This is a genomic window from Stutzerimonas nitrititolerans (assembly GCF_003696285.1).
Classification (GTDB): Bacteria; Pseudomonadota; Gammaproteobacteria; order Pseudomonadales; family Pseudomonadaceae; genus Stutzerimonas; species Stutzerimonas nitrititolerans.
In genome coordinates, this window is record NZ_RFFL01000006.1 from 113634 (window position 1) to 228976 (window position 115343).

104 protein-coding genes, 3 tRNA genes and 1 pseudogene (2 of these 108 cut by a window edge) are annotated in these 115343 nt (G+C 63.8%); 54 read left to right on the forward strand and 54 right to left on the reverse strand.

Features of this window, described 5'->3' with window-relative positions:
• Nucleotides 1–236, reverse strand: partial view of a metalloprotease PmbA gene (gene pmbA / locus EA795_RS09375; RefSeq protein ID WP_014851647.1) — the 5' portion only. It extends 1111 nt beyond the left edge of the window; only the first 236 of its 1347 coding nucleotides appear in the window; the start codon lies at nt 234–236; its stop codon lies beyond the left edge, outside the window.
• Between the two features lie 100 nt (nt 237–336).
• Between pmbA and yjgA the strand changes: the two genes are divergently transcribed.
• Complete coding sequence (gene yjgA, locus EA795_RS09380) at nt 337–858, forward strand: ribosome biogenesis factor YjgA (protein WP_014851646.1); 522 nt, start codon at nt 337–339, stop codon at nt 856–858.
• Nucleotides 859–951: 93 nt separating this feature from the next.
• Here yjgA and tldD read toward each other — a convergent pair whose 3' ends face one another.
• From tldD to mreB, 9 genes are all read right to left on the reverse strand, one after another.
• Nucleotides 952–2394 carry a metalloprotease TldD gene (gene tldD / locus EA795_RS09385; protein ID WP_014851645.1) on the reverse strand — a complete coding sequence of 481 codons (1443 nt, stop codon included), beginning with the start codon at nt 2392–2394 and terminating at the stop codon, nt 952–954.
• A gap of 2 nt (nt 2395–2396) precedes the next feature.
• Nucleotides 2397–3242: a carbon-nitrogen hydrolase family protein gene (locus EA795_RS09390; RefSeq protein WP_122076825.1), complete on the reverse strand. Its 846-nt coding sequence runs from the start codon at nt 3240–3242 to the stop codon at nt 2397–2399.
• 67 nt (nt 3243–3309) lie between these two features.
• Nucleotides 3310–7119 carry a YhdP family protein gene (locus tag EA795_RS09395; protein WP_122076827.1) on the reverse strand — a complete coding sequence of 1270 codons (3810 nt, stop codon included), beginning with the start codon at nt 7117–7119 and terminating at the stop codon, nt 3310–3312.
• Nucleotides 7120–7159: 40 nt separating this feature from the next.
• A complete protein-coding gene (rng, locus tag EA795_RS09400; protein WP_014851642.1) occupies nt 7160–8617 on the reverse strand; it encodes a ribonuclease G in 1458 nt (485 codons plus the stop codon).
• 117 nt (nt 8618–8734) lie between these two features.
• Nucleotides 8735–9328 carry a Maf family protein gene (locus EA795_RS09405; protein WP_122076830.1) on the reverse strand — a complete coding sequence of 198 codons (594 nt, stop codon included), beginning with the start codon at nt 9326–9328 and terminating at the stop codon, nt 8735–8737.
• Between the two features lie 85 nt (nt 9329–9413).
• The gene (locus EA795_RS09410) at nt 9414–10448 is read right to left on the reverse strand and encodes a PEGA domain-containing protein (RefSeq protein WP_122076833.1); all 1035 of its coding nucleotides are present in this window, start codon (nt 10446–10448) and stop codon (nt 9414–9416) included.
• Nucleotides 10449–10732: 284 nt separating this feature from the next.
• Nucleotides 10733–11218 carry a rod shape-determining protein MreD gene (gene mreD / locus EA795_RS09415; protein WP_058078539.1) on the reverse strand — a complete coding sequence of 162 codons (486 nt, stop codon included), beginning with the start codon at nt 11216–11218 and terminating at the stop codon, nt 10733–10735.
• Nucleotides 11215–12198 carry a rod shape-determining protein MreC gene (gene mreC / locus EA795_RS09420; protein WP_080586023.1) on the reverse strand — a complete coding sequence of 328 codons (984 nt, stop codon included), beginning with the start codon at nt 12196–12198 and terminating at the stop codon, nt 11215–11217. Before mreC ends, mreD begins: the two co-directional genes overlap by 4 nt.
• A gap of 105 nt (nt 12199–12303) precedes the next feature.
• Nucleotides 12304–13341, reverse strand: coding sequence for a rod shape-determining protein MreB (gene mreB, locus EA795_RS09425; RefSeq protein WP_014851637.1), 1038 nt, complete (start codon nt 13339–13341; stop codon nt 12304–12306).
• A 437-nt stretch (nt 13342–13778) separates the two neighbouring features.
• Here mreB and gatC point away from each other — a divergent pair, with 437 nt between their 5' ends.
• The 6 genes from gatC (at nt 13779) to EA795_RS09455 (ending at nt 19809) form a co-directional block, all read left to right on the forward strand.
• Nucleotides 13779–14066 carry an Asp-tRNA(Asn)/Glu-tRNA(Gln) amidotransferase subunit GatC gene (gatC, locus tag EA795_RS09430; RefSeq protein ID WP_122076835.1) on the forward strand — a complete coding sequence of 96 codons (288 nt, stop codon included), beginning with the start codon at nt 13779–13781 and terminating at the stop codon, nt 14064–14066.
• A gap of 14 nt (nt 14067–14080) precedes the next feature.
• Nucleotides 14081–15532, forward strand: coding sequence for an Asp-tRNA(Asn)/Glu-tRNA(Gln) amidotransferase subunit GatA (gatA, locus tag EA795_RS09435; RefSeq protein WP_122076993.1), 1452 nt, complete (start codon nt 14081–14083; stop codon nt 15530–15532).
• Nucleotides 15533–15602: 70 nt separating this feature from the next.
• A complete protein-coding gene (gatB, locus tag EA795_RS09440) occupies nt 15603–17051 on the forward strand; it encodes an Asp-tRNA(Asn)/Glu-tRNA(Gln) amidotransferase subunit GatB (RefSeq protein ID WP_122076838.1) in 1449 nt (482 codons plus the stop codon).
• A gap of 147 nt (nt 17052–17198) precedes the next feature.
• Nucleotides 17199–17612 carry a septal ring lytic transglycosylase RlpA family protein gene (locus EA795_RS09445; RefSeq protein ID WP_122076841.1) on the forward strand — a complete coding sequence of 138 codons (414 nt, stop codon included), beginning with the start codon at nt 17199–17201 and terminating at the stop codon, nt 17610–17612.
• Complete coding sequence (locus EA795_RS09450; protein ID WP_122076844.1) at nt 17609–18694, forward strand: calcium/sodium antiporter; 1086 nt, start codon at nt 17609–17611, stop codon at nt 18692–18694. The genes EA795_RS09445 and EA795_RS09450 overlap by 4 nt, the downstream gene beginning before the upstream one ends.
• A 29-nt stretch (nt 18695–18723) precedes the next feature.
• Complete coding sequence (locus EA795_RS09455; protein ID WP_014851631.1) at nt 18724–19809, forward strand: calcium/sodium antiporter; 1086 nt, start codon at nt 18724–18726, stop codon at nt 19807–19809.
• A gap of 79 nt (nt 19810–19888) precedes the next feature.
• Here the strand turns inward: EA795_RS09455 and EA795_RS09460 are convergent, their stop codons facing one another.
• The 6 genes from EA795_RS09460 to EA795_RS09485 form a co-directional block, all read right to left on the reverse strand.
• Nucleotides 19889–20314, reverse strand: a complete 426-nt coding sequence (locus tag EA795_RS09460) for a bactofilin family protein (RefSeq protein ID WP_014851630.1) — start codon at nt 20312–20314, stop codon at nt 19889–19891.
• 18 nt (nt 20315–20332) lie between these two features.
• The gene (locus tag EA795_RS09465) at nt 20333–20689 is read right to left on the reverse strand and encodes a hypothetical protein (protein ID WP_043942507.1); all 357 of its coding nucleotides are present in this window, start codon (nt 20687–20689) and stop codon (nt 20333–20335) included.
• A complete protein-coding gene (locus EA795_RS09470; RefSeq protein ID WP_043942506.1) occupies nt 20670–21653 on the reverse strand; it encodes a M23 family metallopeptidase in 984 nt (327 codons plus the stop codon). Before EA795_RS09470 ends, EA795_RS09465 begins: the two co-directional genes overlap by 20 nt.
• Nucleotides 21654–21833: 180 nt before the next feature.
• Entirely contained in the window at nt 21834–22775 is a 942-nt protein-coding gene (locus EA795_RS09475) for an AEC family transporter (RefSeq protein WP_122076847.1), read from the reverse strand.
• Between the two features lie 253 nt (nt 22776–23028).
• Nucleotides 23029–23589 (reverse strand): response regulator transcription factor, encoded by a 561-nt coding sequence (locus EA795_RS09480; RefSeq protein ID WP_014851626.1) that lies wholly within the window; start codon nt 23587–23589, stop codon nt 23029–23031.
• 33 nt (nt 23590–23622) lie between these two features.
• On the reverse strand, nt 23623–24876 hold the full coding sequence (locus EA795_RS09485) for an ATP-binding protein (RefSeq protein WP_014851625.1): 1254 nt from the start codon (nt 24874–24876) through the stop codon (nt 23623–23625).
• A gap of 151 nt (nt 24877–25027) precedes the next feature.
• Here EA795_RS09485 and EA795_RS09490 point away from each other — a divergent pair, with 151 nt between their 5' ends.
• The 6 genes from EA795_RS09490 (at nt 25028) to EA795_RS09515 (ending at nt 32099) form a co-directional block, all read left to right on the forward strand.
• Nucleotides 25028–25732 carry an SIMPL domain-containing protein gene (locus tag EA795_RS09490; protein WP_122076849.1) on the forward strand — a complete coding sequence of 235 codons (705 nt, stop codon included), beginning with the start codon at nt 25028–25030 and terminating at the stop codon, nt 25730–25732.
• 342 nt (nt 25733–26074) lie between these two features.
• The gene (locus tag EA795_RS09495; RefSeq protein ID WP_122076852.1) at nt 26075–28303 is read left to right on the forward strand and encodes a TonB-dependent receptor domain-containing protein; all 2229 of its coding nucleotides are present in this window, start codon (nt 26075–26077) and stop codon (nt 28301–28303) included.
• Nucleotides 28304–28468: 165 nt separating this feature from the next.
• The gene (locus tag EA795_RS09500; protein WP_058078547.1) at nt 28469–29062 is read left to right on the forward strand and encodes a PepSY-associated TM helix domain-containing protein; all 594 of its coding nucleotides are present in this window, start codon (nt 28469–28471) and stop codon (nt 29060–29062) included.
• Between the two features lie 9 nt (nt 29063–29071).
• Nucleotides 29072–29581: a DUF2271 domain-containing protein gene (locus tag EA795_RS09505; protein ID WP_122076855.1), complete on the forward strand. Its 510-nt coding sequence runs from the start codon at nt 29072–29074 to the stop codon at nt 29579–29581.
• Between the two features lie 16 nt (nt 29582–29597).
• Nucleotides 29598–30461, forward strand: a complete 864-nt coding sequence (locus EA795_RS09510; protein ID WP_058078548.1) for a DUF4198 domain-containing protein — start codon at nt 29598–29600, stop codon at nt 30459–30461.
• Nucleotides 30462–30536: 75 nt separating this feature from the next.
• Nucleotides 30537–32099 carry a sulfite reductase subunit alpha gene (locus EA795_RS09515; protein ID WP_205891479.1) on the forward strand — a complete coding sequence of 521 codons (1563 nt, stop codon included), beginning with the start codon at nt 30537–30539 and terminating at the stop codon, nt 32097–32099.
• Nucleotides 32100–32268: 169 nt separating this feature from the next.
• Here EA795_RS09515 and EA795_RS09520 read toward each other — a convergent pair whose 3' ends face one another.
• A complete protein-coding gene (locus EA795_RS09520) occupies nt 32269–33432 on the reverse strand; it encodes a type III PLP-dependent enzyme (RefSeq protein ID WP_058075559.1) in 1164 nt (387 codons plus the stop codon).
• 389 nt (nt 33433–33821) lie between these two features.
• Between EA795_RS09520 and EA795_RS09525 the strand changes: the two genes are divergently transcribed.
• Together EA795_RS09525 and EA795_RS09530 are read left to right on the forward strand one after the other, a co-directional pair.
• Nucleotides 33822–35405 carry a peptide chain release factor 3 gene (locus EA795_RS09525; protein WP_122076858.1) on the forward strand — a complete coding sequence of 528 codons (1584 nt, stop codon included), beginning with the start codon at nt 33822–33824 and terminating at the stop codon, nt 35403–35405.
• A 98-nt stretch (nt 35406–35503) separates the two neighbouring features.
• Entirely contained in the window at nt 35504–35965 is a 462-nt protein-coding gene (locus tag EA795_RS09530; RefSeq protein WP_122076861.1) for an REP-associated tyrosine transposase, read from the forward strand.
• 87 nt (nt 35966–36052) lie between these two features.
• Here the strand turns inward: EA795_RS09530 and EA795_RS09535 are convergent, their stop codons facing one another.
• Nucleotides 36053–38458 carry a membrane-bound PQQ-dependent dehydrogenase, glucose/quinate/shikimate family gene (locus tag EA795_RS09535; protein WP_122076863.1) on the reverse strand — a complete coding sequence of 802 codons (2406 nt, stop codon included), beginning with the start codon at nt 38456–38458 and terminating at the stop codon, nt 36053–36055.
• Nucleotides 38459–38678: 220 nt separating this feature from the next.
• Between EA795_RS09535 and EA795_RS09540 the strand changes: the two genes are divergently transcribed.
• The 4 genes from EA795_RS09540 (at nt 38679) to EA795_RS09555 (ending at nt 40966) form a co-directional block, all read left to right on the forward strand.
• A complete protein-coding gene (locus tag EA795_RS09540; protein WP_014851614.1) occupies nt 38679–38984 on the forward strand; it encodes a nucleotide pyrophosphohydrolase in 306 nt (101 codons plus the stop codon).
• Nucleotides 38981–39730, forward strand: coding sequence for a methyltransferase domain-containing protein (locus EA795_RS09545; RefSeq protein WP_014851613.1), 750 nt, complete (start codon nt 38981–38983; stop codon nt 39728–39730). Before EA795_RS09540 ends, EA795_RS09545 begins: the two co-directional genes overlap by 4 nt.
• 20 nt (nt 39731–39750) lie before the next feature.
• Nucleotides 39751–40347: a DUF4136 domain-containing protein gene (locus EA795_RS09550; RefSeq protein WP_122076866.1), complete on the forward strand. Its 597-nt coding sequence runs from the start codon at nt 39751–39753 to the stop codon at nt 40345–40347.
• A 61-nt stretch (nt 40348–40408) separates the two neighbouring features.
• Nucleotides 40409–40966: a DUF4136 domain-containing protein gene (locus tag EA795_RS09555; RefSeq protein ID WP_014851611.1), complete on the forward strand. Its 558-nt coding sequence runs from the start codon at nt 40409–40411 to the stop codon at nt 40964–40966.
• Nucleotides 40967–41014: 48 nt separating this feature from the next.
• Here EA795_RS09555 and EA795_RS09560 read toward each other — a convergent pair whose 3' ends face one another.
• Nucleotides 41015–41950, reverse strand: coding sequence for an SdiA-regulated domain-containing protein (locus tag EA795_RS09560; RefSeq protein WP_043942505.1), 936 nt, complete (start codon nt 41948–41950; stop codon nt 41015–41017).
• A 227-nt stretch (nt 41951–42177) separates the two neighbouring features.
• Between EA795_RS09560 and EA795_RS09565 the strand changes: the two genes are divergently transcribed.
• The 11 genes and pseudogenes from EA795_RS09565 (at nt 42178) to zigA (ending at nt 52624) form a co-directional block, all read left to right on the forward strand.
• Entirely contained in the window at nt 42178–42471 is a 294-nt protein-coding gene (locus EA795_RS09565) for a hypothetical protein (RefSeq protein WP_122076869.1), read from the forward strand.
• A gap of 218 nt (nt 42472–42689) precedes the next feature.
• Nucleotides 42690–44042 (forward strand): MATE family efflux transporter, encoded by a 1353-nt coding sequence (locus EA795_RS09570; protein WP_122076871.1) that lies wholly within the window; start codon nt 42690–42692, stop codon nt 44040–44042.
• A gap of 14 nt (nt 44043–44056) precedes the next feature.
• Complete coding sequence (locus EA795_RS09575) at nt 44057–44512, forward strand: DUF2214 family protein (RefSeq protein WP_122076874.1); 456 nt, start codon at nt 44057–44059, stop codon at nt 44510–44512.
• A 72-nt stretch (nt 44513–44584) separates the two neighbouring features.
• Entirely contained in the window at nt 44585–46096 is a 1512-nt protein-coding gene (locus EA795_RS09580) for a PAS domain-containing sensor histidine kinase (protein ID WP_122076877.1), read from the forward strand.
• Nucleotides 46097–46177: 81 nt separating this feature from the next.
• On the forward strand, nt 46178–47008 hold the full coding sequence (locus EA795_RS09585; protein WP_122076879.1) for an NYN domain-containing protein: 831 nt from the start codon (nt 46178–46180) through the stop codon (nt 47006–47008).
• 115 nt (nt 47009–47123) lie between these two features.
• Nucleotides 47124–47489: pseudogene (locus tag EA795_RS09590) on the forward strand (hypothetical protein); the annotation flags it as partial.
• Between the two features lie 340 nt (nt 47490–47829).
• A complete protein-coding gene (locus tag EA795_RS09595; protein ID WP_122076884.1) occupies nt 47830–48258 on the forward strand; it encodes a DUF2231 domain-containing protein in 429 nt (142 codons plus the stop codon).
• A gap of 5 nt (nt 48259–48263) precedes the next feature.
• Nucleotides 48264–49559, forward strand: coding sequence for a PQQ-dependent sugar dehydrogenase (locus tag EA795_RS09600; protein WP_122076997.1), 1296 nt, complete (start codon nt 48264–48266; stop codon nt 49557–49559).
• Between the two features lie 474 nt (nt 49560–50033).
• On the forward strand, nt 50034–50831 hold the full coding sequence (locus EA795_RS09610; RefSeq protein WP_122076886.1) for an AadA family aminoglycoside 3''-O-nucleotidyltransferase: 798 nt from the start codon (nt 50034–50036) through the stop codon (nt 50829–50831).
• A 127-nt stretch (nt 50832–50958) separates the two neighbouring features.
• On the forward strand, nt 50959–51363 hold the full coding sequence (gene dksA, locus EA795_RS09615; RefSeq protein ID WP_014851600.1) for an RNA polymerase-binding protein DksA: 405 nt from the start codon (nt 50959–50961) through the stop codon (nt 51361–51363).
• A 58-nt stretch (nt 51364–51421) separates the two neighbouring features.
• A complete protein-coding gene (zigA, locus tag EA795_RS09620; RefSeq protein ID WP_122076889.1) occupies nt 51422–52624 on the forward strand; it encodes a zinc metallochaperone GTPase ZigA in 1203 nt (400 codons plus the stop codon).
• A 67-nt stretch (nt 52625–52691) separates the two neighbouring features.
• On the opposite strand, the gene EA795_RS09625 is transcribed toward zigA, so the two are convergent.
• Nucleotides 52692–53021 (reverse strand): four-helix bundle copper-binding protein, encoded by a 330-nt coding sequence (locus EA795_RS09625; protein ID WP_122076891.1) that lies wholly within the window; start codon nt 53019–53021, stop codon nt 52692–52694.
• A gap of 174 nt (nt 53022–53195) precedes the next feature.
• Here EA795_RS09625 and EA795_RS09630 point away from each other — a divergent pair, with 174 nt between their 5' ends.
• On the forward strand, nt 53196–53798 hold the full coding sequence (locus tag EA795_RS09630) for an IMPACT family protein (protein ID WP_058075539.1): 603 nt from the start codon (nt 53196–53198) through the stop codon (nt 53796–53798).
• Between the two features lie 438 nt (nt 53799–54236).
• Nucleotides 54237–55187 (forward strand): adenosine deaminase, encoded by a 951-nt coding sequence (locus tag EA795_RS09635; RefSeq protein WP_058078563.1) that lies wholly within the window; start codon nt 54237–54239, stop codon nt 55185–55187.
• Between the two features lie 38 nt (nt 55188–55225).
• On the opposite strand, the gene EA795_RS09640 is transcribed toward EA795_RS09635, so the two are convergent.
• Nucleotides 55226–56410: a Bcr/CflA family multidrug efflux MFS transporter gene (locus tag EA795_RS09640; RefSeq protein ID WP_122077000.1), complete on the reverse strand. Its 1185-nt coding sequence runs from the start codon at nt 56408–56410 to the stop codon at nt 55226–55228.
• A 195-nt stretch (nt 56411–56605) separates the two neighbouring features.
• Between EA795_RS09640 and EA795_RS09645 the strand changes: the two genes are divergently transcribed.
• Both EA795_RS09645 and EA795_RS09650 read left to right on the forward strand, forming a co-directional pair.
• Nucleotides 56606–57226 carry a TetR family transcriptional regulator gene (locus EA795_RS09645; protein ID WP_058075662.1) on the forward strand — a complete coding sequence of 207 codons (621 nt, stop codon included), beginning with the start codon at nt 56606–56608 and terminating at the stop codon, nt 57224–57226.
• A 662-nt stretch (nt 57227–57888) separates the two neighbouring features.
• The gene (locus tag EA795_RS09650) at nt 57889–59811 is read left to right on the forward strand and encodes a HAMP domain-containing methyl-accepting chemotaxis protein (protein ID WP_122076894.1); all 1923 of its coding nucleotides are present in this window, start codon (nt 57889–57891) and stop codon (nt 59809–59811) included.
• 7 nt (nt 59812–59818) lie between these two features.
• Here EA795_RS09650 and EA795_RS09655 read toward each other — a convergent pair whose 3' ends face one another.
• On the reverse strand, nt 59819–60112 hold the full coding sequence (locus EA795_RS09655; RefSeq protein WP_125863538.1) for a hypothetical protein: 294 nt from the start codon (nt 60110–60112) through the stop codon (nt 59819–59821).
• Between the two features lie 38 nt (nt 60113–60150).
• A complete protein-coding gene (gene bfr, locus EA795_RS09660) occupies nt 60151–60615 on the reverse strand; it encodes a bacterioferritin (RefSeq protein WP_014851591.1) in 465 nt (154 codons plus the stop codon).
• 209 nt (nt 60616–60824) lie between these two features.
• Here bfr and EA795_RS09665 point away from each other — a divergent pair, with 209 nt between their 5' ends.
• The 3 genes from EA795_RS09665 to EA795_RS09675 are packed head-to-tail and all read left to right on the forward strand — an operon-like array spanning nt 60825 to nt 66446.
• Nucleotides 60825–61913 (forward strand): efflux RND transporter periplasmic adaptor subunit, encoded by a 1089-nt coding sequence (locus EA795_RS09665; RefSeq protein ID WP_122076899.1) that lies wholly within the window; start codon nt 60825–60827, stop codon nt 61911–61913.
• Nucleotides 61914–61917: 4 nt separating this feature from the next.
• Nucleotides 61918–64974, forward strand: coding sequence for an efflux RND transporter permease subunit (locus tag EA795_RS09670; protein ID WP_122076902.1), 3057 nt, complete (start codon nt 61918–61920; stop codon nt 64972–64974).
• Nucleotides 64974–66446, forward strand: a complete 1473-nt coding sequence (locus tag EA795_RS09675; protein ID WP_122076904.1) for an efflux transporter outer membrane subunit — start codon at nt 64974–64976, stop codon at nt 66444–66446. Before EA795_RS09670 ends, EA795_RS09675 begins: the two co-directional genes overlap by 1 nt.
• A 388-nt stretch (nt 66447–66834) precedes the next feature.
• Here the strand turns inward: EA795_RS09675 and EA795_RS09680 are convergent, their stop codons facing one another.
• Nucleotides 66835–67725 (reverse strand): PA4780 family RIO1-like protein kinase, encoded by an 891-nt coding sequence (locus tag EA795_RS09680; RefSeq protein ID WP_122076907.1) that lies wholly within the window; start codon nt 67723–67725, stop codon nt 66835–66837.
• Between the two features lie 157 nt (nt 67726–67882).
• Here EA795_RS09680 and ada point away from each other — a divergent pair, with 157 nt between their 5' ends.
• Genes ada through EA795_RS09695 form a run of 3 tightly spaced genes read left to right on the forward strand, consistent with a single transcriptional unit; the run spans nt 67883 to nt 70048 of the window.
• Nucleotides 67883–68920 carry a bifunctional DNA-binding transcriptional regulator/O6-methylguanine-DNA methyltransferase Ada gene (gene ada, locus EA795_RS09685; protein ID WP_122076909.1) on the forward strand — a complete coding sequence of 346 codons (1038 nt, stop codon included), beginning with the start codon at nt 67883–67885 and terminating at the stop codon, nt 68918–68920.
• A 47-nt stretch (nt 68921–68967) separates the two neighbouring features.
• Nucleotides 68968–69210 (forward strand): hypothetical protein, encoded by a 243-nt coding sequence (locus tag EA795_RS09690; RefSeq protein WP_122076913.1) that lies wholly within the window; start codon nt 68968–68970, stop codon nt 69208–69210.
• A gap of 55 nt (nt 69211–69265) precedes the next feature.
• Complete coding sequence (locus tag EA795_RS09695) at nt 69266–70048, forward strand: TatD family hydrolase (protein ID WP_122076917.1); 783 nt, start codon at nt 69266–69268, stop codon at nt 70046–70048.
• Nucleotides 70049–70051: 3 nt separating this feature from the next.
• Here the strand turns inward: EA795_RS09695 and EA795_RS09700 are convergent, their stop codons facing one another.
• The 4 genes from EA795_RS09700 to nfi form a co-directional block, all read right to left on the reverse strand.
• Nucleotides 70052–72082 carry a methyl-accepting chemotaxis protein gene (locus tag EA795_RS09700; RefSeq protein ID WP_014851583.1) on the reverse strand — a complete coding sequence of 677 codons (2031 nt, stop codon included), beginning with the start codon at nt 72080–72082 and terminating at the stop codon, nt 70052–70054.
• A 159-nt stretch (nt 72083–72241) separates the two neighbouring features.
• Complete coding sequence (gene ampE / locus EA795_RS09705) at nt 72242–73078, reverse strand: regulatory signaling modulator protein AmpE (protein WP_065983324.1); 837 nt, start codon at nt 73076–73078, stop codon at nt 72242–72244.
• 214 nt (nt 73079–73292) lie between these two features.
• Nucleotides 73293–73859, reverse strand: a complete 567-nt coding sequence (gene ampD / locus EA795_RS09710) for a 1,6-anhydro-N-acetylmuramyl-L-alanine amidase AmpD (RefSeq protein WP_058075530.1) — start codon at nt 73857–73859, stop codon at nt 73293–73295.
• Nucleotides 73860–73946: 87 nt separating this feature from the next.
• Nucleotides 73947–74654: a deoxyribonuclease V gene (nfi, locus tag EA795_RS09715; RefSeq protein ID WP_065983326.1), complete on the reverse strand. Its 708-nt coding sequence runs from the start codon at nt 74652–74654 to the stop codon at nt 73947–73949.
• Between the two features lie 165 nt (nt 74655–74819).
• Here nfi and EA795_RS09720 point away from each other — a divergent pair, with 165 nt between their 5' ends.
• Nucleotides 74820–75812 (forward strand): GlxA family transcriptional regulator, encoded by a 993-nt coding sequence (locus tag EA795_RS09720; RefSeq protein ID WP_122076919.1) that lies wholly within the window; start codon nt 74820–74822, stop codon nt 75810–75812.
• A 61-nt stretch (nt 75813–75873) separates the two neighbouring features.
• Here the strand turns inward: EA795_RS09720 and zapE are convergent, their stop codons facing one another.
• The 3 genes from zapE to EA795_RS09735 form a co-directional block, all read right to left on the reverse strand.
• Complete coding sequence (gene zapE / locus EA795_RS09725; protein ID WP_014851578.1) at nt 75874–76968, reverse strand: cell division protein ZapE; 1095 nt, start codon at nt 76966–76968, stop codon at nt 75874–75876.
• Nucleotides 76969–77133: 165 nt separating this feature from the next.
• The gene (locus tag EA795_RS09730; protein ID WP_122076922.1) at nt 77134–78492 is read right to left on the reverse strand and encodes a tryptophan--tRNA ligase; all 1359 of its coding nucleotides are present in this window, start codon (nt 78490–78492) and stop codon (nt 77134–77136) included.
• Nucleotides 78493–78636: 144 nt separating this feature from the next.
• Nucleotides 78637–79278: an alpha/beta hydrolase gene (locus tag EA795_RS09735; protein WP_122076925.1), complete on the reverse strand. Its 642-nt coding sequence runs from the start codon at nt 79276–79278 to the stop codon at nt 78637–78639.
• Nucleotides 79279–79522: 244 nt separating this feature from the next.
• Between EA795_RS09735 and EA795_RS09740 the strand changes: the two genes are divergently transcribed.
• Nucleotides 79523–79954 carry a Z-ring associated ZapG family protein gene (locus EA795_RS09740; RefSeq protein ID WP_014851575.1) on the forward strand — a complete coding sequence of 144 codons (432 nt, stop codon included), beginning with the start codon at nt 79523–79525 and terminating at the stop codon, nt 79952–79954.
• Between the two features lie 45 nt (nt 79955–79999).
• On the opposite strand, the gene nadC is transcribed toward EA795_RS09740, so the two are convergent.
• On the reverse strand, nt 80000–80848 hold the full coding sequence (nadC, locus tag EA795_RS09745) for a carboxylating nicotinate-nucleotide diphosphorylase (RefSeq protein WP_122076929.1): 849 nt from the start codon (nt 80846–80848) through the stop codon (nt 80000–80002).
• Between the two features lie 386 nt (nt 80849–81234).
• On the opposite strand from nadC, the gene EA795_RS09750 reads away from it, so the two are divergent.
• From EA795_RS09750 to EA795_RS09760, 3 genes are all read left to right on the forward strand, one after another.
• The gene (locus EA795_RS09750) at nt 81235–83520 is read left to right on the forward strand and encodes a DUF1631 domain-containing protein (RefSeq protein ID WP_122076932.1); all 2286 of its coding nucleotides are present in this window, start codon (nt 81235–81237) and stop codon (nt 83518–83520) included.
• A gap of 327 nt (nt 83521–83847) precedes the next feature.
• Nucleotides 83848–84021 carry a DUF3094 family protein gene (locus tag EA795_RS09755; RefSeq protein ID WP_014851572.1) on the forward strand — a complete coding sequence of 58 codons (174 nt, stop codon included), beginning with the start codon at nt 83848–83850 and terminating at the stop codon, nt 84019–84021.
• Between the two features lie 60 nt (nt 84022–84081).
• Nucleotides 84082–85374: an NAD(P)/FAD-dependent oxidoreductase gene (locus EA795_RS09760; RefSeq protein ID WP_122076934.1), complete on the forward strand. Its 1293-nt coding sequence runs from the start codon at nt 84082–84084 to the stop codon at nt 85372–85374.
• Nucleotides 85375–85494: 120 nt separating this feature from the next.
• Here EA795_RS09760 and EA795_RS09765 read toward each other — a convergent pair.
• The 5 genes from EA795_RS09765 to EA795_RS09785 form a co-directional block, all read right to left on the reverse strand.
• Nucleotides 85495–85570 (reverse strand) — tRNA-Lys (locus tag EA795_RS09765).
• Nucleotides 85571–85575: 5 nt separating this feature from the next.
• A tRNA-Pro gene (locus tag EA795_RS09770) sits at nt 85576–85652 on the reverse strand.
• Between the two features lie 9 nt (nt 85653–85661).
• Nucleotides 85662–85737, reverse strand: a tRNA-Asn gene (locus tag EA795_RS09775).
• A gap of 172 nt (nt 85738–85909) precedes the next feature.
• Complete coding sequence (gene clpB, locus EA795_RS09780) at nt 85910–88474, reverse strand: ATP-dependent chaperone ClpB (RefSeq protein ID WP_122076937.1); 2565 nt, start codon at nt 88472–88474, stop codon at nt 85910–85912.
• 200 nt (nt 88475–88674) lie between these two features.
• Nucleotides 88675–89097 (reverse strand): OsmC family protein, encoded by a 423-nt coding sequence (locus tag EA795_RS09785; RefSeq protein ID WP_122076940.1) that lies wholly within the window; start codon nt 89095–89097, stop codon nt 88675–88677.
• A gap of 215 nt (nt 89098–89312) precedes the next feature.
• Between EA795_RS09785 and crp the strand changes: the two genes are divergently transcribed.
• Nucleotides 89313–89957 (forward strand): cAMP-activated global transcriptional regulator CRP, encoded by a 645-nt coding sequence (crp, locus tag EA795_RS09790; protein ID WP_065983354.1) that lies wholly within the window; start codon nt 89313–89315, stop codon nt 89955–89957.
• 68 nt (nt 89958–90025) lie between these two features.
• Here the strand turns inward: crp and trpC are convergent, their stop codons facing one another.
• From trpC to gabT, 7 genes are all read right to left on the reverse strand, one after another.
• Nucleotides 90026–90838: an indole-3-glycerol phosphate synthase TrpC gene (trpC, locus tag EA795_RS09795; protein ID WP_122076943.1), complete on the reverse strand. Its 813-nt coding sequence runs from the start codon at nt 90836–90838 to the stop codon at nt 90026–90028.
• Complete coding sequence (gene trpD / locus EA795_RS09800) at nt 90835–91881, reverse strand: anthranilate phosphoribosyltransferase (protein ID WP_058075520.1); 1047 nt, start codon at nt 91879–91881, stop codon at nt 90835–90837. The genes trpC and trpD overlap by 4 nt, the downstream gene beginning before the upstream one ends.
• Nucleotides 91881–92474, reverse strand: a complete 594-nt coding sequence (locus tag EA795_RS09805; protein ID WP_058078583.1) for an aminodeoxychorismate/anthranilate synthase component II — start codon at nt 92472–92474, stop codon at nt 91881–91883. Before EA795_RS09805 ends, trpD begins: the two co-directional genes overlap by 1 nt.
• Nucleotides 92475–92476: 2 nt before the next feature.
• Nucleotides 92477–93958, reverse strand: coding sequence for an anthranilate synthase component I (trpE, locus tag EA795_RS09810; RefSeq protein ID WP_122076945.1), 1482 nt, complete (start codon nt 93956–93958; stop codon nt 92477–92479).
• 180 nt (nt 93959–94138) lie between these two features.
• Complete coding sequence (locus EA795_RS09815) at nt 94139–94840, reverse strand: phosphoglycolate phosphatase (protein ID WP_122076948.1); 702 nt, start codon at nt 94838–94840, stop codon at nt 94139–94141.
• Nucleotides 94837–95511 (reverse strand): ribulose-phosphate 3-epimerase, encoded by a 675-nt coding sequence (gene rpe, locus EA795_RS09820; RefSeq protein WP_058078601.1) that lies wholly within the window; start codon nt 95509–95511, stop codon nt 94837–94839. Before rpe ends, EA795_RS09815 begins: the two co-directional genes overlap by 4 nt.
• A gap of 54 nt (nt 95512–95565) precedes the next feature.
• Nucleotides 95566–96846: a 4-aminobutyrate--2-oxoglutarate transaminase gene (gabT, locus tag EA795_RS09825; protein WP_122076951.1), complete on the reverse strand. Its 1281-nt coding sequence runs from the start codon at nt 96844–96846 to the stop codon at nt 95566–95568.
• A 186-nt stretch (nt 96847–97032) separates the two neighbouring features.
• Between gabT and EA795_RS09830 the strand changes: the two genes are divergently transcribed.
• Nucleotides 97033–98049, forward strand: coding sequence for a DUF3530 family protein (locus tag EA795_RS09830; RefSeq protein ID WP_122076953.1), 1017 nt, complete (start codon nt 97033–97035; stop codon nt 98047–98049).
• Between the two features lie 185 nt (nt 98050–98234).
• Here EA795_RS09830 and EA795_RS09835 read toward each other — a convergent pair whose 3' ends face one another.
• The 3 genes from EA795_RS09835 to EA795_RS09845 are packed head-to-tail and all read right to left on the reverse strand — an operon-like array spanning nt 98235 to nt 100687.
• Entirely contained in the window at nt 98235–99005 is a 771-nt protein-coding gene (locus tag EA795_RS09835; RefSeq protein WP_115027439.1) for a DnaJ domain-containing protein, read from the reverse strand.
• Nucleotides 99006–99677, reverse strand: a complete 672-nt coding sequence (gene murU / locus EA795_RS09840) for an N-acetylmuramate alpha-1-phosphate uridylyltransferase MurU (protein WP_058075512.1) — start codon at nt 99675–99677, stop codon at nt 99006–99008.
• Nucleotides 99674–100687, reverse strand: coding sequence for an aminoglycoside phosphotransferase family protein (locus tag EA795_RS09845; RefSeq protein WP_122076957.1), 1014 nt, complete (start codon nt 100685–100687; stop codon nt 99674–99676). The genes murU and EA795_RS09845 overlap by 4 nt, the downstream gene beginning before the upstream one ends.
• Nucleotides 100688–100816: 129 nt before the next feature.
• Here EA795_RS09845 and EA795_RS09850 point away from each other — a divergent pair, with 129 nt between their 5' ends.
• The 3 genes from EA795_RS09850 to pdxA all read left to right on the forward strand — a co-directional run bounded on the left by EA795_RS09850 (nt 100817) and on the right by pdxA (nt 106043).
• Nucleotides 100817–103582 (forward strand): LPS-assembly protein LptD, encoded by a 2766-nt coding sequence (locus EA795_RS09850; protein ID WP_122077002.1) that lies wholly within the window; start codon nt 100817–100819, stop codon nt 103580–103582.
• Nucleotides 103563–104870, forward strand: coding sequence for a peptidylprolyl isomerase (locus EA795_RS09855; RefSeq protein ID WP_058075661.1), 1308 nt, complete (start codon nt 103563–103565; stop codon nt 104868–104870). Before EA795_RS09850 ends, EA795_RS09855 begins: the two co-directional genes overlap by 20 nt.
• A gap of 180 nt (nt 104871–105050) precedes the next feature.
• Nucleotides 105051–106043 (forward strand): 4-hydroxythreonine-4-phosphate dehydrogenase PdxA, encoded by a 993-nt coding sequence (gene pdxA, locus EA795_RS09860; protein ID WP_122076960.1) that lies wholly within the window; start codon nt 105051–105053, stop codon nt 106041–106043.
• A gap of 19 nt (nt 106044–106062) precedes the next feature.
• Here the strand turns inward: pdxA and EA795_RS09865 are convergent, their stop codons facing one another.
• Together EA795_RS09865 and norR are read right to left on the reverse strand one after the other, a co-directional pair.
• The gene (locus EA795_RS09865) at nt 106063–106272 is read right to left on the reverse strand and encodes a hypothetical protein (protein ID WP_014851553.1); all 210 of its coding nucleotides are present in this window, start codon (nt 106270–106272) and stop codon (nt 106063–106065) included.
• A 92-nt stretch (nt 106273–106364) separates the two neighbouring features.
• Nucleotides 106365–107894, reverse strand: coding sequence for a nitric oxide reductase transcriptional regulator NorR (gene norR, locus EA795_RS09870; protein ID WP_014851552.1), 1530 nt, complete (start codon nt 107892–107894; stop codon nt 106365–106367).
• 149 nt (nt 107895–108043) lie between these two features.
• Between norR and ytfE the strand changes: the two genes are divergently transcribed.
• The 4 genes from ytfE to EA795_RS09890 all read left to right on the forward strand — a co-directional run bounded on the left by ytfE (nt 108044) and on the right by EA795_RS09890 (nt 110485).
• The gene (gene ytfE, locus EA795_RS09875; RefSeq protein WP_014851551.1) at nt 108044–108715 is read left to right on the forward strand and encodes an iron-sulfur cluster repair protein YtfE; all 672 of its coding nucleotides are present in this window, start codon (nt 108044–108046) and stop codon (nt 108713–108715) included.
• 48 nt (nt 108716–108763) lie between these two features.
• On the forward strand, nt 108764–109261 hold the full coding sequence (locus EA795_RS09880; protein WP_043942502.1) for a hypothetical protein: 498 nt from the start codon (nt 108764–108766) through the stop codon (nt 109259–109261).
• Between the two features lie 242 nt (nt 109262–109503).
• Complete coding sequence (locus EA795_RS09885) at nt 109504–110187, forward strand: Crp/Fnr family transcriptional regulator (protein WP_014851549.1); 684 nt, start codon at nt 109504–109506, stop codon at nt 110185–110187.
• Between the two features lie 106 nt (nt 110188–110293).
• Nucleotides 110294–110485 (forward strand): hypothetical protein, encoded by a 192-nt coding sequence (locus tag EA795_RS09890; RefSeq protein WP_014851548.1) that lies wholly within the window; start codon nt 110294–110296, stop codon nt 110483–110485.
• 193 nt (nt 110486–110678) lie between these two features.
• Here EA795_RS09890 and EA795_RS09895 read toward each other — a convergent pair whose 3' ends face one another.
• The 5 genes from EA795_RS09895 to EA795_RS09915 form a co-directional block, all read right to left on the reverse strand.
• Nucleotides 110679–112523, reverse strand: coding sequence for a nitric oxide reductase activation protein NorD (locus tag EA795_RS09895; protein WP_115027435.1), 1845 nt, complete (start codon nt 112521–112523; stop codon nt 110679–110681).
• An 83-nt stretch (nt 112524–112606) separates the two neighbouring features.
• A complete protein-coding gene (locus EA795_RS09900) occupies nt 112607–114034 on the reverse strand; it encodes a cbb3-type cytochrome c oxidase subunit I (RefSeq protein ID WP_014851544.1) in 1428 nt (475 codons plus the stop codon).
• Between the two features lie 3 nt (nt 114035–114037).
• Nucleotides 114038–114478, reverse strand: a complete 441-nt coding sequence (locus EA795_RS09905) for a c-type cytochrome (RefSeq protein WP_014851543.1) — start codon at nt 114476–114478, stop codon at nt 114038–114040.
• Between the two features lie 327 nt (nt 114479–114805).
• Nucleotides 114806–115057 carry a cytochrome C oxidase subunit IV family protein gene (locus EA795_RS09910; protein ID WP_014851542.1) on the reverse strand — a complete coding sequence of 84 codons (252 nt, stop codon included), beginning with the start codon at nt 115055–115057 and terminating at the stop codon, nt 114806–114808.
• A 10-nt stretch (nt 115058–115067) separates the two neighbouring features.
• A protein-coding gene (locus EA795_RS09915) for a cytochrome c oxidase subunit 3 (protein ID WP_014851541.1) crosses the window boundary here: on the reverse strand, nt 115068–115343 show its 3' portion. It continues 312 nt past the right edge of the window; the window shows 276 of its 588 coding nt (coding positions 313–588); its start codon lies beyond the right edge, outside the window; it ends in the stop codon at nt 115068–115070.

A 115343-nucleotide genomic window follows, 5' to 3' on the forward strand; every position in this document is an offset into this window, starting at 1 on the left:
GTGCTGGCCGAGCCCTTGCGCTGGCCGACGTACAGGGTGATGCCGAAGCCCTGGTCACGATTGAATTCGACGGTTTCCACTTCGTGCTGGCGCACCGAGGTGGACAAGCCCTGCTCCATGGATACCGAAACCTCACAGGCGCTCGCGCCCTGCCTGCGCGCCTCGTCGATGATGCGCTGGACCTTTTCGCGCAGCGCCGGCAACGCCTGCGGGCCAATAGCCTCTACTTCACTCATAACCACTCCCCAACCCTTTCGCACCGTCCCGGCGATGCTCCGCTGGAGCTCCGCCGGGTGGCTGCTGTTATCATGGCGACCATTTCACTGGACCGGTCCCATGTCTGATATTTCCGATTTCGACGAATTCGACGAAAAAAGCAAAAGCCAAGTGAAGCGCGAGCTGCATGCCTTACAGCAGCTCGGCGAACGCCTGACGACCCTCAAGCCGGAGTTGCTGGACCGCCTGCCGCTGACCGATGCCCTGCGCAAGGCGCTCGCCGACGCTCCCAAGCATACGGCCCATATCGCTCGCAAACGCCACCTGCAGTACATCGGCAAGCTGATGCGCAGCCAGGACACCGAAGCGATCCTGGCGCTGGTCGATCAGGTCGATGCCTCGACCCGGCAATACAACGAACGCTTCCATGCCCTGGAGCGCTGGCGCGACCGTCTCATCGTCGGCGACGACGAAACGCTCGAAGCCTTCGTCGCCGAATATCCCGAGGCCGACCGTCAGCACCTGCGTAGCCTGATCCGCCACGCTCAGCACGAGGCAGCCCGAAACAAACCGCCGGCCGCCTCGCGCAAGGTCTTCAAATACATCCGCGACCTGGATGAAACCAAGCGCGGCCTGAAATAGAACAAAAGCCGACAAAAGCGCTCAAGGCCAAGGGCTGGGCGAGAGATTGCACGGTTTCGTACAGCCTTCAACCTCCTGCGCGCTTATCGGCTCTCACGCTCCTGTCCCCCCTACCGTGATCCCGTCGATCTTCAGCGTTGGCTGCCCCACGCCTACCGGTACCGATTGCCCGTCCTTGCCGCAGGTGCCGACACCGCTGTCCAGCGCCAGGTCGTTACCGACCATGGACACCTTGTTCATCACCTCGGGACCGTTGCCGATCAGGGTCGCGCCCTTCACCGGCGCGGTGATTTTGCCGTCCTCGATCAGGTAGGCCTCGCTGGTGGAGAACACGAACTTGCCGCTGGTGATATCGACCTGCCCTCCGCCGAGGTTGGCACAGTAGATGCCTTTCTTCACCGAGCGGATGATTTCCTGCGGATCGCTTTCGCCGGCCAGCATGTAGGTGTTGGTCATCCGTGGCATCGGCAGGTGCGCATAGGATTCGCGCCGACCGTTGCCCGTAGGCGCGACGCCCATCAGCCGCGCATTCAACTTGTCCTGGATGTAGCCCTTGAGCACACCGTTCTCGATCAGCGTGGTGCACTGGGTCGGCGTACCTTCGTCATCGACGCTGAGCGAGCCACGGCGCCCCGCCAGGGTGCCGTCGTCGACGATGGTGCACAGTGGCGAAGCCACCTGCTGGCCGATGCGCCCGCTGTAGGCGGAACTGCCCTTGCGGTTGAAATCGCCTTCCAGACCGTGGCCGACGGCCTCGTGCAGCAGCACGCCGGACCAGCCCGGCCCCAATACCACCGGCAGCGTGCCGGCAGGCGCAGGCACCGCTTCGAGGTTGACCAGCGCCTGGCGCAGCGCCTCGCGGGCATAGCCCATGGCGCGGTCTTCACTCAGGAAGTACTCGTAGCCGCTACGCCCGCCACCACCCTGGCCACCGCGCTCGCGCCGACCGTTCTGCTCGACGATCACGCTGACGTTGAAACGCACCAACGGACGGATATCCGCGGCCATGCCGCCATCGAGGCCCGCCACCAGAACGTGCTCCCAGACGCCCGCCAGGCTTACCGTCACCTGCTTGATTCGCGGGTCCAGCGCGCGTGTCGCCACGTCGATGCGCTTGAGCAGCTCGACCTTCTCGGCGCGCCCCAGCCCGTCCAGCGGATTGTCATGCCCATAGAGCGGCGCGAACGCGGCCTTCTTCAGCACCTCGACCCGCCCCTGCTGTCCGCTGCGGGCGATCGAACGTGCCGCCTGCGCGGCCTGACGCAGCGCATCGGCGGTGATCGCATTGCTGTAGGCGAAGCCGGTCTTCTCGCCGGACAGGGCGCGCACGCCCACGCCCTGCTCGAGGTGGAAGCCACCTTCCTTGACGATGCCGTCTTCCAATACCCAGGATTCGGTCACCTGATCCTGAAAATACATATCCGCCGCATCGATACCGGGGCCGGCCAGTTCGCCGAGCAGCCCCGGCAGATCGTCGATGGCCAGGCCACCCGGGCTCAGCAGACGCTCGGTGACGGGTAACAGCAGTTCACTCATATTCACTCCAGAACGGCCGCGTCCAGGCACGGCATGGAAAAACGTCGGTGGCTCAGCACCGGCATGCGTTGCCGGATCGCAGCCTGCTCGGCCACATCGCGGCTGGCCGACAATACGGCGTCGCCCGTGGACTGTTCGCACAGCATGCGCCCCCAGCAATCGACGATGGACGAATGCCCGTAGGTGATCCGTCCTCCGGGATGCTCGCCACCTTGTGCGGCCGCCAGCATATAGCATTGGGTCTCGATGGCCCGCGCGCGGATCAGCGACTGCCAGTGTGCCGCCCCCGTGGTCAGGGTAAAGGCCGAAGGCACGCTGATCAGCTCGGCACCCGCCGCTCGCAGTGCCAGGTACAGCTCGGCGAAGCGCAGGTCGTAGCAGACCGTCATGCCCAGGCGACCAAGCGGCGTGTCGGCCACCACCAGTCGTTGTCCCGGCGCGTAGTGGTCGGATTCCCGATAGCGGCCGCGGCTGTCGGTGACATCGGCATCGAACAGGTGCAGCTTGTCATAACGCGCCACCCGTTGTCCCCGCTCGTCGACCAGCAGCGAGCAGGCTCGCGGTTTTGCGTCCGGATCGCCGTCCGGCGGCAGCGGCAAGGTACCGGCGACGATCCACAGCCCCAGGTCCCTGGCCGCCTGCCCGAGCCAGGGCAGAATCGGCCCGGTACCCTGCGCTTCGGCCCGCCCCAGCGCCAGCGGGTCGGCATGCCCCATGGCAGCGAAGTTCTCGGGCAGCACGGCAAGTCGTGCGCCTTGCTCCGCCGCCTGCTCCAGCAATCGCCGGGCAATCTTCAGGTTGCTCTGTACATCGGCCTGCGAGGCCATCTGGATCACGGATAAAGACATGGTTCAGAACCGATAAAGGCGCGCCGCTCTGAGCGCGGTATTACCAACGCAACGCTTCAATGGCCGGTTAGTTGGGCTTTTCGAACGGCTTGTCGAAGATGATCTCCGGCGAGCGCCAAGGCCCTTCGACCTTGTACTGCACGCTGGCAAAACGCGCCACCCGATCACCGAGCAGCTTGTCGACCACGAACAGGGCCCCGCCGATCGCCGGCGCACCGGCAATCAGGGCGGCCAGCGGCAGGTTATTACTGACCGGCAGGGTCACCAGCAACTTGGCATCGATCCTGTCGCGCACCATGTCCAGCCGACCGTCCAGCTCCAGGTTGCTCGATGGCCCGGTGATGGTAATCGGCTCCTTCGTCAGGTAGACACCCTCGGTCGCCGACAGCTCACCCTTGATCCGATCGTAACTCAAGCCCTTGCCGAACAGATCTGAGAAATCCAGACGCAGGCGCCGGCCGATGGAGTTGAAGTTCAGCAATCCGAACACCCGCAGAGCCTGGGCCCCTCCTTCGACCTCGCGGAACTGACCATGCTGCAGCCGAGCCGACAAATCGCCGGATAAGCGCTCCAGCCCCACGAATGCCGGCGAGCCCGGCCAGTGCGCGTCCGCATCCAGGCGGAAGCTGTCGCTGCTGACGGTGGGCGCGAAGCCCCAGGCCACCAGCACATCGGCGAGGTTCTTGCCCTGCATTCGGCCCTTGTACCAGCTACGCGAAGCATTCCAGCCGCCGCTGCCACTCACGTTGAGTCCTTTCAGCCCCAGGTCCAGTTCGGTAAAGGCCACCCCGCCGCTGGCCGGGCGCATACGCAACGACCAGGGCCCCAATAGGTCCTGCCCCAGCCAAACCTCGTCGATGGCGATATCCATGGGCGGGAAATTCGCCGGATCTACAGCGGCCAGCGGGTCCTTGCGCTCGCTATCTTCGGCACCCGGTGCGGGTGCCGGCACTCGCACATGCCCGAGATCCACCTTGATCGGCACAACCTCGTCATCCGGTCGCAGCAGCGTGCCGGCAATGCTGGAACTGGCCAGCCCAAGCGACCAGGCATTCCCGGCGCGGCGCAGATCGATGCCAAGATTTTCGATCTCCTGGCCGAAACCCTTGAAACGCGCAATGTCGAGCTGAGCGCGCTTGAGCAAGGAGGCCGCAGACTGTCCCTCGCCAGCCTCACCATGCCCTGCCAACAGCGTCTGCCAGGCATCCAGGTCGAGCTCCGGCACGCGGCCACGCACGTACAGCCCCGCGCCACCCCGCAGATTTGCCGCACCGCCACCCAGCACCAGCTCACCGCCGCCGCTTCGCCAGTCGCCAGCCGGCGCCTGGAACGTCAGCGCGGCAAGGTCGCCGTGCTTGATCATGTAGCGTCGAGGCTCATCGCCCAAGGTCATCCTCAGGCTGGTGTCGCGGCGCTGGCCGGCCGGCTTGCCGAAAGGCGCCGGCAACTCGAGCGCCGCCCCCAGCAGCGAGGAATCGATCTGCAGCTGGCTGGACTCACCGCCGATATCCAGCCGCAGCTGGTACGGCAGCTCGCCCGAGGCCGGCAGCGAACGTTCGGTGCCCAGCCAGGCGAGCAACGCCTTCAGCGTCACCTCGCCGTAAGCCTCGATCCGCGTCGCAGGGTGCTCGGGGCGGCCCGTTGCCGTCGCCTTGCCGCGTACCGTGCGGCCCAAGGCCCGCGCCTGAATGTCCGAGGCGCTAAAGCCGCGCGCCGTGTCGTAGCGGAAGCGGCCGCCCACCTGCTCGAGCCCCAGATTCGCCTGGGGAATCCACAGCGCAGCGTTGGTGCTGACGAAATCCACTACCACATGGGGCCGCTCGCCGCCACCCAGGGGAATGTCCAGATCCAGGGTGCCGCTGAGCGGTCCCCGGGCCGTCCATCCGGCGAATATCTCCGTGGTGCCGATCGGAGCGACCTGTAGCAAGCTGAGCCCATCGACCAGTGTCCCGTCGACCGATCCCTGGATCGCTAGGCGCGGCGGCTTGCCGTTCTCGGCGTGTGGGACCTCGGCCAGGGCGTCGTGCACCCTGCTGTCGAGCATGCGTCCCTCGGCCAGACGCACGCGCACGCCACTGTCTTCGATCAGCACCTCGCCGCGCCCCTCGCGAAGCACCGGCCAGCCCGGCTGGAAAGCCAGTTCGGCATCGCGCACACCGAAGTACAGGCTGAGGCTGCGAGCCGTCGGCGGAGCATCCTTGCCGATCGATCCCTGGTACTGGAAATAACCCTGCTCGACGGTGCCGCCGCGAATCGCCGACACCAGCCAATCGCTCAGCGCCGGGCTCATGGCCGGGGAGCGCGTGGGCAGATACTTCTCGGTATAGCGCGCATCGCCGTCGCTCAGGCCGACGCGCAAATCCATGTAATCCTCGGCGGCGGGATCACGCATCAAGCGTATGACGAAGTCACCGGCCAGATGCCCCTCGTCCCCTTCAAGCCGCAGATAGGGCGCGACCAGGCTGAAGGCCTCTTCGTCCAGGGTCCAGCGCAGGCTGCCGCGACCTTGCCGATACGCCCATGGCGCCGGAAACAGCTCCGCCAGATGCAGGCTGAAGTCCTGATTGTCGAAACGCAGCTCGCCGCCGCCCAGATTGCCCCGCAGGATGCCATTGACGTTCTGCACCGCGGGTATCCAGCCATGCGTCGAGATACCCACCCCATCGAGATTGGCCGCGAATTCGACGCGCTCGGACAGCGGCACCTCGGGGCGGTAGTCGATCCGCAGGTTGCGCAAGTTGCCCGTCGGCGCGAGGTCCTCGAGGATGACCGCCGCCGTCTCGGGCAACGGCGCCAGTGCATTGGTCAGTGCCGCCAGCGGGGCCAGGGTGATGCGGTCACTCTGCAAACGCCACTGGTCGCCGGCGGCATTCCGGCTCAGCAGCAAGCGTGTCTCCGGCCAGCGAATATCCCCCAGCGTGAAGGCCAGCCCATCGAGCTGCAGCCGGTAGCCCTGATCGGAGCGCTCGACGTAGAGATTCAGCGCCAGATCTTCGGCGCTGACCGGCTCACGCTCCGCGTAGGCCCCCTGCAACTCGGCGACGTGAAGGCGCGTCACCGCACGCGACAAGCCCTGGTCACGCCAACTGGCCCATACCTCGCCACCCGCCCGCAGCCGCTGCAGATGCCAGTCTCGGGTCAGCCTTCGCGGCAACCAGGCGGCCCAGTCGCTTTGCGGAAGATTGAGGTAGAGCTCGGCCTGACTGTCCCGCCATTGCTGCGGCTGCACCTGCGCCTGTACGTGCATGGTCAGTGGCTGGCCATCCGGCAGCACCAGGCGCCCATCCAGTTGCAGGGCCTGGCCATCGATCGCCAGCTCGAAATTGGCATAGCTGAGGGTGAATGGCGACTCGCCCCGGGCTTCGACAGTCAGTTGACTATCGAACAGTGCCAGCCGGCGAACCTTGCCCAGCTCGGTGAATACTTTCTGCAGATCGGGAGACGACCGGGCGGTGTTTCCAGCGTCCGGCAAACCTTCCACTCGCCACTGGCCATCCGCAGTCTGCGTCAGGCTGAGCTGGACGCCTTCGAGTTCCAGGGCCGCCAGGCGCAACTCCCTTGCCCAGAGGCTCCCCGCCAGGTCGGGTATCACCGACAGGCTGTCCAGGCGCACCGCGGAATCGCCCGTACCGAGCAACACATCGTGGATCAGCAGGCGCGGCGCGAAGCCTTCCCAGCGCCCCTCGAGGCTTCCGAGCGCAACGGGCATGCCGAGCATCGCACGCGCCTTGTCCTGAACCTCCAGCCGATATTCGGCGACCAGCGGCACCAACTGGCGCCCGAGGCTGATGTACAACGCGGCCAGCACCAGCCCGAGCGCACCGAGCCACAGGCAGCGACGCAACAACGTATTGAGGAAAACAACGAAGCGGTTCATCCAGATGCGCTCCGACCGCCATCGTCAGGTGGGTGTCTATTCAGAGCAGCACCACATCGTACTGTTCCTGGGAATACATGGTTTCCACCTGAAACTTGATCGAGCGACCGATGAAGCTTTCCAGGTCGCCGACATTCCCCGACTCCTCGTCGAGCAGCCGGTCGATCACCTTCTGGTTGGCCAGCACCCGATACCCCTCGGCCTGATAGGCACGCGCCTCGCGAAGGATTTCGCGGAATATCTCGTAGCAGACCGTTTCCGGGGTCTTCAACTTGCCGCGCCCCTGACAGCACATGCAGGGTTCGCACAGCACCTGCTCGAGGCTTTCGCGCGTGCGCTTGCGGGTCATCTGCACCAGCCCGAGTTCGGTGATGCCGATGATGTTGGTCTTGGCGTGATCACGCTCGAGCTGCTTCTCCAGCGTGCGCAGTACCTGGCGCCGATGATCCTCGTCCTCCATGTCGATGAAGTCGATGATGATGATGCCGCCGATGTTGCGCAGGCGCAGTTGCCGGGCGATGGCCGTGGCGGCCTCGAGGTTGGTCTTGAAGATGGTCTCTTCGAGGGTGCGATGCCCGACGAAGGCGCCGGTATTGACGTCGATGGTGGTCATCGCCTCCGCCGGGTCGATGATCAGGTAGCCCCCGGACTTGAGCATCACCTTGCGCTCCAGCGCCTTCTGGATTTCGTCCTCGACGCTGTACAGGTCGAAGATCGGCCGCTCGCCCGGGTAATGCTCCAGACGATCGCCCAGCTCGGGCATCAGTTCGCCGACGAATTGCTGGACCTTCTGGAAATTCTCCCGCGAGTCGATGCGGATCTTCTCGATACGTGGGTTGACCAGATCGCGCAGCGTGCGCATGGACAGCGACAGGTCTTCATAGATCAGCGTGGGTGCGCCCACCGTCTTCATCTGCCCGTCGATCTGCTCCCACAGCCGGCGCAGGTAGCGGATGTCCATGAGGATCTCGTCCCGGCCCGCGCCTTCGGCAGCGGTGCGCAGGATGAAGCCACCGGTTTCCTTGATGCCTTCGGCGGCGACGCATTCGGCCACCACCTGCTTGAGACGCTCGCGCTCGGCCTCGTCCTCGATACGCAGGGAAATCCCGACGTGGCTGGTTCGCGGCATGTAGACCAGGTAGCGCGAAGGAATCGACAGCTGCGTGGTCAGCCGCGCGCCCTTGGTGCCGATGGGGTCCTTGGTCACCTGCACCACCAGGCTCTGCCCATCGTGTACCAGCGCGCTGATGGGCTCGACCGCGTTGCCCTCGCGGGTGGAAATTTCCGAGGCATGGATGAAGGCCGCGCGCTCCAGGCCGATGTCGACGAACGCCGCCTGCATGCCGGGCAGTACCCGCACCACCTTGCCCTTGTAGATATTGCCGACGATGCCGCGGCGCTGGGTACGCTCGACGTAGACTTCCTGCAGCACACCGTTTTCCACCACCGCCACCCGCGACTCCATGGGGGTGATGTTCATCAGGATCTCTTCGCTCATTGTTGTTCTCGGCCGATGGCGTGATACGGAACAGCCGAAGCTGAGGGTTGGCTCGATTCTAACGGCTTAAGCGCGCGAGCCACAGGCTCAGGTGAACCTGATGAGCGCGACGATTCGTCAGTTTCGGTCTTCTTTCACCCAGCGGGCGATTCCCGCCTGGTCGAGCAGTTGCGCCGTCTCGCACAGTGGCAGACCGACCACGGCCGAATAGCTGCCGCGCAACTCGGCGACGAACACCGCGCCCCAACCCTGGATTGCATAGCCACCGGCCTTGTCACAAGGCTCGCCACTGGCCCAGTAGGCCTCGGCTTCGGCCCGCTCGATCCGGCGGAAACGCACCCGGCTGGTAACCAGGCGTACCTCGCAAGCATCCCGGGTGGCCAGCGCAACGGCGGTCAGCACGTGGTGCTCGCGGTCCGAGAGGGATTCGAGCATCAGCAGCCCTTCGGCCCGGTCAGCCGGCTTGCCGAGTATTCGCTCATCGATGACGACGGTGGTATCGGCGCCCAACACAGCGGCCGAGTCATCATTGACCGCGGCCCACCCGGCCAGGGCTTTCTCGCGGGCAAGGCGCTGCACGTAGGCCTCGGGGCGCTCGGCCGGCAGGGGCGTTTCATCGAGGGTGATCGACAGCAGTTCGAACGGAACGCCGATCTGGGTCAGCAGTTCACGGCGCCGGGGAGACGCCGAGGCGAGAAACAACGCGGCCATACCTGATCCTTGTGATAAGTACCGGGGCAGCGTCGCATATCGGAGCGGCGGCCGGAAGCACCCGGCACGCCGCCTAGTTGCGCTGTCAGAACTTGAAACGAACGACCTGGTCTTCGCTCAGCGACAGGGTGCGCTTCTGTGTCACACCGCCGGAGACCACCTGCACCTCGTAGGTGCCACTGTCGAGCATCAGGGAAACCGGAGTCGAGCCATGGGGCTGTTCGTTGATCAGCACCTGGTCGTTGTACTTGTTGCTGCGCACGATCAGCGAATGCGTCCTGCTGTCGCACAGGTCGTAAGGCACGTCGAGGATCGCACAAGGCATCATCTTCTTCGCCGTTACCGCCGCCTGGATGCTGACCTGGGCCTCGACGGTGCCGTCCAGGCTCATGCTCGCCTCGGAGAACTCGCTCTTGGTGCGGTAGGAATACCAGTTCGGGCTGAGCTTGAGCGTTTCGACCTGGTCGCGGATTTCTTCGCCCAGTACCCGCTCATAATGCTCCAGCACCCACTGCGACATGCGTCCGTCGTGCTGATAGCCGGCAAGGCACTCGGCCAGGCTCTTGCTCGTCGAGCAGCGGAAGGAGATCGGCTGGTTGAAGTAGATGGTCTTGTCCAGGCGTCGCGCGATCGACTGGATCTTCTTGCTGTTGCGCTTGCGAGCCTCCGAGGCCAGCTGCGCCTTCACCCGCTCTACATCCCGCGCCGCCTGGGAAAACTTCAGCTGCTTGGCGGCAAGATCCCGCTGCACCGACTCGACCCGCTGCCGTGCGGCATCCTCCTCATCGGCGCTGCGCTTGTACTCCTCGAAAAGCGCATCGAGGCGCGCGCGATTGCTGCTCTGGGCGAAGAAATCCTCGATTTCCAGGCGGATCAGCTTCTGGGTATTCGACGATTGCAAGGCAGCAGCGCTCTGAGCGCTCTTCTCGATCCGCAGGGCGTCTTCGAGCTGCTGTTTTTCCGCCAGAATCGCATCGAGCTCGGTGAGCTTCGCCGTCAATTGCTCCGGCTGGTTCGATGTCGTCTCCTGCGTGCCACTGCCGGCCGCGCCGGACTGAGCGACCGGTTGCGCGGCGCTGTCCGCCTGGGAATAACCGCTGCCAACCGCCAGGACCACCATCAGCGCGCCAAAACAGCCAGCTCCTGCCAGCAAGGACCGCGCACCGCTGAACAACCGATTTCTCGAACCGGAAACGTCATTTTCCATAACCACTCGCCCGTGCTGTGCTTGGTGTTGGTATTTCTAGTTATCAGATTCGGGCCAGTAATGGCCTAAGGCTAGCGCCGCATGATTTCAGAAAACCTCACGCCGTACAAGGTCGCAACCGCCGCACATGAACTGTGTAGCAATTCGGAGAAAACGCAATGGACGGACGCCTGACCGGGCTTCAGCCGCGGCAGCCGCTAATAGATCTGGAAACGTCGACGCAGCCATTGCAGGCTGATGAAAACCCACGGCCACAGCAGGGCGCTGACCGGCACGGGCACCAGGAACAGCAGGGTCGGCGGGCGGTTGCCGGCCAGGGTATTGAGCCAGAGCTGGACCAGTTGGCCGAGCCCGAGAATGATCAGCAGAACCATGCTCTGCTGCCAGAGCGGGAACATCCGCAGCCGCTGCTGCAGACTCAGCACCAGAAAAACGATCAGCAACAACGGCAGCCCGTTCTGGCCGAACAGGGTTCCGGAAAGCACATCGAGCATCAGCCCCAGGGCGAAGGCCGCGCCCAGGCCACCGCGATGCGGCAGCGTCAACACCCAGTAGACGACGAACAGCGCCAGCCAGAGAGGACGGCCGAGCTCGATGCTGTCGGGCAGCGGCGCCACGCTGAGCACCAGGGCGAACAGCAGTGTCACCCAGATCACCCAGCCATTGTTCGCGCGCGGATTCATGGCCTGGCCTCGGCTTCCGCAGGTGCGGCCGGCGCAGGGGACGCGGACTCTGTGGCAGGCGCCTCGGTGGCGTCGGATGGCTGGGTTTCCTGCTGGGCCGCTTCCCGGTCGGCATTTTCTTGTGCCTTCGCAGCCGCGGTAACCCGCTCTTCGGGGCTGCGCGAGTCACTGAACACCAGCAGCAGATAACGGCTGCGGTTGGGCATCGCCGTCGGGATGGCGCGCACGATGGCGAATGGCTGGCCGGAGCCACGAACCACCTCGGTCACCTGCCCCACCGGGTAACCACTGGGAAAGCGCTGCCCCAGGCCGGAACTCACCAGCAGATCACCCTCCTTGATATCCGCCGTTTCGGCGACGTGCCGCAATTCGAGATAGTCCGGATTGCCGGTTCCCACGGCAATCGCCCGCAAGCCGTTGCGGTTGACCTGTACCGGAATGCTGTGCGTGACGTCGGTGAGCAGCAGCACCCGCGCCGCGTAAGGCATCACTTCCACGACCTGGCCCATCAGCCCGCTGGCATCGAGAACCGGCTGTCCGACGAACACGCCGTCCTGCGCGCCCTTGTCGATCAGAATGCGGTGGGTGAATGGATTGGGATCGAGGCCGATCAGCTCGCTGACGATCACCTTGTCGTCGACCAGCGCCGCCGAGTTGAGAAGCTCGCGCAGGCGCACGTTCTGCTCGGTGAGCATCGCCAGCTTCTGCAGGCGCCGCTGCATCAGCAGAGCCTCGGCCTTGAGCTTCTCGTTCTCGGCGGCCAGGCTGGTACTGCTGGATATCTGCTCGGTGGTCCTTTGCCAGACACGCACCGGTAGGTCGGCCAACCAGTAGAAGGGCGTCAGCACCAGCCCCATCTGGCTTCGCACCGGCTTGAGAAGGTCGAAGCGCGCATCCACCACCATCAAGGTAACGCAGAGTACGGCCAGCACCAGCAGGCGCGCGCCGAGCAAGGGTCCTTTGGCGAAGAGCGGTTTGATTGGCGGGTCCTCACAACTGCGAGCGTCGAACTAAACGCGACAAGCCGAAAACAGGGTCGAGCTGCTTTCGGCTTGTCGCTGGGTGTCTTCCGGAGCGGTGAACGATCACTCGGTAGACAGCAGATCCATGGCGTGCCGGTCCATCATCTCCAGCGCACGGCCACCGCCCCGCGCAACGCAGGTGAGCGGCTCTTCGGCAACGATAACCGGCAACCCGGTTTCCTGCGACAACAGCTTGTCGAGATCGCGCAGCAGCGCCCCGCCACCGGTCAGCACCAGGCCACGCTCGGCGATATCCGAAGCCAGCTCCGGCGGTGACTGCTCCAGTGCGCTCTTGACGGCCTGAACGATGGTCGCCAGCGACTCCTGCAGCGCCTCGAGCACTTCGTTCGAGTTGAGGGTGAAGCTGCGCGGCACGCCTTCGGCGAGGTTGCGGCCCCGCACGTCCACTTCGCGAACGTCGTTGCTGGGGAAGGCGGTACCGATTTCCTGCTTGATGCGCTCGGCGGTGGATTCGCCGATCAGACTGCCGTAGTTGCGGCGCACGTAGGTGACGATGGATTCATCGAAGCGATCGCCGCCAACGCGTACGGATTCGGCGTAGACCACGCCGTTCAGGGAAATCAGCGCGATCTCCGTGGTGCCGCCACCGATGTCGACGACCATCGAGCCGCGCGCCTCGTCGACCGGCAGGCCGGCACCGATCGCGGCGGCCATCGGCTCCTCGATCAGGAACACTTCACGCGCACCGGCACCCAGGGCCGATTCGCGAATGGCGCGGCGTTCCACCTGGGTGGATTTGCAGGGGACGCAGATCAGCACGCGCGGGCTCGGCTGCAGGAAACTGTTCTCGTGAACCTTGTTGATGAAGTACTGCAGCATCTTCTCGCAGACGCTGAAATCGGCGATCACACCATCCTTCATCGGGCGAATGGCGTTGATGTTGCCAGGAGTACGGCCGAGCATGCGCTTGGCATCAGTGCCCACCGCCACGACGCTTTTCTGGTTGCCATGGGAGCGGATCGCAACCACCGAAGGTTCGTCGAGGACGATACCGCGATCACGCACATAAATAAGAGTATTGGCAGTGCCCAGGTCGATCGACAGATCACTGGAAAACATGCCACGCAGTTTCTTGAACATGGGAAAAGGGCCCTGGGGCAAACGCGTGGGGAAAAAAGTGCCGCAAACTCTAACAATGGTGCGAACTTAGGGCAAGGCGCGAGTCTACCCTCATGCGCCGTTCATGCGCATTACGTGAAAACTGCCACACGTACGGACATTCGCCCGAGCGAAGGCGCACGGCGCCGCCGCTACCGATCAGCGCCGGGGGGATGTAACATTGCGGCTTTTCCGGATGCGGCAATATTGATGAAGGCATGCCCCGGAACCCGAGCGTTCGACGCGCTCAGTCGCGAGCTGTGAACTGCATTGCCCGGTTGCGCGCCGGGTCGGCTTTCAGCGGTGTTTCGCGGTTTTTTTTCGCAACGGCCTGCCCACCATACCTTGCCGTGACTCGCCTATCGACGTGGCGAGGTTATAAAAGGTGCAACCGACTCACTTCCTATTGGAGATATCCGATGGCGCTTGAACGCCCCGAGGTGGAAAAGATCGCTCATCTGGCCCGCCTGGACCTGAATGAAGACGACCTGCCTCGTACCACCGAGACCCTCAATAACATTCTCGGGCTGATCGACCGCATGCAGGCCGTCGACACCAACGGCGTCGAGCCCCTGGCCCATCCGCTGGAAACCACCCAGCGCCTGCGCCGCGACGAAGTGACCGAGACCAGCCAGCGCGACGCCTACCAGGCCATCGCCCCGGCCGTGGAAGAAGGCCTGTACCTGGTTCCGCGGGTAATCGAGTGATCAAGGATTCCGACATGCATCAACTGACCCTCGCCGAGATCGCCCGCGGCCTCGCCGACAAGCAATTTTCCGCCGAAGAACTGACCCGCACCCTGCTGGCGCGCATCGCCCGGCTCGACCCGCAGCTCAACAGTTTCATCACCGTCACCGAAGAGCAAGCGCTCGCGCAGGCCAAAGCCGCCGACGCCCGCCGCGCTGCTGGCGAGAATGGCGCCCTGCTCGGTGCGCCCATCGGCCACAAGGACCTGTTCTGCACCAAAGGCATCCGCACCAGCTGCGGCTCGAAGATGCTCGACAACTTCGCCGCGCCCTACGACGCCACCGTGGTCGAGAAGCTCGGCGGCGCCGGCGCCGTCACCCTCGGCAAGCTGAACATGGACGAGTTCGCCATGGGCTCAGCCAACGAATCCAGCCATTACGGCCCGGTGAAGAACCCTTGGGACCTGACCCGCGTGCCGGGCGGTTCCTCCGGTGGTTCGGCCGCCGCCATCGCCGCGCGCCTGCTGCCGGCCGCCACCGGCACCGACACCGGCGGATCGATCCGCCAGCCGGCGGCGCTGACCAACCTCACCGGCATCAAACCCACCTACGGCCGTGTTTCGCGCTGGGGCATGGTCGCCTATGCCTCCAGTCTGGACCAGGGCGGCCCGCTGGCCCGCACCGCCGAGGACTGCGCGTTGATGCTCGGCGCCATGGCCGGTTTCGACCCGAAGGACTCCACCAGCGTCGACCAGCCGCTGGACGACTACCTCGCCGCCTTGAGCCAGCCGCTGGCCGGCCTGCGCATCGGCCTGCCGAAGGAATACTTCGGCGAAGGCCTGGATCCGAAGATCGCCGACGCGGTGATGGCCGTGGTCGAGCAGCTGAAGCTGCTCGGCGCCACGGTCAAGGACATCAGCCTGCCGAACATGCAGCACGCGATCCCTTCCTATTATGTGATCGCCCCGGCGGAGGCCAGCTCCAACCTGTCTCGCTTCGATGGCGTGCGTTTCGGCTTTCGCTGCGAAAGCCCGGTGGACCTCATCGACCTCTACAAGCGCTCGCGCGCCGAAGGCTTCGGCGACGAGGTCAAGCGTCGCATCATGGTCGGCACCTATGCGCTCTCGGCCGGCTATTACGACGCCTACTACCTGAAGGCCCAGCGTATTCGCCGCCTGATCAAGAACGACTTCGTCAGCGCCTTCGAGGACGTCGACGTCATTCTCGGCCCGACCACGCCGAACCTGGCCTGGAAACTGGGCGAGAAGAACGCCGACCCGGTCTCGGCTTACCTGGAAGACATCTACACCATCACCGCCAACCTCGCCGGCATCCCCGGCCTGTCCATGCCGGCCGGCTTCATCGACGGCCTGCCGGTGGGTGTGCAGCTGCTGGCGCCGTACTTTCAGGAAGCGCGCCTGCTCAACGTGGCGCATCAGTATCAGCAGGTCAGCGACTGGCATACACGGGTACCAGCCGGATTCTGAATAACGGCAATCGCGGACTTTCACCTCTCTCCGTCGAGAGAGGGGCTTACGGAATTCGAGGAACACGCACATGCAATGGGAAACCGTGATCGGGCTGGAGATCCACGCACAGCTCGCCACCCAGTCGAAGATCTTCTCCGGCAGCGCCACCGCTTTCGGCGCCGAGCCCAACACCCAGGCCAGCCTGGTCGACCTCGGCATGCCCGGCACGCTGCCGGTGCTCAACGCCGAGGCGGTGCGTATGGCCTGCCGGTTCGGCCTGGCGATCGACGCCGAAATCGCCGGGCAGAACGTCTTCGCCCGCAAGAACTACTTCTACCCCGACCTGCCCAAGGGCTACCAGACCAGCCAGATGGACCACCCCATCGTCGGCAAGGGCCATCTGGACATCACCCTCGAAGACGGCACGACCCGACGCATCGGCATCACCCGCGCGCACCTGGAAGAGGATGCCGGCAAGAGCCTGCACGAAGACTTCCACGGCATGAGCGGCATCGACCTGAACCGCGCCGGCACGCCCCTGCTGGAAATCGTTTCCGAGCCGGACATTCGCTCGGCCAAGGAAGCGGTGGCCTATGTGAAGGCCATTCACGCCCTGGTGCGCTATCTCGGCATCTGCGACGGCAACATGGCCGAAGGCTCGCTGCGCTGCGACTGCAACGTCTCGGTACGCCCCAAGGGCCAGGCCGAGTTCGGCACCCGCGCCGAGATCAAGAACGTCAACTCCTTCCGTTTCATCGAGAAGGCGATCAACCACGAAGTCCAGCGCCAGATCGAGCTGATCGAGGATGGCGGCAAGGTGGTGCAGGAAACCCGCCTGTACGACCCGAACAAGGACGAGACGCGCTCCATGCGCAGCAAGGAGGAAGCCAACGACTATCGCTACTTCCCCTGCCCCGACCTGCTGCCGGTGGTGATCGAGCAGAGCTTCCTCGATGAGTTGCGCAGCGCGTTGCCGGAGCTGCCGCCGCAGAAGCGCGAGCGTTTCGAACGCGAGTTCGGCCTGTCCGCCTACGACGCCAGCGTGCTCTCGGCCAGCCGCGAACTGGCCGACTACTTCGAGCAGGTCAATGCCGCCTGTGGCGACGCCAAGCTGGCAGCCAACTGGGTGATGGGCGAGCTGTCCAGCCTGCTCAACAAGGAAGGCCTGGAGATCGAACAGTCGCCGGTTTCCGCCGAACAGCTGGGCGGCATGATCCTGCGCATCAAGGACGACACCATCAGCGGCAAGATCGCCAAGATGGTCTTCGAGGCGCTGGCTGCCGGCGAAGGCGCGACGGCCGATGAGATCATCGAGAAGAAGGGCCTCAAGCAGGTCACCGACTCCGGTGCCATCGAGGCGATGCTGGATGAAGTGCTGGCGGCCAACGCCGAGCAGGTCGAACAGTACCGCGCCAGCGACGAAGCCAAACGCGGCAAGATGTTCGGTTTCTTCGTCGGCCAGGCGATGAAGGCCTCCAAGGGCAAGGCCAACCCCGGCCAGGTGAACCAATTGCTGAAGAAAAAGCTCGAAGGCTAGCCGTAGCCCCGCAGAGCTTGTCCAAGAAGAAGAACGTAGGGCCGAACTTGTTCGGCCATGCGATCGGCGGCCGAATGAATTCGGCCCTACAGCCAGAGGACTATCAGCGCGCTTTGCGCTTCATCGACCGACACTGAAGGACGCCCCATGCGCCTGGGAACATGGCACATAGTCCCGCTTCTGCTCGCCCTGTTCACGGCGGGCTGCGCCGAGCGCGCGCCGGCGCCATCCTCGCCCGAAGCGCGTACACCACCAGCGAGCCAGAGCCGTTTCAGCCAGCAAGGCAAGGCTTCCTTCTATGCCCGCATGCACCACGGCCAACGTACCGCCAGCGGCGAACTCCACGACCAGAACGCCATGGTCGCCGCTCATCGCTCGCTTCCCTTCGGCACACGCATAAGGGTGACCAACCTGCGGAACAACAAGCGGGTGACCGTTCGCATCAACGACCGCGGCCCCTTCGTGCGCGGACGCATCATCGACCTCTCACGCGCTGCCGCCGAGCGAATCGGGATGATCGACCAAGGGGTTGCACGCGTGCGCATCGAAACGCTCGAATGACCCTGCTCATCGTCGGCAATCTGTTCGCCGGTCTGGCGCTGCTCGTTCTCGGCGCCGAAAGCCTGGTGCGCGGCGCGGCGCAACTGGCAAGGCGCATGGGCATCTCACCACTGGTGATCGGGCTGACGGTCGTGGCCTTCGGCACCAGCGCGCCGGAAGCCGCCGTCAGCATCAAGGCGTCGCTGAGTGGCAGCGGCGATATCGCTGTCGGCAACGTGATCGGCAGCAATATCGCCAATATCCTGCTGATTCTCGGCCTGTCGGCGCTGATAGCGCCGCTGAAAGTCGCCCGGCAGCTGATCCGTCTGGACGTACCCATCATGATCCTCGCCGGCCTGCTGAGCTTTGCCCTTGCCTGGAATGGCCGGATCAGCAGGTTGGACGGCAGCCTGTTGCTGGCCTGCCTGTTGGGCTACACGATCTTTCTGGTGATCGCCGGCAAACGGGAGAAGCAGCCACGCGACACCGACGAATTCGCCACGCAGTTCGGGGCGCCGTCCACCACTGCGCGCTTCGGCTGGCTGTTTCATCTGCTGCTGATCGCAATCGGCGCCGGCCTGCTGATCACCGGTTCCAATCTGCTGGTCGAAGGTGCCGTCGCCCTCGCGCGCGCCCTGGGCTTGTCGGAGCTGATCATCGGGCTGACGGTGGTGGCCGTCGGCACCTCGCTGCCCGAGCTGGCCACTTCACTGCTGGCGGTGTATCGAGGCGAGCGGGATATCGCCGTGGGCAACGTGGTGGGCAGCTGCATTTTCAATCTGCTGCTGGTATTGGGTGCCAGCGCTCTGGTGGCGAGCGACGGACTCTCCATTTCGCCCAATGCGCTGGCCTTCGATTTCCCCGTCATGCTTGCGGCGTTCGTCGCCTGCCTGCCGATCTTCCTTTCCGGATACAGCATTCGACGCTGGGAGGGCCTGCTGTTCTTCGGTTACTACCTCGCCTATACGCTGCACCTGGCGATGTTCTCCAGCGGCCTGCCGGTCATCGAGCTGTTCCGCCATGCAATGTCTCGCTACGTATTGCCCTTGACGGCGATAACCCTGGCGGTGATCTTTCTGCGCGCCTGGAAACACCAGCGCTGAGCCCTTCTTTTTTCGCGGAGTTTCGATTCGTGACACTCATGACTTTCGTCTATCTCATCGCCGGTCTGGTGCTGCTCGTCGCGGGTGCCGAGGTACTGGTACGCGGGGCTGCCAAACTGGCGGCGCAGTTCGGTATCTCGCCGCTGATCATCGGTCTGACGGTGGTCGCGTTCGGCACCAGTGCACCGGAAACCGCTGTCAGCGTGCAGGCCGCCCTGAACGGTAGCGGCGATATCGCCATCGGGAACGTGGTCGGAAGCAACATCGCCAACGTGCTGCTGATTCTCGGCATGACTGCTCTGGTCGCTCCATTGATCGTTTCGCGTCAACTGATTCGCCTGGATGTGCCGATCATGATTGGCGCCAGCCTGGCGACCTATGGGCTGGCGCTGGACGGCGCGCTCAGCCGCCTGGATGGCATCCTGCTGTTCGCCGCCGTCGTCGCCTACACGCTGTTCCTGATCATCAGCAGCCGCAGGGAAAATGCCGCGACGACCAACGACGAATTCACCAAGGAGTTCGGCCTGAACGAGCCCGCCAAGCCATATGCCGGCCTGATCAACGCCGCCCTGGTGATCGGCGGGCTGGTGCTGCTGGTGGTGGGCTCGAACTTCCTCGTCGAAGGCGCGGTAGCGCTGGCCCGTGCGCTGGGGCTGTCGGAGCTGGTGATCGGCCTGACCGTGATCGCGATCGGCACTTCGCTGCCCGAGTTGGCCACCTCGATTCTGGCGGCCATTCGCGGTGAACGCGACATCGCGGTCGGCAACATCGTCGGCAGCAACATTTTCAATCTGCTCTGCGTACTGGGTCTGTCCTCGCTGGTTTCGCCGCAGGCCATCGCGGTTTCGCCAACCGCGCTGGCGTTCGACTTCCCGGTGATGATCGCCGTCGCCGTCGCCTGCCTGCCGATCTTCTTCGCGGGCTACTGCATCAATCGCTGGGAAGGCGTGCTCTTCCTGGGCTACTACGTGGCCTACACCCTGTACCTGATCCTTGCCAGTACCGGCCGGCCGTTCGCCAACACCTTTGGCGATGCCATGCTCGGCTACGTGCTACCGCTGACGGCCGTCACACTGATCGTCATCGCGGGTCGAGCCTGGAAAACTCAGCGCTGACTCGGGTTCGCAACCAGGGTCTGTTCCGTTTCATTCGCGGTCGCGACGAACCAGGAACAGACCCTAGGGCACCCTGCCCTCAGCCTTCACGAACCTGCGGACGGGGCAATTCGAAAACCTGCGCGGTCTCCTCATCGTCACCCATGCGGTTGAGCGTGCCATCGACCACGGCGCCGTTTTCCATGCTCAGTTGGCGATAGCGGATGTTGCCCTGCACACGCGCGTTGGAATGCAATTCGAGCAGATGCTCCACCACCAGGTCGCCGACAATGGTGCCGTCGATCAGCGCATCGTAGCTGCTGACATTACCTTCGATCCGCCCCTCGGCACTGAGCGCCAGTAGGCTGTGCGTGCCCGGTTTGTGCCTGACGTTGCCGCACACCTCGCCGCTGATCTTCAGCCCTTCCTCGAACGTCACGTCCCCCACCAGCGACAAACTCCCCGAGATCAGACTGGAAAACTGATCGATGGCGACACGTGGCGCCGGCTTCTTCTTGCTGAACATCATCTACTCCAAAAAGGGTTAGCGGGTTTTCTTCTGCTGGCGGAAGAAAGCCAGGTCGGCCTGCAGGCGCTCGACCTGCGCCGACAGCGTGGCGATACGTCTGAGCAGCTGCTCTTCGGTGGCCTGGGTTTCCTGTTGTTTCAAGCGGTTCAGATCCAGCGCCGCCTGGAGCAGCACGCGCTCCTCCTTCAACGCTTCGATCTGCCGCTCATGGCCGGCCTGCTCGTGGCTGCGCAGATAGAGCAGTGCAACTATCACAGCCACCAGGGCAAGGATGATCCAGCGTCCGATACCTGCGCTCGGCGCGGCCTGCAAACGGTGTTCGACACGAAGCAGATCCTTGGTGGAAGGTCGCCTAGTCGTCGGCCAAGCCATCGCTGTCGCGCTCCATATCGCCCAGTGCCAGGAAGCGTTGCGGGTCGACGAACCGCCCCTTGTGCAACACTTCGAAATGCAGATGCGGGCCAGTGGAACGTCCGGTGGAACCTACCGCACCGATAGGCTGCGACGGCGTCACCACATCCCCGCGACGCACATCCATCCGCGACAGATGCGCATAACGCGTGACCAGGCTGTTGCCATGGTCGATTTCCACCAGCTTGCCATAGCCGCCCCGGCGACCCGCAAAGCGTACTCGGCCACCGGCCGCAGCGACCACCTCGGAGCCGCTGCTCAACGCAAAATCCACCCCGGAGTGGAACGCCAGGCGCTTGCGGAAAGGATCGATGCGATTGCCAAAGGCCGAGCCCAGGCGGGCCTCACCCACCGGGCGGCGAGAGGGAATCGTCATGAGCGCGGCGTTGCGCTCGGCCACACGCTGCATCAGTTCATCGAGCATCAGGCGCATGCAGCGCGCCGAAGTCTCGCTGTGCTGCAGATCGTCCAATGAAAAGGCGCTGCCATCTGCCCGCAGCTCGCCCGAACAACCCCGTGGCGGCAACAGGACACCGCCCTGCCCGGTCCCCTTTCGTGCCGGGCGATCCGGCACCAGTTCGGGCAGCAACGTCGGGTCCAGCGCAGACAACTGTCCGTGCAGCTCGCGCTGCTCATCCATCATGCGTTGCAATGCAAGCAGGTCGGACTCCAGCGACTTCAGTCGACCGACCACCTCGCCGACCCGCGCGATGGCGAACTGGCCCTCATCCGCAAGCACGGACTCTTCCTCATCCACCACCTCCGGCTTGGCACGCAGGTCACCGCCGACCCAGATGCCTCCAGCAAAGCTGCCCAGGCTCAGCACCAGCATCAGAGCAAGACCCGGCGCTGCCAGCCGACGCAGGCTCACGACACGAATATCGTCACGCGTCAGCGATCGGCTAGAAGGAGAAAAAAATGCCATGAATGATTCCCTGGAACATGAAGCAACCGCCTTGTCAGGCAGGCCGCTGATCGACCCGGGCAATTTGACGGAAATGCGTTTTTTTTTCTGAGGCATGGTGACCGATAACGACCATTGCCAAGCGATTCTTAAGCCATTAGGTCGATATTACGCCCTCCCAGACCGACGGCGAGCCCGCGGCTATATCCACCCCAATCGACTCAGCACCAGCAACCCCGCATTGATGGTCACCGCGGCGGACAGCGTGGTGATCACGATGATCGTCGCTGCCAACTGATGGTTGGAGCCGACCGCCCGCGCCATGACGAAGCTCGCCGCCGCCGTGGGGCTGGCGAAGTAGAGGAACAGGATACCCAGCTCCGCACCGCGGAAGCCCCATACCCAGGCACCCAGCGTGGCCAGGAACGGCAACCAGACCATCTTCATCAGACTGGAGCTGATCGCCGTCCCGCTGCTTTCGTGCAACGCGCTCAGCGACAGCGTTCCGCCGATGCAGATCAATGCCAGCGGCAAAGTCAACTGCGCGAAATATCCCGCCGAGGTCAGCAGCCAGAGCGGCAGCTCGACCTGCCAATAGGCGAAGGGAATGGCCGACGCCACCCCGATGATCAGGGGGTTACGCAGAATGCTGATGCAAACGGAGCGTACGCTGGCACTGCTGCCGGGGCTGTAGATGGCGAGCACCACCACCGAAAGCGTGTTGTAGATGAAGATCACCACACCCGCGAGCCCCCCCCCCAGCGACAGACCATAGTCGCCATACAGGCTGCTCGCGAGCGCCAGACCGACGATTCCATTGTTGCCGCGAAAGGCCCCCTGCACGTATACGCCACGATCGGCCACCGGGCAGCGCCACAACGCCCAGACCCAGGCGAGCACGAAACTGGCGATGTTGGCCAGCACGAAATAAACGATCAGCGAAGGCTGCAATGCGGAGCCGAGATCCGCCTGGACGATCGACAGGAACAGCAGCGTCGGCATGGTGCCCTTGAACACCAGCGCCGAAGCCGTATTGATGAATCCCGTGTCGATCCAGCCCAGCCGCTTGAGCACGACGCCAATGAAGAGCATCGCGAATACCGGAGCGGTAACGCTCAGCGTCTGAACGACAAGGGCCAGCATGGGAGTGCTCGAAGGGAAACGAAGAGACCGGCTATGGTAACCAAAGATGCAGCCGGACGCTGGATCGCATGGCGGCGGCCGACCGCTCCCGTTCTCTGCCTGAAGCCGCTCTTAGAGCCTGTTCACGATCTAGCGAGCTAGAGTCCTGCAAGGCAAAAACAGGCGAGGAAGCGGAGTTTACTGATGTAAATGAGCATTCCGAGCCTGTTTTTAACGCAGCAGGGCCGACGCGCAGCAGATCGTGAACAGGCTCTTAGCGCCTGACCGGACGCTTCTGCAGCTTGCGCTGCAGGGTGCGGCGGTGCATGCCCAGCGCGCGGGCGGTGGCCGAGATATTACCGTCGTGTTCGCTGAGAACGCGCTGGATATGTTCCCACTGCAGGCGGTCGACCGACATCGGGTTCTCCGGCACCAGGCTGTCGAGATCCGCATGCTTGGACAGCAGCGCCGCCAGTACGTCATCCGCATCGGCCGGTTTGCAGAGATAGTTGCAGGCACCGCGCTTGATCGCCTCCACGGCGGTGGCGATGCTCGAATAGCCGGTCAGGATCAGCACCTTCATCTCGGGGTCCAGCTCGAGCAGCTTGGGCAGCAGCACCAGCCCCGAATCGCCCTCCATCTTGAGGTCCAGCACGGCGTAATCGGGAATATCCTGCTTCGCCAGCTCCAGGCCTTCGGCTGCGGAACCAGCGATGCTGACCTGCAACCCCCGCCGCCCCATGGCCCGCGCCATCACGCGAGTGAAAGTGGGATCGTCATCGACCAGCAACAGATGGGGCTGCTCTTCGCCGTCGAATTGCACTTCATCGGTCATATCTACTTTCCTTTCACAATATCGCGATCTGGGTCAGGCTCGAACCGAGCCATGCGGCAGACGCAACTCGGTCAGCGCCCCGCCATCTTCGTGATTGTAGAGTTTCACCGTCCCGCCGGCACGTGTCACGCTCGCCTGGCTGAGAAATAGACCCAATCCGAAACCTTTGCCCTTGGTGGTGATGAAGGGACGCCCAATCTGCTCGGCGATGGCCAGCGGCACCCCAGCACCATGATCACGGATGGTTACCTTGATCCACTGCTCGTTCCAGTCCAGCCGGATATCCAGATCGTCAGGGCAGGCATCGGTGGCATTGTTCAGCAGATTGAGCAGCGACTGGCTCAGATCCGCCGGCGGCATCAGCTTCGGCGCGCTGCCCTTGCCCAGGCAATGGAACTGGAAGGTCGCCTCGGGATGCATCAGATGCCAGCGCTGCATGACCGAATCCACCCATTCGCGCACCGTCTGCTCCACCACGGCCTGCCGGCGGTCGGCCTCGGCCGCGCGAACCAGTTGCGTCAGGCTTTCCTTGCAGAGCTGCACCTGCGATTGCAGCAACGCAAGGTCCTCGTCCAGCTGCGGGTCACGGTGTTCCTGACGCAACTCCTTGAGCAGCACGCTCATGGTCGCCAGTGGCGTACCCAGCTCATGGGCGGCCCCGGCAGCCTGGGTCGCCACCGCGAGCAGCTGCTGATCGCGCATGCTTTCCTCGCGGCGTTGCGCCTGGAACTGCTCCTGATGCCGCAATTGCTCGGCCATCCGCGTCACGAAGAAGGTAATCAGCGCCGCAGCCAGCGCAAAGCTCAGCCACATGCCATAGACCAGCAAGGTGGTGCGCTCGACGGGCGGCACTATGATCGGGTCGTACCACACCAGCATCAGCGTATAGCCCGCCAGCGCCAACCCGGACAACACGATCGAGTAGAGCCACGGCAGCGTTGCCGCGGCGATGGTCAGGGGCACCAGATAATAGGAAACGAAGGGGTTGGTCGAGCCGCCCGAGTAGTACAGCAAGGCGCTATGTATCAGCAGATCGCAGCCCAGGTGCACGGCATATTCCAGATCGGTAACCGGCCAGGGGCCCCGCAGGCGCAGCGCGGTGCCCAGGCAGAGCGCCGCGGAGACAACCAGGGTCGCCCCCAGGTGAAACCAGGGCAGAATCACCAGTTGACTGGCGAAGGCGAGCCCCACCGCACCGGTCTGAGCAGCCAGCACGAGAGTGCGAATGAGCGTGAGGAGTCGAAGATTCTGCCGGCTGGCCGAAAGTAGGGGAACGGATGGGTACATGGGCTCTCCAGAGATGCGGCGAGTATAACCAAGCCGTCCTTTTCTCAGTCCATATGCGGCAACGCGACGCAGTAGATCGCTGCATCATGTCGCGTAACGGGCTACAGTCTCTGCGCCGCACCGATGGTGCCTTTCGATCACAGGAGCCCCCATGCTTTCCTCCGTTCCCCGCAGCGCAGCACTGCTGGCTTGCCTTGCCAGCCTCAGCTGCTTTCCCGCCATTGCCGACGAACAGCACTATAACCAGGTGTCCCTGCGCGCCGAAGTCAGCAGCGAAGTGGCCCATGACCGCATGCACGTCACGCTGTACAGCGAGGCACAAAACCAGGATCCGGCGCAGCTCGCCGCCGAGACCACCCGTACCCTGAACGAGGCATTGCGGCACGCTCGCAAGAGCGAGGGTGTGATCGTCAGCCAGGGCAGCCGCAGCAGTTATCCGGTCTATGAAGAGAAAGGCCAGCAGATCACCGGTTGGCGCGAGCGCGCCGAGCTGCGCCTGGAGAGCGGCGACTTCGCCAAGCTGTCCAGCCTCACTGCGGAACTGATGCAGACGCTGAAAATGAGCGGCATGCATTTCAGCGTCTCCGATCCGATTCGCAAACAGAACGAAGACGCCCTGCTCAAGGACGCCGTAGCGGCCTTTCGCGCCCGAGCACAGCTGGCCACCGAAGCGCTCGGCGGCAAGGACTACAAGATCGTCAATCTCAATCTGAGCAATGGCGGCGGCTACCAGCCGGTGATGCGCAGCGCAGCGATGAAGTTCAGCATGGACTCAGCGCCGGTACCCGAGGTCGAGGCGGGAACTCGCCAAGTCAGCATCAGCGCCGACGGGGTTATCGAAGTACTGATGCCCTGACGCGGCGAAACGATGACCGGCGGCAGAGCGCCGTCCACACCGACCCTCCCAACGGTCCGGATACGCGACCTTCGTAACGACCGACATTACCTGGAACCTCCTCTGCCTTGACGGCCGAGGAGGCTCACCTGCCCATGACGCTCCGGCTCTCCTCGCGAACATACCGACCAGCACATCGGACACAAGCAGAAACAACCCCGCAAACCCTGATGGCGCAAGGCCTTCAGGCCTGTTTGCGCGTACTCGCCATCTTTGCGAAGGCTAACTCACACCCCATTCGCAATCGCGAATCACTATCATGCGCGCCAATAATCAAGACTTCACCCCAAGGAGCCTCACCGCATGTTCGCCCCCTTCGCCCGCACGGCCCTGGCCAGTGCCCTGGTTAGCTGCAGCTTCTACACGCTCGCCGACTCCAACCCACTGACGCTGAGCGACACCGTCGTCAGTGCCTCGGGCTTCGAGCAGAAGATCACGGAGGCACCGGCGAGCATCAGTGTGATCAGTCAGGAAGATTTGCAGCAGAAGCGCTACAACAACCTGGCTCAGGCCTTGGGTGATGTAGAAGGTATCGATATCGGCCAAGGTACCGGCAAGACCGGCGGCCTGAATATCAGCATTCGCGGCATGGACAGCAAGTACTCGCTCATTCTGATCGACGGTCGCCGGCAAAATGCTGCGGGTAACGTAACCCCCAACGGCTTTGGTGAGACCTCCACCAGCTTTATGCCGCCGCTCTCGGCCATCGAGCGCATCGAAGTGATTCGCGGACCGATGTCTACCCTGTACGGCTCCGATGCCATGGGCGGTGTGATCAATATCATCACCAAGAAGGTTGCCAGCGAGTGGGGTGGTTCGATCACCCAAGACTACACCTATCAGGAAGACCGAGACTTCGGCGATACCCGCAACACCAGCCTCTACGCCAGTGGCCCGCTGATCGACGGTCTGCTGGGTCTGCAGGTACGCGGCAGCCTGTTCAATCGCGAAGAATCGGACCTGAGCTACGGCAGCGGCATCGAAGTCAGCAAGCGCGGCCCATCCCCGGTCGAGGGGCGCAACAGCAACATAGGCGCACGCCTGTCGTTTACCCCCCATGAAAACCACGATTTCGGCCTGGATGTGGAGCGTAGCCGGCAGGTTTACAACAATGATGAATGCCAGCTCGGCACCCTTGATGGCTTGAATCGTAACTGCGATGCCGCCGCCACGACCGCCAACGGTTATTCCGATGAACTGCGCTTCGAGCGCGAGCAAATCGCTCTGACTCACACTGCGCGCCTGGGCTTCGGCACGCTCGATTCAAGCCTGATGCACAACACTACCGAAACCTTTGGTCGGACGATTCCCGGCAATGTGATCGGTAATGATTCTGGTATTCCTGGCACGCTGATCGGCGATGATCGCGATCTGGAAACTACCAACCTGGTATTGGACACCAAGCTGGTAGCACCTATTGGTCAATCCCATATCGCCACAATTGGTGGCCAATGGTGGAAAGCCGAGATGACCGACGGCATCGCTCTGGACGATTTTGAACAGAAAACCTGGGCACTGTTTGCTGAAGATGAGTGGCGCCTGCGTGACGATCTGGCCCTGACCTTGGGTGCACGCTACGACGATCATGAAGCCTTTGGTGGTCATGTCAGCCCGCGCGCCTATCTGGTGTGGAACACAACTGAAAATTGGACGATGAAGGGTGGTATCAGCCGTGGCTATCGCACCCCGGACCTGAACGAACTACACAGCGGCATCAACGGTGTCACCGGACAGGGCACCATCATCACCATCGGTAATCCAGATCTCGATCCGGAAACCACCACCAGCACCGAGTTTGGCGTCTACTACGACAACCTGGCTGGTTTCAACGCCAATGCCACCCTATTCCATAACAAGTTCAAAGATAAGATCGCCAGTGGCGACCCGGTAGCCGATCCGCTCTGCGCGGGTAATACCAGCGGTACTTGTTCACAGCAGATCAACGTTGACGAAGCGGTAACACAGGGCCTGGAACTGGCAGGCAGCTGGGAATTCGCACCGGCTTGGACACTCAGTGCCAACTACACCTACACCGACAGCGAACAGAAGAGTGGCGACAACAAGGGCGAGCCCTTGACCAACACTCCTGAACACTTGGCCAACGCCAAGCTGAACTGGCAGACCACTGATCGCCTGAACCTGTGGATGAAGACCGAATACCGTGGCGAGCGCGCGCGCTTCACCTCCAAATACGAAAACCTAGCCAACAGCAACGGAACCTACTCCACCAACCAGTCGATCTACGACACGCTGGGCAAGAACACCAAGGCCTACACCTTGCTCCATCTGGGTGGCTCATTCCGGGCGTCTGAGAACGTGACCTTCAACGCCGCTATCTACAACCTTCTCGACAAGGACTTTGTGGATGGCAAGGCATACAGCACCTACAGCTCGCCAAACAATGCCGGCGTTGGTGGTGGGGTAGTCAATGGCACCGCCTACGGCACCGACTTCTCTCACTCCACGGCAGGCACCACCGGCGTAATGGAAGAAGGCCGCCGCCTCTGGCTGTCTGCCAACATCACCTTCTGATTCAACACAGCAATACAACCAGGCCGGGGCTCGCTCCGGCCTGGTTGCGTTTGCATCGAGCCGACGCCCTCATGAAGACGCGAATGTATGCTGTCTGTAAATCTTTAGCATTCAGACTCGAAAGCCCCCTAGAATCCGGCACTTCTTCGTATAACAAGGACCACCATGCATCTCTGGCTCGGCACCCTGCGCCAATGGCACTGGATCAGCTCTGCGCTCTGCCTGGTGGGCATGCTGCTGTTTGCGGTAACCGGAATCACGTTGAACCACGCAGCGCAGATCGAAGCCAGCCCGAAGATCGTCGAGCGGCAGGCGATGTTGCCAGCGCCCCTGCAGCAACGGCTGTTGGCCGATCAGCCCGGTGAGGGCCTGCCGAGTGACTTGCGCGCCTGGCTGGAAACCGAGCTGAACATCGACCTCGCCAGCCGTGATGCAGAATGGAACGACGGCGAGCTCTATGTCGCCCTGCCACGCCCGGGTGGCGACGCCTGGCTGAGCCTGGACCTGGCCAGCGGCGAACTGCTCTTCGAATCCACCGATCGCGGCTGGATCGCGTATTTCAACGACCTGCACAAGGGCCGTAATACAGGCCAGGCGTGGAGCTGGTTCATCGATATCTTCGCCGGGGTCTGCGTGCTGTTCAGCCTGACCGGCCTGTTGCTGTTGCAGCGTCATGCCGGCGGACGCCCAACCACCTGGCCCTTGGTCGGGGCCGGGTTGGTGATTCCCTTGTTATTGGCACTGCTGTTCATTCATTAAGGATGTGTCATGCGTAAATGCTTGTTGCTCCCTCTCGCCCTGCTCAGCGCACCGCTGATGGCAGCCGAGCTGAAGATCGATGTGGAAATCCCTCGCCTGCAGGTCGCCGAGTATCACCGCCCCTACGTGGCGTTGTGGCTGGAGCAGCCCGACAAGCGCCATGTCGCCAACCTCGCCGTCTGGTACGACCTGAAGCTGAAGGACAACGAAGGCGAGAAATGGCTCAAGGACATGCGCGAATGGTGGCGCCGTAGCGGTCGCAGCCTCGAGATGCCGGCGGACGGAGTCAGCGGCGCGACCCGCGCGGTCGGTACCCACAGCCTGGTGTTCGATGACGGCCAGGCGCCTCTCAAGGACCTGCCTGCCGGCGAATATCGCCTGGTGGTGGAAGCCGCCCGCGAAGTGGGCGGGCGTGAACTGCTGCGCCTGCCCTTCAGCTGGCCGCCGCAAGAAGCCGAGAAACAGCAGGCCCAGGGCGAAAGCGAACTGGGCAGTGTCACCCTCGAACTGACTCAATGACCAAAGGAAGCCTTGCATGAAACCCATGATCAAATGGACCGCCCTCGCCCTGGCCATCTGCCTGCCGCTTTCCGCCCAGGCCCACCGCGCCTGGATGCTGCCTTCGGCCACAGTCTTGTCCGGCGAGGATCCTTGGATCACCGTGGACGCCGCCGTTTCCAACGATCTGTTCTATTTCGAGCATTTCCCGCTGCGCCTGCAGGGCATCGGCAACCTCGATCAGTCCGCGGCAGGCATGCGCCCGCGCCCCGCTGCACAGTTGCAGGTGATCGCGCCGGACGGCACGCCGGTCCAGCCCGAGAACGGCAGCATCGGCCGCTATCGCAGCACCTTCGATGTGCACCTGACTCAGAAAGGCACCTACAAGCTGGCAATCGTCAACAGCGGCCTGTTCGCTCGCTGGAAAGAGAATGGCGAAACACGCCGCTGGATGGGCAACGCCGAAGCCTTCGCCAAGGAAGTTCCAGCCAAAGCCGAAGACCTGAGCGTGAGCCAGACCAGCAACCGCATGGAAGTCTTCGCCACCTCGGGGGCACCCACCGAGACGGTGCTGGAGACCACCGGCCAAGGGCTGGAGCTGGCCCCGGTCACCCACCCCAATGACCTGTACGCAGGTGAAGCCGCCGAATTCGTGTTACTGCTCGACGGCAAACCGGCGGCGGACGTGGAGATCAGCGTGATTCCCGGCGGCAATCGCTACCGCGACGAACTGGGTGAAATCAAGGCCACCACCGATGCCGCCGGCAAGGTCAGCATCACCTGGCCGAAAGCCGGCATGTACTGGCTGGAAGCCGAGCTGACTACCGACAAAGGTGTCAGCAAACCGGCCAGCCAACGTCGCGCCAGCTACAGCGCCACGCTCGAGGTGCTGGGGCTGTAATCGAGCAGCGGCAGGACGGGCCAGCGAATAACGACTCGGCTTGTCCTGCCGTCCTCATGTGGAGATGGACCCGTCTTGCCTTCCACCCCATCGCGTTTCTTTCTTCTCGGCTACGCACCGCTGGCAGCCTGCCTGCTGCTTGGCGCCGGGCTGCTGTGGTGGCAGCCGGCACGGGAGATATCCGCAGCGCTGGTGACCCTCGCCTACATGGCGCTGTGCCTGATGTTCTGGCGGCGCCACCGCCAGGCCCGAACCGCGCCGAACCTGATGGCGGATGCGCTGCTGATCGCCTATGCAAGCCAGGGAGGCCAGGCCCGCGAACTGGCCGAGCGCAGCGCCGCACAACTGCGTGAAGCCGGATTGAGCTGCAACGTTCTGCCCTTGAACAGCCTGGACTCGTTGCAGCGCGTTCGCCGCGCGCTGTTCATCGTCAGCACCTACGGTGAAGGCGAGGCACCGGACAATGCGGCGCGATTCGAGCGACGACTGACGACTCAGGACTTGGACCTGTCGCACCTGGAATTCGCCATGCTGGCGCTAGGTGATCGCCAGTACTCGCACTTCTGCGGCTTCGGCCATCGTCTCGAGGCGCGGTTACGGGAGCTGCGCGCCCTGCCGCTGTTCGATCTGCTCCGCGCAGATCGCAGCGACGCCGGCGTGTTGCGCCACTGGCAACATCAGCTGGGCCATATCAGCGGCCGTAGCGACTTTTCCGACTGGCAACCGGCGCCTTATCAGAGCTGGCGCCTGGATGTACGCACCTGCCTGAACCCGGGGAGTTCTGGCGCGCCGGTCTTCCAGCTTGGTTTGAGCGGGCCCGAGCGAGCGCTCTGGCGCGCCGGCGACATCGCCGAAATCGGCCCGCAGCATCCGCTTTGCGAAATCGAAGCCCTGTTGCGTCGCCTCGGGCATGACCCGAGTCAGCCGGTGGAGGGCGAGCAGACGCTGGCCCATGCACTCGCAAAACGCCGCATCGGCGAGCAGGAATCCAGCCTGGCCGGACAGGACATCAGCGCTCTGCTGGCCTTGCCGCCGCTGCCGCACCGCGAGTACTCGATCGCCTCGGTGCCGGCCGACGGCACACTGCAGTTGCTCGTCCGCCAGGCCCATCACCCCGACGGCCGCCTCGGGCTCGGTTCCGGCTGGCTGTGCCGGCACGCGACGCTTGGCAGCGACGTGGCGCTGCGTATTCGCCCCAATCCGGCCTTTCACGGACCGGCGCACAGCACCCCGATGATCCTGATCGGCAATGGCACTGGCCTGGCCGGGCTTCGTGCTCACCTGCGTGAACGCGCCTCGCAGGCTGGTTCGCGCAACTGGCTGCTATTCGGCGAGCGGCAGCGGTCGATCGACTATTTCTTCCAGCAAGAAATCGAACACTGGCTCACTTCCGGCCATCTGCAGAGGCTGGACCTGGCCTTCTCCCGCGATCAGCCGGAAAAGCGCTATGTGCAGCACCTGTTGCGCGATGCCGGCGACGAGCTGCGACACTGGATCGATGTCGGCGCCGCGCTGTACGTATGCGGCAGCCTGGAAGGCATGGGTCGCGATGTTCAACAGATACTGGTCGGCCTGCTGGGCGAGGCACGGCTCGATGAGCTGAGCGAGCAGGGACGCTATCGGCGCGACCTTTACTGACCACGACGCCGGAATAGCTTCGCCCCGTGGGCGGGGCTCCCACAGAAAAGCCTGCTGCCATACCGACCTCGTGGGAGCCGCGCCCCCGCGGCGAAAAACGGGCCAGCGGCTGCCCGAGCCTGAAACAAGAACGCCGCGAAAATCGCGGCGTTCGGTCCTGCATCGGCGCTTAGATGTAGTAGGCCTTCAGCGGCGGGAAGCCGTTGAATTCCACGGCGCTGTAACTGGTGGTGTAGGCGCCGGTGGAAATCCAGTACAGGCGATCACCGATGGCCAGGTTCAGCGGCAGGCCGTACTTGTAGTTCTCGTACATGATGTCGGCGCTGTCGCAGGTCGGGCCGGCGATGACCACCTCTTCCACCTCGCCCTTCTTCTCGGTCCAGATGGGGAACTTGATGGCCTCGCCCATGGTTTCGATCAGGCCAGAGAACATGCCGACGTCGGTGTAGACCCAGCGCTCGACGGCGGTACGCGACTTGCGCGCCACCAGCACCACTTCACTGACCAGCACGCCGGCGTTGGCAATCAGCGAGCGACCCGGCTCAAGGATGATCTCCGGCAGTTCGTCGCCGAAGTCTTCCTTGAGGAAGCGGATGATTTCCTCGGCGTAGGTTTCCAGGCTGTTGGTGCGGGTGATGTAGTTGGCCGGGAAGCCGCCACCCATGTTGATCATCTTCAGCTCGATGCCGTCTTCTTCCTTGAGGCGCTCGAAGATCACCTTGACCTTGGCGATGGCCGCATCCCACACGGAAATGTCGCGCTGCTGCGAGCCAACGTGGAAGGAGATGCCGTAAGGCACCAGGCCCAGCTGGCGGGCGAGGATCAGCAGGTCCATGGCCATGTCGGTCTGGCAGCCGAACTTGCGCGACAGCGGCCAGTCAGCGGTAGTCGAACCTTCGGTGAGGATGCGCACGTAGACCTTCGAGCCCGGTGCCGCCTTGGCGATGTTGCGCAGGTCGGCTTCCGAATCGGTGGCGAACAGGCGCACGCCTTTCTCGTAGAAGTAACGAATGTCCCGGGCTTTCTTGATGGTGTTGCCGTAGCTGATGCGCTCGGGGCCGACGCCGCGGGACATCACCTTGTCCAGTTCGTAGATCGAGGCGATGTCGAAGCTCGAACCCTTGTCCTTGAGCAGGTCGATGATCTCGACCGCCGGGTTGGCCTTGACCGCGTAATAGACCTTGGCGAATTCGAAGCCGGCGCGCAGGTCATCGTAGGCCTTGTCGATGGTGGCGGTATCGATGACGACGAAGGGCGTTTCCTTCTCGTCGGCGAAGGCCTTCATCTTCTGGAAGGTAGCGCGGGAATAATAGTCTTCGATCTTGATCGTCATGCAGGGCTCCAAATCGGGAAAACGTAAAGTCGGATTAGGGATGAAAAGAACGCCTGATCAGTTTCCCCACTTTGGTTCGCCTACTTCCCAAGGCATGTCGCCGAGTATCAGATGTGATCTCTCGTCGTCAGTACTTGAGCCGGATGGATCGTTGCCAGCATGGACGTTCGGGCGCGAACTTTAGGACCAAGGCGGGGAGAGATCAATCAAAAATGCACCCGTTGCACGCATCCGTTCGGGCTTGTTCTCGATTCAAAACAAAGCGTCCTGAAAACCGAACGAAAAGCCCTGTTTTCCTAGCCAGACGGACCACAGGAACAGCGTTTTCTCGCTATAATCGCCGCCTTTTTTGACAGACCGACTACTCGTCGACGGGTTCCTCAATTCCGATGACTACACAGGCCGCCGAAGTCGCGAAGCGCCGTACCTTCGCCATCATTTCCCACCCCGACGCGGGCAAGACCACCATCACCGAGCGCCTGCTGCTGATGGGCAAGGCCATCGAAGTCGCCGGCACGGTGAAATCGCGCAAATCCGACCGCCACGCCACTTCCGACTGGATGGCCATGGAGCAGCAGCGCGGGATTTCCATCACCACCTCGGTGATGCAGTTCCCCTACCGCGAGCACATGATCAACCTGCTCGACACCCCCGGCCACGAGGACTTCTCCGAAGACACCTACCGCACCCTCACCGCGGTGGACAGCGCGTTGATGATGATCGACGGCGGCAAGGGTGTGGAGCCACGCACCATCGCCCTGATGAATGTCTGCCGCCTGCGCGACACGCCGATCATCAGCTTCGTCAACAAGCTCGACCGCGATATCCGCGACCCCATCGAGCTGCTCGACGAGATCGAAGAGGTGCTGAGCATCAAGGCCGCGCCCATCACCTGGCCGATCGGCTGCTACCGCGATTTCAAGGGTGTCTATCACCTGGCCAACGACTGCATTCACGTCTATACGCCGGGCCACGGCCATGAGCGCACCGAAGAGCGCATCATCAAGGGCCTGGACAGCGACGAGGCCCGCGCCCTGCTGGGCGACCTGTACGACGGCTTCGTGGAGGAACTGGAACTGGTCCAGGGGGCCTGTCACGAGTTCAACCTCGAGGAATACCTGCAAGGCAAGATGACCCCGGTGTTCTTCGGTACCGCGCTGGGCAACTTCGGCGTCAGCCATGTGCTGGACGCCTTCGTCGACTGGGCGCCCGCCCCGCTGCCGCGCATGACCCAGGAGCGCGAGGTGCAGCCCACCGAGGCGGCGTTCAGCGGCTTCGTGTTCAAGATCCAGGCGAACATGGACCCGCGCCATCGCGACCGCATCGCCTTTATGCGGGTGTGCTCCGGCAAATACGAGCAGGGCATGAAGATGCGCCATGTGCGCATCGGCAAGGACATCAAGATCGGCGACGCGCTGACCTTCTTCTCCAGCGACCGCGAGCGGCTGGAAGAAGCCTTCGGCGGCGACATCATCGGCCTGCACAACCACGGCACCATCCAGATCGGCGACACCTTCACCGCCGGCGAGAACATGAGCTTCACCGGCATTCCGCACTTCGCCCCGGAACTGTTCCGCCGTGTGCGCCTGAAGGACCCGCTGAAATCCAAGCAGCTGCGCCAGGGCCTGCAGGAACTGGCCGAGGAAGGCGCGACCCAGGTGTTCTTCCCCGAGCGCAACAACGACATCATCCTCGGCGCGGTCGGCGTGCTGCAGTTCGATGTGGTCGCCAGCCGCCTGAAGGAGGAATACAAGGTCGAGTGCGCCTACGAGGCGGTCAACGTCTGGTCCGCGCGCTGGATCGATTGCGCCGACGAGAAGAAGCTCAAGGAGTTCAGCGACAAGGCCCATGAGAACCTGGCTGTCGACGGCGGCGGGCACCTGACCTACCTCGCACCGACGCGGGTGAACCTGAGCCTGATGGAGGAGCGCTGGCCGGACGTGAAGTTCAGGGCGACGCGCGAGCATCACTGACCGCCCGCTTTTTTGTTGTAGGAGCGAGCTTGCTCGCGAAGCACGACAGCCAATGAATCGCGCAATATTGGACACCACCGAAGGAAGGACGCAACGGAATGCGCTTTCATGGAAGAGAGCTACGCAAGGGCCGCATCAACGTGCCCAATCAAGCCTATCTATTGACCAGCGTTACGCTTAACCGTGAACCGGTTTTCGAGCAATGGTTGACGGCTTCCACCTTGGCTCGCGAGATCCACCATGCTGGACAGACCGGCAGGGTTGAATCCTTGGCTTGGGTAATTATGCCCGACCACCTGCACTGGCTTGTGTTGCTGAAAGAAGGTCCGCTAAGCCAGCTGATGCAGCAGTTCAAGTCACGCAGCGCCATTGCATTAAACAGAGTCGCCGGCACCCACGGTCCTTTTTGGCAGAAGGGATACCACGACCGCTCGATTCGTCATGATGACGACCTTCGCGCGGCAGCGCGATATGTCATCGCGAACCCATTGCGCGCTGGGCTAGTGAGGCACGTTGGCCTATATCCGTTCTGGGATGCTGTCTGGCTCCAGCATCACTGACGCCGCAAAAACTTCGCCAGCAAGCTGGTTCCTACAAAAGCGAGCGCCGAGCCGGAACTGTAGGAGCGAGCTTGCTGGCGAACAATCTTAGCGGTCCTCCTCAAGCCTCCAGGCCACCACCGAATCCCCGATTCTGGTGCCGAACGAGCCATGCCCGCCGGCCATCTGCACCACGTACTGCTTTCCTGTCTTCTCCGACACGTAGGTCATCGGGGTTGCCTGGCCGCCCGCCGGCAAGCGGCCTTTCCACAGTTCTTTCCCGTTCTGCATGTCATAGGCGCGCAGGTAGTAGTCCAGCGTACCGCTCATGAAGGCCACGCCACCGGCGGTGACGATCGGTCCACCCAGCGCCGGCGTGCCGACCGGCAGCGGGATGCCCAGAGGTGCGCTGTCGCGGCTGGTGCCGTTCTTGTGCATCCACACCGGCTTCATGCTGCGCAGGTCTACCGCGGTGACGAAGCCCCATGGCGGCGCCTGACATGGCAGGCCGAGCACCGACAGGAGCGGCTCCAGGCGCACCATGTAAGGTGCGCCCAGATTGGGCTGCAAGCCGGTTTCACCTCCGCCGCGGCGCTCATCGGGATCGACTTCGCTGCGTTTGACCAGTTGCGAGACGAACGCCAGATAGTTCGGCGCGCCGAACAGCAACTGCCGGCTGGGATCGACCGCCACCGAAGGCCAGTTGAACGTCCCGACATTGCCTGGATAGATCAGCGAACCCTGTTCCGAAGGCGGCGTGAAGTCGCCTTCATAGCGCAGCTGGCGGAACTGGATGCGGCACATCATCTGGTCCAGCGGCGTGCCGCCCCACATGTCTTTCTCGTACAGCGGCTCGTCTGGCGCGTAGCTCAGGGCAGAAACCGGCTGCGTCGGTGCCGTGTGGTCGCCTTCCACGGTGCCCTGGGGCACCGGGACCTCCTCCACCGGAACGATCGGTTCGCCCGTCCGCCGGTCCAGCACATAGAGGTCGCCACGCTTGGTGGGCTGGATGATGGCCGGGATCTTGCCCTGCGGCCCGTCGATGTCCACCAGGGTGGGCTGGGACGGCAGGTCGCGATCCCAGAGGTCATGGTGCACGGTCTGGAACTCCCAGCGCACCTGGCCGGTGTTCAGGTCAAGCGCCACCAGGGTATCGGTGAAACGCTCGGCTTCGGCGGTGCGAGGCACGCCCCATTGGTCCGGCGTCTGATTGCCGGTGGGAATGTAGACCAGCCCCAGCGCCTCGTCAGCCGTGGCGATGGTCCAGGAGTTCGGCGTGCTGCGCACATAGCTTTCACCGGACGGCAGCGGCTCGGTGGCCTGCGGATTGCCGGGGTCGAAGTTCCACACCAGGCGCCCGCTGCGTACGTCATAGGCACGGATCACCCCACCGGGGGAATCCACCGCGCCGTTATCGGTGATGGAGCCTCCGACGATCACCAGTTTTTCGGTGACGACGGGTGGCGAAGTGGGCAGGTAGACGCCCAGCGCGCCCTCGCCGAGACCTGTTTTCAGATCGACCACTCCCGCCTCGCCGAAGTCTTCGCAAGGCTTGCCGTCCTCGACGTCCAGCGCAACCAGGGTGCCGTCATTGGTCGGCAGAAACAGCCTGCGCTCGCAACGCGCCACAGGCGCGTCCGGCTGCGCGAGACGAGTCGCGGCAGCGCCGTAGGCAGTGGCGTCATGAAAGGCCATGCCGCGGCAGGTCATGTGCTGGTAGTACTCGGCGTCCGCATTGATGGCGGGATCGAAACGCCAGCGCTCCTCGCCGGTATCGGCATCCAGCGCGATGGCAATGCTGTGCGGGGTGCAGATGAACAGTTTGTCGCCCACCTTGAGCGGCGTGACCTGATTGGTCAGCTCGCCGGGATCGCCCTCGCGCGGCAGATCACCGGTGTGATACTCCCAGGCCTTCTCCAAGCGGCCGACATTCTCCGGCGTGATCAGGTCGGCCGGTGAATAGCGATCGCCGCGGCTGGAGCCACCGTACGCCGTCCATTCGCTGGCCAGGCGCCCGGCCTGGCCTTCCGGGTCGAGTCCTTCCATCTGTGCATCGCTGAACGCGCCCTTGAGCGAGTGGTAGTCCTGCGTCAGCGAGTAGCCGGCCATCAACGCCCCGGCGACCAGCCCCAGGCCAAGCAGGCCGCTGGCACCGTCGCGCCAGGCCAGCCGCGCGCCGATGTGTCGATTGACGAACGGCAGGATCAGCCAGAGCCCGAGCAGGCACCAGAGGTCGATCCGCGGCGCCAGCTGCCACCAGTCGAAACGCACCTCGTAAAGGGTCCACAGCAGGGTCCCAAGCAACAGCACCGCATACAGCCAGATGGCCGCGCGGCGCCGGGCGAACACCAGCGCGGCCGCGACAAGCAGCCCGACGCCGGCGACCAGGTAATACCAAGAGCCGCCCAAGAGCGCGAGATAGGCACCGCCGATGCTCATCAGTGCACCCAGCACCAGCATGAACAGGGCGGTCAGTGTGATCCGCAGGGGGCGGGGCTCGTAATCGGTACTCATCCGGGACGCTCCAGTCGATTCGTTTCGTGGCGAAACTGGCGAAATCTTCAGAAACAAATGCTCGAACAGCGTTCAGTGGATACGGTGGCGGCGCTTTTAGTTCAGCCTTTCGAGCTCTGGCCGCCAGCGAACCAGGCACAGTACCGTGCCGCAGCAGACTGCCCCTTGCGGCCATCGCCGCGCTGGCGGAAGCTAGCGGCCTTCGAACGAGCCGCCCCAGATGAACATCGAACAGATCACCCAACGCCTGCACGCCATCCGCGACCAGAATCACTGGCAGCGCTTTCACAGCCCGAAGAACCTGGCCATGGCCGCCAGCGTGGAGATGTCGGAGCTGGTGGAAATATTCCAGTGGCTGACGGAGGACGAATCCCGCCAGCTGCCGGCCGACAAGCTCGAACACGCCGGTCAGGAAGTCGGCGACATCCTGATGTATCTGCTGCTGATGTGCAGCGAACTGGGCATCGACATGGAGCAGGCGCTGCTGGCCAAGCTGGCCGACAACGAACGGCGGTTCGCCCGATGAGCGATCGCCATTTTGACGAGTTGGCCACGCGCTTCGCCGAAAAGATCTACGGCGGCGCCAAGGGCGCGATCCGCCTGGCCGTGCTGCAGGCCGACCTTGCCGAAGCGCTGCCGCAGCGCCCGCTGCGCGTGCTCGACATCGGCGCCGGGCTGGGCCACATGAGCCTCTGGCTGGCGCAGCAGGGCCACGCGGTCATCCTTGCCGAGCCCGCCGAGCCGATGCTCGAAGGCGCCCGTGAGCGCTTCACCAGCGCGGGCCAATCGGCCACCTTCCTCCAGGCGCCCTGGCAGGAGGTCGAAAACCATGTCGAAGGCCGTTTCGACCTGGTCATCTGCCATGCGGTGCTGGAGTGGCTGGCCGAGCCCCAGGCGATCCTGCCGGTGCTGCACCGCCTGACCGCTCCTGATGGCTGGCTGTCGCTGGCCTTCTACAACCGCGACGCACTGATCTACCGCAACCTGCTCAAGGGTCACTTCAAGAAGCTGCGCAGCCAGAGCTTCGCCGGCGAACGCCAGAGCCTGACGCCACAACGGCCGCTCGACCCGCGCGAACTGGCTGCGCAACTCGACCCGCACTGGCGGGTCGAATCAAGCAGTGGCGTGCGTGTATTCCACGACTACATGCCCGCCGATTTCCAGGCGCGTACCGCGCCGACGGAACTGGTGGAGATGGAACTGGCATATCGCCGCCATCCCGCTTTCGCCGGCCTCGGGCGTTATCTACACTGGTTGTGCCGGCCACGCTGAAGCCGACGCGGGAGGTGTTCATGTCGAGCCGCGCTGTATTGCCACTGCTCTGTCTGAGCCTTGCCGCCTGCCAGAGCAACAACCCCTACACCAGCGAGTCGGCGCCGATTCCGCCGCCACCTCCGGTCGAGCAGATTCAGTCGCCCATCTACCCGGCCGCGCCTCGCGATTTCTCCGGCTACCAGAACTGGAGCTGGCGCAGCCCGCCGGCAGCCACGGCGTCGATCGCCGCCGAAGAGTTGCAGGAAATGGTCGCCGGCGCGCTCGATCAACGCGGCCTGCGCCCGGCGCCGGCTGGCGCCAAGGGCGACGTGCAGGTCAGCGTCAGCGCCAACCGGGCAACGCGACTGCGCCAGACCTACGATGACTACGGCTATGGTCCGCGAATCGGCGTGGGTCGCTACGGCGGCGGTTATGGGGGCTGGGGCAGCACGCCGGTGGTGCGCACCTATGAAGAAGAAGTGATCGCGGTACGCATCGAGATGTACGACGGCGCTTCGGGCCAGGCCATCTGGAGCAACCGGGCCGAAGCCAGGAGCAGCGCAAAACAGGCCGAACGCAAGGATGCCGCGCGCGACGCGGTGAATCGTGCGCTGGCCGATTATCCGCCACGTTGAACACGACGATCGCTCATCCAGGATGGGCGACGCCTCCATCGACCGCTCGAGGAGAACGAAGATGCGTCATTTATCGATACTGCCCCTGCTATTGCTGCTGGCGGCCTGCCAGAGCACCCAGGTGCAGCGGGATTTCGATCCCCAGCGGGATTTCTCCGCGTATCGCAGCTGGGCGTGGCAGGAGCCGGCGCTGCAATTTCGCCCGGACGACCCGCGCATCCAGAGCGACCTCACCGAACAGCGCATCCGCAGCGCCGTCAGCGAGCAGCTCGACCAGCGCGGTCTGCGTCCGGCCCAAGGTGCCCAGGCGCCCGATCTGAAAGTGCAGGTCTGGTTCATCGTCGACGAGCGCACCCAGCAGTACAGCTCGTCGTCGCTCAGCGCCTGGGGCAATCCCTGGTATGGCTACTGGGGCGGCCCGGTGTACACCGACACCCGCACCGTCCACTACCGCGTCGGCACGCTGCAGCTGGACTTTTACGATGCCGATGACGGCAAGCTGGTCTGGCGCGGCAGCACCGAGCAGGTACTGCGCGACAATCCGGGTGGCCCACAGGAGCGGGCGGGAATGTTCCGCGAAACCGTAGCCAAGGTGCTTTCGCAGTACCCGCCGCAATAAAGCGCGGCGATCGACTCTGCGAACCAGGCCGGTCCGGCGGCCTCGCCGCTATTTACGCTCGAAGGAGTAGAACAGGTTGGGCTCGCTGACCAGATAGAGGTCGCCACGGGCATCGAAGGTCACGCCCTCGGCCTGCGGTACGCTGTCATTGAGTCCGGCAAAGCCGCTCCAGAGCGAGCGGAAGCTGACCAGTTCGCCCTGCGCGTCGAGCTCCAGCAGCATCTTCGCTTCATCGCTGAGCAGCACCAGATGCCCGGTGCGCTCGTCGAAGTGCACCGAAGACAGGTCGCTGGCCATGTCGATATCAGCGATCCAGGCCGTCCGGTCGATGACGTTCAGGTTCATCTGGCCATTGAAGCTGGCCTTGATGCCCTGGATTTCGTAGAGCTTGCGAGGCGAGTGCTCCTTGACCACGAAGAGCCGGTCACCGCGGCGATCGTAGCCGACGCCCTCGAAGCCGGCGTTATCGGCCTCTCCCAGCGTCAGCGAGATCGAGGCGTAGTCCTCGCGAAGCAGCTCGCCGGGCCGATCCGGCACCGGCACGATGACCAGCGACTGCTTGCGCTCTTCGACCAGCACCAGCAGGTCGTCGCCCAGGTAGGTAACGCCTTCCACGTCGCTGAAACCGCTCAACGGGTAGCGCGCCATGAAGGTGCCGTCCTTGCCCAGCGCGACCAGTTCTTCGGGATTGTTGATCACCGTCCAGAGATGATCGCGGCGTTCGTCGAAGGTCAGCCCCGACAGGTTGTTGTTGACCGTGGCCACCGGCAGCGCATCGACGCGCACCTCGTATTCAGGCAACCAGAGCGCGCGCGCCTTGCTGCCACCCTCGAGCCAGGCGGTCTTCATGGTGAAGAACAGGCGCTCGTCCAGATGCACAGTGGTCGCGGTATACAACAGACAGAATGCCAGTGCTCCTAGCAGCCAGACTCGGGGTTTCACCGCGGCTAGCCGACCCGGTAGCGCCTTTGAACGAGCGAACATGGAGAGTTCTCGATAGTTTTTTCAAGGGCAGCCTGCCCGCAAAAGATTGCAATATGGTGACTCCCCGGATTCCCTCCAGTGGCCAGCCGCTCTAGATCGAGCCTTTTACCGACCCGAGAGTCTACAGGTAGTTCCACGGTTCCACGGAACTCGTTCCTGCCTGCAGGGCCCAATGCCCCAAGGAACGGTTGCGCTTGCAACCCATGACACAACGGCAGGAGAAAGACATGCGGGTGGAAGGCTTCTTCGAGTGGCTAGGCCAGGCGCTCGGCACGGTGATTCGCTACATCGTCGATGCACTCAGCGGCCTCTTCGGCCTGTTTGCCGACGCCGGGCACAATTTTCTCGAAGGCCTGTCGCGAACCCTGGGCATGGACCGTTCGCTGATCAGCCTGGTGGCGCTGGCCCTCGGCCTGTTACTGCTGGTGGCCGCCCTGCGCGCCTTCCTGCGGCGCTCGATCATCGCAGGGGTGATCTGGCTGTTCCTCGGACTGTGGCTCTTGAGCTGGCTCATCCATTGAAAGCAGCCGCACGCTCCAGAATGATCGCACGGCGCATCAATGCGCCGAAAAGTACGCAGCCGAAGCTGAACGAGAAGTAACCGGAGCCTGCCTACCATCCAAGCATTTCGTCCGGCTTTCCGGCCTCCAGCGCTTCTATCGAAGCATTTCCATAGCGCGATCGCCCGACCCCAAGCCGCGAGCTTCGGTATAGTGGCCGGCTGTTCTGGAGGCTCGCAATGTCCCGGCTGTTAGCTGCCTGGCGGCACGCACCGACCCATCGACGGGTCTGGGCGCTGGCCGCGCCGATGATCCTCTCCAATCTTTCCGTACCGCTGGTGGCGCTGGTGGATAGTGCCGTGATCGGCCACCTCCCCCACGCCCATCAGTTGGCGTCGGTCGCCGTGGGCGGGAGCCTCTATACCTTGCTGATCTGGGTCATGGGCTTCCTGCGGATGGGCACCACCGGCTTCGCGGCGCAGGCCACGGGCCGCCAGGACGGCGGCGAACTGCGTCAGATTCTGCTGCAGGGCCTGCTGCTGGCACTGGGTTTCGCGTTGCTGCTTAGCGTGTTCGCCCTGCCGCTCAAGGGCGTCGCCTTGCGGTTGATGCAACCCTCGGCCGAACTGGACGACCTGACCCGCGAGTATTTCCATACTCGCCTGTTCGGGCTGCCCGCAGCGCTGGCCAGCTACGCGTTGATCGGCTGGTTCCTCGGCGCACAGAACGCCCGGGCGCCGCTGGCGATGCTGCTGACCACCAACCTGCTGAACGTCGCGCTGGATCTCTGGTTCGTGCTCGGGCTGGAGTGGGGCGTGGCCGGCGCGGCGCGCGCATCGGTCATTGCCGAATGGAGCGGCGCGCTGCTCGGGCTGGCACTGACCCGCGGCGCGCTGCGACGCCATCCGGGCCAGCTCGACATGCCGGCGCTGCGCCGCTGGCAGAACTGGCGCCCGCTGATGGCTGTCAATCGCGACATCTTCATTCGCTCGCTGGCGCTGCAGCTGGTGTTCTTCCTGGTCACGGTTCAGGGAACGCGCCTGGGCGATGCCACCGTCGCCGCCAACGCCCTGCTGCTCAACGGCCTGCTGCTGACCGCCCATGCGCTCGACGGTCTGGCGCATGCGGTAGAGGCGCTCAGCGGGCATGCCATCGGCGCCGGCAACCGTGACGAATTACGGCGAACCCTGACGGTGGCGGGTGGCTGGTCGCTGATCGCCAGCCTGGGTTTCGCCGGGTTCTTCCTGCTCGGCGGGCACCTGTTCATCCAGTTGCAGACCGATATTCCCGCCGTGCGCGAACTGGCGCTGGCCTACATGCCCTACCTGGCGGCGCTGCCCTTGATCGCCGTGTGGAGCTACCTGCTCGACGGCCTGTTCATCGGCGCCACCCGTGCCAGGGAGATGCGCAACGGCATGCTGCTTGCTTTGGCAATTGCACTGCCACTGGGCTGGCTTTTGCAAGGGCTGGGCAACCACGGCCTGTGGTTGGCCTTCCTGGCTTTCATGCTGTCGCGAGGCATCTGCCTGGGGCTCATCGCACGCGGTCTGCAACGGCGCCAGGCCTGGTTTAAGCTTGCCGGAGCTCACTGAAATAAGGTCCTGACATGATCTACGCCGTCGCCGCCTATCTGCATTTTCTGGCGATATTCCTGCTCGTCGCATTGCTGGTACTGGAGCATCAGCTGTTCCGCCTGCCGCTGACCCTGGAGCGCGCACGCAGCCTGTTTCGCATCGACCTGATGTTCGGCGTCGCCGCCGGTCTGGTACTGATCACCGGCGCGGCGCGCGCCCTGCGCTACGGCAAGGGCCTGGACTACTATCTGCACAACAGCCTGTTCCACGCGAAGATCGGCCTGTTCGTCCTGGTCGCGCTGCTCTCGATCTACCCCACCGTTACCTTCCTCGGCTGGCGCGGTGCGCTCAAGGCGGGGGAGTTGCCGAAAGTGACAGCGCGCACCGGCAGATGGGTTACGCTGATTATTCGCATCGAACTGCTCGTGTTGTTGTCGATTCCATTGCTGGCCGCCTCGATGGCGCGCGGCTTCGGCGTCATCGTCTGATGATGCTGCGCCATCACGCCAGCCTCGCCTGATCGGCAGGCGCACCCTCGCTTCACCTGAGAAGGAATATCCATGCGCACCCCGAAGACCCGCTTCCAGCTGCCAGCGGAAAATTACGAGATGCTGGTCAATGCCGTGGTCGACTACGCGATCTACATGCTGTCACCCGAAGGCCATGTGATCAGCTGGAACAGCGGGGCGGAGCGGATCAAGGGCTACCATCGCGACGACATCCTGGGAGAGCATTTTTCATGCTTCTTCACCGAGGAGGATCGCGCCGCCGGAAAGCCTGACCGGGCGCTCTCGGTCGCGCTTCGCGACGGCCGATTCCTGGATGAGGGCTGGCGACTGCGCAAGGACGGCAGTCGCTTCTGGGCGCTGACGGTGCTCGACACCGTGTACGACAAACAGGGCAAGCTGATCGGCCTGGCCAAGATCACCCGGGACATCACCGAGCGCCGCGAGGCCCAGCAGCGCCTCGACGAGGCGCGCGAACAACTGATGCAGGCACAGAAGCTCGAGGCGCTGGGCCAGTTCACCGGTGGCCTGGCCCACGATTTCAACAACCTGCTGACCATCATTCGCGGCGCCACCGACCTGGGCGCCCGGCAAACCACCGATCCGCGGCTGCTGCGTCAGCTGGAAACCATTCGCACGGCCGTCGACAGTGGCGCCAGCATCACCCGCAGGTTGCTCGACTTCGCCCGGCGGCAACCGCTGCAGACGCAGTTGATCGAGCCCAGCACGACCCTGCAGAACACCTTGCAGCTGCTGCGCCAGAGCCTGCACAACGACATCAAGCTGACCAGCGATATCGCACCGAACCTGCCGCCGGTACGGGTCGACCCCGGCCTGCTGGAGCTGAGCCTGCTCAACCTGACCATCAACGCCCGCGACGCCATTGCCCAGACAGGCAGCATTCACCTTAGTGCTTACCCTTACGAGCTCAACGGCGAACTGGACGAGCTGCACGGCCAGTTCGTCGCCATTGCGCTGCGTGACGACGGCAGCGGCATCCCGCCGGAGCTCTGTTCGAGAATCTTCGAACCCTTCTTCACCACCAAGCAGTTCGGCAAGGGCACCGGCCTCGGTCTCAGCCAGGCCTACGGATTCGCCCGCCAGTCCAGCGGTACGGTACAGGTGCAGAGCACGCCGGGGCACGGCACCACCGTGACGCTGTACCTGCCAGTCGACCGCGCCGGCAGCCGCAGGGCCGAAGAAGCCAGCGACAGCGATGCCAAGCGCATCCTGCTGGTCGAGGATGACCAGCACCTGGCCGTGGTGGCTGGCGACATGCTGGAGATGATGGGCTTCGATGTCATCATCGCCCACAGTGCCAACGAGGCCTTGCAGCTGATCAATCGCCTGCCGCGGATCGACCTGCTGTTCAGCGACATCGTGATGCCGGGCGGCACCAATGGCCTGGAGCTGGCGAACCATATACGCGAGCGCCGGCCGGAACTGCCCATCCTGCTCGCCAGCGGCTTCAGCAACGCCCAGCAGAAGGACGCTCTGATCTATCCGTTGCTGGACAAGCCCTACACCTACGAGAAACTGGCCGACGCGTTGCAGGAGTTGCTCTAGGGTCTGCCTCGTGAGCCGGTCGATGGCCTTTGCGCCGCGAATCGCAGTATGGTCCTGGTTCTCCACCACGAAGGATGAACCATGGCCGCCAAAACCAGCAGCATACGGCAGCAGACTCACCTCGCCGTTCTGATCGACGCCGACAACGCGCCGGCAGCCATCGTCGAGGGGCTGTTCGAGGAAATCGCCAAGTACGGCGTCGCCAGCGTCAAGCGCATCTATGGCGACTGGACCAAGCCCAACCTGGGCAGCTGGAAGAAGGTGTTGCTCGACTACTCCATCCAGCCGATCCAGCAGTTCGCCTACACCTCCGGCAAGAATGCCACGGACAGCTCGCTGATCATCGACGCCATGGACCTGCTCTACACCCGGCGCTTCGACGGTTTCTGCCTGGTCTCCAGCGACAGCGATTTCACCCGCCTGGCCGCGCGCCTTCGCGAGGAAGGCCTGACCGTCTACGGCTTCGGCGAACAGAAGACGCCCTCACCCTTCGTCTCCGCCTGCGACAAGTTCGTCTATACCGAAATCCTGCGCGCCGACGCACCCAAGACATCGCAGGAGCCGCCGAGCAACGGCGACAAAGCGGTTACCCCGACGGCAACCGAGAAAGCCGATGAAGACTCCGGGACGGCGGGCAAGGCCGCATCGGTCAAGACACAGAAGGTCCCGGTGGACTTCATCGCCAAGGTCCTCAGCGACATCGCCGACGACGAGGACGACTGGGTCCAGCTCGGCCTGCTGGGCTCGAACATCAGCAAGCTGCGCCCCGCCTTCGACCCCCGCCTGTATGGTTTCAAGAAGCTCAGCGACCTGATCAAGTCCCAGCCAAAGCGCTTCGAACTCGACGCCCGGGGCACCACGTCCACCGGCGGCAAGGCCCTATACGCCCGAAATCTGAGGCCATCCCGATAGACGAAGCCGCATAGCAGCATCGAGAGCCAAGCATCTTGCAACCAATCGATGCAGGCCTGAGCGAACCCTTGACCATCGCGCTCTTCTAAGCAGAACTCGACTGACGGAGGTATTCATGACCAAGCCACTGCTGGCCGCCTGCGGATTCGCCATTGGCATTCCGCTCGCCCTTGCCCAGACACCGAAGCCGGAAGTGATCACCCACCTGAACGATCTCGATATCGAGGTCAGCGCCATGGGCGTGCCCACCTCCACGACCGAGGCTGGCGGCGAGCTGGTAGGCATTCGCGCGGTCAAGGTGATGAACAACACCGGGGAAATGATCACTTGCGAGTTTCACGTGCCGAACGAGGCGCGGGCGAGCACCTCCGCCCCACCGGTGTTCAACGTCAACCCCAACAGCCAGCGGGTGGAGCGGGTACCGGGTGAGTACTCCCCGAACGAACCCTTTGCCGAGCTCAGCTGCCGCAGCGCCGCCCAGCGCACCGATACCACCGGGCTGCCACCCCGCGAGCCTGCCGCTGAACCGGCCAGCCGCAACGAGCCCGCTTCCGGCGCAGCAGAGGATTCGATGCGCTCACGGGACTGATCCGTTCGCGCTCGCGGCGACCAGCAATTGCGCCGGGGTGGTGTTGAGCGCAGCGATCCAATCGACTCAGCAGGCAGGCTCGTTGACCGAGCGTCATTGCACCCGGCCCGGTCAGCGGATCGGAACTATACGCCAGCGGCACGATCCCCTTTTAGACACAGTCAGAGCGAGCCTGGCAGGCCAGATCCGACCGAGCATCACGCCAGGACCGCCCAGCGATGAGGAGCCTGCCGTGACCGCTACCACCCAGCGCACCTACCGAAGCACGCCGAACCCGCTGCATGCGACCCTGCTTGCCGGGACCGTTCCCCTGTTTCTCGGCGCCATGCTGAGCGATATCGCCTACTTTCGCAGTTACCAGATTCAGTGGAGCAACTTCGCCTCATGGCTGATTGCCGGGGGCCTGGTTTTCTGCGGGCTGGCCCTGCTGTTCGCGCTGGTCAACCTGATCCGTGCGGAGCAGAAGAAAGGGCGGCCCATGGTCTATTTCCTGCTCCTGCTGGCGACCTGGGTATTGGGGTTCATCAATGCCTTCGAGCACGCCAAGGACGCCTGGGCGGCCATGCCCGCCGGCCTGGTTCTATCCGTCATCGTCGCCTTGCTGGCCTGTGTGGCGACCGCGATCGGGCTCACCAACCTGCGCGCGGGAGGTGAAGCATGAAACACATAAAACATTCGAGCACAGTGACCGCCCTGACGATAGCCCTGTTTCTGAGCGCATGCGGTGGCGGGGAACCGGATAGCGCCCAGTTGTACGGCCCCGATCCCAAGCTCCCCGAGCCCGAACGGGGAATCTTGCCCAGCATGAAGATCGCTGAGCCGGCCGAATGGGGCGATCAGTTGCCGACGGTGCCGCCGGCCTTCACCGTCACGGCGATAGCGACCGACCTGAAGATACCGCGCCAGACCCTCGTGCTACCCAATGGCGACATCCTGGTGGCTGAGGGCCGAGGCGGCAACGCCGCGAAACTCAAGCCCAAGGATGTGATCGCTGGCAAGATCAAGGCGCAGGGCAACACCTCGGTGGAAAGCGGCAACCGCCTGACGTTGCTGCGCGACGCCGATGGCGATGGCACCTACGAGTTACAGACCGTCTTCGCCGAAGACCTCAACGCGCCCTACGGGTTGGCTTTCCACGACGGCAACCTCTACGTGGCCAACCAGGATGCCCTGGTGCGCTTCGATTACCAGGAAGGCCAGACCGAGGCCAGCAGCCCGCCGACCAAGGTCACCGACCTCCCCTCGGCGATCAATCATCACTGGACCAAAGCGTTGACCATCAGCCCCGACGGCCGCTTTCTGTATGTCGGCATCGGCTCCAACAGCAACATCACCGAGCGCGGCATGGAGGCCGAAGTCGACCGCGCGCTGGTCTGGCAGATCGATGCCGAGAGCGGTGCCTACAAGCCCTACGCGACCGGCCTGCGCAACCCGACGGCGTTGGCGATCCAGCCGGGCTCGGGGCAGCTGTGGGCGGTGGTGAACGAGCGGGACGAGCTGGGCGAGGACTTGGTGCCGGATTACCTGACGTCGGTACGCGAAGGCGGCTTCTACGGCTGGCCTTATAGCTACTGGGGGCAGAACGTCGACGACCGTGTGCGGCCACAGGATCCGGAGAAGGTCGCTTCCGCGATCACGCCGGATTACGCCCTGGGCTCCCACGTCGCCGCCCTCGGCCTGGATTTCTCCATGCCGGTGATGGGCGGCGAGTTCGCCGAGGGTGTGTTCATCGGCGAGCACGGCAGCTGGAACCGCAAGAATCCGGTGGGCTACAAGGTGATCTTCGTACCCTTCAGCAATGGCGCCCCGTCGGGACCGCCGGTCGACTTCGTCACCGGCTTCCGCACGGACGACGGCAAGACTCGCGGGCGCCCCGTCGGGGTGACCGTCGACCCGCGCGGTGCGCTGATCGTCGCCGACGACCTGGCGAATACCGTGTGGCGGGTGACGCGCACGCAGTGAAGCCGGAAGCTCGAAAGCGTTGCGCGAGGTCGGACAGAATGCCGCAAACCCGCCGGGAGCGGGCGCGGCCTCTCAAAAAGCAGCCGATACACACAGTCCCTCCTGTGGGAGGCGCGCCCTCGCGGCGATGCAGGCCGAAGGACTGCCAAAAGCTTCCCCGAGAGGGCTGATATCGTTTAAATGAACGGCATGAACGCTAGGGTCTGTTGCCGTTTCGTCGCGAGCCGCGTTGCAGCGAGAAATGGCGCCAGGTTAGGCGTAGGACGCAGGCAATGGTTATTCCCTTGCCAAGTCCTACAACGACAGCTGGCGCCATTTCCCGCGCAACCCTTTGGGCCGGGCCTGTTTTTACGCGATGCGGCGTTATTCGTCGTTCATTTGGAATGACCAAACTTCTCTCCTCATGCCTTGCCTCGCGTAAAAACAGGCTCCGGCGCGGCCGCGGACGAAATGGCAACAGACCCTAGCCTCTCTATGAACCCATCAGCCCCCAGCGAAATCACCGCGCAGCTGTCCGGCGCCTGCGCCGCGCTCGAACGCCACCTGGGCGAAACACTGCTGGCCATCCACCTGTTTGGCTCGGCGATCGACGGCGGGCTCAGACCGCAGAGCGACATCGACCTGCTGGTGACCGTAAGTGCGCCCATGCCCGACCCGGTACGGCGCTCGCTGATGCTGGATCTGCTGCCGGTTTCGGGCTGGCCCGGCAGCGACCCAGCGCGACGCGCGTTGGAAGTCACGCTGCTCGTCAGGGAGCATCTGGTGCCCTGGCGATACCCGCCGCCACGCGAATTGCAGTTCGGCGAATGGCTGCGTGAAGAACTGGAAACCGGCAGCATTCCGCCCGCCACCCCTGACCCGGATATCGCGATCCTGCTGACGAAAGCGAGGCAGCACAGCCTGTGCCTGACAGGCACCTCCATCGCCGAGCTGTTCGAGCCCGTCCCACACGAAGACTTCGCCAAGGCGCTGATGGATACCGTTGCCCAGTGGAACGAGGCGTCGGACTGGCAGGGCGACGAGTGCAACATCGTGCTGGCGCTGGCCCGCATCTGGTTCAGCGTCGCCACGGGTGCCATCGTGCCCAAGGACGTCGCCGCTTCCTGGGCTCTCGAGCGCCTGCCACAGGAACACCGCCCCGTTCTGGCCAGCGCACGGGCGGCTTACCTGGGCGATGCCATTCAGGACCTGGTCGACTGTCCAGAGCAAGTGGCCGCGTTCATACGCCACGTAAAGCGCGTGATCCTGAGTCGTGCTCAAACCGGCCGCTAAGGCTGCGCCAAGACCTTCCCGAACAACGAGAAATGGCCGCTCGGAACGAGAAGACCAGCAAGGGATACACTTTCATAAAATTGATGTTATGTTATAACAACTAAACATCTTCAATCTATGACTCCCCATGACCGAAGCCGAACTCCTCGCACAACCCGCCGATGCCTACATGAATGCCGAACAGCAAGCGTTCTTCCTCGACCTGCTGCTGCGCCAGCGCGAAGCACTGCAGGCCCGCATCGCTGATGAGTTCGACGTGTTGCGCGAGCAGGAGCCCAGCAGCGATCCGGCCGACATCGGCAGCGCCGAAGAGCAACGCCAGTGGCAGCTGCGCATGCTGGAGCGCGAAAAGAGGCTGCTCGACAAGATCGACCATGCGCTCGATACCCTGGCCCGCGGCGAATACGGCTGGTGTCGCGAAACCGGCGAACCGATCGGCCTGCAGCGCCTGCTGCTGCGCCCCACCACGACGCTGTCCATCGAGGCGAAGGAACGCCAGGAACAGCGCGAAAAACACACCAGGGTTTGTTGACGTTTCGCTCGCGGCTCGCGCCGAAACGTCAACAGACCCTAACGCCTGAGAGAATCCCATGAAGCGCCTTCCCGTTACCGTACTGTCCGGCTTCCTCGGCGCCGGCAAGAGCACCCTGCTCAACCATGTCCTGAAGAGCCGCGAGAACCGCCGCGTCGCGGTGATCGTCAACGACATGAGCGAGATCAACATCGATGGCAGCGAGGTGCAGCGCGGCGTCAGCCTCAACCGCGCCGAGGAAAAGCTGGTGGAGATGAGCAACGGCTGCATCTGCTGCACCCTGCGCGAGGATCTGCTCGAGGAAGTCAGCCGTCTGGCCCGCGAAGGCCGCTTCGACTACCTGTTGATCGAGTCCACCGGCATCTCCGAGCCGCTGCCGGTGGCCGAAACCTTTACCTTCCGTGACGAGCAGGGCCGCAGCCTGAGCGACCTGGCGCGGCTGGACACCATGGTCACGGTGGTCGACGGGGTGAACTTCCTGCGCGATTTCCATGAAGCCGAGAGCCTGGCCAGCCGTGGCGAAACCCTCGGCGAAGAGGACGAACGTTCGGTCACCGAACTACTGATCGAGCAGGTGGAATTCGCCGATGTCATCCTGGTCAGCAAGATCGACCTGATCACTGCCGCCGAACGCGAGGAACTGAGCGCCATCCTCGGCCGCCTCAATACTCACGCCGAGATCCTGCCAATGAGCATGGGTCAGGTGCCGCTGGAGCGCATCCTCGACACCGGCCGCTTCGACTTCGAACGGGCGGCCCAGGCGCCGGGCTGGCTCAAGGAAATACGTGGCGAACATGTTCCGGAAACCGAGGAGTTCGGCATCGCCTCCAGCAGTTACCTGGCCCGCCGCCCCTTCCATCCGCAACGCTTCTTCGATTTCCTCAACCACGAGTGGCGCAACGGCCGGCTGCTGCGTTCCAAGGGTTTCTTCTGGCTGGCCAGCCGTCTGGAGGAAGCCGGTAGCTGGTCGCAGGCCGGTGGCTTGATGCGTTACGACTATGCCGGTCGCTGGTGGCATTTCACGCCCGAATCGCACTGGCCCGAAGAGGCCGAAAGCCGCGCGGCGATACTCGGCAAATGCCAAGGCGAGTTTGGCGACTGCCGGCAGGAACTGGTGTTCATCGGACAGAACATCGACTTCGAGCGGCTACGCAGCGAACTGGATGGCTGTTTGCTGAGCGACGAGGAATGGGCGCTGGGCGTCGAAAGCTGGCTAAGCCTGCCGGACCCCTTCGGCCCCTGGCACATGCAGGTGGCTTGATAGCCGGCTGCTGGCTCGGCTTTCGCCCAATAGGGCGCGAGCCAGCAAACTCGACCACCGGCTCGAATCAGGCCGCCATCCGCTCGCACTCTTCCGCGCACTGACGGCAGGCCTGCGCGCACGCCTGGCAATGATCATGGGAATGCCTGCCACACTCCTCGGCGCAATCGCGGCAAACCTGCGCACAGAGCTTGCAGAAGGCCTTGGCATAGGCGCTGTCACGGGTCATCAGCAGCGCGGCCAGCGCGCACATATCTGCGCAGTCGCGATCGAGCTCGATACAGCGAGCCATCATCTTCACGTCTTCCTCGCGCAGGCAGGATGCCGCACAGGTTTCGCAAGCAAGCACACAGTTGGAACAAGCCTGGATGCACGACTGGTAACTGGAATTGAACATGGAATTTCCTCCGTTGGAAGTGCAGGTCCACGCGAAATAATCGCGCCTTCCTAAGGTAGGGGGCCGCGTCGCCGGCGAAGTTCAGCCCACTCGCCGAATAGCACGCAGGCGGCGTCACCGCGCCCGGGCCGTTACAATGGCCGCCCGTTCGCCATCGCCTGTGCCAGCCCCGCCATGCCCTTCACCCTCGCCACCCCCTGTGAATTGCTGGAAGTCATCAGCAAGAGCCGTTTTCTTGCCAAGGCGGCTCCTGTAGCGAGCGCCGAAGAGGCCCAGGCGTTTATCCAGGCGGTCAGCGATCCCACCGCCACTCACAACTGCTGGGCCTGGAAAGTCGGCAACCAATACCGTTTCAGCGACGATGGCGAGCCGGGTGGCACCGCCGGACGGCCGATGCTGACAGCCATCGAAGGACAGGACTTCGATCAGGTGGCAGTGGTGGTGATCCGCTGGTTCGGCGGCATCAAGCTCGGTACGGGTGGCTTGGCCCGGGCCTATGGCGGCTCTACCGCCAAATGCCTGCAGGCTGGCCAGCGTATGGAACTGGTCTCGCGCATTCGCGGCCACTGCCATTGCCGCTTCGCCGAACTGGCGCTGCTCAAGGCACGTCTTGCCGAACACGAAGCGCTGATCGAGCAGGAAACCTTCGATGCCGAAGGCGCAGAGCTGCTGCTGGCCTTCCCCGAAGCACAACGAGAGCCGCTGCAACGGCTGATCGCCGATATCAGCCGCGGGCGCAGCGAGCTGCAACTCGTGCAGGAACGCGGGGAAGAGTGAGCGGCTTCAACAGGCACGCCTTCGTCGCGGTTGTCCACAATAGCTGTGCAAGAGATTGTGGATAAGCATTGGAGCAACTCGTAACAGTCAAGCCTGGCGTGCCCTGCAAGCCTGCGCTCATTATTTGATCAGCGTCTTCATACACACTTTTCCCAGCCTCATAAGCCACTGAATTACAGGTATTTATCCACTTCCCGAGAGAGTTGCGCACAGCCTGGGCGGGAGGGAAACGTGATTTCCCGGCTTATCCGCAAATAGCGGGGAAAACTCTGTGGATAACCTTGGGACCAGCGGCCCCTGCCCGCGCCGGGTCTCGCTTGCAGCGTGCTGCTCAAATTTCAGCCACTGCCATCCAGCGCAGCGCGCCCGACGCTAGGGTCAAGCACCACGGCATGCTTAAATGCGTTTTTCATTTTCTGGCCGATGAGGTGACTCTCCATGTACGACTGGCTCAACGCCCTACCCAAGGCCGAACTGCACCTGCACCTCGAAGGCTCGCTGGAGCCCGAACTGCTGTTCAGCCTGGCCGAGCGCAACAAGATCGCGCTGCCCTGGAGCGATGTCGATGCCCTGCGTAGCGCCTATGCCTTCGGCAATCTCCAGGAATTTCTCGATCTGTACTACCGCGGTGCCGATGTACTGCGTACCGAGCAGGATTTCTACGACCTGACCTGGGCCTACCTGCAGAAGTGCGAAGAGCAGAACGTCGTGCATACCGAGCCCTTCTTCGATCCCCAGACCCACACCGATCGCGGTGTTCCCTTCGAAGTGGCGATGCGTGGCATCAGCGATGCGCTGGCCGATGGACGCGAACTCCTGGGTATCAGCAGCGGCCTGATTCTCAGCTTCCTGCGCCATCTGCCCGAGGAAGCCGCATTCAAGACGCTCGAACAAGCCATGCCATTCCGCGATGCCTTCTTCGCCGTGGGGCTGGACAGCTCCGAAGTGGGTCATCCACCGAGCAAGTTCGAGCGCGTGTTCGCCAAGGCACGCGCCGAAGGCTTCCTCGCGGTTGCCCATGCCGGCGAGGAAGGTCCGCCGGAGTACGTTTGGGAGGCGCTCGACCTGCTCAAGGTCAGCCGCATCGACCATGGTGTGCGCGCGGCCGAAGATCCCAGACTGATCGCCCGCCTGATCGAAGAGCAGATCCCACTGACCGTCTGCCCGTTGTCCAATACCAAGCTGCGTGTATTCGACGACATGAGCCAGCACAACATCCTTGAACTGCTGGAACAGGGCGTTAAGGTCACGGTGAACTCCGATGATCCGGCCTACTTCGGCGGCTACGTGACGGAGAACTTCATGGCCCTGCACGACAGCCTGGGCATGACCGAACAGCAGGCGCGGCGCCTGGCGCAGAACAGCCTGGACGCGCGGCTGGCCGACTGAGCCTCGCGCAAGGTTCGATCAGCTACGTCGGCATGGTGCTACCGGGCGCGCTCCGGCAGCACCAGTTGGCCGCTGTACCAGGCCAGGCTCGCGGCCAGCAACGCGCAGACGGTAATGACCAGCGCCATCGGCGCCGCCGTACCGTCGTGCAACACCCCGACCAGGGCTGAAGCGCCTGCAGCTACGCTGAACTGCAGGCTACCCATCAGGGCCGAAGCCAGACCGGCCTGACGCCCCTGCCCGGCCATCGCGCAAGCAGTGGCGTTGGGCAGGATGCTGCCAAGGCTGGCGATCCCCAGAAACAGCGGAACCAGCAACGGCCAGAGCGCTTTGGGCTGGCTCAGGGCGATCAGCAGCAACATCAGCGCGCTGGAAAAGTACAGCCAGACGAAACGCCGCAACCATGTCCCCGGTCCGCGCAGGCGCAGCAGCCGCGCGTTGATCTGCGACACCAGGATGAAACCTGCCGCATTGCAGCCGAACAGCCAGCCGTAATGTTCGGCGGGAACGCCATAGAGCTCGATGAACACGAATGGCGAGCCGGCGATATAGGCGAACATGCCCGCCATGGCCACGCCGCCACAGAGTGCGAAAGCCATGAACTCGCGGTCGCGCAGCAATTCGACGTACCGGCTCAGGGTGCTGCTCAGGGGCAACCGGGGCGCATCGGCCGGCAGCGTTTCCGGTAGCCAGAGCGCTACGGCGGCTCCGCAGGCGGCACTGAACAGCGTCAGCGAAACGAATATCGACTGCCAGCCCAGGGCATTCATCAGCAGGCCTCCGGCAAGCGGTGCCAGGATCGGCGCCAGCCCCATTACCAACATCATCTGGGAAAACACCCTGGCCGCCTGCACCGGCTCGCAGCTGTCACGCACCACGGCGCGAGTCACCACGATACCGGCGCAACCGCCCAGCGCCTGTGCGAAGCGCGCCGAGACCAGCCAGTCCAGCGTTGGCGCAAGCGCACAGGCCAGGGACGCCAGGGTGAAAAGCGTCACGCCAATCAGCAACGGCCAGCGCCGGCCGTAGCGATCCGTCAGCGGGCCGTAAAGCAACTGGCCAAACGCCAGGCCGACGAAATAAGCAGCAAGCGACAACTGGATGTGCTCGACGTCGGTGGAGAAATCCCGCGCCATGACCGGGAAAGCCGGCAGATAGAAGTCGATGGCCAAAGGGCCGAAAGCGCTGAGCGCGCCCAGTATCAGAAGAAGCCGAAGGTGCATTGGGAAGAACTCGCGAAGCAGAAACATTCCGGTTCCGAACGGCAAAAGCCGCCGAATTCCCGGACGTTTTACAGTGAAGGCCAGATGCTGTTACATACAACGACGATTGTAAACGTGTAAAGTTTCAACGCGGCGCACGCGGCGCTACGAAATCCACGCTACGAAGGCTGCAGCCCTGGCGCTGCGGTGATGGACATGCGAAGAACCAAAGAAGACGCTGAAAAAACCCGTATCGCCCTTCTGGGCTCCGCCGAGAAGCTCTTTCTGGAGCGAGGCGTGGCCCATACCAGCCTGGACCAGATCGCCCGGGATGCGGGCGTCACCCGTGGTGCGGTGTACTGGCATTTTCAGAACAAGGCACACCTGTTTCACGAGATGCTCAACCAGGTACGCCTGCCGCCGGAGCAGATGGCCGAGCGGCTTTGCAACGGCCTTCAACAGCAACCACTGCGTGCGCTGCGGGACCTGTGCATCGAAGGAATCAGCGCATTGGCCTACGACGAGCAGAAGCGTCGGATCATGACTATCCTTCTGCACCGCTGCGAATTCACCGATGAACTGCGCGAAGCGGAAGAACGGCATCATGCGTTCATCAATCAGTTCATCGATCTCTGCGAAAAGCTGCTGGAAAACGCCGCTGAGCGTCTCTATCCGGGCATGACGCCCCGCCTGGCGGCGCTGGCGCTGCATGCGCTGCTGGTCGGGCTGTTCAGCGACTGGACTCGCGATGCCGAGCTGTTCGATCCGGCCGCCTGCAGCCCAGCGCTGATCGACTCTCTGTTCCGTGGTCTGATTCGAGATTGGGACGGCGTCTAGCAGGCCGTTGAAAAATGTAGGCGAGGCAGCCACTGCAAGGCAAAAACAGGCGAAACGTAGCGTAGCGAAGTAACAGCCGTAGGCTGGTCCGGAGGGCGAACGAGGTGAGTCAGAAGCGAGACAATCTCGCGCAGGGCGATGACCGCCCTGAATAGCCGGCTCTACAGATCGGCCAGTCGCTCGCTGCGTCGCCATGTCACTGGTAAGTCCACTTGCCAAAATTCGTTGCAGCCTATAACGACGACGACTAGACTTGCCGCCCTGCAAGGCGCTCCGCGCACGAACCGAACCGCTGACCAGGCTGAAGTCCAGCCCCGATCACGCCGCCTTGCTTCCCGGGCTTGCGCCCTTCCTCGTGCCACCTGAACATCAAAGAAAAAGAATAGGCTGCCTTGCATGCACGCCTGTCCGGTTGATTCGTTCGCCATTTCGTTGCCGCTGACCTGTCAGACCGTGCCGCCATCCGTGCTCTCGGTGGTGTGCGTGCGATCGGCGCCGAACACGGTATTACCAATGACCCGAACAGGTGCTTGGAACGTGACGCCCTATTCGCTTCGCGCTCAAGTTCGTGACAGCAGTGCCGACAGCGGAGCTGTTCCTTCGCGGTCGATAGGCTTTCATCAACCCGCTTCAATCAATAGTCACGTTTTTACGGTACCCGCATGAATAACTGGTTTGGCAATATCAGCGTAAGCCGCAAGCTCGTCTTGGGCTTCGGCGTTGTCCTGGCCCTCACGCTCATCCTGGCCTGGATCGGCTGGGGCAGTCTCGGCAGCGTCATCCAGCGCAGTGGCTGGATGACGCAGATCGCCCAGCTCAACAACAACCTGACGGACCTGCGCATCGCGCGCCTGCAACTCATGCTGGCCAACGGCAACGCAGCCACCAGCGGCCGCGTGGACGAGACGCTGGAAATCTACCTGTCCGAGCAGACCAAGCTGCTCAACACCTTCAAGAACCCGGTCAATGTGGCGATGCTCAAGGAGCAGGCCGGCTACAACGAGCTGTTCCGACGCTCGCTGAACGACATGCGCCAGGGCTACGCCCAGGCCAACGGCGCCAGCCAGACCATTGGTGAAAGCTCCACCCGGCTCGACGAACTTACCGCCCAGGCCAGTGCACGGATCTCGCAACTGACCGAGGACAACGAGCATCGCTTCGAGCAGTACCGCGCCATCGCCGAGGTCAAGGAAGAGGTGAAGCACGCGCAGTATCTGCTGCAGATCTTCATCACGACGTCGACGCCGCAGAACGCCCAGGCGGTCTATACCCAGCTCGACAGAGCCCTGACCACCCTCGATCGGCAGCGCAGCAGCCTCGACCTAGCCAACCGGGACACCGCGCAGCAGATCCGTTCGGTCCTGGCCGAGTACCGCAAGGCGATCGAATCGCTGGAAGCGGCGACCCAGGCGATCGCCACGGCGCGCCAGGGCATGATCGACCATCAGACGGAAATTCTGCGCCTGAGCGACGCCCTCTACACCTACCAGCTGGAACGGCTGGAAATCGAAGGCAGCGAGGCCGTCAACCGTCTCATCCTGAGCGCGACGCTGGCCGTGCTGCTCGGTATCCTGGCGGCGTGGCTGATCAGCCGGCAGATCATCCTGCCGCTGCGGACCACACTGGCGGACGTCGAACGCATCGCCTCGGGCGACCTGACTGCCACCGCGGCGATCACCCGTCGCGATGAGTTGGGCGTCCTGCAGCGGGGCATCCAACAGATGGGCGTCACCCTGCGCGAGCTGATCGGCGGCATTCGTGACGGCGTGAGCCAGATCAGCAGCGCTGCCGAGGAACTGTCGGCGGTCACCATGCAGACCAGCGCTGGCGTCAACAGCCAGAAAGAGGAAACCGATCAGGTCGCCACGGCCATGCACGAGATGTCGGCGACCGTCCACGAAGTCGCCCGCAACGCCGAGCAGGCGGCGCAGGCCGCCACCGAAGCGGATGTCGAAGCCCGTGACGGCGACCGCGTGGTCGCTGAGGTGGTCACGCAGATCGAGCGCATGGCCAGCGAAGTCATCCGCTCCTCGGAGGCGATGACTGCGCTGCAAAGCGACAGCGACAAGATCGGCAGCGTGATGGGCGTGATTCGTGCCGTGGCCGAGCAGACCAACCTGTTGGCGCTCAATGCCGCGATCGAGGCCGCGCGTGCCGGTGAGGCTGGACGCGGTTTCGCCGTGGTGGCCGATGAAGTGCGCGGACTGGCGCAGCGCACGCAGAAATCCACCGAAGAGATCGAGCAACTGGTCAGCGCGCTGCACGGCGGCACGCAGCAGGTCGCGGCCATCATGCAAGGGAGCCGCAGCCTCACCGACAGCAGCGTCGAGTTGGCGCGTCGCGCGGGCACCTCGCTGGCCAGCATCACCCGCACCGTGTCCAATATCCAGGCCATGAACCAGCAGATCGCCACCGCGGCCGAAGAGCAGAGCGCGGTCGCCGAGGAGATCAGCCGTAGCGTGGTGAACGTGCGTGACGTTGCGGAGCAGACCGCTGCCGCCAGCGAGGAAACCGCGGCGTCCAGCGTCGAGCTGGCGCGCCTGGGTACTCAGTTGCAGACGATGGTCAGTCGCTTCCGGATCTGACCGGCGCCTACTTCGCCGCGAGGCCTCGCCTCGCGGCGGAACGGCGACCTCTGGAGCGGTGCCGCCGGGCACCCCACAGCAGCGCGGCGATCAGTGCGCTCATCACGCACATCTCCAGCATCATCAGGCCATTGAACAGCTGATAGCCCCAGCCGCGGTGATAGCCCATGAGATAGGTGGCCAGCATCAGCACCACCAGCGAGAGGGCGAAGACGACGACGCCCTGGAGCAGTCCCTTCAGTGATTTCATACGATTCCCTTCGACGGTCGAATTCACTTGCAGAATATCGATCACGTCCAAGCGAAACGGTTCCACCCGCGCGCTGCTTGCCCTCTTCGTTACGCCTGCGACTGCAGGTAGTTCTGCAGGCCGATGCGATCGATCAGCCCCAACTGCTGCTCCAGCCAGTAGGCATGATCCTCTTCGGTGTCGTGCAGCTGCAGGGCGAGGATGTCGCGGGTCACGTAGTCACCGTGCTGCTCGGCCAGGTCGATACCCTTGGCCAGCGCGGCGCGCACCTTGTATTCGAGCGCCAGGTCGTTGCGCAGCATTTCCGGCACGGTATGGCCGACATCCAGCGCATCGGGTGTCATGTCGGGCGTGCCTTCGAGGAACAGGATGCGTTGCAGCAGCGCATCGGCGTGCTGGGTTTCCTCTTCCATTTCATGATTGATGCGCTCGTAGAGCTTGGCGAAGCCCCAGTCGGCATACATCCGCGAGTGCAGGAAATACTGGTCGCGCGCGGCCAGCTCTCCACGCAGCAGTTCTTTCAGATACTCGATGACCTGTGGCTGACCTTGCATTGCGACTCTCTCCTGCGCTGACGCTACTTAGTACCCGGGCAATGATACGCCCAATCGGAGCCGGGCGAACCCTTGCCCCGTTGTCGCGGGCAACCGACTGACCAGCCGGTCACTACGGTCCAGGTCGAACTCCCGAGCCGGAGCGGAGCTCTACAAGAACTGCCGCAGCGTCATCGCGACGCCTTGCTCGCCCAAAATCAGGAGTATGGATGCCGCCATCTTTTCGAGCGCCTCGAGGCCCGCTACCGTATTTCAGCTTCACCGCAGCCTTGCTCACCCTGCTGATCCTCTCCGGCTGCGCCGATGACGAGCATCCCGCGCAGGTGCCGCCACGCATGGCCTTCGTCGAGCCGCTGCAACGAATCGATCACGGCCCGCAGACCCTGCGCTTTCCAGGCGTGGTCGAGAGCGTGACCACCACACAACTGGCTTTTCAGGTACCCGGGCGCGTCGAACGCATCCTCGTCGACGAAGGTACGCGAGTGAAAAAGGGCCAGCCGCTGGCCAAGCTCGATCCCACCGATTACCAGCTGCAACTACGCGAGGCCGAAGCGCGGCTGCGTCAACTGGAGGCGGACCTGAGACGCAAGCGCACCTTGCTGGCCGAAGGGATTCTCGCGCCGGCGGCGGTCGAACCGTTGCAGGCCAACGTGGTAGCGGCGCGCGTGGCACGTGACAGTGCCCGACGCGACATCGGCCACAGCACGCTGCATGCGCCCTTCGACGGCGTCGTCGCGCGGCGTCTGGTCGAGCCGGACATGGTGGTCGCCAACGGCTCGCCCGTGCTGGAACTGCAGAACAACCAGCACATCGAGGTCAGGGTCGACCTGCCCGAGACCGCCGCTCTGAACATTCCGCTGAACACCACCTTGCAGGCCGAGGGCGAGCTGATCATCGCCGACCTGACACTGCCGCTGACCTACAAGGAACACAGCACCCAGCCACGTGAAGGCTCGCGCACCTATCGCCTGACCCTGCAGGGCGATCCGCCGGCGGACTACAACCTGCTGCCGGGAATGGCCATGCGGGTTCGCCTGCAGCGCCCGCCTACCGCGCAGGAGGATGCGCCGCCACGTTTTCGCCTACCGCTCACCGCGGTACAAACGGCACCGAACGGCGTCCATTACCTGTGGCTGGTCGTGGACGGTCACGCCCGGCGCCGCGACCTGCGCCTCGAGCGTATCGAAGCGGACCACGCGGTGGTCAGTGGCGATCTGAACGAGCAGATGCTGGTGGTGGTGGCCGGCGGCAGCAAGCTGTCCGAAGACCAGCCGGTCAAAGCCGAACGGCGGAAATAGGCAGATGGATGTAGCCCGTTACGCCATCTGCAAGCCGGTCAATATCTGGGTGTTGCTGCTGATCTGCCTGATCGGCGGCGCCGTCGCGTTCTTCGAGATGGGCCGCCTGGAAGACCCCGAATTCACCATCAAGGAAGCCATCGTCACGGTGCAATACCCCGGCGCGACTGCCATCGAGGTCGAGCAGGAAGTCACCGAGCCGTTGGAAAGCGCCATCCAGGAGCTCGCCGAGATCAAGGAAATCCGCTCGCGCTCGATGATCGGCCAGGCCGAAATCCGCGTGGAAATCCAGGACCGCTATACCGGCGATCAGCTCGAACAGATCTGGGACAAGCTGCGCAACAAGCTCGACGATGCCCGACAGGAGTTGCCGCCAGGCATCGACCCGCCGTTGGTCAATGATGATTTCGGCGACGTCTACGGAATTTTCTTCGCCCTGACCGGCGAAGGCTTGACCTTGCAGGAACTGCACGAAGTAGCCAAGGACCTGCGCCGCGGCCTGATCGCGGCCGAAGGCGTCGGCCAGGTGGAGATCGCCGGGGTGCGCGAAGAGCGGATTCTGGTGGAAGTCGATCAGGCGCGCCTGGCCGCGCTGCGTCTGTCCCCGAAAGAACTGGTTGCGGCGCTCGGCGACGCCGATGCCGCGGTGGAGGCCGGCGGTGTGCGCGCAGGCGAGTTCTTCGTGCACATTCGCCCCACCGGCGCCTTCGATTCGCTGGATGCCCTGCGTGCGCTACCGGTCGGCCAGGGCCAGCAAAGCGTCGATCTGGGCTCCATCGCCACATTGAAACGCGAGTACGCCGAGCGTCCTGTCCAGATCATCCGCCATAACGGCGAGCCGGCGCTGACCCTCGGGATCAGCGGCATTTCCGGCAGCAATATCGTCGAGGTCGGTGACAGCGTCGAAGCGGCGTTGCAAGCCATGCAGCACCTGATGCCGCTGGGGGCCGAGCTGCATCCGCTCTACCAGCAGCACCGCATCGTCAACGACTCGGTCAACAGTTTCGCGCTCAATGTCTTTCTTTCGGTGGCCATCGTCGTCGGCGTGCTCTGCCTGGCGATGGGCCTGCGTGCCGGGGTGATCATCGGCGCGGTGCTGTTCCTGACGGTACTCGGCACGCTGCTGCTGATGTGGCTGGCCGGAATCGAGCTGGAGCGCATCTCCCTCGGGGCACTGATCATCGCCATGGGCATGCTGGTGGACAACGCCGTGGTGATCTGCGACGGCATGCTGATCCAGAAGCAGCGTGGCATGAATATCCTCGACGCTTCACGCCAGACCTTGCAGCAGACGCAATGGCCGCTGCTCGGCGCGACCATCATCGGCATCCTGGCGTTCGCCGGTATTGGCCTCTCCCAAGACACCACAGGTGAATTCCTGTTCTCGCTGTTCTTCGTCATCGCCGTCTCGTTGCTGCTGAGCTGGCTGCTGGCATTGCTGGTGGTGCCACTGTTCGGTCACTACCTGTTGGAGCGCAAGGACGACAGGCAAGCGGACGAAGCCCACAACGCCGACGAGGCCTACAGCGGCCCGATCTACAACCGTTACCGACGCGTTGCCGGCGCGGTGCTCGCCCGGCCCTGGCTGACGCTGGGGGTGCTGGTGGTGCTCACCGTGCTCAGCGTGCTGGGCTTCAGCCGGGTCCCGCAGAGCTTCTTCCCGCCTTCGAGCACACCGCTGTTCTACGTCAATCTGTTCTTGGCGCAGGGCACGCATATCCGTGAAACCAGCCGCACCGCCGAGGACGTCGAGGGCTACCTGAAGGGGCTCGACGGCGTCACCGATGTTTCCACCTTCGTCGGCGCGGGCGCGTCGCGCTTCATGCTGACTTATGCGCCGGAGCAGCCCAACCCGGCCCTGATGCACTTTCTGGTGCGCACCGAAGATGCCGAGGTGATCGCCAGGCTGGTGCGCGAGGTGAACCAGACGTTGCCGGGTCGCTATCCAGCCGCCGATGTCGCCGCCGCGCAATTCATGTTCGGCCCCAACGCCGAGGCCAAGCTCGAAGCGCGCATCAGCGGCCCCGAGCTGGATGAGTTGCGCCGGTTGTCCGCCGAGGGCCAGCGCATCCTTCAGGAGCGGGGCCAGGTCTTCAACATTCGCGACGACTGGCGTGCCCCCGTGCCGGTGCTGCGTCCGCAACTGGATCTGGACCGCCTGGCCGATGCCGGGCTGACCCGCCAGCAGGTGGCGCAGGCGTTGGCGGCGGCCAGCGAAGGGCAGCAGGCAAGCGTGTTCCGTGACGGTGACGAGCTGATCCCGATCCTGCTCCGCGCCACACCCGAAGATCGCGTGGCGCCGGGCGACCTGTTGCAAAGGCTGATCTGGAGCCCGGCGACGGCTAGCTACGTGCCGCTGGCGCAGGTGGCCGATGGCATCGAGGCGGCGTTCGAGGAATCGATGATTCGCCGCTACGGCCGTGAGCGCACCATCACCATCCGCGCCGAACCGCGCGACGGCGAAAACACCAACGACGCCTTCGAGCGAATGCGCCCGCTGATCGAGGGCATCGAACTGCCGGTCGGTTACTCGCTGGAATGGGGCGGCGATCACGAACAGTCTTCCGACGCCCAGCAGGCGCTGGCCAGCACGCTGGCGCTGCCCTACCTGGCAATGGTCCTGGTCACGGTGCTGCTGTTCGCCAAGGTTCGCCAGCCGCTGATGATCTGGCTGGTAGTGCCCATGGCGTTGTGCGGCGTCACCCTCGGCCTGCTGCTGACCGGTCAGCCATTCGGCTTCATGGCGCTGCTCGGGCTGCTCAGCCTGACCGGCATGCTGATCAAGAATGCCGTGGTGCTGGTGGACGAAATCGACCGACAGATCGCCGACGAGGTCCCGCGTCTGACCGCCATCATCGAGGCCTCCGCCTCGCGCCTGCGGCCTGTGGTCATGGCCGCGGGCACCACGGTGCTGGGCATGGTGCCGCTGCTGTTCGATCCGTTTTTCGCCAACATGGCGGTGACCATCATGGGCGGGCTGGGTTTCGCCACGCTGCTCACCTTGCTGGCTGTGCCGTGTCTGTACCTGGTGTTCATGCGCGTCAAGCCGGAGGAAACCTGATGCCGAGCCGATTGCCGCGTACGCCCCTGGCCTGGGCTTTGACGCTGATGCTCGGCGCCTGTTCCAGCGTGCCGGAGCGGCCCGCGCCCGACGTGCCGGAATCCTGGTTTCATGCCGTGCGCGAGCAACCGGCAGACGCTGAGGCACTAGCCGATTGGTGGCAGCAATTCGACGATCCGGCATTGACCCAACTGGTGCGCCGGGCGCTGGAAAACAACCGCGACATCCGCCTGGCAATGCTGCGCGTGGACACCGCGCGGGCGCAGCTGCGTCAGGCCCGCGCCGGGCTGTTCCCGACCTTCGATCTACCAGGTTCGGCCAGCCGTCAGTGGATCGAAAACAACAACGAGCCGAATCCCGACACCCCCATCGGCGAGTTCGTCCCGGATGATGACGTGATCACCTTCGACAGCTGGGAACTGGCGCTGCAGGCCACGTGGGAGCTGGACATCTTCGGCGCCACCCGGGCACGGACCGACAGCGCACGACAGCAGATTCGCTCGGCCCAGGCACAAGCCATCGCCGCGCGGCTGGCGGTCGCCTCGAACACCGCGCAAGGTTACGTGCAACTGCGCGCACTGGAAGGCCAGCGTGCGCTGCTGGTCGAAGGCATCGAACTGGCGGCGGGGCTCGAACGTATCGCCCGCGCACTGTTCGAGGCCGGCGAGGTTACCCGTCTGGATGTCGAGGCCAGCGCCGCCGAACGGGCTTCGCTGGAAGCGGACCTCGATGAACTGGACATCAATCTGGCCGAAGCACGGCTGGCATTGGATACGCTGCTCGCCGAACCGCCAGGCAGCACCGCGCACCAGCTCACGACCTCGGCACGGGTGCCACTGGCAGAGCAGGCCATTCCAGCGGGGCAACCGTTGGACTTGCTGCGCCGCCGCCCCGATCTGATCGCCGAAGCAGCGCAGCTAGAGGCCGCACAACTGCAGTCGCTGGCCGCTCGCCGAGATATGTTTCCGACACTGGCGGTACAGGCAGCGGTCGGGCGCTCCGGGCTGGCACTGGGCGATGCCTTTTCTTCGGCCTCGAACTTTGCCCGCCTCGGCGCAACCTTCGGCCTGCCCTTTCTCGATTACCGGCGGCGCAGCGCAGCCGTCGAGCTGGCCGATGTCGAGGGCGAAAGCGCGTACCTCGGCTTCCAGCAGGCCCTGGCCGAAGCCCTGGAGGAAGTCGAGCGATCACTGGTCCGCATCGATGGACAACAGCGCCGCCTGACTTCGCTGCGCACCACCCTGCGCCATCGCCAGCTCGCTTACGAACTGGCGCAGAAAAGCTATCGGCTGGGCGAGGCGAACCTCAACGAAGTGCTCGATGCCCAGCGCGGCTCGCTGCAGGCAAGACAGCAAGTCCTGCAGGGCCGCACCGCGCTGGCGACGGCGCAGGTCGCGCTGTTCGTGGCGCTGGGCGGCGGCTGGGAAATGGATCCGAATGCCACGCAGAGCATCGGCGGGTCAGGTCCGTAAGCCGCCCGGAGTACTGGAGACCGGGCAACAAGGCATCTTTTACAGCGAACCAGTACGCCTGAACAACGGCCGAACAAGTTTGGCCCTACAGCCCCCGTAGGGCCGATTCATTCGGCCACCCGGCCGGCATCGAGCTCGCCAGGAAAAGCACCTGCAGATGTAAGCCTCTTCGAGTGGCTGGGCCAGGCGTTCGGCGTGGTGATGTCGCTACCGAGCCATGTCAAAGTCGGACGTCACAGCCCCCACTCGCAGGCGTCAGGGGGATGCTGTTTCCTACCTGGCGAAGCGCTTCCTGAATCCCCACAACCGTCCGCGGTTCGCGAGCAAGGACTCGGCGCCCCCTCGCTCCTACGAAAACGCGCAGGGCGAACCAGGTTTGCTTTTTCGATCAGCTACGCATCCAAGGTGGTGTCGGCGGCTCGTCGCTAGGTTCGTCCGTCGCGTTGCGCAGGGCTTCCTTGCGCGCCTGTTCAGCCAGAGTGGCTTTGATCTCGCGCATCACTGCATCAAGGTCCGCTGCGTCTTCCGGCTCAGCAAACTCACCGGTCAGCTCGGTATCCGGCGTCAGCTTGCCGTCCTCATACAGCGCCCACATTTCCTTGGCGTAACGGGTGTACCTGAGCTCCGGTGCGAACTGGCCGAAGTAGGCCGACATGTTGCCGACGTCGCGCTCGAGCATCTCGAACGCATGGTTGTTGCCCGCGGCGTCCACGGCTTGCGGCAGGTCGATGATCACCGGGCCGTGCTCGTCGAGCAGCACGTTGAACTCGGACAGGTCGCCGTGCACCAGGCCGGCACAGAGCATCTTCACCACCTCGCCGATCATGAAAGCGTGGAATTCGCGCGCATCGTCGGGGTGCAATTCCACGTCATTGAGACGGGGCGCCGCATCGCCGTCCTCGCCTTCGATCATTTCCATCAGCAGCACGCCGTCGAGAAAGTCATAGGGCTTGGGTACCCGCACACCGGCGTCGGCCAGGCGGAACAGGGCTGCCACCTCGGCGTTCTGCCAGCTTTCTTCCCGCTCCTTGCGGCCATGCCGGGAGCCCTTGGCCATTGCCCGGGCGTCGCGGCTGTTGCGCACCTTGCGGCCTTCCTGATATTTCACGGCCTGCCGAAAGCTGCGTTTGGTGGCTTCCTTGTAGACCTTGGCGCAACGCAACTCATCACCGCAGCGCACCACGTATACCGCCGCCTCCTTGCCGCTCATCAGCGGCCGCAGCACCTCGTCGATCAGCCCATCCTCGACCAGCGGCTCGAGTCGTTTTGGTGTTTTCATCGGCGACTTCAAGTCCCTTCTCAGCTAAGCAGGCCTGCAGGTTACGGTAATCCCCACTGGCCTTCCATGCTCGGCCGCAAGTTTGAAAGCGCACAACGGATTGGCATCGCGCAGCACAGGATCGACAATTCAACACACACCCCAACGGAGCACCGCAATGCTCGATACCGAACGCTGCTGGCAAGCCCTCTGCGAACGCGACGCGCGCTTCGATGGACGCTTCGTGTTCGCCGTGCAATCAACGGGCATCTTCTGCCGCCCGAGCTGCCCCGCGCGTCGCCCCAAGCGTGAAGGCGTGACGTTCCACGCCAACGCCGAGGCCGCGCTGGCGGCGGGCTTCCGCCCTTGCCGACGCTGCTCGCCCCAGGGACAGAGCCCGGCCGAGCAACTGGATGCGCTGGTCGTCGCCGCCTGTCGCCTGATCGACGAGGCGCCGCAAACACCCACGCTCACACAACTGGCCGCACGCATCGGCGTTTCCTCCTCGCATCTGGCGCGCGCCTTCAAGGCGCGTACCGGTCTGACGCCGCACGCATGGGCCAGCGCGCGGCGGCGCGAGCGCCTGGAAGAGCGGCTACCGGGTGCCGATTCGGTATTGAGCGCAGCGCTCGATGCGGGTTATTCGGGCACTCGCGGCGCATATCAGGCGACAGCAGCGATGAGCCCGGCACAGCGCAGAACGCGAGGCGCTGGCGAGACGCTGCGCTATGCCATCAGCTCCTGCCCGCTCGGCCTTCTGCTGGTGGCGGGTAGCCAGAACGGCATCTGCGCACTGCTGTTCGGCGACGACGAAGCAGCCCTGCAGGCCGAGCTGGCGAGCCGCTTCGCGGCGGCCGAACTGCAGCGCGATCAAGCCGGCCTCGGCGACTGGCTGGAAACGATCGTCACACAACTGGAAGAACCGGCCCGAGCCAGCAGCCTGCCGCTGGATCTGCGCGGCACGGCCTTCCAGCTTCGGGTCTGGCAGGCATTGCAGCAGATTCCGCCAGGCGAGACCCGGCGCTACGCCGAACTCGCGCAAAGCCTCGGCAGCCATGCCCGCGCGGTCGCACGTGCCTGCGCCAGCAATCCGGTGGGGCTGCTGGTGCCCTGCCATCGCGTGGTCGGTGCCAACCAGGCCCTGACCGGCTATCGCTGGGACCTGGAACGCAAGGCTGCGTTGCTCGCTGCGGAGAAGCGACACAAGGGAGCCTGAGCGGCTTATCGCGGTCGGATGCAGTACCACCGCCGCGAGGTGCCGTCATGACCGAGCTCAAGCGTTACCGCATCCACTACCGCATCAATGGCGAGCCCGCCTCGATCACGCTCGAATCCTTCGAGGAACCCGTCCTGGAGCAGGCCGAACTGGAAATTCTCCTGCATCATGTCAGGGAGCCGGGCGCCGTGATCGATGCGCCCTGGGAAATTCCACGCTGTCCGAGCGAGCAGAGCCGCATCGCCGAGCTGGGCGTCAGCGATATCCAGATAGAGGAAGAACAGCGCTGACCAGACGCCAGCTCCGCAATACGCTATCGCCCTTGCCGAAAGAGAAGGACCCGACGTGCCGCTGATCGACACCCATACCCACCTGGATTTCGAGCCCTTCGACCCGGATCGCCATGAGGTGCTGGCCCGCTGCCGCGCAGCCGGCGTGGAACGCATCGTCGTGCTCGGCGTGCACGAAGCCAACTGGCAACGTGTCTGGCAACTGGCGTGCGACGAACCCCAGGTCCATGCGGCGCTGGGGCTGCATCCGGTGTTTCTCCAGGATCATCGGCCCGCGCACCTCGGGACTCTGCGCGACTGGCTGGAGCGGCTGCGGGGCGCGGAAAAGCTCTGCGCCATCGGCGAGATCGGCCTGGACTACTACATCGAAGGCCCCGACAAGGAACGCCAGCAGCGATTGCTCGAAGCGCAACTGGCGCTGGCCGAGGAATTCGAGCTGCCGGTGCTGCTGCACGTACGCCGCGCCCATGCAGCGATGATCGCCACCTTGAAGCGCCACAAGCTCAAGCGCGGCGGGATCGCCCATGCCTTCAGCGGGAGTTGGGAGGAAGCCCGCGAGTACATCCGGCTCGGCTACAAGCTGGGGCTCGGCGGGGCCGGCACCTGGCCCCAGGCGCACCGCATGCATCGCGTGCTGCGGCAATTGCCGCTGGAATCCATCGTGCTGGAAACCGACGCCCCGGATATCGCTCCGCACAGCCATGCCGGGCAGCGCAACAGCCCCGAGTTCCTCCCGGACATCTGCCGCGAGCTGGCCGCCATCCGCGGCATCACCCCCGAGGCGCTGGCCGAGGCCAGCCATCGGAACAGCTGCGAACTGTTCGGCTGGGAGTGCTGACCGTTACACGCGGAACGCACCGATCAGACGCTGCAATTGCGCCACCAGCGCGCTCAGCTCATGGCTGGCCTGCTCGGTATGCCCCGCGCCTTCGGCAGTACGCTGCCCGGCCTCGTTGATCGCCACGATGTTGCAGTCGATGTCGTGGGCGACCGCCGTCTGCTCCTCGGCGGCGGTGGCGATCTGCTGATTCTGATCGACGATGACGCCGACGGCGCCGAGGATGTTTTCCAGCGCCTGCTGAACCTGCGCGGACTGGCCGACGGTTTCCTCGGCCAGCGCATGGCTGGCATGCATGGTTTTCACCGCCGCGCCGACGCCGCCTTGCAGGCGCGCGATCATCGCTTCGATTTCCTCGGTCGACTGCTGGGTACGCCGGGCCAGGTTGCGCACCTCGTCGGCCACCACGGCGAATCCGCGCCCCTGTTCACCCGCGCGCGCCGCCTCGATCGCCGCGTTGAGCGCCAGCAGGTTGGTCTGCTCGGCCACGCCCTTGATCACATCCAGCACCTGGCCGATGGCCTGGCTGTCGCTGGCCAGCTGGTTGATCGCGCCGACCGACTGTTCGATCTCGCTCGCCAGCCGTTCGATGCCGGCAACCTGGGTCTCGATCAACCGACCACCGCTGCGGGTTTCCTGATTGACGCTCTGCGCGCTGCCCACCGCCGCCGCCGCGCTGGTGGCGACCTCCTGGGCGGTCGCCGACATCTGGTTCATGGCGGTGGCGATCTGTTCGATCTGCCCGCGCTGCTCGGAAACCGTCTGGTTGCTCTGCCCGGAAACCTGCTCGACGCGGCTCGCCTGGCGCTCGACTTCGCCGACGGTCTGCCCGACCCGCTCGATCAGCTCGCGAATCTTGCCGACGGTGACGTTGAACACCTGGCCCAGCTCACCCAGCTCGTCACGGCTGCGCACCTGGAAGCGCGCCGTCATGTCGCCATCGGCGACCCGGTCCATGATCCCGCCCAGGTCACGCAGCGAGGCGCGGGTGGAGACGTAGAAGGCGCTGTACAGGTACACCACCAGCACGAACAACAATGCCAGGGCCGCCAGCAGCAGCGTCATCAACAGGCGCTTTTCATCCAGTCGCTTGGCCAGTTGCTCGTCGAGCAGCACCAGGATGGCGTCGTTCAGCTGATAGGTTTTCGCCATCTCGGTCGAGATCAGCTCGTAGAACTGTTCCCAGGGTTCGCTCAGCGAGTCGGCCAGGATGACCCGATCCTGGAAGATGTCGGCGCTGTCGCGCAGGGAGTCGCGGCTGACGGCGGCCTGGTCGGCCAGCTGCGCCAGCGCGGCGCTGCCACCGGCGAGCGCGTCCTGCAGTTGCGCGCCGTATTGCGCCTGCTGCTTCTCCAGCTCGAGCAGCAGGCTGTCCAGCTGATGACTGGCATCGGAGTTGAGATAACCCTGCCCGAAGCTGAAGGAGCCGACCGCCCGGCCCTGGCCCAGCGTGGCGGTGATGGCCGGCGTTACCGAGGTGAGCAGTTCGGCGAGCATGCGCACGTCGCGCTGGCCGTCCTGGCTCAGGCCGGACTGGCTGGCGATCAGCTTGATCAGTACCTGCGTCTGTCCCAGTAGCTTGCGCGCCATGGCGCTCTTGGATTGCAGCGACTGCTCGGCCTGTGCGGCGCCCAGCGCGTTTTTCAGCTCATCGAGATGACTCTCGAACTCGGCTGCCCGCGCAGCGTCGTCGCTGACGGGGGCCAGCAGTTGCAGACCCGCGGCCAGTTTTCGCTCGGCCTCGCTCAGCCTGCGCAGCAGCGCCTGATCATCGCCGGCCTGTCCGATGATGACCTCGATCTCGACCAGGTCCGTCCAGTCCTGCATGTCACGTCGCACCTGCAACGCGGTGCCCAGCAGCTCCAGGCTCTGCAGCTCGGTGCGGGTGCCGACGAACTCGCGATACGAGTCGCGCGCCAGATAGAAGTTGGTCAGCAGCATGGGAACGAAGAACAGCACGCTGATGAGGCTGAACTTCATGGCGAAGCTCAGGCGATTCATGAACGTGACCGCGGGATACAGGAGGCTTTGCACAGGACGTCTCCCAATTCTTATTGGTATTGCATGCAGCATCGAGGCTGCAGCAGGGCTCGTCAGAGTGTGATGCCTGTCGAGTTATACGACATACGCCGGGTGACTTTTGTAACTTAAGGTAATGGCGACTTGCCACTGATCGGACGGCGCTCCCACTGCTCAGCCGAGAATCGTCCAGATCGCGATGATCGCGTACCAGAGCACGCGTGTGCGCACCAATAGGCCTTCGACAGCGTCAAGCTGCTCTATCCCGGCCTCCTCCACCTTGGCCTCGCCCGCTTCGGCAGCCGCCGGCCCGACCTGCGCAAGCAGCTGTCGAGCAGAGATGTGCCAATTCAACAGCTCGGGCAACAGCACCCGATTGACCGTGACAAAATTCCCCACCAGACCGAAGCTCACCAGCAATACGCGCACGGGCAGCCAGTCGAAGGCGTGCTGCAATTGCGCGGCGCGTTCACGCACACCGGCCAGTTGCGAATGTTCCGTGGCCAGCGCAAGCAGGCGGTACGCCAGGGCAGCCATCGGCCCGAGCAGCAGGTACCAGAAGATCACCGCGAAGAAACCCTGATGGCTGCGCCATAGCAGGTGCGCCTGTATAGCCGCCATGAGACTGCGCGGGTCGGCCGCCGCCAGGCCGAGATCACGCTCGGCCACCAGCGCCGCGGCTTCGCTGTCGCCTCGCCGCCAGGCATCGCGAAACGGCCCCAGTTCGCGCTTGGCATGCCCACGCCCGAGGGCGTAGAGCAGCACCAGCAGATGCAGCGGCAGGCTCAGCCAGCCGTATGCCAGCGGCTCCAGCGCCAGCAGCAGCGCGCCGAGCAGCAGCACCGGCAGCAGCACGGTCAGCGCCAGCACCAGCCAGGGCGAGGTCTCGCCCCGCTGATTGGCTTCGATCCTGGCCAGGCCCCGCAGCCAGGGGCCGTCGTGCTGCGCGTTGTCTTTCCAGTCGGTGAGCTTCTCGATCAGCAGCACCAGCAATACCACCAGAAAACTCATCTATCCGCCCCCTATCAGGCCGTTGAAAAACTACCTACGTTGCCATTGCTGCGTTAAAAACAGGCTCAAAATGCTCATTTAGAACACTAAACTGCGCTTTTTGACTCACTGCGCTCGCCCTCCGGGCCAGCCTACGGCTGTTACTTCGCTACGCTACGTTTCGCCTGTTTTTTGCCTTGCACTGGCTGCCTCGCCTACATTTTTCAAAGGCCTGCTATCGGAATTCATTGGTACTCGAGACCCCAGCCATGCGCAAACGCTGCCAATCGAATGCCGGCCCTGGATCGGTCTTGCGGCCGGGCGCAATGTCGCTGTGGCCGCAGATGCGCTCCGGCGTGATAGCGGGATAGGCCTGCTGCAACAACTGGCACAGCGGGATCAGCGCGGCATACTGCGCGTCGCTGAACGGCTCGAAATCGCTGCCTTCCAGCTCGATGCCGATGGAGAAGTCATTGCAGCCCTCGCGTTCGCCGAAACGCGACACACCCGCATGCCAGGCGCGATCCAGACAGGAAACGAACTGGGTAATGGCGCCATCGCGCTCGATCAGGAAATGCGCGGACACCTGCAGCTCGCAGATCGTCTCGAAGAAGGGGTGCTCGCTGGCCGGCAGGTCGTTCTGGAAGAATTGCTGGACCTTGCCAGTCCCGTAGCAGCCCGGCGGCAGGCTGATGTTGTGGATGACCAGCAGCGAAACCTCGCCATCCGGGCGCTTGTTGAAATTCGGTGACGGACAATGGCGAATGCCTTGGCACCAGCCTGTCGCGGTATCCAGTTGCATCTGGCTGATCCTTGATCGCAGCAACCCGCAGGCTATCGCCTGCCAGATGCCTGCTGCAAGCGCACCAGCGCCACGGCCCTGTCGATCTCAGGTTTTCGGCAGCTTCTTTTCATCCCGGCGCGAAGCCAGGCGATCGGCCAGGCGAGTGGGTTCGGGCAATCGATAACGAGTCACGTACTGCATCACCAGTCGCGGCGCGGTGTCCAGGCTCACGCGGTTTCCCGGCGAAATGATCAAGGGCCGCACCTTGTCCTTGCTGCGCAACACCGTGCCGATGACCCGGCCACCCCTGTCCAGCAATTCGACCCTGTCGCCACGTTGCTCGCCCAGCGGCTCGTGGTGGCCGGTGAGAATCTTCTTCGCCACGCCGATGGTCGGCAAGCCGGTCACCACGCCCAGGTGCGCGGCGATGCCCAGCCCGCGCGGGTGAGCGATGCCGTGGCCGTCGGAGAAGATCAGATCGGGCACGTGCGGCAGCGCCTCGAGCGCCTGCAGCACCGCGGGCAGTTCGCGAAACGACAGCAGACCCGGAATGTAGGGCATCGAAGTCGGGACCCGCGCCAGCGTCTGGGCGATGGGTTCAAGACTCAATGCGTCCAGCAGCACCACGGCGGCCCGGGTGATGGCGCCACCTTCCTCGAAACCCACGTCGACCCCGGCAATCAGCCGCAACGGCGGAAAATCGTCTTCCAGCCGGACCTGCGCGGCCAGCGTCTTCTGCATCTCACGTGCCGCGGCGGGGCTGCCGTCCCAGCCGGTGAAGGCATTGGCGTAACGGCCTTGCGAAGCGGTCATCTACGTCTCCTCTGGTTCTGCGGATCATGAAAGGGTCTTCGGCGCGGTCATGGACGAAACGGCAACAGCCCCCTAGACAGCTCGCTTGAAAAATAAGACGATCCAGCCGTCTCGCGACCGTTTTACCCCCGAAAGGCATCACAATCACAACGATAAGAACAGCGTATGCGCACCACCCAAGCGTTGAAGCACATCAGCATCCTGGCCACGGAAGGCGTCTTCGCCTCCACCCTGATGCACGCCAAGGATTTCTTTCACATGGCCAGCCTGCGCCACGGCAAACAGCTTGGCCTGGACCTGACACCGGCGTTCGAAACCCTGCTGGTGAGCCCCGATGGCCAGCCGGTGCAGACCTTCAGTGGCACCAGCATAGCGGTGGACGGCGCGCTGGGCGCCACCGACATCGTGATCCTGCCGGCGTTCTGGGGCAACTTCGATGAACTCTGCCGAAAGTACGCACAGGTTTTACCCTGGCTGCGCCAATGTCACGCGCAAGGCAGCGCGATCTGCGGAGAGGCGACAGGCGCGTTCTGGATGGCCGCGGCCGGGCTGCTGGATGACAAGGAAGCGACCACGCATTGGCGCTTCGCCGAAGAGTTCAGTCGACGCTTCCCTCGGGTGCAGTTCACCGCCGACAAGCACATGACCGACAGCGACAATCTCTATTGCGCCGGCGGCACCACCTCGGCCTGCGATCTGTACATGTATCTGGTGGAGCGCTTCTGTGGCGCGAACATCGCCCAGGGCATGGCGCGCGACGTGCTGTTCGAGGTGCAGCGCAACTACTGTCCTGGCCGAATCGGCTTCGGCGGCCAGAAGCTCCACCTCGACACCCGCGTATTACAGATCCAGGAATGGCTCGAAACGCATTTCGCGGACAAGTTTCGCTTCGAGGATGTCGCCCGCGAACACGGCATGAGCATCCGCAACTTCATGCGTCGTTTCCAGGCGGCCACCGGCGACAAGCCCCTGCACTACCTGCAGCGCCTGCGCATCGAAACGGCCAAGACCCTGCTCTCGACCACGCGTAAGAGCATCAAGACGATCAGCTACGAAGTGGGCTACGACGACGCGAGCTTCTTTGCCCGCCTGTTCCGCCAGCACACCGACCTGTCACCGAACCAGTATCGGCAGCAGTATCGGCACAAGAGCGGTTGAAGATTGGAAGCTGGAAGAACGTAGGGCCTCGCTGGCTTACTTCAGGCTTCCAGCTGCTTCCCTACGGCTTGTGCGGCCGCGCCAGGTATTCGTGGGACTGCATTTCCAGCAGACGGCTGAGGGTGCGCTGGAATTCGAACTCCAGGCGGCCGCCGGCATAGAGGTCCTTGAGTTCCACCTCGGCGGAGAGGATCAGCTTGACGTTACGGTCGTAGAACTCGTCGACCATGTTGATGAAGCGACGCGCCATGTCGTCCTTGGCCACGTTCATCTGTTCGATGTTGGAAACCAGCACCGCATCGTAGATCTTGCCCAGCTCGATGTAGTCGTTCTGGCTGCGGGGACCGTCGCACAGCGCGCGGAAGTCGAACCAGGCCACGTCATTAGCTACCTTGCGGGCGATGATCTCGCGGTTCTCGACGATCAGCGCCTCGTTCTCCAGCACCGTGCAGTTTTCCGTCAGGAGGCTGCGGAAGCTCTTCTCCAGGCTCAGCTCGGCCTCGGCGTCCAGCGGGAAATGATAGAGCTCCGCCTGCTCCAGGGCGCGCAGCCGGTAATCGATGCCGCTGTCGACGTTGACGATCTCGGTGTGCTTCTTCAGCAACTCGATCGCAGGCAGGAAGCGCGCACGCTGCAGGCCGTCCTTGTAAAGTCCGTCGGGGACGATGTTGGAGGTGGCCACCAGGCTCACGCCGTTCTTGAACAGTTCTTCGAGTAGTGTCGCGAGAATCATCGCGTCGGTGATATCCGAGACGAAGAATTCGTCGAAGCAGATCACCCGCGTCTCGTCGGCGAAGCGCTTGCCGATGATGGTCAGCGGATTCTTCTCGCCCTTGAGGGTGCGCATTTCTTCGTGCACGCGCTTCATGAAGCGGTGGAAGTGGGTGCGGGTCTTCTGCTTGAATGGCAGCGCATCGAAGAAGGTATCGACCAGATAGGTTTTGCCGCGCCCGACACCGCCCCAGAAGTACAGGCCCTTGACCGGCTCCTGTTGCTTCTTGCCGAACAGCTTGCCGAACAGCCCGGACTTGCCGCGCTCATCGGCTACCAGGTCGTCGTACAGGCGCTGCAGGTGGCGCACCGCATTTTCCTGGGCGGCATCATGGAAAAAGTCGGGACGTTTCAGGTCTGCCTGGTAGCGCTCGAGAGGGGTCATGGCGGAGTCTGGATAGTAAAACGGGGCGGACACTTTAGCGGCGCCCTCGGCGGTTGGCAATTTACGCAGATCGTTCAAGCAAGGTCTCCATCAAGGCCAGAGGTCGCCGAGCCTGTCAGGCGGTTCGCGGGTGGCCGCGAACCGGTTCGGCAGAGAATCGGTCGGCTACGCGGCGAGCGTCGCGAGCGCCTGACGCAAACGCAGCATCGCCGCTTCGAGCAGTTCGATGCTGGCGTAGTCCGGGCTTTCGGCGAGGCACTCGCCGTCCAGCCAGAGCGTGAAACGGTCAGCCTCGTCCGTGCGCAGCTCCAGGGCATCGACACCCTCGGCGATCAGCCGCTGGCTGCAGGCTCCGATCGCCTTGGGGTCGCTGAACGGGCGCGAGAGCAGCAGCTCCTCACCATCGGCGGCGAAGAAGCGGAAGCGGAAATTGCCATCCGCCTCGCGGAAGCTGGCGAAGCGGGCCGTCTTGCCGGCCTTCTTCTTCACCGCGGCCGTGTCCTGCACCGCGCTGCGGAAGTTGCGCAGGCCCACCGCCTCGCGCAGTTCGCCAAGGAACGGCGTGGCGATCCGGCGCGCCTTCGTGGCGCCGGCCTGGAGAATGTCCTCCAGATCGCCGGGCTTGGCGATGAGCGCATGGTAGCGCTCCCGCGCCTCGCCCAGCTCGTCGTCGAGCAGCTGGAACAAACGCTGCTTGGCCTCGCCCCAGGCCAGACCGGCCAGCAGGTCGCTCCTGAATTCGGCCAGTTGCGCCGGGGTGGCGAACGCCTGGTAGAGAGTGAACAGGTGCGAAGCGTCCGGATCCTTCGGTTCGCCGGGGAGCTTCGAGTCGGTGACGATGCGCGCGATGGTGCTTTTCAGTTCCTTGGCACTGGCGAACAGCGGGATGGTGTTGTCGTAGCTCTTGGACATCTTGCGACCATCCAGCCCCGGCAGCGTCGCCACGCTCTCCTCGATCAGCGCCTCCGGCAGGGTGAACAGTTCCTTGCCGTTGCCGAACAGGTGATTGAAGCGCTGGCCGATGTCACGCGCCATTTCCACGTGCTGGATCTGGTCGCGACCGACCGGCACCTTGTGCGCGTTGAACATCAGGATGTCCGCCGCCATCAGCACCGGATAGCTGAACAGGCCCATGCTGACGCCGGCATCGGGGTCTTCACCCTGTTCCAGGTTCTTGTCCACCGATGCCTTGTAGGCATGAGCCCGATTGAGCAGCCCTTTGCCCGCGACGCAGGTGAGCAACCAGGTCAGTTCGGGGATTTCCGGGATGTCCGACTGTCGATAGAAGGTCACCCGATCCGCGTCCAGCCCGGCCGCCAGCCAGGTGGCGGCGATCTCCAGGCGAGACTGCTGGATGCGCAGCGGATCATCGCACTTGATCAGCGCGTGATAGTCGGCCAGGAAGTAGAAGGAATCGGCATCGGCGGCGCGGCTGGCGACGATGGCCGGGCGAATGGCGCCCGCGTAATTGCCCAGGTGCGGCGTCCCCGTGGTGGTGATGCCGGTAAGGATTCGGGTATTCATAACATCATCTCGATTCAGTCATTGCACAGGGCAAGGCAAAGCCGTTGAAAGCGGTGAGGACGGATCAGGCGAAGGCCGCGTTCATCTCAGGCGGCGTGAGCACCATGGCCGAGGCCGAGCACTGCATCCGCCCTGCCAGTCGACTCACCCAGCCGGACCAGCCAGCCGCGGCGCCACCAGCTCCTTGAGCTCCACCAGCTTGCCGTGAAAAAAGTGGCTGCATTCTGCCACTTTCAAAAGCTCGTGGGGGCGTTGCAAGGCTTCGGAAAAGGCGAATACCGAAGCGGGATCGATCACTTCGTCCTCTTCGGGCTGGATGATGGCCATGCTGCACCGCTCGGCCAGCGGCTGGTCCGCCAGCCGCGACACGGCGGGGGCGATCATGAACAATCGATCCAGCGAACCGCCACGCGCTTCGATACGCCCGGCCAGCGCCGCCGCGACGAAGCCGCCGAAGGAGAACCCCAGCAGCGTCAGCGGCAACTCCGGGTGCTGTGCCTGCAACCAGGCCAGCGCCGCCTCGGCATCATCGACCTCGCCGAAGTTCATGTCGTGTATGCCCGCGCTGCCTCCTACGCCACGGTAGTTGAAACGCAGGGTGACATATCCCGCATCACGCGCCGTGCGCTGCAGGGTGGACACTACCTTGTTCAGCATGGTCCCGCCCTTGACCGGGTTGGGATGGCAGATCAACGCCAGCCCGCGGGCATCGGACTGATCGTGGTAGAGGCCTTCCAGCACACCGGCGGGACCTTCGAAGGTGATGGGGCTTTCGCGTTTCAACAAAATGAACTCCGTGACCTTGGATGAAGTCGACTCGTCTTGCTTAAGCAGCCCGGTGACCGCCGCATCGCGTCACGGTATACAGGGCAGGTAGGAGACGTTAACGTATCAGGCGGTTGAAAAACCACCGCGTCGGGTGATGCAGTACCGGGACGCAGCGCGTTTCGGCTGTTGTCGGCCTGCTCGTGACCACGCCTGGATTTTCATGACCTGAACAGCACAGCCGTTTTATATAGAGGAAGGACTCGTGGAACAGACCCTCGCGACCTGGTTGCTCCCGATCGTCGGCGTCATCGTCGGCATCGCCATAGGTTTCCTGGTGGCTCGCAACAGCGCACCCAATCGCACACAGCGTCAGGTGGACGATCTGCAAGAGCGCTTCGATACCTATCAGAGTGAAGTGGTGACCCACTTCAACACCACGGCGAGCCTGCTGCGCAAGCTCACCAACAGCTACCAGGACATCCAGGATCACCTGTCCGAAGGGGCCGACAAACTGGCGCTCGACGAACAGACCCGCCAGCGCTTGCTCGCCGCCCTGCACAGCGAAGAGAGCCCTTCTCATCGCGAGCGCCTGTCCTCGCCAGCCTTTACCGAGCCGCCCAAGGACTATGCCCCCAAGAGCGACGACACGCCCGGCACACTGCATGAAAACTTCGGCCTGAAGAGCCGGCCCTGACACCATCGCGGCAAGCCCTCGCCTGCCGCCATTCACCTCACCCGATCACTGGGCCAGGCGCATCGACAGATCGATCGCCTGGACATGCTTGGTCAGGGCTCCGATCGAGATATAGTCCACGCCGGTTTCGGCGATACTGCGCAGGGTCTCGTCGCTGATCCCGCCTGACGCCTCCAGCTTCGCGCGGCCGGCATTGATGGCGACCGCCGTGCGCATGTCATCCAGACTGAGTTCGTCGAGCATGACGATGTCCACCCCCGCCGCAAGCGCCTGTTCCAGCTCGCCAAGACTTTCCACTTCCACCTCCACCGGCTTGCCCGGCGCGATCCGGTGCGCGGCGGCAATGGCCTCGGCGATACCGCCACAGGCGGCGATGTGGTTTTCCTTGATCAGGAACGCGTCATAGAGGCCGATCCGGTGGTTGTGGCAACCGCCACAGGTCACCGCATACTTCTGTGCCAGACGCAGCCCGGGCAGGGTCTTGCGGGTATCCAACAAGCGCACGCCGGTGCCTTCCACCAGATCGGCATAGTGGCGGCAGCGCGTGGCGACACCGGACAGGGTCTGCAGGAAGTTCAGCGCCGTGCGCTCCCCACTGAGCAGCGCACGCGCCGGCCCTTCGAGCTGGAACAATACCCGGCCCGCCTCGACCTGCTCGCCATCGACCACCTGCCAGTGCACCGCAACACGCGGATCGAGCTGCCGAAACACGCTGTCCACCCAGGCCGAACCACTGATGACGGCTCGCTCGCGAGTGATGACCGAGGCATGCGCCAGGCGCTCCGCGGGGATCAGCTGCGCGGTAATGTCACCCGTGCCGATATCCTCGGCCAGCGCACGACGAACATTGCTTTCGATTTCAGCGCCAAGATCGGCGATAACGAGATTGGTCACAGGCAGGCTCCGGTGGAATTCGACGCGATTATAGAGGCTCGCTTGGGAAAAGGCGCAGGCGCTGGAGCGGCCCTTTGCACCCTGTTCACGACCGTCCGTAGGAAAAGCCGGGGCTATGTGTGAGCTGGGTCATGTCCGAGGGCAAATGCACGCTAGGCTGATGGACAGGATGCTTATAATGCTGTCAGAAATTGACGCCAGCGAAATGGCGAATTCTCGAACTTCAGAATTTTAGAACGATCGTTGTCTGATCGGCTGGCAATACGCTGAATCGCCAAGGGGCCACCCGCGCCGGCTGATTCTTTTCCATTGCCCCTATCAGCCATCAGCGGCATGCTAGGCGTTGTCGATTGCCGACAGCAGCTGACCGCAGGGAGAGAGTCTCGATGCGAACCGATGCGAAAGTGGTGCACCTGAAGGCCGTTCCGGAGAAGCCTGCTTCACCGGCTGGCCGGCTGCCGGTCGCACTCATCAGCGTGCGCGACAAGGCCGCCCAACAGCTGCGCCAGGCGCTGCAGGTTCTGCTCGACAACGCCGACGATTCCCTGTTCGAAATCGCCGACCGCGCCACCAGCAATGCCGAGCAGAATGCCTTCTTCGAAGCCATGCGCGACCTGCGCATGAAGCGCCGCAGCATCGAACGCGGCTTCCTGCAGCAGATCTTCGAGTCGTTCGCACGGCTCAACCAGTATGAAATAGGCAAGCCGGCGGAGCCGGAAAACCTCTCTTTCGACAACCTGACACTGGTACAGAACGACGAACTCGAAGAGTCGGTCGCCATCGACACCATGGTCACCAAGGTCACCAGCCGCGCCGCCCTTCCGCTCACCCACCTGACCACCCGCATGAACGCGCTAGTGAGCCGCAAGCTCGATGACAAGAGCAACCCGCTCGGGCCGCAGGCGCTGTGCCAGTACTTTCTCGAGTCGTGCCGCAGCCTGGGTGTGGAAATCAAGGTCAAGCTGATCATCCTCAAGCTCTTCGAGCGCTATGTGCTGGCCGATCTCGACCAGCTCTATGCCGAAGCCAACCAGACGCTGATTGGCGCGGGCATCCTGCCCGAACTGCAGTCGGCCCCGCCTCGTCGTAGCCAGCGGCATGCACCGGCAGCGACGACCGGTGGCGTCTCGAGCGCAACCTACGGCGACTCCGCAAGCCACGCCGAGGATGTCGGCATGCACGAAGCCTTCGGCGCTCTCCAGAGCCTGCTCTCGGAACTGCGCGGCAGCGCCCTGCCCGCACGCAGTATCCCCAGCGATGCGATACCCATTTCCAGCGGCGACCTGATGCGCCTGCTGTCGCACATGCAGGCGCGTACGCCGCAGCTAATCGACGACTTCGACCTGCAGGGCCAGCTCGAACAACTGCTGCACAAGGTCAGCGCCAAGAGCGGCAAGTCGCGCGTGGTTGGCGAGGTCGACGAAGACGTCATCAACCTGGTTTCGATGCTGTTCGAGTTCATCCTCGACGACCGCACCCTGCCGGATTCGCTCAAGGCCCTGATCGGCCGCCTGCAGATCCCGCTGCTCAAGGTCGCCGTGCTGGACAAGTCCTTCTTCAGCCGTGGCAGCCATCCAGCCCGTCGCCTGCTCAACGAGATCGCCACCGCAGCCATGGGCTGGGGCGATCAGGACGAAGCCCAGCGCGACAGTCTCTACCAGAAGATCGAACAGGTGGTGGCACGCCTGCTCAACGACTTCGTCGACGATCCCGGAATCTTCTCCGAGCTGCTCGCCGACTTCCTGGCCTTCACCGGCGACGAGCGCCGCCGCAGCGAGCTGCTCGAACAGCGCACCCGCGACGCTGAAGAGGGCCGCGCCAAGGCAGAGATGGCGCGCCAGGAAGTCGAGCAGGTATTGAACGAACGCCTGCTTGGCAAGACGCTTCCGGAGGTCGTGGTTCGCCTGCTGCAGGAAGCCTGGAGCAAGGTGCTGCTGCTGACCTGCCTCAAGCATGGCACCCAGTCCGAGCAATGGGATGCCGCGCTGGCGACCATGGACGATCTGATCTGGAGCGTCGCTCCGCATGACGATCCCGAATCCCGCGAACGCCTGCTGAAACTGGTGCCCAGCCTGCTGAAGGCACTGCGCGAAGGCCTGGTCAGCGCCGCCTTCGATCCCTTCTCCACAGGCGAGTTCTTCACGCAGCTCGAAGCGCTGCATGTACAGGCGTTGCAGCAGTTCGATCAGCCGAGCGCACAGCCTGCGCCCGTCGCGGTACCGCCCCCCTCAGCCGCCATCACTGGCGGACGATTCGAGCCCTCACCATCGAAACCAGCCAGCGAGCCACCTGCGCCAGCCATGATCGAGGTGGTGGAAGAAATCATGTTGCTGGCACCCGGCGAAAGCCGCGAGCAGGAGCCGGAGATCAACCTCGCCGACAACGACGAAGCGCTGACGCAGGTGGACAACCTGCGGGTGGGCAGTTGGGTGGAATTCCAGGAAGACGAGGAGCACAAGCTCCGCTGCAAGCTGGCGGCGATCATCAAGCCCACCGGCAAGTACATCTTCGTCAATCGAACCGGAATGAAGGTGCTGGAGAAAACCCGCATGGGCCTGGCCATCGAATTCCGTCGCGACGCGATCCGCCTGCTCAACGACACCCTACTGTTCGATCGTGCCCTTGAGTCGGTGATCGACAACCTGCGAACCCTCAAGAGCAGCAACCGCTAACGCTTGACGCAAGCCTCCCGCGCCGCCTCGCCTGGCGGCGCGCCTCGTTTGCGGGCAACCCAGCGCGCCGCAAGCCTCGGCTTTTGCTCCTGCACCGCTAGCAGGCCGCTGAAAACGTAGGCGAGGCGGGTAAGACAAGGCAAAAACAGCCGAAGAAGCGGAGTTTACTTACTGAAAATGAGCATTACTCACTTCGTTCGCCCTTCGGGCCGCGCTGAAGCGCGTTAGCCGCAAGCGGCTTTCTGAGGCTGTTTTTAACGCGGTATTGTCAACGCAAGTAGTTTTTCAACGGCCTGTTAGAATGCTTGCATTCCCTTCGAGGTGCCCATGCCCAGCCGCCTGAATCCCGACGACCAGAAACGCGTTGACGAATACCTCAGCGCGCCCCAGCACCAGACAGAACGCCGCCCCTTTCGGCCGCTGTTCCTGCTTGCGATGGTGCTTGTCGTGGTGATCGGCCTGGGCTTGTTGAGCCGCCTCCTGAGCCGCCTGGTGCTATGAGCCATTCCGCGCTCGCCCGGGCGCCCAAGCCGATTTCGCAAAACCTTATGAGTCCTTCCCATGACACATCGCATCATAATCGTCGGCGGCGGCGCCGGCGGCCTGGAACTTGCCACCCGCCTGGGTAATACACTCGGTAAACGCGGCAAGGCCCGCGTGATCCTGATCGACGCCAATCTGACCCACATCTGGAAGCCACTGTTGCACGAGGTTGCCGCCGGCTCGCTGAATTCGTCGGCCGACGAGCTCAACTACGTGGCGCAGGCCAAGTGGAATCACTTCGAATTCCAGATGGGCCGCATGAATGGTCTGGACCGCGAACACAAGCGCGTACATCTCGCCGCATCGCTCGACGAGCAGGGCAACGAGCTCGTACCGGCTCGCTCGCTCGATTACGACACCCTGGTGATCGCTGTCGGCAGCATCACCAACGATTTCGGCACTCAGGGCGCGGCGGAACACTGCATCTGCCTGGACACCCGCAAACAGGCCGAGCGCTTCCACCGCCAGCTGCTGGGCCATTACATGCGCGCGCACGCCAGCCAGGGCCAGCACAACACCATCGGCGTGGCCATCGTCGGTGCAGGAGCGACCGGCGTCGAACTCGCCGCCGAGCTCCACCATGCGGCGCGCGAGCTGGCAGCCTACGGCCTGGATGGGATCAAGCCCGAGGACGTCCACATCACGCTGATCGAAGCCGGCCCACGGGTGCTGCCGGCACTGCCGGAGCGCATCAGCCAGCCGGTGCATCAGACATTGCGCAACCTGGGAGTGACCGTACTGACCGATGCAGCGGTCAGCGAAGTGACGGCGGACGGGCTCCACACGCGAAACGGCGACTTCGTCCCGGCCAGCCTGAAAGTCTGGGCGGCGGGCATCCAGGCACCGCAATTCCTGCACGAAATAGGCGGCCTGGAGAGCAACAGGATCAATCAGCTGGTCGTGCGCCCCACACTGCAGACTACCCGTGACGAGAACATCTTCGCCTTCGGCGACTGCGCCGCCTGCCCGCAGCCGGACAGCGACCGCAACGTGCCGCCACGCGCCCAGGCCGCTCACCAGCAGGCCTCATTGCTCGCCAGATCGATCGCGCTGCGCCTGGAGGGCAGAAGCCTGCCCAGCTATCGCTACCGCGACTACGGCTCGCTGATCTCGCTGTCGAGCTTCTCGGCGGTGGGCAACCTGATGGGCAACCTGACCGGCAGCATCATGCTCGAAGGCTGGCTGGCGCGCATGTTCTACATCTCGCTCTATCGCATGCATCAGATCGCGCTGTACGGCGTCATCCGCACCACGCTGATGATGATCGGCGACAAGCTCAGCACCACGGCACCGCGCCTGAAGCTGCATTGAGGCCGACACGGGGGCCAGCGACGCTGGTCTCCGTGCATACAGCCGAAAGGGAGATGAAAACGAAAAAACCGAAAGCCCTTGCGAACTTTCGGTTTTTTCTGGCTTCCTGCGAAGCGAATATGGTGGGTCGTGTAGGATTCGAACCTACGACCAATTGGTTAAAAGCCAACTGCTCTACCAACTGAGCTAACGACCCGAAGTTGGTCGGGGTAGGGGGATTCGAACTCCCGACATCCTGCTCCCAAAGCAGGCGCGCTACCGGACTGCGCTATACCCCGATAGGAATTTGGCTCCGCGACCAGGACTCGAACCTGGGACCCAATGATTAACAGTCATTTGCTCTACCGACTGAGCTATCGCGGAACTTCACTTCCAGCCCTGCTGGCGGCTTGCGATACTGCTTTGCAATCCCCCCTCAGAGGCGCGCCATTTTACGGTTCTCGACGCGCCTGTCAACCAGAAAATTCGATTTACTACAGCACCTTGCGCGAAAAACGCAGCGGGCCGAATCCGACCCGCTGCCACCTCATCGCGATCAGGCGAACACGATCTCGTCGCCCTCCACCTTGCCTTCCACGCGGGCACCGGGAGCGAATGCGCCGGCGAGTATCTTTTGAGCCAGCGGGTTCTCGATCCAACGCTGTATCGCGCGTTTGAGCGGTCGCGCGCCATACACCGGGTCGTAGCCAACCGCGACCAGCTTGTCCATGGCCTCGTCGCTCAGCTGCAGGCTCAGCTCGCGCTCGGCCAGACGCTGGCGCAGACGCTCGAGCTGTATCTGCGCGATACCGGCGATCTGCTCCTTGGCCAGCGGGTCGAACACCACGACCTCGTCGATGCGGTTGATGAATTCCGGCCGGAAGTGGTTGCTCACCGCGTCCATCACCGCGGCGCGCTGGGCATCGGGATCGCCGACCAGCTCCTGGATCTGCGTCGAACCCAGGTTGGAGGTCATCACGATCACCGTATTGCGGAAATCGACGGTACGCCCATGGCTGTCGGTCAGGCGCCCGTCCTCCAGAACCTGCAGCAGGATGTTGAACACATCCGGGTGGGCTTTCTCCACCTCGTCGAGTAGGACGACCGAGTAGGGTTTGCGCCGCACCGCTTCGGTCAGGTAGCCGCCCTCCTCGTAGCCCACATAGCCCGGTGGCGCACCGATCAGACGGGCCACGGAGTGCTTCTCCATGAACTCGGACATGTCGATGCGAATCATCGCCTCCTCGGTGTCGAAGAGGAATTCGGCCAGCGCCTTGCACAGCTCGGTCTTGCCCACGCCGGTGGGGCCGAGGAACAGGAAGGAGCCGCTCGGGCGATTCGGGTCCGCCAGTCCGGCGCGCGAACGGCGCACGGCGTTCGCCACGGAAACCACTGCCTCATGCTGGCCGATGACCCGTTGGTGCAGCAGGTCCTCCATTTTCAGCAGCTTGTCGCGCTCGCCTTCGAGCATCTTCGAGACGGGGATGCCGGTCCACTTGGAAACCACTTCGGCGATTTCCTCGTCGGTGACCTTGTTGCGCAGCAGCTGGTTCTCGGACTTGCCGTGCTGATCGACCATCTGCAGGCTGCGCTCGAAGTCGGGAATGATGCCGTACTGCAGCTCGGCCATGCGCGCCAGATCGCCCTTGCGCCGGGCCGCCTCGAGTTCGGCCTTGGCCTGCTCGATCTTCTGCTGGATCTGCGCCGAGCCTTGCACCTCGGCCTTCTCGGACTTCCAGATCTCCTCGAGATCGGCATATTCCTTCTCGAGCTTGACCACCTCCTCCTCGAGTTTGGCCAGGCGCTTCATGGTCGCCTCGTCGTCTTCCTTCTTCAGCGCCTCGCGCTCGATCTTCAGCTGGATCAGCCGCCGATCCAGGCGGTCGAGCGCTTCGGGCTTGGAGTCGATTTCCATGCGGATACGGCTGGCGGCCTCGTCGATCAGGTCGATGGCCTTGTCCGGCAACTGGCGATCGGTGATGTAGCGATGCGACAGCTTGGCCGCCGCGATGATGGCGCCGTCAGTGATGCTGACGCCGTGGTGAACCTCATAGCGCTCCTTGAGGCCGCGCAGGATGGCGATGGTGTCCTCCTCGCTCGGCTCTTCCACCAGCACTTTCTGGAAGCGTCGCTCCAGCGCGGCGTCCTTCTCGATGTACTGGCGATACTCATCGAGCGTGGTCGCGCCCACGCAGTGCAATTCGCCACGCGACAAGGCCGGCTTGAGCATGTTGCCGGCGTCCATGGCGCCCTCGGCCTTGCCGGCGCCGACCATGGTGTGCAACTCGTCGATGAAGAGAATCACGCGCCCTTCCTGCTTGCTCAGTTCGTTGAGCACGGCCTTCAGGCGCTCCTCGAACTCGCCGCGGAACTTGGCACCGGCTATCAGCGAGCCCATGTCCAGCGACAACAGGCGCTTGTCCTTGAGGCCATCGGGTACCTCGCCGTTGACGATGCGCTGCGCCAGCCCTTCGACGATGGCAGTCTTGCCGACGCCCGGCTCGCCGATCAGCACCGGGTTGTTCTTGGTGCGACGCTGCAGCACCTGGATGGTGCGGCGGATCTCGTCGTCACGCCCGATCACCGGGTCCAGCCGTCCCTCCTCGGCACGCTTGGTCATGTCGACGGTGTACTTGTCAAGTGCCTGGCGCGATTCCTCGGCGTTGGGGTCGTTGACCGCTTCGCCACCGCGCAGGTTGCTGATGGCATTCTCCAGCGCCTTCTTGCTCACGCCCTGGGCCAGCAACAACTTGCCCAGGCGGGTGTTGTTGTCCAGTGCGGCGAGCAGCACCAGCTCGCTGGAGATGTATTGGTCGCCCTTCTGCTGCGCCAGCCGATCAGCCTGGTTGAGCAGGCGCGCCAGGTCGGGCGACATGTTCATGTCGCCGGTAGGGTTCTGCAGCTTGGGCAGCTGGTCCAGTTCCTTGGTCAGGGCCTGGCGCAAGCCGTTGATGTCGAAACCGACCTGCATCAGCAGTGGCCTGATGGAGCCGCCTTGCTGCTCGAGCAGCGCCTGCATCAGATGCAGTGGCTCGATGGAGGGATGATCCAGACCGACGGCGATGGATTGGGCATCGGACAGCGCGAGCTGCAACTTGCTGGTCAAACGATCGATACGCATGTAATCACCTTTCTAGTAAGCAGGCCGGCGCAGCGGATCGCACCGTGAACAGAAACCTGCGGGATGAAACTTAGATAAGGATGATTGTTGGAGATTCAAGCCGAATGGCATTGATGCAAGTCATGCGTGCGGGCTGGAGGCTGGTGCTTCGAGCCGAGCGCGCTGCTCTCGTCCCGCCCTTCCAGCCCATGGCGCTTCACTCAACCCAGTTCGACGATCTCGTAGTCATGAGTGATTTCGACGCCCGCACGCCCGAGCATGATCGAGGCCGAGCAGTACTTCTCGGCCGACAGCTCGACCGCGCGCTTGACATGGGCTTCCTTCAGGCCGCGCCCCTTCACCACGAAACGCAGATGGATCCGGGTGAACACCTTGGGGTCTTCGGTCGCACGCTCGGCCTCCAGGAAGGCCTCGCAACTTTCCACCGCCTGGCGGGATTTGCGGAGAATGCTAACCACGTCGAAGTTGCTGCAGCCACCAAGGCCCAACAGCAGCATCTCCATCGGCCGCACGCCGAGGTTACGTCCGCCGTTCTCCGGCGGCCCATCCATCACCACCACGTGACCGCTGCCCGACTCACCGAGAAACATTGCCTCGCCGGCCCACTGGATGCGTGCTTTCATCAATAGCCTCCGCTGAAAAGGGGCGAAGCTTAGCATGGCAGCCTCAACCGACCGCAGACCGCACGCGGCGAAAAAAGTTGCACCTGCGCTGATATTCGTGTCGCAGTTTTGTTATCCACACGGACCGGTCTGTTAAGCTCGCCGCACTGACAGCGAACGCAGTCATAAAAAATAAGAATTTAGCCTCCCTATTGGACTATTTCCGGGACTACAGCATGGTCGCTATTACACTCACCCCCAAGATCAAGAACATCGACAAACTGCTCGCACACTGCCACCGCCGCCGCTATACCGCGAAGAGCACGATCATTTATGCGGGCGACCGTTGCGAGACCTTGTTCTTCATCGTCAAAGGATCGGTCACCATCCTCATCGAGGATGACGATGGCCGGGAGATGATCATCGCCTATCTCAACTCCGGCGATTTCTTCGGTGAAATGGGTCTGTTCGAAAAAGAAGGTTCCGAGAAGGAACGCAGCGCCTGGGTCCGCGCCAAGACCGAGTGCGAAGTGGCCGAATTGAGCTACGCCAAGTTCCGCGAACTGACGCAGCAGGATCCCGACATTCTCTATGCCCTGGGCAGCCAGATGGCCGAACGCCTGCGCGCCACGACTCGCAAGGTGGGCGACCTGGCGTTTCTCGACGTCACCGGCCGCGTCGCGCGCACCCTGCTCGACCTGTGCAAGCAGCCCGACGCCATGACCCACCCCGACGGCATGCAGATCAAGATCACCCGTCAGGAAATCGGCCGTATCGTCGGCTGCTCACGGGAAATGGTCGGCCGAGTGCTCAAGAGCCTCGAAGCCCAGGGGCTGGTTTACGTCAAAGGCAAGACGATGGTGGTGTTCGGCACACGCTGAACGGCCCATCCACCATGACGTGAAAAAGCCGGCGTATAGCCGGCTTTTTCAGTTTCAGCGCCCGAACTTCAGGCCCTGCCTCGCCCCGGAAAGAACAGACGCTGCAATTCGTGTCCCGGCTGTTCGGCCCGGATGAAGGCTTCGCCCACCAGGAATGCATGAACCTCGTTGATCTCCATCAGCTCGACATCGGCCCGATGCAGAATGCCGCTTTCGGTGATCACCACACGGTCGCGCGGGATACCCGGCAGCAGGTCCAGCGTGGTATCGAGATTCACCTCGAAGGTGTGCAGGTTGCGATTGTTGATGCCCACCAGTGGCGTTTCCAGATGCAACGCTCGCTCGAGCTCGGCGCTGTCATGCACCTCCACCAGCACATCCAGCCCCTGCTCCTTCGCCACGGCCGCCAGCTCGGCCATACGCCCATCGTCCAGTGCGGCGACGATCAGCAGGATGCAGTCGGCGCCAATCGCCCGCGCTTCGACGACCTGGTAGGGATCGATCATGAAATCCTTGCGGATCACCGGTAGCGCACACGCCGCACGGGCCTGCTGCAGGTAGGCATCGGCGCCCTGGAAGAAATCCACGTCGGTCAGCACCGAAAGGCAGGTCGCGCCGCCGGCCTGGTAGCTCTCGGCAATCTCCGCCGGAACGAAGTTCTCGCGCAGCACGCCCTTGCTCGGTGAAGCCTTCTTGATCTCGGCGATCACCGCCGGCTGTTTCTTGCCGACCTGCTCCTGCAATGCACTGGCGAAGCCGCGCACCGGATCGGCCGCCGCTGCCAGACGTTCCAGTTCGGCCAGGCCGACCCGCGCCCGGCGCTCGGCAACCTCCTCGGCCTTGCGCGCGACAATCTTCTCGAGGACCGTGGGCACGCTCATCGCTGGTTCTCCTGCTTGAAAATGGAGGTAAAGGACACCAGCTCTTCGAGCCGGTCACGCGCCAGGCCGGTGTGCAGCACGTCATGCGCGACACCGACACCTTCGTGCAGGCTGCTCGCCATATCCGCGGCGTACAGGGCGGCACCGGCATTGAGCACGATGATATCGGCCGCCTTCTGGCCATTTTCCGTCTGCCGCCTGCCAAGCGCATCGCGTATCAGCGCCAGCGAACCTTGGGCATCGTCGACGTTCAGCCCGATCAGGCTCTGGCTCTTGATGCCGAAGTCTTCCGGCTGGATCTTGTATTCGCTGACCTCGCCATTCTTCAGCTCGGCCACGAAGGTGGGCGCGGCCAGGCTGATTTCGTCCAGCCCGTCCTGCGCATGAACGACCAGCACGTGGGTGCTGCCCAGGCGCGCCAGCACCTCGGCCATCGGCCGGCAGAGTTCCTTGCTGAACACGCCGAGGACCTGGTGCTTGACCCCGGCTGGATTGGACATCGGGCCGAGGATATTGAACAGGGTGCGCAGGCCCAGCTCGCGCCGCGGACCGGCCGCGAATTTCATCGCGCCATGATGTGCCGGGGCGAACATGAAGCCGACGCCAACGGTATCGACGCTGCGCGCCACCTGCTCGGGCGTGAGGTCGAGATAGACGCCCGCGGCTTCGAGCAGATCGGCACTGCCACTCTTGCCGGACACCGCCCGGTTGCCATGCTTGGCCACCTTGCCGCCGGCCGCTGCCACCACGAACGACGCCGCGGTGGAAACGTTGAAGATGTTCATGCCGTCGCCACCGGTGCCGCAGGTATCGACCAGGCGTTCGGAATTGAAATGGACCGGCTCGGCCAGCTCGCGCATCACCTCCACCGCGCCGACGATCTCGTCGATGGTTTCGCTCTTCATGCGCATCCCCATCAGGAACGCGCCGATCTGCGCATCGGTGCACTGCCCGGTCATGATCTGGCGCATCACCGCTTTCATTTCCTCGGTGGTCAGATCCAGCTGACCGACGACCCGGTTCAGGGCCTGCTTGATATCCATTAGCGCACGCCTCCGGTCTGTTTCAGGAAGTTGGCGAACAGTTCATGCCCCTGCTCGGTGAGGATGGACTCGGGATGGAACTGCACGCCTTCGACGTTCAGCGTGCGATGCCGCAAGCCCATGATCTCGTCGACGCTCCGGTCTTCCCGGCATGTCCAGGCGGTGACTTCCAGGCATTCGGGAAGCGTTTCACGCCGCACCACCAGAGAGTGATAGCGGGTGACCGTCAGCGGGTTGTTCAAGCCGGCAAAGACGCCTGTATTTTCATGAAAGACCGGACTGGTCTTGCCATGCATCACCTGGCGCGCCCGCACCACCTCGCCGCCGAACGCCTGGCCGATGCTCTGATGGCCGAGGCAGACGCCCAGAATCGGCAGCTTGCCGGCGAAATGCCGGATCACCTCGAGCGACACCCCCGCCTCGTTCGGCGTACAGGGGCCAGGAGACACCACGATACGTTCGGGGTTGAGCGCCTCGATCTCGGCCACGCTGAGTTCGTCGTTGCGCACCACTTTGACCTCGGCACCAAGCTCGCCGAGATACTGCACGACGTTGTAGGTAAAGGAATCGTAGTTATCGAGCATCAGCAACATGATCAGTTCTCCTGCTCGCGTTCGGCCAGGGCCACCGCGCGGAACATGGCGCGGCGCTTGTTGAGCGTTTCTTCCCATTCCAGCGCGGGCTGCGAATCGGCGACGATGCCGGCGCCGGCCTGCACGTGCAGCTCGCCATCCTTGATCACCGCGGTACGGATGGCGATGGCGGTATCCATGTTGCCGTTCCAGGCCAGGTAGCCCACGGCGCCGCCGTAGACACCACGTTTAACCGGCTCCAGTTCGTCGATGATTTCCATGGCGCGGATCTTCGGCGCGCCGGACAGCGTGCCCGCCGGCAGGATCGCGCGCAGCGCATCCATCGCCGTCAGCGGTGCCTTGAGCTGGCCGGTGACGTTGGAGACGATGTGCATCACGTTGGAATAGCGCTCGATGACCATCTTCTCGGTCAACCGTACCGAACCGTTCTCGGCGACACGGCCGACGTCGTTGCGGCCCAGGTCGATCAGCATCAGGTGCTCGGCCAGTTCCTTGGCGTCGCTGAGCAGATCCTGTTCCAGCACCAGATCGGCCTCCTCGGTGGCGCCACGCGGGCGGGTGCCGGCGATGGGCCGGACCGTGACCAGGCCGTCCTCGACCCGCACCAGCACTTCCGGCGACGAGCCCACCACATGGAAATCGCCGAAATTGAAGAAGTACATGTAGGGCGTCGGGTTGAAGCAACGCAGCGCACGGTAGAGATCGATCGGGGCAGCCTTGAACGGGATCGACATGCGCTGGGAGATCACCACCTGCATGCAGTCGCCGGCGAGGATGTAATCCTTGATGCGGTTGACCGCCTGCTCGTAGTTTTCACGGGTGAAGCTCGAACGGAAATTCGGTTCGGCGGCATCCGGCCCCTCGAAGTCCAGCCCCAGGCGCGGCACGATCGGCTGACGGAGTTTGTCACGTAGCACTTGCAGGTGCGCCAGGCCGTCTTCGTAAGCGTCCGGCTGCGCCGGATCGACCAGCACGATGCAGTGCAGCTTGCCGGCCAGGTTGTCGAAGACGATCACGGCGTCGGAGACCATCAACAGGATGTCCGGCGTGCCCAGCGGATCGGGGTTCGGGCACTGCGCCAGCTTGCGCTCGACGTAACGCACGCTGTCGTAGCCGAAATAGCCCACCAGCCCGCCATTGAAGCGTGGCAGCCCCTCGACCGGCGCCACGCGGTAGCGCTGCTGGAAGGCCTCGACGAAGGCCAGCGGGTCGTCGGCCTCCGCATTCTCGGTTTCGATACCGTCGGTGGTGACGCTGACGCGGTGATCGTGCACCCGCAGCACGGTGCGGCACGGCAGGCCGATGATGGAATAGCGCCCCCACTTCTCACCGCCCTGGACGGATTCGAGCAGGTAGGAATTGGGCGCGTCGGCCAGCTTCAGGTACAGCGATAGCGGTGTATCGAAGTCGGCGAGGGTCTCGAACGACAGGGGGATGCGGTTATGGCCTTCGGCGGCCAGGCGCTGGAATTCTTCGCGGGTCATATCAGCCTCGTGGTCGGAGGGTATTTCGGAAACAGCTCGGCAAACGCACCGGCAGGCAGCCGGTCAGCAAAAGTCAGGCGCGCCAGCGCCAACGCGCCAGGGCCTTGATGACCTTCATCCACTGTTTGCGAGTAACCACCACGATCTGATCTCTTCGGCGGGGTACAGAGTGGAGCCACACTAGCGCAGCCCCGAAGCCGAAGCAACCAGCTCACGTAGATCATCCAGTACCAACGCCGGTCGTTCGCTGGCGATGGGTTCGCCGTGGTTGTAACCGTAGCTGAGCGCGACGCAGGGAACGGCCGCCGCCTTCGCCGCACGCACGTCGTTGCGCGAATCGCCGACGAACAGCGACTGCTGCGCCGAAACGCCCGCTCTGTCCATGACCCACAAGAGCGCCGCCGGATCGGGCTTCTGCTGCGGCAGGGTGTCGCCGCCGACCAGCCACTGGAAATAGCCGCAGAGGCCTTTCTCTTCCAGCAGCGGCTCGATGAACTGCGCCGGTTTGTTGGTGATGATCGCCAGCTTCACATCACGCTCGCGCAGCCAGTCCAGGCATTCGGTCACGCCGGGGTAGACCGTCGTCAGCTCATGCCCGCCGGCATAGGCCTGCATGAACAACACCAGCGCCTCGTCGGCCTGCCCGTCGTCGACGCACTCATGCTCCAGTTGCCCAGCCAGCGCACGGCGCACCAGCACCCGTGAACCATTGCCGACCCAGTTGCGTACCTGCGCCACGCCGGCCGGCTCGCGACCGAGCTGCACCAGCATCTTGTCCACGGCAGCAGCCAGGTCCGGCACCGAATCCATCAGGGTTCCGTCCAGGTCGAACATCACCAGGCGCGGCAGCTGCCCTTCGAAGAGCTGCTCCAGGCGAGTCATGAGCGGGCCAGCGCCAGTTCGGCGCGCATCTGGTCAATCACCGCCTTGTAGTCCGGCTGGTTGAAGATGGCCGAGCCGGCGACGAAGGTGTCGGCACCGGCCGCGGCGATCTCGCGGATGTTCTTCGGATTGACGCCGCCGTCGATCTCCAGGCGGATCTCGCGACCGCTGGCGTCGATCAGCGCACGCGCCTCGCGCAGCTTGTCGAGGGTGCCGGGAATGAACTTCTGCCCGCCAAAACCGGGGTTGACGCTCATCAGCAGCACCATGTCGATCTTGTCCATCACGTACTTGAGCACGTCCAGCGGCGTCGCCGGGTTGAACACCAGGCCGGCCTTGGCGCCGCCGTCCTTGATCAGTTGCAGCGAGCGGTCGATGTGTTCGGAGGCTTCCGGGTGGAAGGTGATGTAGCTGGCGCCGGCCTCGAGGAAGTCGCCGATCATGCGGTCCACCGGCTTGACCATCAGGTGAACGTCGATGGGCGCGGTGACGCCGTGCTTGCGCAGTGCCGAGCAGACCATCGGGCCGATGGTCAGGTTGGGCACGTAGTGGTTGTCCATCACGTCGAAATGGACGATATCCGCGCCGGCGGCGAGAACGTTGTCCACTTCCTCGCCCAGGCGGGCGAAGTTGGCGGAAAGGATCGAAGGGGCGATGGCGAACGGCTGCATGACGACCTCGGGTAGCGCGGGCGGAATGCCGCGCATTGTACCCGAGGTGCGCGGTCAGCTCAGCTCATCGAAACACGCCTCGATGATCGCCAGGCCCCGCTCGAGCACCTCGTCCTCCACCGTCAGCGGCACCAGCACCCGCAGCACGTTGTAGTAGGTGCCGCACGAAAGCAGGATCAGACCCTTGTCGCGGGCGCGGGCGACGACCTGCGCGGTGAGTTCGGCTGCCGGGCGCGTGTGCTCGGCGTCCTCGAACAGTTCGATGGCGACCATCGCGCCCAGCCCGCGCACCTCGGCGATCCGCGGATGACGTGCCTGGATGGCCTCGAGCCCAGCCGTGAGCTTCGCCGCCACGTGCCGGCAGCGCTCCAGCAGCCGCTCTTCCTCGAAGATCTCCAGCACCGCCAGCGCCGCGGCGCAGGACAGCGGGTTGCCCGCATAGGTGCCGCCCAGGCCGCCCGGCGCGATGGCATCCATGAGTTCGGCCCGGCCACAGACGCCGGCAATCGGGAAACCGCCGCCGACGGACTTGGCGAAGGTGGTGAGATCGGCCACCACGCCCATCTGCTCCATGGCGAAGAAGGTTCCGGTACGGCCCGCGCCGGTCTGCACCTCGTCGGCGATCAGGACGATGCCGTGCTGGTCGCACAGCGCGCGCAGGCGGACCATGAACTCCTTCGGCGCGACGTTGAAGCCGCCTTCGCCCTGCACCGGCTCGATGATGATGGCGGCGATGTCGCGCGGCTCGGCATCGTTCTTGAAGATGCGCTCGATGCTGGCGGTGGATTCGTCGACGCTGATGCCATGCAGCGCGCAGGGATAGAGCGCGCGGAAGATGCCGCCCGGCATCAGACCCATGCCCGCCGAATAGGGCGCGACCTTGCCGGTCAGGCCGAGGGTCATCATGGTGCGACCGTGATAGGCGCCGGTGAAGGCGATCACCCCGGCGCGACCGGTGGCGGCACGGGCGATCTTCACCGCGTTTTCCACCGCCTCGGAGCCAGTGGTCACCAGCAGGGTCTTCTTGGCGAAGTCGCCGGGCACCCGCGCGTTGATTTTCTCGCACAGCTCGACGTAGGGCTCATAGGCCAGCACCTGGAAGCAGGTGTGGGTCAGCTTGTGCAGCTGGGCTTCCACTGCCTTGACGATCTTCGGGTGCAGGTGGCCGGTATTCAGCACGGCGATGCCGCCGGCGAAATCGATGAACTCGCGGCCCTCGACATCCACCACCCGGCTGTTGCTGGCATGGTCGGCAAAGATCGGATGGATCTGCCCCACACCACGCGGGACAGCGGCGACACGGCGCTGCATCAGGGATTCGTTGGTCTGGCTCATAGGCTCCTCGGTGGCGACTCATCATCGGCTGGGGCGGAGTGAACATGAAGGCAGGCGGATTGCCCCGCTGCCTTTCGTTCGGAATACTCTAAGCCGCCGTTCGGGATATTGCACGCGAGTACCGAAAGAAGAAATTCGCAACGCCAGCCGTTAGTCTTGCCGCTGCCGCCCCAACAGGAGAGATCGATGTTTCGCCACCACCGCTTGAGGATCTGTCTTTGTGTCCTTGCGATAGCGAGCACCGATCTCGGCGCGAGCGAAGCGGAGTCCGCCCCCGAAGCTCCCGCGGTACCCGCAGAGCGCCCCGCCCTGCCGTCTCGCAGCGAAAGCATGGCAGCCGAGCTTGCGCGTCAGCTGCCGTCGACAGAAGTCCTCAGGCTGCAGGCTTCGGACGAAGCCTTCATGGCACTCTGGCGGCCGGCGAACGTCGCTGAACCCAAGGGACTGGTAATTCTCCTGCCCGGCGCGGGCGAAAGCGCGGATTGGCCGCGCGGCATAGGCCCGCTGCGCCGCGGCTTGCCCGATTACGGTTGGCATACCCTGAGCGTCAGCCTGCCGGACTCGCCGGGACTTCTGCCACCCGCCACACCGGAGCCAGAACGGGAGCCGCCCGCGGAAGAGGACGGATCATCCGAGACGCCCGCCGCTGACAGCGATCCGCAGGCCACGCCCAACGAAGCGGGCTATCTGCCTGAAGAAACCGCAACAGCCCCGAACGAGTCGACGAGTGAAGCAGTGCAGGCGGAGCCGGCCCCCAGCACCGAGCCCGACCAGGGGCCCCAACTGGTCGAACGCATCGACGGACGAATCGATGCAGCGCTGGCTCATGCCCGTGCTCTGCAACCCGGCCTGATCGTCCTGCTTGGCCAGGGAACCGGCGGTTACTGGGCCGCTCGCTACCTGCAGCAGCTGGCGCCGGAAGACGTCCGGCATCTGTTGCTGATCCAACCGCGGCAGCCGGAAGGACAGGAAGAACCACTCGCTCAGCTGGTTCCCGCGCTCAAACTGGCGACCGGCGACTTCTTCTACCAGAACGGCACCGCCGCACGCGCCGAAGCCCGCGCGCGACTGAACGCCAGCCGCCGTATCCAGCATCCGGCCTATCATCAGGTGGGCCTGCCGGCGCTGATCGACAATCGGGAGAGCGAACAGCAACAGTTACTGCGCCGGGTCCGGGGGTGGCTGGACAGGCCTGCTGACTGATCATCGGGCATACGGCAGGTTCGCGCGCTGTCCGTGGGTGCCGCCCCCGCGTGAAACTTTTGCTCTTTGACAGGCTGTCGCCTGCAGTCACTGCGAGGGCGCAGCTTCCACACAAGCGCACCGCACCTGTGGGAGCCCCGCCCCGGAGCGAAGCTCTAGATTCTCGATCAGACAGCCGACAAGCCTCAGCGAAACCCCCGCCGCTCACGAATCAACGCATAGGCGTTGTGCAGCTCGCGGGTTCGCTCGGTCGCTTCGCGAACCTGTCGCGGCGTGGCGCCGGCACCAGCCTGCTTGTCCGGGTGATGCTTGCTGAGCAGGCGCCGATAGGCCCGCTTGATCTGCTGCGGATCGGTGTCGGTTCGCACCCCGAGCAAACGCATTGCCTGTTCGTAGGCGCCGCCGACATGACTCGGCGCGGCCTGACGATAGCTGCCTGCCTGGTCCAGCGCCGCTATCGCCGCCGAATCCCAACCCATCCAGCGCCCCCAGAGCATCACCAGTTCATGCTCGCGCGCATCGATGGCACCCTGCGCCCGGGCCATCCGCCAACAGGCCTGGAGCATGGCCTTGGCTTCCGCCTGCCGCCCGCGCAACCGTTGCAGCGGCTCGCGCAAGCCTTCACCGCTGGCCTTGCCGCGATAGAAGGCATCGATAGCCGCGCGCTGGGCTGTCGAGGTCAGCTGCAGACGGCGCATCTCACTGCGCGCCGCCTCGATATGCGCCTCACTGACCCGGCCGCTGCTCTTGGCCAGGCGCCCGAGCAGGAAGAACAACAGTTCATCCCCTTGCAGCACCGTCTTCTCGCCACGCATGCGCTGGCGCAGGCTGGCCCACGAGTTCAGTCCCAGGCGACGATCGATGACCTGCCCCAGCAGCGCGCCGAGCAAGGCCCCGGGGATGCTCGCCAACAACCCTCCGGCCAAGGCGCCCAACAACGTAATCGGCCAGAACATTCAGCGCCGTACCTCGAGGATGCGTTCGACTTCGGCCAGGCGTTCGTGCGTGCCGACATCCACCCACTGCCCATCGTAGCGCTCACCGCTCACCTGGCCGCTCGCCATGGCCTGGCGCAGCAAGGGCGCGAGCTTGAAGGCTCCGGCAGCGCAACCGGCGAACAGGCGCGGATGCAGCACGGCGATGCCGCTGTAGGTGAGCCGCGTTGCGGGGGCGCCCTCTTCCGCAAGCCTTCCGTCGCGCAGCGCGAAATCGCCCGCCGGATGATGCGGCGGGTTGTTCACCAGCACCAGATGAGCGAGCCCGGGCAGCGGCCGTTCGAGGGCAGCAAAGTCATAATCGGTCCAGATATCGCCATTGATCACCGCGAACGGCTCGTCGCCCAGCAACGGCAACGCGCGATGAATGCCACCGCCGGTTTCCAGCGGCTCGCCTTCCGCCGAATAGCGGATGTGCACGCCAAAGCCCTCGCCGTCGCCCAGGTAGGCTTCGATCTGCTCGCCCAGCCAGGCATGGTTGATCACCAGGTCTCGAAAGCCTGCGGCCGCCAGCGCGCGTACGTGATATTCGATCAGGGGTACGCCACCGGCGCGCACCAGCGGCTTGGGCGTGTGCAACGTCAGCGGGCGCAGGCGCTCACCCTTGCCCGCCGCGAGAATCATCGCCTTCATGCGCTCACCTGCGGCAGCTCTTGCAGCAACGCCCGCAACTCGGCGAGCTCCGGCCGACGCGCCGTGACGCTGTCGATGTAGGCGAAGAAACGCGGCACATCGGCGACGTAACGCGGCTTGCCGTCGCGATGACAGATTCTGGCGAAGATGCCGATGACCTTAAGGTGGCGCTGCAGGCCCATCAGGTCGCTGGCCTGCTGAAAATCGGCGAAGTTTTCCTGCACCGGAATGCCGGCCTCGCGTGCCGATTCCCAGTACTGCCGCAACCAGCCTTGCACCCGTTCCTCGGGCCAGCTGAGAAAGGCATCCTTGAACAGCGAGGTGATGTCATAGGTCACCGGCCCGATCACCGCGTCCTGGAAATCCAGCACCCCCGGATTCGGCGTGCTGCGCATGAGGTTGCGCGGCATGTAGTCGCGATGCACCAGGACCGTCGGCTGCCGCAACGCCGAATCGATCAGCAGTTGGCAGGTCCGCTCCCATGCCTGCTGCTGCGCAGTGCTGAAGACGTGGCCGAGGTGGCGCTGCACGTACCACTCGGGAAACAGCTGCAGTTCGCGGCGCAGAAGCGCTTCGTCATAAGCCGGCAGGGCTGACGAGACCGGCTGTTGCTGAAGGTCCAGCAGGGCCCGAATGGCATCGTCGAACAGCACATCCGCATTGCCATCGTCGATGACGTCCAGATAGGTCTGGCGCCCCAGGTCGCTGAGCAGCAGGAAACCACGTTCCAGGTCTTCGGCGAGAATCTCCGGCACGTGCAATCCCGCCTCGGCCAGCAGACCGGCCATCTCGACGAAAGGCCGGCAGTTCTCCTGCGGCGGCGGGGCGTCCATCACCACCAGGCTTCGCCCTTCGGCCTCCCAGCGGAAATAGCGTCGAAAACTGGCGTCGCTGCTGGCGGGTATCAGCTTCGCCGGGGGTACCGTTCCCCAACCGCGGCGCTCGAACAGCTCGGCCAATCGTGGTTCCAGCCAGGCGCTCAGCTCCTGCAGGCGGTTATCTTGGTGCATAGGGGTGTTCTCCGCGGCGCTAGCCGATAGACGGGTCATGCTTTATTATCCAGCAACTTTTTCAGACCATCGAGAGGCGTGCGGCCCAGCCCGGCCGATGGCTCGCCGCAAGCACGGATCAAAAACAAGATGGCAGTCAAATCCCCCGCTGTTCGCAAGAGATTTCCCCTTCTGGTAACCGGCGGCCTGCTCGCATTGCAGCCCCTGGCGATTTCGATCGCGACCGCCAATGAACAGTTCGCCTGCCAGCCCGGTCCTTCCGGCGGCTGGGCGTGCGCCACCGCGCCCGTCGCGGCCGACTCGCCGCCACGCCCGGTGCATACGGGCAGTGCAGCCACCACGACAGCCGCAGCCGAAAAGCCCGCCACGGGCAAGGCGAAGCCGGAGGCTGCCACAACTCGCCTGGTCACGGAAAGCAAAGGTCGCGCGCTGGCCTCGCGCAGCGCCGACTACAGCCATCTGGACTGGGTGCCGCGCGATCAGCTGACCAACGCTCAGCTCGCCGAAACAGGCCCCTACTGCTCCGGCGCCTATGTCGAGCCGAGCCGCCCCGGCCAGTTCGACGATACGCCGATGAGCGAGGCACCGACCTATGTATCGGCCAAGGCCACGCGCTACGAGCAGGAACAGGAAATCGCCACCCTGGCCGGCGACGTCGTCCTGCGCCAGGGCAGCATGCAGGCCGAGGCCGATGAAGCCAGCCTGTATCAGCTGGAGAACCGCGGCGAGCTGAGCGGCAACGTCCGCTTGCGCGACCGCAGCGCGCTAATGGTCGGCGACCGTGCCGAGATCTTCCTGGATACCGGTGAGGCCAAGGTCGAGAACGCCGAGTACGTCATTCACGAGGGAGGAGTCCGCGGCAGCGCGCAATATGCCAAGCGCGAGGAAACCGCGATCATACGTCTCAAGGACGGCACCTACACCAGTTGCGAGCCCGGCGAGAACACCTGGCACCTGAAAGGCAACAACGTCACCTTGAACCCGGCCTCCGGCTTCGGCTCGGCCACCAACGTCACGCTGCGGGTCAAGGATATTCCGGTGTTCTACACACCCTATATCCACTTCCCCATCGACGATCGCCGCCAGTCCGGCTTCCTCATGCCGACCATCGGCAGCTCCAGCGATACCGGTCTGGCGCTGTTGACGCCTTACTACTTCAACCTGGCGCCGAACTTCGACGCCACGCTCTACCCGCATTTCATGTCCGACCGCGGCCTGTTGATGGAAGGCGAGTTCCGCTACCTGACGCGCAGCAGCGAAGGCCAGTTCGGCGCTGCTTACCTGGACGACAGCAACGACGACCGCAAACTGCAGTCCGAGTACGAAGACCAGCGCTGGATGTACAGCTGGCAGAACCGCAGCGGCCTGGATTCGCGCCTGCTGGCCGAAGTCGACTATACCGACATCAGCGACCCCTATTACTTCCAGGACCTGGACACGCAGTTGGGCATCAGCCAGCCGGACTTCCTCGACCAGCGCGGCACCTTGACCTGGCGGGGCGACACCTTCACCGCCGCGCTCAACGTACACGCCTACGAGGCGACCAGCGTGGTCGACACCACGCCTTACGAACGCCTGCCGCAGCTGACGTTGAATGGCGCGCTGCCCTTCCAGCCGGGTGGCTTGCGCTTTACCTATGGCAGCGAGTTCGTCAGCTTCCAGCGGGATCTGCGCAGCGGCAACTTCATCAACGAAGACGGCACGCCGCAGCCCTGGTACGACAATTATGTCAGCGGCCTCAATCGCGCCGAAGGCGAGCGTATCCACTTGGAGCCAGGCGTCAGCCTGCCGTTGAACTGGAGCTGGGGTTTCCTCAAGCCGTCGGTCAAGTATGCCTACACCCAGTACGATCTGGACCTGGACAGCACCGGACAAGGACAGCTGACCGGCCAGTTCGAAGACTCTCCCGACCGCAGCGTACCGATCTTCAGCGTCGACTCGGGCCTGTATTTCGATCGTGACACCCAATGGTTCGGCAAAGATTACCGGCAAACCCTCGAACCGCGCCTGTTTTACCTTTACGTGCCCGAAGAAGATCAGGATGAGATCCCCGTCTTCGACACCAGCGAAAGCAGCTTCAGCTACTCGTCGCTATGGCGCGAAAACCGCTTCTCCGGCAAGGACCGTATCGGCGACGCCAACCAGATTTCCCTGGGCGTGACCAACCGCTGGATCGAACCGAACGGCTTCGAGCGCCAGCGCTTCAGCATCGGCCAGACCTATTATTTCGAAGATCGCAAGGTGCAGATGCCTGGCATCGACTATCGAGACCGGGACATGGCCCAGTCATCGGTATCGCCCTATGCCCTCGAATACATGTACCGCTACAACCGCGACTGGCATTTCACTTCGACCTTCAACTGGGACCCGGACAGCCACAGCACCCGCTCCGGCAGCGCCATGTGGCACTACCAGCCAGCCGACAACCCGAACAAGATCGTCAACATCGGCTATCGCTACCGCAACGACACCATGCGTTACGACCAGGCCAGCGGCCAGTGGACCTATAACAGCGACTTCGGAACCCCTGGCCAGGCCAATTACATCAAGGACTACTACAAGATCAACCAGCATGACTTCTCGTTCATCTGGCCGGTGGTCCCGCAGTGGAGCGTGATCGGGCGCTGGCAGCACGATTACAGCCGCAGCCGCACGCTGGAAGCCTTCGGTGGCTTCGAGTACGACAGCTGCTGCTGGAAGCTGCGCCTGATCAACCGCTACTGGATCGATTACGACGAGACCGATCTCAACCCCGATGTGAACGACGAACCGGATACCGGAATTTTCCTGCAGATCGTGTTCAAAGGCCTCGGCAACGTCATCGGCGGCGCCACTGAGACATTCCTCGACGAAGGCATACAAGGTTACCGTGAACGTGAAAATCAAGCTTTCTGATTACCTGCGCCCGCTGACGCTGGGCGCCTTGCTGCTGGGCAACGCGCTGCTTGCCACCTCCGTCTCCGCCCAGGTACGCCCGCTGGATCGTATCGTCGCCATCGTCGACAACGACGTGATCATGCAGAGCCAGCTGGAGCAGCGCCTGCGCGAAGTCGAGCAGACCATCGAGAAACGTGGCGCCGAGATGCCGCCCCGAGACGTCATGCAGCAGCAGGTGCTGGAGCGCCTGATCACCGAGAACCTGCAGCTGCAGATCGGCGATCGCTCGGGTATCCGCATCTCGGACGAAGAGCTCAACCAGGCTCTGGCCACCATCGCCCAGCGCAACAACATGACCCTCGACCAGTTTCGCAGCGCCCTCGCGGCGGACGGGCTGAGCCTGGAAACCGCCCGCGAGCAGATTCGCCGGGAGATGGTCATCAGCCGTGTGCGTCAGCGCCGTATCGCCGAGCGTATTCAGGTCTCCAACCAGGAGGTGGAAAACTTCCTCGCCTCGGACCTCGGCAAGTTGCAGCTTTCCGAAGAATACCGGCTGGCCAACATCCTGATCCCGGTTCCCGAGTCCTCGGATTCCGCGGCCATCCAGGCAGCCGAGCGAAGCGCTGCGGATACCTATCAGCAATTGCAGCAGGGCGCAGACTTCGCCCAGCTGGCCGTCTCGCGCTCGGCCAGCGAAAACGCGCTGGAAGGCGGCGACATGGGCTGGCGCAAGGCCGCGCAACTGCCACCGCCGTTCGACACCCAGGTGCGCGACCTCGCCGTGGGCGAGGTCACCCAGCCGGTACGTACGCCGCCGGGCTTCATCATCCTCAAGCTGCTGGACAAGCGCGGCGGCGACACCCAGGTGCGCGACGAAGTCCATGTTCGCCACATCCTGATCAAGCCCAGCCAGATTCGTAGCGAAGCGGAAAGCCGTCGCCTGATCGAGCGTCTGCGCGACCGTATCGAAGCCGGCGAGGACTTCGCCGAGCTGGCACGCAACTTCTCCGAAGACCCCGGCTCTGCCCTCAACGGCGGCGACCTGAACTGGATCGACCCCAACTCGCTGGTGCCCGAATTCCGCGAAGTCATGGCCAACAGCGCCAGCGGCGAGCTTTCCGAACCCTTCAAGTCCGCCTTCGGCTGGCACATCCTGGAAGTACTGGGCCGCCGCGCCACCGATGCCAGCGAGGAATTTCGCGAGCAGCAGGCGCTTAACCTGCTACGCAACCGCAAGTACGACGAAGAACTGCAGGCCTGGCTGCGTCAGATCCGCGACGAAGCCTATGTGGAAGTGAAGCTTTAAGCTGTAGAAAAGCGTAGGGTGGATGTCGCTTTCTACATCCACCGCAACTCCGCTCGGTGGATCGATGAAGCGCGATCCCCCTACGAAGCTGCGAGCCAGGATGCGGGGTGATGACCGAAGGGTTGCCACCCCGTTTTTCATTTCAGACGGGCAACCGCCGCCCATGCCGAGAACATGCCAATGACCGCTTCCCGCCCCTTCGTTCTCACTCCCGGCGAACCGGCCGGCATCGGTCCAGACCTCAGCCTGCTCATGGCCCGTGAGATGCAGCCGCAGGCAGTGATCGCCATCGCCAGCCTTGAGCTGCTCAAGTCGCGCGGCGATTTGCTTGCGCTGGATATCCAGCTGCTGCCGGTCAGCCCTGGTGCCTGGCCACAAAAGCCGGCCCCCGCTGGCAGCCTTTATGTCTGGGATACCCCCCTGCAAGCGCCGGCAGAACCGGGCCGGCTGGAGGCGCGCAATGCCCGCTACGTGCTGGATACCCTGACCCGCGCAGGCCAGGGCTGTCTGGCGGGCGACTTCGCCGGCATGATCACCGCTCCTGTTCATAAAGGCGTGATCAACGAGGCCGGGATCGCGTTTTCCGGGCATACCGAATTTCTCGCCGAGCTGACCCATACCGAGCAGGTGGTCATGATGCTCGCCACGCGCGGCTTGCGCGTGGCGCTGGTGACCACTCACCTGCCACTCAAGGATGTCGCGGCGGCGATAACCGCCGAGCGCTTGTGCAGGGTCACGCGCATCCTGCATGCCGACTTGGTCGACAAGTTCGGCATCGCCCAGCCGCGCATTCTGGTTTGCGGGCTCAACCCCCATGCGGGTGAAGGCGGTCATCTGGGGCGCGAGGAAATCGAGATCATCGAACCGGCGCTGGCCCTGCTTCGCGAGGAAGGTATCGACCTGATCGGACCGCTGCCGGCCGATACGCTGTTCACGCCGAAGCACCTCGAGCACTGCGACGCGGTGTTGGCGATGTACCACGACCAGGGCCTGCCGGTGCTCAAGTACAAGGGCTTTGGCGCGGCCGTCAATGTCACGCTGGGCCTGCCTATCGTGCGCACCTCGGTCGACCATGGCACCGCGCTGGACCTGGCCGGCACGGGTCGTATCGACACGGGCAGCCTGCAGGTCGCGCTGGAAACGGCTTATCAGATGGTGGGGAGTCGCTGCTAGGAACTGGTGCCGCGCCGGCTCAGATTCCCTCGTCCCCTTCGAACTCTTCCGTGGCACGGGCGACCATCTGCCGCCAGTTGCCGGATTCCTTCGCCAGCAGGCGCATGGCTTCCAGGCTGGCCTCGAAGGCTGCCTGGTAGTGCTGCGGCGCGTTCTCGTTGGCCGCGCGATCGGCGTGCAGCTTTATCTGGGCCAACAGCGCCTCGAACTCGTTCTGATCCAGGGCCATGTTCGTTCCTCACCTTGGTGGTTGCTGGAATAGACCCTGCCCATGCGTACGCATTCCAATGGCATGACGCACGGCGCTTTTCACGCCGTCGATCATTTCAGCTTCAGCCGCCGCGCCAGCTTGTGCAGGTTGCTCGGATCGACGTCCAGCAGCCGCGCCGCCTGCGCCCAGTTTTCCCCACTGGCTTCCAGCGCGCGGACGATGGCCTGGCGCTGGCTGGCATCGACCGTTTCGCGCAGCGAGAGGATCTGTTGTGCGGTGAGGGGCTCCGTCGTTCCGGGGGTATCCACAACGGAAGCCACCGGTGAACTGTCCAGGTCCAGCAGCTCCGGCTCCAGCGTGAGTATCTCGCGACGCGAGGCGCCCTGGCTGAGCATCCGCAGCGCGGCGCGACTGATCACGTGTTCCAGTTCGCGCACGTTGCCGGGCCAGGCGTATCCGAGCAGCGCGCGCTCCGCCGCAGGAGACAGGCGCATGCTGCGCAGCCCGAGGCGCGCACGGTTCAGTTCGAGAAAATAGCCGGCCAGCAGCAGCACGTCGTTGCCACGCTCGCGCAGCGGTGGAATCGGCGCCGGATAGACCGAAAGCCGGTGATAGAGGTCCGCCCGGAAATGCCCGTCACGCACGCTTTCACGCAGATTCCGATTGGTGGCGGCAATGATGCGCACATCGACCTGGCGCGGCTTGTCCGCCCCCAGCCGCTGAATCTCGCCGTTCTGCAGCGTGCGCAACAGCTTGGCCTGCACCGTGAGCGGCAACTCCCCCACCTCGTCGAGCAGCAGCGTACCGCCATTGGCCGCATCGAAACGCCCGGGACGATCGGTGGTGGCGCCGGAGAAGGCACCCTTCACGTGGCCGAACAGCTCGCTCTCGGCCAGCGACTCGGGCAGCGCCGCGCAGTTGACCAGCACCAGCGGCTTGTTGCGCCGACGCGAGTGCCGATGCAGCCAGCGCGCGAACAGTTCCTTGCCGACCCCGGTTTCGCCCAGCAGCAACACGGGCAACTCGGAGTCCGCGACCACTACCAGCTCGCGCAACAGGTCGCGGATAACCGGGCTCTGCCCGAGGATCTCGTCGTCGCCGGGCACCAGGGTGTTCTCCAGCACATCGCTGCGCGCCAGGCGCAACCCGCGATTCTCATGCTCCAGCCGGGTGATTCGCACCGCTGCCTCGATCAACAGGGTGTAGCGCTGCAGATCACGCCGGATCTCGTCGTCGAAGGTACCGGCATGCAGCGCATCGAGGGTCAGCGCGCCCCAGAGCGCACCTTCGACATACAGGCTGATGCCCATGCAATCATGCACGGGCAGTGGCTCGCCGACATGCTGGTCGAGCAGCCCATCGTAGGGGTCGGGCAAGCGGCTGTCAGGTTCGAACCAGGTGGGCTCCCGTTGCGACAGGATGGCCGCCAGCCGTGGATGCTGGGCCACGACGAAGCGCCGCCCCAGGGCTTCCTGCACCAACCCCACCGCCGCCAATGGTCGTAGCGCGTCCTCATCGAGCCGCAGCAGAACCACCGCTCCGCAGCGAAAACGCTGATGCAGCGTATGCACCAGCCGTTGCAGGCGAACCGCGTTGGGCAGTTCGGTCACCAGGTCGGCGAGCAGCGCCTCTTCCATCATGGTATTAGCCACCTTCTAGGGTTTTTTGAACCATATCTGCTATCGGTGATTTTGACCATCTCTATCTGCAAGCCTTGGAATCACAACGAATTGAAGCTGGCACAACCCTTGCGTTTGTAGGGGCAAACGCTCAACTCAGGATTTCATCCATGACCATTGCATTGACCGAGCAAACCCTGGGCAGCCTGGCCTGCCTCATCCCGGGAGCCACCCGTGTTTTCCGCCAGTACAAGCTGGATTTCTGCTGCGGTGGCAACACCAGCCTGCGCGACGCCGCCAGCCAGCGCGCCCTCGATGCGCAGGCCATTGCCGAGCAGCTCGCCGCCCTGGGTGGCCACTCCGACACGCAGCCGGATTGGCGCAACGAGTCGGCCGGCACGCTCATCGAGCACATTCTCGAGCGCTTTCATGAGCGGCACCGCGAACAGTTCCCCGAGCTGATACGCCTGGCCAATCGGGTCGAGCAGGTTCATGGCAACAAGGCCGACTGTCCGGTGGGGCTCGCCGAGCATCTCTGGAACATGCAGCAGGAACTGGAAAGCCACATGCTCAAGGAAGAACAGATCCTGTTCCCGATGCTGCAACGTGGCATGAAGCTGCCACAGAGCCAGGGGCCGATCGCGGTGATGCGCTTCGAGCACGACCAGCACGGCGCCGCGCTCGAGCGCATGGCCGAACTCACCAACGACATCACGCCCCCCGAGAACGCCTGCAACACCTGGCGCGCGCTGTATCGCGGCCTGGAAGAACTGCGCGACGACCTGATGCAGCACATCCACCTGGAGAACAACATCCTGTTCGCCAACGCTTCGGCCGAATGACACAGCAATACGCGCGGGCTGGTCTTCAGCCGGGCTATCGGAGGTGATATGAAAGCAGTTATCCAACCTTTGGCGTGGGGCATAGCGATGGCCTCGATACTGGCGGTGGCGACAGGCTTCGCGCTTGCCGTCACCAGCGGAACGGTCCAGGCCGTCGAGCATTCGCACGGCCAGCACGCGCACGGCGAACAGGTCTCGATCTCGGTGCCAGACGGTCAGAGATGGGCCACCGACCCCAGCCTGCGCGAGGGCATGTCACGCATTCAGGACGCCGTGCAGCAGGCGCTGCCGAGCGCTCCGCAGGCGCCGCTGGGCACCACCGAGGCGGCTCGGTTGCGGGAGTCCACCCAAGACGCCATCGCCTACATGGTCGACAGTTGCGAACTGCCTGCCGAGGCGGATGCCGCGCTGCACCTGCTGCTCGCCGAGCTGATCGAGGGCACTAATGCCCTTTCTCAGGCGGAACGACGCGAGGCGGGCCTGGAACACATCGTCACCGCCTTGCAGCATTACGCCGAAACCTTCGACGAGCCACTCTGGCGCTGACCCGGCGCTCGCCGGGCTGGCAGACCGTTGAAAATGTGGACGAGAGGCAGCCAGTGCAAGGCAGAAACAGGCGAGAAAGCAGTTTAGTGTTCTAGATGAGCATCTTGAGCCTGTTTCTAACGCAGCAATGGCAACGCAGATAGTTTTTCAACGGCCCTGCTAGCGCTGTGCCGCACGGCACGGCTAGGCTTGCAGCTGGTACCCTTAACGCCTTTCAGTTCCGAGAAGACAGGACGCCTCGCATGGTGCTTCATCGCGTACATCACCAGATCCTTCGCAGCCACCACCTGTTCGAACCCCTGAACGACGAGCAGATGGACGAGCTGATGAATGCCAGCCAGCTTCTCAACCTGGACAAGGGGGACAACCTGTTCCACCAGGGCGAACCGGCGCATTCGTTCTATTTCGTCATCTCCGGAGCCATCAAGATCTATCGGCTGACGCCCGATGGACAGGAAAAGGTTTTCGAGGTCATCGGCAACCGCCAGACCTTCGCCGAAGCCATGATGCTGATGGACACGCCCAACTATGTCGCTTCGGCGCAGGCCGTCTGCCCTTCGCAGGTCTATCGCTTCTCCAATACCGCCTACATGCGCCTGCTGGAAGCCAACCAGCGGCTGTCCTTCGCCCTGCTCGGCAAGTTGAGCGTGCGCCTGCATCAGCGCATCAACGAGATCGAGACCCTGTCGCTGAAGAACGCCACCCACCGCGTGGTGCGCTACCTGATGACGCAGCTGAACAAGGAAAAGGACGGCGGCAACAGCTTCGAACTGCCAATGGCCAAGCAACTGGTGGCGGGGCACCTGTCGATCCAGCCGGAAACCTTCTCGCGGATCATCCGCCGTCTCATCGACGAAGGCATCATCACCCAGGAAGGCCGGCAGATAGCGATCCTCGATCGTCACCGGCTGGAGCAGTTCGAGTGATCCGGCGCAGTCTGACACCTAGGGCCGTTTCGCGAGCGATTGATCGCCATCAACCGTAATCAGGCGCAGCGCGTGGCAAGCTGCGACCGATAACGAGGATTCGACGATGCCCAACTGCCTCTACTGCCAGCAACAGAACCCGCCCAAGCAGGCCGAATGCGACAACTGCGGCATGCCCTTGCCCGAGCATGCCGACAGCGCGCCGGAACGGCGCCAGCGACGCTTCATGTGGTTCTGCATATGGCTGACGGTGTTCTGCGGTGCGATGATCGTCTGGCTGCCACGACATCTTTTCTGATTCGCCGATTCCCACGCTCCGGGCGTAGATCGTTCCTACGCTTCCGCGTAGGAACGTAACGTTGGGCGCTCCAGCGCCTCGCCCTTCTCCGCGTCAATGCCTCACCCGCCAAAACGGTACTGCGACGCAGAGCGTCAACCATGGCGTTCCCACGCAGGAGCATGGGAACGATCAAACGATTGGAGTGGCTCGATCACCCCTGCGTCAGCTGCTTGTACAGCTGTGGCAGGCGGAACGGCAGCTGCTGCGGGTCCTTGATCAGCGTGTAGCCGTTGGCGCCGAACATGTAGGGCAGGTAGTCGCCGGCCTCGCTGTCGATGGTGATGCAGAACGGCAGCAGGCCCTGGCGGCGCGCTTCCAGCACGGCCATGCGGGTGTCTTCCACACCATAACGGCCCTCGTAGAGATCCAGGTCGTTGGGTTTGCCGTCGGTGACCAGCAAGAGCAGCTTGCGCCGCTGCTTGCGCGCGCCGAGCAGGTCGGTGGCCTGGCGAACGGCGGCACCCATGCGGGTGTAGAAGCCGGGGCGCAACGCCTGGATGCGACCGCGGGTTTCGTCGCCGTAGCGCTGGCGAAAGCTCTTCAGCTCCTGCATGCGCACCTGCTGCCGGCGCAGCGAAGAAAAGCCGTATAGCGCGAAGTCGTCCCCCACCGCCGACAGGGCCTCGCCGAACAGCATCAGGCTGTCGGCGATCACGTCGATCACCCGGTGCTCGTCATTCAGGTGCGCATCGGTGGACATCGACAGGTCGGCCAGCAGCAGGCAGGCCAGGTCGCGCCGGTTCTGCCGCTGCTCCATGAACAGTCCTCGCTCGGCGCAGTGGCCGTGCTGGCGCTCGACGTGGAAATCCAGCCAGGCCTGCATGTCCAGTTCCGATCCCTGGGGTTGCCCGCGCAGCCATTGACGGTCGTTGCGCAGGTTCTCGAACTGCCGGCGCAACCGCCGCGCCAGCGGCCCCAGCCGCACCGGCAACCCTCTGGGTTCGGAGCCCCGCGGCAACATCATCTGCAGGTTGACGAAGTCGTCCTGCAGGCGCTGTTTGCGATAGTCCCATTCCGGCAGCTTGATCCCTTCGCCCAGCGGAATGTCGTCGACGTCGGCCGGCGGCAGATCCAAGTGCAGTTTCAGGCCGCCGCCCTTGCGCATGCGCTGGCGCGACATCGCGATCTCGTCGAGGTCCTCGGCCACGCGCGAGGCGTCTTCGTTCTCGCTGTCGTCGTTCTGACGATCGAGCTCGACATGCTCGGACCAGCTGAACAGGTTTTCCAGGCGGAACAGCATCAGCCCACCCTTGCTGGTGTTGTCCTCGACGCGCTTGGCGCGCTTGCGTATGCCGCTCTGTTCGGCAGGTGGCGCCTGCAGGTTGTTGTCCTGGTCCTCTTCGGCCAGTTCGGTGGCCTGTGGCACGCCCAGGTTTTCGGCTGGATACAGCCACATCGGCAGCGGCCAGGGCGCTACCTCGCTGCGTGGAAACTGCTCGACACTGCCCGGCTCACGCAGCGCCTGACGCAGCGCCCGTTCCAGCGCCGCCTCGGCTCTGGGAAGCGAATCGGGATCCGGCCGCAGTTGCAGGTGCGCCTCCACCAAACGCTCGTAACGCGAGCGCATGGCGGGGAAGCGCTGGAGAATCGACTGGGTCCAGCGCTGGTTGTCGCGCGCCCAATGGCGCATCTCGCCGGCCTGCGCGGCGAGCAGCGCCAGCCAGCGATACAGATCCTGATTGAGCGAAACCTCGGGATAGACCGCGAGGCTCTGCGGCAGGCGCAGGTTGTTGGCGTCGCACCAGGCCACCGGCAATTGCTTGCAGGTGCCGGCGACCTGCTGCAGCAGATTGCGCCGCAACATCAGGTCACGCGCGCTGGCGGCTTCCACACCTATGCCGCTGGCGCCGCCCATGGCTCGGAACAGCATCGCCAGGGGTCGGCGCATGCTCTCCAGTTCGACACAGGCTTCGGGGAAATCGGGGCTTGCGCGACGGGTGATGAAGCGATGCCAGACGCTGCCGACCCACTCTTCGACTTCGATGGTAAAGGCCATGAACAATCACTCCGTAGCGCATTCGAAAAACAGAAACGGCCCGCTAGGAATCAGCCGGGCCGTTGTACATATCGCGGTCGGACTCAGGCCGCGGTGGCTGCCGCAGGCACGTCAGCGGTCACTCGACCACGCTGCCTGAAGCTGTACAGGTAGCAGACCAGGCCGATCAGGAAGAACACGCCGGCAACCAGGCGCAGCCAGAAGAAGATGGCGAGCTGGTCGGCGGTATTCATGAAGGACATGGCGGCACCGTCTGCCGGGATGCGCTGCAGCCAGACCTGAACCACACCCGCAGCGGTCAGGAACAGCGTGATCGCGACCATCGACACGGTCATCAACCAGAAGCCCCAGATCTCGATGCGCTGAGCGCGCGCATCCGGTGCCTCACCCAGGCCACGCAGGCGCGGCATGGCGTAGCTGATCATGGTCATCACGATCATCGCGTAGGCGCCGTAGAACGCCAGGTGGCCGTGCGCTGCCGTCAGCTGCGAACCGTGGGTGTAGTAGTTCACCGGAGCCAGGGTATGCAGGAAGCCCCACACGCCCGCACCGAAGAACGCAGTCACGGTGGTACCGATGGCCCACAGCGAAGCGGCCTTGTTCGGATGCTGGCGACGGCGACGGTTCACCATGTTCAGCGCGAACAGCACCATGGCGAAGAACGGCAGCGGTTCCAGAGCCGAGAAGATCGAGCCGAGCCACAGCCAGACCTCAGGCGCACCGATCCAGAAGAAGTGGTGACCGGTACCGATGATGCCGGAGATCAGCGCCATGGCGATGATCACGTACAGCCACTTCTCGATCACTTCGCGGTCGACGCCGGTGATCTTGATCAGGACGAAGGCCAGCATCGAACCCATGATCAGTTCCCACACGCCTTCCACCCACAGGTGCACCACGAACCACCAGTAGTACTTGTCGCGCGCCAGGTTTTCCGGGTTGTAGAAGGCGAACAGGAAGAACACCGCCAGACCGATCAGGCCGGTCATCATGACCATGCTGATCGCGGTCTTGCGCCCCTTGAGCAGTGTCATGCCGACGTTGTAGAGGAAGCCCAGGGCCACCACCACGATGCCGATCTTGGTAATCGTCGGTTGTTCCAGGAACTCCCGCCCCATGGTCGGCAGCAGGTGGTTGCCGGTCATCTGCGCAAGCGCCGCGTACGGCACCAGCAGGTAGCCCAGGATGGTCAGCACGCCAGCGGCGGCGAACACCCAGAACAGCAGGATGGCCAGTTTCGGGCTATGCAGTTCGCGATCCGCTTCCTCGGGGATGAGGTAGTAGGCCGCGCCCATGAAGCCGAACAGCAGCCAGACGATCAGCAGGTTGGTGTGAACCATCCGCGCCACGTTGAAGGGGATCAGCGGGAACAGGAAGTCGCCGACCACGTACTGCAGCCCCATGATCAGGCCGAACAGGATCTGCCCGACGAACAGCATCAGAGCGAACACGAAGTAGGGTTTGGCGACCGCTTGCGATTGGAATTTGAGATGCGGATTCATGATGCTCATCTCTCAGCCCTCCTTGTTTGGCGGCCAGTTGTTGGTATCGATCTTCGAAGTCCACTTGAGGAACTCCGCCAGATCGTCGACTTCCTGCTCGCTCAGGTTGAATTGCGGCATCGCGCGACGCCCCGGGGCGCCCAGCGGCTGCGCCTTCATCCAGGCGCTCAGGAAGGGCTTGAAGGCCGCATCCTCACCGCGACGAACGAAGACGTTGCCCAGCTCCGGCGCGAAGTAGGCGCCCTCACCGAGCAGACTGTGACAGCCGATGCAGTTGTTGTTTTCCCAGACTTCCTTGCCGCGCACTACCGCCTCGGTCAACTCCGAAGCGTTGGTACGCTCTGGGAAAGTCTGCTCTGTGTGATAGGTCAGGCCTAGGAATACCAGGAAGAAGAACACGCTTCCCCCGAAGTAAATATTCCTGGCCATCCCCTTGGTGAAGGTGTCGGACATGGTCGCCTCCTCATGGCTTGGCGTGGCCAGTTTAAGAAGGTGCCTATCGAAATACGCTTGATGGCAATCAAGAAAAACCTGAACGCAACACTCGGGTATAGCCTTGCCGCCGTTTTCCCTGCGGGCACGTCGAAGCCCGAAGCCAGAGCCTTCGAGCGGCGATCTCAGACGCATGAATATGGAGCGGCGGAAGGCACTGCGACCATGGGTCGCCAGCATGCCGCTGCAAAGAAAAGAGGGGAAAGAGAGCGGCGCCCTTGTGGGGGCGCCTAGGGTCTGTTGCCGTTTCGTCGCGAGCCGCGTACGAACGGCAACAGACCCCAGGAACTACAGCAGCATCGCCAGCACGATTCCCGCCGCCATCGCCAGCGGCCAGCACAGCAGCAGGAGCCGCCAGAGCCCAGGCGCATGACGCAACTCCATGAAACCGTCGGTGATCAGCCAGGCCTTGACCAGAGCAATGGCCATTACCCCGGCGGCAAGCAGCAGCGTCGAGCCGGCGTTGCCCAGCACCACCGTGCCGATGGACAGCACGGCGAGCCCGACCCAGCAGTAGATCAGTACCTTCGAAGCGGACATCGGAACCTCGTCAGTTGAGCACGTAGACCAGCGGGAACAGCAGCACCCAGACCATGTCGACCATGTGCCAGTACAGCACCCCCGACTCAAGCCCGGCATGCTCATGCGCGGTATAGGCGCCTCGGCGGCAGCGATCAGCCATCCAGCCCAGGATCACCATGCCCAGCAGCACGTGCAGGAAGTGAAAACCGGTGAGAAGCCAGTACAGGGTGAAGAATGTGTTGTGCTCCATCCCCAGCCCCGCTTCGGCGAGGTGCCCGTACTCGTTGAGCTTGAGTACCACATA

Coding starts and splice junctions, on each gene's coding strand:
- ampE (WP_065983324.1), bottom strand. CDS start 73,078: ATGAGTTTTCTGGTGGTATTGCTGGTGCTGCTGATCGAGAAGCTCACC.
- EA795_RS09650 (WP_122076894.1), top strand. CDS start 57,889: ATGAATAACTGGTTTGGCAATATCAGCGTAAGCCGCAAGCTCGTCTTG.
- EA795_RS09450 (WP_122076844.1), top strand. CDS start 17,609: ATGACCCTGCTCATCGTCGGCAATCTGTTCGCCGGTCTGGCGCTGCTC.
- EA795_RS09485 (WP_014851625.1), bottom strand. CDS start 24,876: ATGTACCCATCCGTTCCCCTACTTTCGGCCAGCCGGCAGAATCTTCGA.
- EA795_RS09405 (WP_122076830.1), bottom strand. CDS start 9,328: ATGGCCGCGTTGTTTCTCGCCTCGGCGTCTCCCCGGCGCCGTGAACTG.
- EA795_RS09390 (WP_122076825.1), bottom strand. CDS start 3,242: ATGTCTTTATCCGTGATCCAGATGGCCTCGCAGGCCGATGTACAGAGC.
- EA795_RS09785 (WP_122076940.1), bottom strand. CDS start 89,097: ATGAAAGCACGCATCCAGTGGGCCGGCGAGGCAATGTTTCTCGGTGAG.
- EA795_RS09755 (WP_014851572.1), top strand. CDS start 83,848: ATGCCCAGCCGCCTGAATCCCGACGACCAGAAACGCGTTGACGAATAC.
- EA795_RS09665 (WP_122076899.1), top strand. CDS start 60,825: ATGCCGCCATCTTTTCGAGCGCCTCGAGGCCCGCTACCGTATTTCAGC.
- EA795_RS09805 (WP_058078583.1), bottom strand. CDS start 92,474: ATGTTGCTGATGCTCGATAACTACGATTCCTTTACCTACAACGTCGTG.
- EA795_RS09550 (WP_122076866.1), top strand. CDS start 39,751: ATGTCGAGCCGCGCTGTATTGCCACTGCTCTGTCTGAGCCTTGCCGCC.
- rpe (WP_058078601.1), bottom strand. CDS start 95,511: ATGCAGCCGTTCGCCATCGCCCCTTCGATCCTTTCCGCCAACTTCGCC.
- EA795_RS09480 (WP_014851626.1), bottom strand. CDS start 23,589: ATGACCGATGAAGTGCAATTCGACGGCGAAGAGCAGCCCCATCTGTTG.
- EA795_RS09905 (WP_014851543.1), bottom strand. CDS start 114,478: ATGTCCGACACCTTCACCAAGGGGATGGCCAGGAATATTTACTTCGGG.
- EA795_RS09500 (WP_058078547.1), top strand. CDS start 28,469: ATGCATCTCTGGCTCGGCACCCTGCGCCAATGGCACTGGATCAGCTCT.
- EA795_RS09525 (WP_122076858.1), top strand. CDS start 33,822: ATGACTACACAGGCCGCCGAAGTCGCGAAGCGCCGTACCTTCGCCATC.
- norR (WP_014851552.1), bottom strand. CDS start 107,894: ATGATGGAAGAGGCGCTGCTCGCCGACCTGGTGACCGAACTGCCCAAC.
- EA795_RS09750 (WP_122076932.1), top strand. CDS start 81,235: ATGCGAACCGATGCGAAAGTGGTGCACCTGAAGGCCGTTCCGGAGAAG.
- EA795_RS09645 (WP_058075662.1), top strand. CDS start 56,606: ATGCGAAGAACCAAAGAAGACGCTGAAAAAACCCGTATCGCCCTTCTG.
- EA795_RS09890 (WP_014851548.1), top strand. CDS start 110,294: ATGCCCAACTGCCTCTACTGCCAGCAACAGAACCCGCCCAAGCAGGCC.
- EA795_RS09560 (WP_043942505.1), bottom strand. CDS start 41,950: ATGTTCGCTCGTTCAAAGGCGCTACCGGGTCGGCTAGCCGCGGTGAAA.
- crp (WP_065983354.1), top strand. CDS start 89,313: ATGGTCGCTATTACACTCACCCCCAAGATCAAGAACATCGACAAACTG.
- EA795_RS09575 (WP_122076874.1), top strand. CDS start 44,057: ATGATCTACGCCGTCGCCGCCTATCTGCATTTTCTGGCGATATTCCTG.
- gabT (WP_122076951.1), bottom strand. CDS start 96,846: ATGAGCCAGACCAACGAATCCCTGATGCAGCGCCGTGTCGCCGCTGTC.
- EA795_RS09910 (WP_014851542.1), bottom strand. CDS start 115,057: ATGTCCGCTTCGAAGGTACTGATCTACTGCTGGGTCGGGCTCGCCGTG.
- yjgA (WP_014851646.1), top strand. CDS start 337: ATGTCTGATATTTCCGATTTCGACGAATTCGACGAAAAAAGCAAAAGC.
- EA795_RS09895 (WP_115027435.1), bottom strand. CDS start 112,523: ATGGCCTTTACCATCGAAGTCGAAGAGTGGGTCGGCAGCGTCTGGCAT.
- trpE (WP_122076945.1), bottom strand. CDS start 93,958: ATGACCCGCGAAGAATTCCAGCGCCTGGCCGCCGAAGGCCATAACCGC.
- nfi (WP_065983326.1), bottom strand. CDS start 74,654: ATGACCGCTTCGCAAGGCCGTTACGCCAATGCCTTCACCGGCTGGGAC.
- EA795_RS09410 (WP_122076833.1), bottom strand. CDS start 10,448: ATGGTGGTCCTGGCGGTTGGCAGCGGTTATTCCCAGGCGGACAGCGCC.
- EA795_RS09885 (WP_014851549.1), top strand. CDS start 109,504: ATGGTGCTTCATCGCGTACATCACCAGATCCTTCGCAGCCACCACCTG.
- EA795_RS09815 (WP_122076948.1), bottom strand. CDS start 94,840: ATGACTCGCCTGGAGCAGCTCTTCGAAGGGCAGCTGCCGCGCCTGGTG.
- EA795_RS09850 (WP_122077002.1), top strand. CDS start 100,817: ATGGCAGTCAAATCCCCCGCTGTTCGCAAGAGATTTCCCCTTCTGGTA.
- rng (WP_014851642.1), bottom strand. CDS start 8,617: ATGAGCGAAGAGATCCTGATGAACATCACCCCCATGGAGTCGCGGGTG.
- EA795_RS09545 (WP_014851613.1), top strand. CDS start 38,981: ATGAGCGATCGCCATTTTGACGAGTTGGCCACGCGCTTCGCCGAAAAG.
- EA795_RS09730 (WP_122076922.1), bottom strand. CDS start 78,492: ATGAATACCCGAATCCTTACCGGCATCACCACCACGGGGACGCCGCAC.
- EA795_RS09555 (WP_014851611.1), top strand. CDS start 40,409: ATGCGTCATTTATCGATACTGCCCCTGCTATTGCTGCTGGCGGCCTGC.
- EA795_RS09565 (WP_122076869.1), top strand. CDS start 42,178: ATGCGGGTGGAAGGCTTCTTCGAGTGGCTAGGCCAGGCGCTCGGCACG.
- EA795_RS09610 (WP_122076886.1), top strand. CDS start 50,034: ATGAACCCATCAGCCCCCAGCGAAATCACCGCGCAGCTGTCCGGCGCC.
- ada (WP_122076909.1), top strand. CDS start 67,883: ATGCTCGATACCGAACGCTGCTGGCAAGCCCTCTGCGAACGCGACGCG.
- trpC (WP_122076943.1), bottom strand. CDS start 90,838: ATGAGCGTGCCCACGGTCCTCGAGAAGATTGTCGCGCGCAAGGCCGAG.
- EA795_RS09445 (WP_122076841.1), top strand. CDS start 17,199: ATGCGCCTGGGAACATGGCACATAGTCCCGCTTCTGCTCGCCCTGTTC.
- EA795_RS09530 (WP_122076861.1), top strand. CDS start 35,504: ATGCGCTTTCATGGAAGAGAGCTACGCAAGGGCCGCATCAACGTGCCC.
- gatC (WP_122076835.1), top strand. CDS start 13,779: ATGGCGCTTGAACGCCCCGAGGTGGAAAAGATCGCTCATCTGGCCCGC.
- EA795_RS09540 (WP_014851614.1), top strand. CDS start 38,679: ATGAACATCGAACAGATCACCCAACGCCTGCACGCCATCCGCGACCAG.
- EA795_RS09465 (WP_043942507.1), bottom strand. CDS start 20,689: ATGGCTTGGCCGACGACTAGGCGACCTTCCACCAAGGATCTGCTTCGT.
- dksA (WP_014851600.1), top strand. CDS start 50,959: ATGACCGAAGCCGAACTCCTCGCACAACCCGCCGATGCCTACATGAAT.
- EA795_RS09720 (WP_122076919.1), top strand. CDS start 74,820: ATGCGCACCACCCAAGCGTTGAAGCACATCAGCATCCTGGCCACGGAA.
- EA795_RS09675 (WP_122076904.1), top strand. CDS start 64,974: ATGCCGAGCCGATTGCCGCGTACGCCCCTGGCCTGGGCTTTGACGCTG.
- EA795_RS09670 (WP_122076902.1), top strand. CDS start 61,918: ATGGATGTAGCCCGTTACGCCATCTGCAAGCCGGTCAATATCTGGGTG.
- bfr (WP_014851591.1), bottom strand. CDS start 60,615: ATGCAAGGTCAGCCACAGGTCATCGAGTATCTGAAAGAACTGCTGCGT.
- pdxA (WP_122076960.1), top strand. CDS start 105,051: ATGACCGCTTCCCGCCCCTTCGTTCTCACTCCCGGCGAACCGGCCGGC.
- clpB (WP_122076937.1), bottom strand. CDS start 88,474: ATGCGTATCGATCGTTTGACCAGCAAGTTGCAGCTCGCGCTGTCCGAT.
- EA795_RS09880 (WP_043942502.1), top strand. CDS start 108,764: ATGAAAGCAGTTATCCAACCTTTGGCGTGGGGCATAGCGATGGCCTCG.
- tldD (WP_014851645.1), bottom strand. CDS start 2,394: ATGAGTGAACTGCTGTTACCCGTCACCGAGCGTCTGCTGAGCCCGGGT.
- EA795_RS09580 (WP_122076877.1), top strand. CDS start 44,585: ATGCGCACCCCGAAGACCCGCTTCCAGCTGCCAGCGGAAAATTACGAG.
- EA795_RS09470 (WP_043942506.1), bottom strand. CDS start 21,653: ATGGCATTTTTTTCTCCTTCTAGCCGATCGCTGACGCGTGACGATATT.
- EA795_RS09495 (WP_122076852.1), top strand. CDS start 26,075: ATGTTCGCCCCCTTCGCCCGCACGGCCCTGGCCAGTGCCCTGGTTAGC.
- EA795_RS09475 (WP_122076847.1), bottom strand. CDS start 22,775: ATGCTGGCCCTTGTCGTTCAGACGCTGAGCGTTACCGCTCCGGTATTC.
- EA795_RS09520 (WP_058075559.1), bottom strand. CDS start 33,432: ATGACGATCAAGATCGAAGACTATTATTCCCGCGCTACCTTCCAGAAG.
- EA795_RS09900 (WP_014851544.1), bottom strand. CDS start 114,034: ATGAGCATCATGAATCCGCATCTCAAATTCCAATCGCAAGCGGTCGCC.
- ampD (WP_058075530.1), bottom strand. CDS start 73,859: ATGCAACTGGATACCGCGACAGGCTGGTGCCAAGGCATTCGCCATTGT.
- EA795_RS09760 (WP_122076934.1), top strand. CDS start 84,082: ATGACACATCGCATCATAATCGTCGGCGGCGGCGCCGGCGGCCTGGAA.
- trpD (WP_058075520.1), bottom strand. CDS start 91,881: ATGGATATCAAGCAGGCCCTGAACCGGGTCGTCGGTCAGCTGGATCTG.
- EA795_RS09490 (WP_122076849.1), top strand. CDS start 25,028: ATGCTTTCCTCCGTTCCCCGCAGCGCAGCACTGCTGGCTTGCCTTGCC.
- EA795_RS09640 (WP_122077000.1), bottom strand. CDS start 56,410: ATGCACCTTCGGCTTCTTCTGATACTGGGCGCGCTCAGCGCTTTCGGC.
- EA795_RS09865 (WP_014851553.1), bottom strand. CDS start 106,272: ATGGCCCTGGATCAGAACGAGTTCGAGGCGCTGTTGGCCCAGATAAAG.
- EA795_RS09635 (WP_058078563.1), top strand. CDS start 54,237: ATGTACGACTGGCTCAACGCCCTACCCAAGGCCGAACTGCACCTGCAC.
- EA795_RS09680 (WP_122076907.1), bottom strand. CDS start 67,725: ATGAAAACACCAAAACGACTCGAGCCGCTGGTCGAGGATGGGCTGATC.
- gatB (WP_122076838.1), top strand. CDS start 15,603: ATGCAATGGGAAACCGTGATCGGGCTGGAGATCCACGCACAGCTCGCC.
- mreB (WP_014851637.1), bottom strand. CDS start 13,341: ATGTTCAAGAAACTGCGTGGCATGTTTTCCAGTGATCTGTCGATCGAC.
- EA795_RS09460 (WP_014851630.1), bottom strand. CDS start 20,314: ATGTTCAGCAAGAAGAAGCCGGCGCCACGTGTCGCCATCGATCAGTTT.
- EA795_RS09830 (WP_122076953.1), top strand. CDS start 97,033: ATGTTTCGCCACCACCGCTTGAGGATCTGTCTTTGTGTCCTTGCGATA.
- EA795_RS09535 (WP_122076863.1), bottom strand. CDS start 38,458: ATGAGTACCGATTACGAGCCCCGCCCCCTGCGGATCACACTGACCGCC.
- EA795_RS09835 (WP_115027439.1), bottom strand. CDS start 99,005: ATGTTCTGGCCGATTACGTTGTTGGGCGCCTTGGCCGGAGGGTTGTTG.
- EA795_RS09395 (WP_122076827.1), bottom strand. CDS start 7,119: ATGAACCGCTTCGTTGTTTTCCTCAATACGTTGTTGCGTCGCTGCCTG.
- EA795_RS09505 (WP_122076855.1), top strand. CDS start 29,072: ATGCGTAAATGCTTGTTGCTCCCTCTCGCCCTGCTCAGCGCACCGCTG.
- zapE (WP_014851578.1), bottom strand. CDS start 76,968: ATGACCCCTCTCGAGCGCTACCAGGCAGACCTGAAACGTCCCGACTTT.
- EA795_RS09585 (WP_122076879.1), top strand. CDS start 46,178: ATGGCCGCCAAAACCAGCAGCATACGGCAGCAGACTCACCTCGCCGTT.
- mreD (WP_058078539.1), bottom strand. CDS start 11,218: ATGAATCCGCGCGCGAACAATGGCTGGGTGATCTGGGTGACACTGCTG.
- EA795_RS09690 (WP_122076913.1), top strand. CDS start 68,968: ATGACCGAGCTCAAGCGTTACCGCATCCACTACCGCATCAATGGCGAG.
- gatA (WP_122076993.1), top strand. CDS start 14,081: ATGCATCAACTGACCCTCGCCGAGATCGCCCGCGGCCTCGCCGACAAG.
- zigA (WP_122076889.1), top strand. CDS start 51,422: ATGAAGCGCCTTCCCGTTACCGTACTGTCCGGCTTCCTCGGCGCCGGC.
- EA795_RS09625 (WP_122076891.1), bottom strand. CDS start 53,021: ATGTTCAATTCCAGTTACCAGTCGTGCATCCAGGCTTGTTCCAACTGT.
- EA795_RS09845 (WP_122076957.1), bottom strand. CDS start 100,687: ATGCACCAAGATAACCGCCTGCAGGAGCTGAGCGCCTGGCTGGAACCA.
- ytfE (WP_014851551.1), top strand. CDS start 108,044: ATGACCATTGCATTGACCGAGCAAACCCTGGGCAGCCTGGCCTGCCTC.
- EA795_RS09630 (WP_058075539.1), top strand. CDS start 53,196: ATGCCCTTCACCCTCGCCACCCCCTGTGAATTGCTGGAAGTCATCAGC.
- EA795_RS09510 (WP_058078548.1), top strand. CDS start 29,598: ATGAAACCCATGATCAAATGGACCGCCCTCGCCCTGGCCATCTGCCTG.
- murU (WP_058075512.1), bottom strand. CDS start 99,677: ATGAAGGCGATGATTCTCGCGGCGGGCAAGGGTGAGCGCCTGCGCCCG.
- EA795_RS09570 (WP_122076871.1), top strand. CDS start 42,690: ATGTCCCGGCTGTTAGCTGCCTGGCGGCACGCACCGACCCATCGACGG.